Annotated in this window: 111 protein-coding genes and 1 other RNA gene (1 of these 112 only partly in view); 82 read left to right on the top strand and 30 right to left on the bottom strand. The window is 45.1% G+C overall.

Features of this window, described 5'->3' with window-relative positions; all coding sequences use genetic code 11:
- From mshL to tldD, 21 genes are all read left to right on the top strand, one after another.
- On the top strand, positions 1-1,459 hold the 3' portion of the coding sequence (gene mshL, locus OAG1_RS18420; RefSeq protein ID WP_040306926.1) for a pilus (MSHA type) biogenesis protein MshL. It extends 257 nt beyond the left edge of the window; the window shows 1,459 of its 1,716 coding nt (coding positions 258-1,716); its start codon lies off the left edge, out of view; it ends in the stop codon at positions 1,457-1,459.
- Between the two features lie 10 nt (positions 1,460-1,469).
- Positions 1,470-2,375, top strand: a complete 906-nt coding sequence (locus OAG1_RS18415; protein WP_016400716.1) for an AAA family ATPase — start codon at positions 1,470-1,472, stop codon at positions 2,373-2,375.
- Entirely contained in the window at positions 2,372-3,592 is a 1,221-nt protein-coding gene (locus tag OAG1_RS18410; protein ID WP_338622301.1) for a tetratricopeptide repeat protein, read from the top strand. Before OAG1_RS18415 ends, OAG1_RS18410 begins: the two co-directional genes overlap by 4 nt.
- A gap of 3 nt (positions 3,593-3,595) precedes the next feature.
- Complete coding sequence (locus tag OAG1_RS18405; protein ID WP_016400718.1) at positions 3,596-5,344, top strand: GspE/PulE family protein; 1,749 nt, start codon at positions 3,596-3,598, stop codon at positions 5,342-5,344.
- Positions 5,344-6,573, top strand: coding sequence for a type II secretion system F family protein (locus OAG1_RS18400; RefSeq protein ID WP_338622300.1), 1,230 nt, complete (start codon positions 5,344-5,346; stop codon positions 6,571-6,573). Before OAG1_RS18405 ends, OAG1_RS18400 begins: the two co-directional genes overlap by 1 nt.
- Complete coding sequence (locus tag OAG1_RS18395) at positions 6,574-7,065, top strand: hypothetical protein (RefSeq protein WP_338622299.1); 492 nt, start codon at positions 6,574-6,576, stop codon at positions 7,063-7,065.
- Positions 7,066-7,123: 58 nt separating this feature from the next.
- Positions 7,124-7,741 carry a type II secretion system protein gene (locus OAG1_RS18390; RefSeq protein WP_016400721.1) on the top strand — a complete coding sequence of 206 codons (618 nt, stop codon included), beginning with the start codon at positions 7,124-7,126 and terminating at the stop codon, positions 7,739-7,741.
- Between the two features lie 36 nt (positions 7,742-7,777).
- Positions 7,778-8,236, top strand: a complete 459-nt coding sequence (locus OAG1_RS18385; RefSeq protein WP_338622298.1) for a prepilin-type N-terminal cleavage/methylation domain-containing protein — start codon at positions 7,778-7,780, stop codon at positions 8,234-8,236.
- A 49-nt stretch (positions 8,237-8,285) separates the two neighbouring features.
- Positions 8,286-8,762: a type II secretion system protein gene (locus OAG1_RS18380; RefSeq protein WP_016400723.1), complete on the top strand. Its 477-nt coding sequence runs from the start codon at positions 8,286-8,288 to the stop codon at positions 8,760-8,762.
- Positions 8,749-9,276: a prepilin-type N-terminal cleavage/methylation domain-containing protein gene (locus OAG1_RS18375; RefSeq protein WP_338622296.1), complete on the top strand. Its 528-nt coding sequence runs from the start codon at positions 8,749-8,751 to the stop codon at positions 9,274-9,276. Before OAG1_RS18380 ends, OAG1_RS18375 begins: the two co-directional genes overlap by 14 nt.
- Positions 9,276-10,088: a prepilin-type N-terminal cleavage/methylation domain-containing protein gene (locus tag OAG1_RS18370; protein ID WP_338622295.1), complete on the top strand. Its 813-nt coding sequence runs from the start codon at positions 9,276-9,278 to the stop codon at positions 10,086-10,088. Before OAG1_RS18375 ends, OAG1_RS18370 begins: the two co-directional genes overlap by 1 nt.
- A complete protein-coding gene (locus OAG1_RS18365; RefSeq protein WP_338622294.1) occupies positions 10,060-10,524 on the top strand; it encodes a hypothetical protein in 465 nt (154 codons plus the stop codon). Before OAG1_RS18370 ends, OAG1_RS18365 begins: the two co-directional genes overlap by 29 nt.
- Positions 10,521-14,438 carry a DUF6701 domain-containing protein gene (locus OAG1_RS18360; RefSeq protein WP_338622293.1) on the top strand — a complete coding sequence of 1,306 codons (3,918 nt, stop codon included), beginning with the start codon at positions 10,521-10,523 and terminating at the stop codon, positions 14,436-14,438. The genes OAG1_RS18365 and OAG1_RS18360 overlap by 4 nt, the downstream gene beginning before the upstream one ends.
- Before the next feature lie 175 nt (positions 14,439-14,613).
- Positions 14,614-15,657 (top strand): rod shape-determining protein, encoded by a 1,044-nt coding sequence (locus tag OAG1_RS18355; protein ID WP_016400728.1) that lies wholly within the window; start codon positions 14,614-14,616, stop codon positions 15,655-15,657.
- An 83-nt stretch (positions 15,658-15,740) separates the two neighbouring features.
- Positions 15,741-16,556 carry a rod shape-determining protein MreC gene (gene mreC / locus OAG1_RS18350; protein WP_016400729.1) on the top strand — a complete coding sequence of 272 codons (816 nt, stop codon included), beginning with the start codon at positions 15,741-15,743 and terminating at the stop codon, positions 16,554-16,556.
- 24 nt (positions 16,557-16,580) lie between these two features.
- Positions 16,581-17,066, top strand: a complete 486-nt coding sequence (gene mreD / locus OAG1_RS18345; RefSeq protein WP_016400730.1) for a rod shape-determining protein MreD — start codon at positions 16,581-16,583, stop codon at positions 17,064-17,066.
- Complete coding sequence (locus OAG1_RS18340) at positions 17,063-17,641, top strand: Maf family protein (RefSeq protein WP_338622292.1); 579 nt, start codon at positions 17,063-17,065, stop codon at positions 17,639-17,641. Before mreD ends, OAG1_RS18340 begins: the two co-directional genes overlap by 4 nt.
- 6 nt (positions 17,642-17,647) lie before the next feature.
- Positions 17,648-19,117 (top strand): ribonuclease G, encoded by a 1,470-nt coding sequence (gene rng, locus OAG1_RS18335; RefSeq protein ID WP_016400732.1) that lies wholly within the window; start codon positions 17,648-17,650, stop codon positions 19,115-19,117.
- Positions 19,118-19,121: 4 nt separating this feature from the next.
- Complete coding sequence (locus tag OAG1_RS18330; RefSeq protein WP_338622291.1) at positions 19,122-22,973, top strand: YhdP family protein; 3,852 nt, start codon at positions 19,122-19,124, stop codon at positions 22,971-22,973.
- The gene (locus tag OAG1_RS18325; RefSeq protein WP_338622290.1) at positions 22,970-23,794 is read left to right on the top strand and encodes a carbon-nitrogen hydrolase family protein; all 825 of its coding nucleotides are present in this window, start codon (positions 22,970-22,972) and stop codon (positions 23,792-23,794) included. The genes OAG1_RS18330 and OAG1_RS18325 overlap by 4 nt, the downstream gene beginning before the upstream one ends.
- Positions 23,795-23,799: 5 nt before the next feature.
- The gene (tldD, locus tag OAG1_RS18320; protein WP_338622289.1) at positions 23,800-25,245 is read left to right on the top strand and encodes a metalloprotease TldD; all 1,446 of its coding nucleotides are present in this window, start codon (positions 23,800-23,802) and stop codon (positions 25,243-25,245) included.
- Between the two features lie 50 nt (positions 25,246-25,295).
- On the opposite strand, the gene yjgA is transcribed toward tldD, so the two are convergent.
- On the bottom strand, positions 25,296-25,802 hold the full coding sequence (gene yjgA, locus OAG1_RS18315; protein WP_338622288.1) for a ribosome biogenesis factor YjgA: 507 nt from the start codon (positions 25,800-25,802) through the stop codon (positions 25,296-25,298).
- 104 nt (positions 25,803-25,906) lie between these two features.
- Here yjgA and pmbA point away from each other — a divergent pair, with 104 nt between their 5' ends.
- On the top strand, positions 25,907-27,244 hold the full coding sequence (gene pmbA / locus OAG1_RS18310) for a metalloprotease PmbA (RefSeq protein WP_338622287.1): 1,338 nt from the start codon (positions 25,907-25,909) through the stop codon (positions 27,242-27,244).
- 70 nt (positions 27,245-27,314) lie between these two features.
- Here pmbA and mgtE read toward each other — a convergent pair whose 3' ends face one another.
- The 12 genes from mgtE to OAG1_RS18250 all read right to left on the bottom strand — a co-directional run bounded on the left by mgtE (position 27,315) and on the right by OAG1_RS18250 (position 36,512).
- The gene (mgtE, locus tag OAG1_RS18305) at positions 27,315-28,676 is read right to left on the bottom strand and encodes a magnesium transporter (protein ID WP_338622286.1); all 1,362 of its coding nucleotides are present in this window, start codon (positions 28,674-28,676) and stop codon (positions 27,315-27,317) included.
- A 69-nt stretch (positions 28,677-28,745) separates the two neighbouring features.
- Positions 28,746-29,015, bottom strand: coding sequence for an HPr family phosphocarrier protein (locus OAG1_RS18300; RefSeq protein WP_016400739.1), 270 nt, complete (start codon positions 29,013-29,015; stop codon positions 28,746-28,748).
- Entirely contained in the window at positions 29,002-29,859 is an 858-nt protein-coding gene (gene rapZ / locus OAG1_RS18295; protein WP_338622285.1) for an RNase adapter RapZ, read from the bottom strand. The genes OAG1_RS18300 and rapZ overlap by 14 nt, the downstream gene beginning before the upstream one ends.
- Before the next feature lie 26 nt (positions 29,860-29,885).
- Entirely contained in the window at positions 29,886-30,329 is a 444-nt protein-coding gene (ptsN, locus tag OAG1_RS18290) for a PTS IIA-like nitrogen regulatory protein PtsN (RefSeq protein ID WP_016400741.1), read from the bottom strand.
- Positions 30,330-30,336: 7 nt separating this feature from the next.
- Positions 30,337-30,624 carry a ribosome hibernation promoting factor gene (gene hpf, locus OAG1_RS18285; RefSeq protein ID WP_016400742.1) on the bottom strand — a complete coding sequence of 96 codons (288 nt, stop codon included), beginning with the start codon at positions 30,622-30,624 and terminating at the stop codon, positions 30,337-30,339.
- Positions 30,625-30,648: 24 nt separating this feature from the next.
- Positions 30,649-32,151 carry an RNA polymerase factor sigma-54 gene (locus OAG1_RS18280; protein WP_338622284.1) on the bottom strand — a complete coding sequence of 501 codons (1,503 nt, stop codon included), beginning with the start codon at positions 32,149-32,151 and terminating at the stop codon, positions 30,649-30,651.
- A 52-nt stretch (positions 32,152-32,203) separates the two neighbouring features.
- A complete protein-coding gene (gene lptB / locus OAG1_RS18275) occupies positions 32,204-32,929 on the bottom strand; it encodes an LPS export ABC transporter ATP-binding protein (protein ID WP_016400744.1) in 726 nt (241 codons plus the stop codon).
- Positions 32,929-33,408 carry a lipopolysaccharide transport periplasmic protein LptA gene (gene lptA / locus OAG1_RS18270; RefSeq protein WP_220720243.1) on the bottom strand — a complete coding sequence of 160 codons (480 nt, stop codon included), beginning with the start codon at positions 33,406-33,408 and terminating at the stop codon, positions 32,929-32,931. The genes lptB and lptA overlap by 1 nt, the downstream gene beginning before the upstream one ends.
- A 25-nt stretch (positions 33,409-33,433) precedes the next feature.
- A complete protein-coding gene (gene lptC, locus OAG1_RS18265; protein WP_338622283.1) occupies positions 33,434-33,991 on the bottom strand; it encodes an LPS export ABC transporter periplasmic protein LptC in 558 nt (185 codons plus the stop codon).
- Positions 33,988-34,539 carry a 3-deoxy-manno-octulosonate-8-phosphatase KdsC gene (gene kdsC, locus OAG1_RS18260; RefSeq protein ID WP_338622282.1) on the bottom strand — a complete coding sequence of 184 codons (552 nt, stop codon included), beginning with the start codon at positions 34,537-34,539 and terminating at the stop codon, positions 33,988-33,990. The genes lptC and kdsC overlap by 4 nt, the downstream gene beginning before the upstream one ends.
- A complete protein-coding gene (locus OAG1_RS18255) occupies positions 34,539-35,504 on the bottom strand; it encodes a KpsF/GutQ family sugar-phosphate isomerase (protein ID WP_249483538.1) in 966 nt (321 codons plus the stop codon). Before OAG1_RS18255 ends, kdsC begins: the two co-directional genes overlap by 1 nt.
- 39 nt (positions 35,505-35,543) lie before the next feature.
- Positions 35,544-36,512: a calcium/sodium antiporter gene (locus tag OAG1_RS18250; RefSeq protein ID WP_338622281.1), complete on the bottom strand. Its 969-nt coding sequence runs from the start codon at positions 36,510-36,512 to the stop codon at positions 35,544-35,546.
- Between the two features lie 147 nt (positions 36,513-36,659).
- Between OAG1_RS18250 and OAG1_RS18245 the strand changes: the two genes are divergently transcribed.
- Genes OAG1_RS18245 through murA form a run of 7 tightly spaced genes read left to right on the top strand, consistent with a single transcriptional unit; the run spans position 36,660 to position 41,191 of the window.
- Positions 36,660-37,460 carry an ATP-binding cassette domain-containing protein gene (locus OAG1_RS18245; protein ID WP_249483540.1) on the top strand — a complete coding sequence of 267 codons (801 nt, stop codon included), beginning with the start codon at positions 36,660-36,662 and terminating at the stop codon, positions 37,458-37,460.
- The gene (gene mlaE / locus OAG1_RS18240; RefSeq protein WP_215426357.1) at positions 37,460-38,233 is read left to right on the top strand and encodes a lipid asymmetry maintenance ABC transporter permease subunit MlaE; all 774 of its coding nucleotides are present in this window, start codon (positions 37,460-37,462) and stop codon (positions 38,231-38,233) included. The genes OAG1_RS18245 and mlaE overlap by 1 nt, the downstream gene beginning before the upstream one ends.
- Before the next feature lie 14 nt (positions 38,234-38,247).
- The gene (gene mlaD / locus OAG1_RS18235) at positions 38,248-38,715 is read left to right on the top strand and encodes an outer membrane lipid asymmetry maintenance protein MlaD (RefSeq protein ID WP_016400752.1); all 468 of its coding nucleotides are present in this window, start codon (positions 38,248-38,250) and stop codon (positions 38,713-38,715) included.
- A gap of 1 nt (position 38,716) precedes the next feature.
- Positions 38,717-39,358, top strand: coding sequence for an ABC transporter substrate-binding protein (locus OAG1_RS18230; RefSeq protein WP_338622280.1), 642 nt, complete (start codon positions 38,717-38,719; stop codon positions 39,356-39,358).
- A complete protein-coding gene (locus tag OAG1_RS18225) occupies positions 39,355-39,633 on the top strand; it encodes an STAS domain-containing protein (protein ID WP_152780629.1) in 279 nt (92 codons plus the stop codon). Before OAG1_RS18230 ends, OAG1_RS18225 begins: the two co-directional genes overlap by 4 nt.
- Positions 39,634-39,655: 22 nt before the next feature.
- Entirely contained in the window at positions 39,656-39,910 is a 255-nt protein-coding gene (locus tag OAG1_RS18220; RefSeq protein WP_016400755.1) for a BolA family protein, read from the top strand.
- A 15-nt stretch (positions 39,911-39,925) separates the two neighbouring features.
- On the top strand, positions 39,926-41,191 hold the full coding sequence (gene murA / locus OAG1_RS18215; RefSeq protein ID WP_338622279.1) for a UDP-N-acetylglucosamine 1-carboxyvinyltransferase: 1,266 nt from the start codon (positions 39,926-39,928) through the stop codon (positions 41,189-41,191).
- Here the strand turns inward: murA and degS are convergent.
- The 3 genes from degS to OAG1_RS18200 form a co-directional block, all read right to left on the bottom strand.
- The gene (gene degS / locus OAG1_RS18210) at positions 41,175-42,269 is read right to left on the bottom strand and encodes an outer membrane-stress sensor serine endopeptidase DegS (protein WP_221075990.1); all 1,095 of its coding nucleotides are present in this window, start codon (positions 42,267-42,269) and stop codon (positions 41,175-41,177) included. The genes murA and degS overlap by 17 nt on opposite strands.
- A gap of 97 nt (positions 42,270-42,366) precedes the next feature.
- Positions 42,367-43,734, bottom strand: coding sequence for a Do family serine endopeptidase (locus tag OAG1_RS18205; protein ID WP_016400758.1), 1,368 nt, complete (start codon positions 43,732-43,734; stop codon positions 42,367-42,369).
- A gap of 79 nt (positions 43,735-43,813) precedes the next feature.
- The gene (locus tag OAG1_RS18200; protein ID WP_016400759.1) at positions 43,814-44,218 is read right to left on the bottom strand and encodes a YhcB family protein; all 405 of its coding nucleotides are present in this window, start codon (positions 44,216-44,218) and stop codon (positions 43,814-43,816) included.
- Positions 44,219-44,325: 107 nt separating this feature from the next.
- On the opposite strand from OAG1_RS18200, the gene zapE reads away from it, so the two are divergent.
- From zapE to OAG1_RS18160, 8 genes are all read left to right on the top strand, one after another.
- On the top strand, positions 44,326-45,441 hold the full coding sequence (gene zapE / locus OAG1_RS18195; protein WP_338622278.1) for a cell division protein ZapE: 1,116 nt from the start codon (positions 44,326-44,328) through the stop codon (positions 45,439-45,441).
- 192 nt (positions 45,442-45,633) lie between these two features.
- Entirely contained in the window at positions 45,634-46,062 is a 429-nt protein-coding gene (gene rplM, locus OAG1_RS18190; RefSeq protein ID WP_016400761.1) for a 50S ribosomal protein L13, read from the top strand.
- 17 nt (positions 46,063-46,079) lie between these two features.
- Positions 46,080-46,472, top strand: a complete 393-nt coding sequence (gene rpsI, locus OAG1_RS18185; protein WP_040306930.1) for a 30S ribosomal protein S9 — start codon at positions 46,080-46,082, stop codon at positions 46,470-46,472.
- Between the two features lie 242 nt (positions 46,473-46,714).
- Complete coding sequence (petA, locus tag OAG1_RS18180) at positions 46,715-47,305, top strand: ubiquinol-cytochrome c reductase iron-sulfur subunit (protein WP_016400763.1); 591 nt, start codon at positions 46,715-46,717, stop codon at positions 47,303-47,305.
- Position 47,306: 1 nt separating this feature from the next.
- Positions 47,307-48,518 carry a cytochrome bc complex cytochrome b subunit gene (locus tag OAG1_RS18175; protein ID WP_016400764.1) on the top strand — a complete coding sequence of 404 codons (1,212 nt, stop codon included), beginning with the start codon at positions 47,307-47,309 and terminating at the stop codon, positions 48,516-48,518.
- Positions 48,518-49,252 carry a cytochrome c1 gene (locus OAG1_RS18170; RefSeq protein ID WP_040306950.1) on the top strand — a complete coding sequence of 245 codons (735 nt, stop codon included), beginning with the start codon at positions 48,518-48,520 and terminating at the stop codon, positions 49,250-49,252. The genes OAG1_RS18175 and OAG1_RS18170 overlap by 1 nt, the downstream gene beginning before the upstream one ends.
- Before the next feature lie 86 nt (positions 49,253-49,338).
- On the top strand, positions 49,339-49,974 hold the full coding sequence (gene sspA, locus OAG1_RS18165; protein ID WP_016400766.1) for a stringent starvation protein SspA: 636 nt from the start codon (positions 49,339-49,341) through the stop codon (positions 49,972-49,974).
- Between the two features lie 11 nt (positions 49,975-49,985).
- Positions 49,986-50,390: a ClpXP protease specificity-enhancing factor gene (locus tag OAG1_RS18160; RefSeq protein ID WP_338622277.1), complete on the top strand. Its 405-nt coding sequence runs from the start codon at positions 49,986-49,988 to the stop codon at positions 50,388-50,390.
- A 42-nt stretch (positions 50,391-50,432) separates the two neighbouring features.
- Here OAG1_RS18160 and dolP read toward each other — a convergent pair whose 3' ends face one another.
- The 4 genes from dolP to OAG1_RS18140 are packed head-to-tail and all read right to left on the bottom strand — an operon-like array spanning position 50,433 to position 53,800.
- On the bottom strand, positions 50,433-51,005 hold the full coding sequence (gene dolP / locus OAG1_RS18155; RefSeq protein WP_152780615.1) for a division/outer membrane stress-associated lipid-binding lipoprotein: 573 nt from the start codon (positions 51,003-51,005) through the stop codon (positions 50,433-50,435).
- 3 nt (positions 51,006-51,008) lie between these two features.
- Entirely contained in the window at positions 51,009-51,599 is a 591-nt protein-coding gene (locus OAG1_RS18150; RefSeq protein ID WP_016400769.1) for an SIS domain-containing protein, read from the bottom strand.
- Position 51,600: 1 nt separating this feature from the next.
- Entirely contained in the window at positions 51,601-51,948 is a 348-nt protein-coding gene (locus OAG1_RS18145) for a YraN family protein (RefSeq protein WP_338622276.1), read from the bottom strand.
- The gene (locus tag OAG1_RS18140) at positions 51,941-53,800 is read right to left on the bottom strand and encodes a penicillin-binding protein activator (RefSeq protein WP_338622275.1); all 1,860 of its coding nucleotides are present in this window, start codon (positions 53,798-53,800) and stop codon (positions 51,941-51,943) included. The genes OAG1_RS18145 and OAG1_RS18140 overlap by 8 nt, the downstream gene beginning before the upstream one ends.
- Positions 53,801-53,939: 139 nt before the next feature.
- On the opposite strand from OAG1_RS18140, the gene rsmI reads away from it, so the two are divergent.
- The 18 genes from rsmI to lpxC all read left to right on the top strand — a co-directional run bounded on the left by rsmI (position 53,940) and on the right by lpxC (position 73,103).
- Positions 53,940-54,779 carry a 16S rRNA (cytidine(1402)-2'-O)-methyltransferase gene (gene rsmI / locus OAG1_RS18135; RefSeq protein WP_338622274.1) on the top strand — a complete coding sequence of 280 codons (840 nt, stop codon included), beginning with the start codon at positions 53,940-53,942 and terminating at the stop codon, positions 54,777-54,779.
- 41 nt (positions 54,780-54,820) lie between these two features.
- An RNA gene (rnpB, locus tag OAG1_RS18130) (RNase P RNA component class A) lies at positions 54,821-55,202 on the top strand.
- Between the two features lie 341 nt (positions 55,203-55,543).
- Positions 55,544-55,999 carry a division/cell wall cluster transcriptional repressor MraZ gene (gene mraZ, locus OAG1_RS18125; RefSeq protein ID WP_016400774.1) on the top strand — a complete coding sequence of 152 codons (456 nt, stop codon included), beginning with the start codon at positions 55,544-55,546 and terminating at the stop codon, positions 55,997-55,999.
- A 1-nt stretch (position 56,000) separates the two neighbouring features.
- The gene (gene rsmH / locus OAG1_RS18120; RefSeq protein ID WP_338622273.1) at positions 56,001-56,936 is read left to right on the top strand and encodes a 16S rRNA (cytosine(1402)-N(4))-methyltransferase RsmH; all 936 of its coding nucleotides are present in this window, start codon (positions 56,001-56,003) and stop codon (positions 56,934-56,936) included.
- Complete coding sequence (gene ftsL, locus OAG1_RS18115) at positions 56,936-57,253, top strand: cell division protein FtsL (protein ID WP_016400776.1); 318 nt, start codon at positions 56,936-56,938, stop codon at positions 57,251-57,253. Before rsmH ends, ftsL begins: the two co-directional genes overlap by 1 nt.
- A complete protein-coding gene (locus tag OAG1_RS18110; RefSeq protein WP_338622272.1) occupies positions 57,253-58,983 on the top strand; it encodes a penicillin-binding transpeptidase domain-containing protein in 1,731 nt (576 codons plus the stop codon). The genes ftsL and OAG1_RS18110 overlap by 1 nt, the downstream gene beginning before the upstream one ends.
- Positions 58,970-60,445 (top strand): UDP-N-acetylmuramoyl-L-alanyl-D-glutamate--2,6-diaminopimelate ligase, encoded by a 1,476-nt coding sequence (murE, locus tag OAG1_RS18105; RefSeq protein ID WP_338622270.1) that lies wholly within the window; start codon positions 58,970-58,972, stop codon positions 60,443-60,445. Before OAG1_RS18110 ends, murE begins: the two co-directional genes overlap by 14 nt.
- Positions 60,442-61,818, top strand: a complete 1,377-nt coding sequence (murF, locus tag OAG1_RS18100) for a UDP-N-acetylmuramoyl-tripeptide--D-alanyl-D-alanine ligase (RefSeq protein WP_338622269.1) — start codon at positions 60,442-60,444, stop codon at positions 61,816-61,818. The genes murE and murF overlap by 4 nt, the downstream gene beginning before the upstream one ends.
- Positions 61,812-62,894, top strand: a complete 1,083-nt coding sequence (mraY, locus tag OAG1_RS18095; protein WP_016400780.1) for a phospho-N-acetylmuramoyl-pentapeptide-transferase — start codon at positions 61,812-61,814, stop codon at positions 62,892-62,894. Before murF ends, mraY begins: the two co-directional genes overlap by 7 nt.
- A 34-nt stretch (positions 62,895-62,928) precedes the next feature.
- Positions 62,929-64,233 carry a UDP-N-acetylmuramoyl-L-alanine--D-glutamate ligase gene (gene murD / locus OAG1_RS18090; protein WP_338622268.1) on the top strand — a complete coding sequence of 435 codons (1,305 nt, stop codon included), beginning with the start codon at positions 62,929-62,931 and terminating at the stop codon, positions 64,231-64,233.
- Between the two features lie 5 nt (positions 64,234-64,238).
- Entirely contained in the window at positions 64,239-65,435 is a 1,197-nt protein-coding gene (gene ftsW / locus OAG1_RS18085; protein WP_338626442.1) for a cell division protein FtsW, read from the top strand.
- Entirely contained in the window at positions 65,428-66,510 is a 1,083-nt protein-coding gene (gene murG / locus OAG1_RS18080; protein WP_338622267.1) for an undecaprenyldiphospho-muramoylpentapeptide beta-N-acetylglucosaminyltransferase, read from the top strand. The genes ftsW and murG overlap by 8 nt, the downstream gene beginning before the upstream one ends.
- Before the next feature lie 4 nt (positions 66,511-66,514).
- Positions 66,515-67,969 carry a UDP-N-acetylmuramate--L-alanine ligase gene (gene murC / locus OAG1_RS18075; RefSeq protein ID WP_338622266.1) on the top strand — a complete coding sequence of 485 codons (1,455 nt, stop codon included), beginning with the start codon at positions 66,515-66,517 and terminating at the stop codon, positions 67,967-67,969.
- Positions 67,969-68,892, top strand: coding sequence for a D-alanine--D-alanine ligase (locus OAG1_RS18070; protein WP_338622265.1), 924 nt, complete (start codon positions 67,969-67,971; stop codon positions 68,890-68,892). Before murC ends, OAG1_RS18070 begins: the two co-directional genes overlap by 1 nt.
- A gap of 2 nt (positions 68,893-68,894) precedes the next feature.
- Positions 68,895-69,650 (top strand): cell division protein FtsQ/DivIB, encoded by a 756-nt coding sequence (locus OAG1_RS18065; RefSeq protein WP_338622264.1) that lies wholly within the window; start codon positions 68,895-68,897, stop codon positions 69,648-69,650.
- Complete coding sequence (ftsA, locus tag OAG1_RS18060; RefSeq protein ID WP_016400787.1) at positions 69,631-70,887, top strand: cell division protein FtsA; 1,257 nt, start codon at positions 69,631-69,633, stop codon at positions 70,885-70,887. The genes OAG1_RS18065 and ftsA overlap by 20 nt, the downstream gene beginning before the upstream one ends.
- A gap of 38 nt (positions 70,888-70,925) precedes the next feature.
- Positions 70,926-72,077 carry a cell division protein FtsZ gene (ftsZ, locus tag OAG1_RS18055; RefSeq protein WP_338622263.1) on the top strand — a complete coding sequence of 384 codons (1,152 nt, stop codon included), beginning with the start codon at positions 70,926-70,928 and terminating at the stop codon, positions 72,075-72,077.
- Between the two features lie 108 nt (positions 72,078-72,185).
- Complete coding sequence (gene lpxC, locus OAG1_RS18050) at positions 72,186-73,103, top strand: UDP-3-O-acyl-N-acetylglucosamine deacetylase (RefSeq protein ID WP_163134754.1); 918 nt, start codon at positions 72,186-72,188, stop codon at positions 73,101-73,103.
- A 22-nt stretch (positions 73,104-73,125) separates the two neighbouring features.
- Here lpxC and OAG1_RS18045 read toward each other — a convergent pair whose 3' ends face one another.
- A complete protein-coding gene (locus OAG1_RS18045; RefSeq protein WP_163134755.1) occupies positions 73,126-73,581 on the bottom strand; it encodes a DciA family protein in 456 nt (151 codons plus the stop codon).
- 17 nt (positions 73,582-73,598) lie between these two features.
- Between OAG1_RS18045 and OAG1_RS18040 the strand changes: the two genes are divergently transcribed.
- The 3 genes from OAG1_RS18040 to mutT all read left to right on the top strand — a co-directional run bounded on the left by OAG1_RS18040 (position 73,599) and on the right by mutT (position 77,746).
- Positions 73,599-74,522, top strand: coding sequence for a M23 family metallopeptidase (locus OAG1_RS18040; RefSeq protein WP_338622262.1), 924 nt, complete (start codon positions 73,599-73,601; stop codon positions 74,520-74,522).
- A gap of 35 nt (positions 74,523-74,557) precedes the next feature.
- On the top strand, positions 74,558-77,275 hold the full coding sequence (gene secA / locus OAG1_RS18035) for a preprotein translocase subunit SecA (RefSeq protein ID WP_338622261.1): 2,718 nt from the start codon (positions 74,558-74,560) through the stop codon (positions 77,273-77,275).
- Positions 77,276-77,341: 66 nt separating this feature from the next.
- Positions 77,342-77,746, top strand: coding sequence for an 8-oxo-dGTP diphosphatase MutT (gene mutT / locus OAG1_RS18030; RefSeq protein ID WP_338622260.1), 405 nt, complete (start codon positions 77,342-77,344; stop codon positions 77,744-77,746).
- A gap of 2 nt (positions 77,747-77,748) precedes the next feature.
- Here mutT and yacG read toward each other — a convergent pair whose 3' ends face one another.
- From yacG to nadC, 8 genes are all read right to left on the bottom strand, one after another.
- On the bottom strand, positions 77,749-77,949 hold the full coding sequence (gene yacG, locus OAG1_RS18025; RefSeq protein ID WP_016400794.1) for a DNA gyrase inhibitor YacG: 201 nt from the start codon (positions 77,947-77,949) through the stop codon (positions 77,749-77,751).
- A complete protein-coding gene (gene zapD / locus OAG1_RS18020) occupies positions 77,949-78,689 on the bottom strand; it encodes a cell division protein ZapD (protein ID WP_338622259.1) in 741 nt (246 codons plus the stop codon). Before zapD ends, yacG begins: the two co-directional genes overlap by 1 nt.
- A gap of 58 nt (positions 78,690-78,747) precedes the next feature.
- The gene (coaE, locus tag OAG1_RS18015) at positions 78,748-79,350 is read right to left on the bottom strand and encodes a dephospho-CoA kinase (RefSeq protein WP_338622258.1); all 603 of its coding nucleotides are present in this window, start codon (positions 79,348-79,350) and stop codon (positions 78,748-78,750) included.
- Positions 79,347-80,228, bottom strand: a complete 882-nt coding sequence (locus OAG1_RS18010) for an A24 family peptidase (RefSeq protein ID WP_338622257.1) — start codon at positions 80,226-80,228, stop codon at positions 79,347-79,349. Before OAG1_RS18010 ends, coaE begins: the two co-directional genes overlap by 4 nt.
- 2 nt (positions 80,229-80,230) lie before the next feature.
- The gene (locus OAG1_RS18005; protein WP_338622256.1) at positions 80,231-81,481 is read right to left on the bottom strand and encodes a type II secretion system F family protein; all 1,251 of its coding nucleotides are present in this window, start codon (positions 81,479-81,481) and stop codon (positions 80,231-80,233) included.
- Between the two features lie 87 nt (positions 81,482-81,568).
- Positions 81,569-83,269, bottom strand: coding sequence for a type IV-A pilus assembly ATPase PilB (pilB, locus tag OAG1_RS18000; protein WP_338622255.1), 1,701 nt, complete (start codon positions 83,267-83,269; stop codon positions 81,569-81,571).
- Between the two features lie 7 nt (positions 83,270-83,276).
- Positions 83,277-83,750 (bottom strand): prepilin-type N-terminal cleavage/methylation domain-containing protein, encoded by a 474-nt coding sequence (locus OAG1_RS17995; RefSeq protein ID WP_338622254.1) that lies wholly within the window; start codon positions 83,748-83,750, stop codon positions 83,277-83,279.
- A 253-nt stretch (positions 83,751-84,003) separates the two neighbouring features.
- A complete protein-coding gene (gene nadC / locus OAG1_RS17990) occupies positions 84,004-84,843 on the bottom strand; it encodes a carboxylating nicotinate-nucleotide diphosphorylase (protein WP_338622253.1) in 840 nt (279 codons plus the stop codon).
- Between the two features lie 174 nt (positions 84,844-85,017).
- On the opposite strand from nadC, the gene ampD reads away from it, so the two are divergent.
- The 15 genes from ampD to OAG1_RS17915 all read left to right on the top strand — a co-directional run bounded on the left by ampD (position 85,018) and on the right by OAG1_RS17915 (position 106,222).
- A complete protein-coding gene (gene ampD, locus OAG1_RS17985; protein ID WP_338622252.1) occupies positions 85,018-85,554 on the top strand; it encodes a 1,6-anhydro-N-acetylmuramyl-L-alanine amidase AmpD in 537 nt (178 codons plus the stop codon).
- A 74-nt stretch (positions 85,555-85,628) separates the two neighbouring features.
- Positions 85,629-86,483, top strand: a complete 855-nt coding sequence (gene ampE / locus OAG1_RS17980; protein ID WP_338622251.1) for a beta-lactamase regulator AmpE — start codon at positions 85,629-85,631, stop codon at positions 86,481-86,483.
- 256 nt (positions 86,484-86,739) lie between these two features.
- The gene (pdhR, locus tag OAG1_RS17975) at positions 86,740-87,504 is read left to right on the top strand and encodes a pyruvate dehydrogenase complex transcriptional repressor PdhR (protein ID WP_016400804.1); all 765 of its coding nucleotides are present in this window, start codon (positions 86,740-86,742) and stop codon (positions 87,502-87,504) included.
- A 57-nt stretch (positions 87,505-87,561) separates the two neighbouring features.
- The gene (gene aceE, locus OAG1_RS17970; RefSeq protein WP_338622250.1) at positions 87,562-90,219 is read left to right on the top strand and encodes a pyruvate dehydrogenase (acetyl-transferring), homodimeric type; all 2,658 of its coding nucleotides are present in this window, start codon (positions 87,562-87,564) and stop codon (positions 90,217-90,219) included.
- Positions 90,220-90,231: 12 nt separating this feature from the next.
- On the top strand, positions 90,232-92,088 hold the full coding sequence (gene aceF / locus OAG1_RS17965; RefSeq protein WP_338622249.1) for a pyruvate dehydrogenase complex dihydrolipoyllysine-residue acetyltransferase: 1,857 nt from the start codon (positions 90,232-90,234) through the stop codon (positions 92,086-92,088).
- Between the two features lie 131 nt (positions 92,089-92,219).
- The gene (gene lpdA / locus OAG1_RS17960) at positions 92,220-93,653 is read left to right on the top strand and encodes a dihydrolipoyl dehydrogenase (RefSeq protein ID WP_152780568.1); all 1,434 of its coding nucleotides are present in this window, start codon (positions 92,220-92,222) and stop codon (positions 93,651-93,653) included.
- An 81-nt stretch (positions 93,654-93,734) separates the two neighbouring features.
- Positions 93,735-95,951, top strand: coding sequence for a patatin-like phospholipase family protein (locus tag OAG1_RS17955; protein WP_338622248.1), 2,217 nt, complete (start codon positions 93,735-93,737; stop codon positions 95,949-95,951).
- 233 nt (positions 95,952-96,184) lie between these two features.
- Positions 96,185-98,782: a bifunctional aconitate hydratase 2/2-methylisocitrate dehydratase gene (gene acnB / locus OAG1_RS17950; RefSeq protein WP_338622247.1), complete on the top strand. Its 2,598-nt coding sequence runs from the start codon at positions 96,185-96,187 to the stop codon at positions 98,780-98,782.
- Between the two features lie 238 nt (positions 98,783-99,020).
- Entirely contained in the window at positions 99,021-99,839 is an 819-nt protein-coding gene (locus OAG1_RS17945; protein ID WP_338622246.1) for a winged helix-turn-helix domain-containing protein, read from the top strand.
- A gap of 9 nt (positions 99,840-99,848) precedes the next feature.
- Positions 99,849-100,196 carry a YacL family protein gene (locus tag OAG1_RS17940; protein ID WP_338622245.1) on the top strand — a complete coding sequence of 116 codons (348 nt, stop codon included), beginning with the start codon at positions 99,849-99,851 and terminating at the stop codon, positions 100,194-100,196.
- Positions 100,197-100,547: 351 nt separating this feature from the next.
- Entirely contained in the window at positions 100,548-100,886 is a 339-nt protein-coding gene (locus tag OAG1_RS17935; protein ID WP_016400812.1) for a P-II family nitrogen regulator, read from the top strand.
- 45 nt (positions 100,887-100,931) lie between these two features.
- Positions 100,932-102,203, top strand: a complete 1,272-nt coding sequence (locus tag OAG1_RS17930) for an ammonium transporter (protein WP_016400813.1) — start codon at positions 100,932-100,934, stop codon at positions 102,201-102,203.
- Between the two features lie 134 nt (positions 102,204-102,337).
- Complete coding sequence (locus tag OAG1_RS17925; protein ID WP_016400814.1) at positions 102,338-103,372, top strand: Fe(3+) ABC transporter substrate-binding protein; 1,035 nt, start codon at positions 102,338-102,340, stop codon at positions 103,370-103,372.
- A 101-nt stretch (positions 103,373-103,473) separates the two neighbouring features.
- Entirely contained in the window at positions 103,474-105,156 is a 1,683-nt protein-coding gene (locus tag OAG1_RS17920) for an iron ABC transporter permease (protein ID WP_338622244.1), read from the top strand.
- 7 nt (positions 105,157-105,163) lie between these two features.
- Complete coding sequence (locus OAG1_RS17915) at positions 105,164-106,222, top strand: ABC transporter ATP-binding protein (protein WP_338622243.1); 1,059 nt, start codon at positions 105,164-105,166, stop codon at positions 106,220-106,222.
- A 19-nt stretch (positions 106,223-106,241) separates the two neighbouring features.
- On the opposite strand, the gene argR is transcribed toward OAG1_RS17915, so the two are convergent.
- Positions 106,242-106,709 carry a transcriptional regulator ArgR gene (gene argR / locus OAG1_RS17910; RefSeq protein WP_016400817.1) on the bottom strand — a complete coding sequence of 156 codons (468 nt, stop codon included), beginning with the start codon at positions 106,707-106,709 and terminating at the stop codon, positions 106,242-106,244.
- A 189-nt stretch (positions 106,710-106,898) separates the two neighbouring features.
- Between argR and OAG1_RS17905 the strand changes: the two genes are divergently transcribed.
- The 9 genes from OAG1_RS17905 to rplI all read left to right on the top strand — a co-directional run bounded on the left by OAG1_RS17905 (position 106,899) and on the right by rplI (position 114,903).
- A complete protein-coding gene (locus tag OAG1_RS17905; protein ID WP_338622242.1) occupies positions 106,899-107,606 on the top strand; it encodes a transporter substrate-binding domain-containing protein in 708 nt (235 codons plus the stop codon).
- 180 nt (positions 107,607-107,786) lie between these two features.
- Positions 107,787-108,716, top strand: a complete 930-nt coding sequence (gene mdh / locus OAG1_RS17900) for a malate dehydrogenase (protein ID WP_338622241.1) — start codon at positions 107,787-107,789, stop codon at positions 108,714-108,716.
- 450 nt (positions 108,717-109,166) lie between these two features.
- On the top strand, positions 109,167-109,886 hold the full coding sequence (locus tag OAG1_RS17895; RefSeq protein WP_338622240.1) for a tetratricopeptide repeat protein: 720 nt from the start codon (positions 109,167-109,169) through the stop codon (positions 109,884-109,886).
- 77 nt (positions 109,887-109,963) lie between these two features.
- Positions 109,964-112,480 carry a ribonuclease R gene (gene rnr, locus OAG1_RS17890; RefSeq protein WP_338622239.1) on the top strand — a complete coding sequence of 839 codons (2,517 nt, stop codon included), beginning with the start codon at positions 109,964-109,966 and terminating at the stop codon, positions 112,478-112,480.
- A 2-nt stretch (positions 112,481-112,482) separates the two neighbouring features.
- Complete coding sequence (gene rlmB, locus OAG1_RS17885; RefSeq protein WP_016400822.1) at positions 112,483-113,217, top strand: 23S rRNA (guanosine(2251)-2'-O)-methyltransferase RlmB; 735 nt, start codon at positions 112,483-112,485, stop codon at positions 113,215-113,217.
- A gap of 196 nt (positions 113,218-113,413) precedes the next feature.
- Positions 113,414-113,848 carry a 30S ribosomal protein S6 gene (gene rpsF, locus OAG1_RS17880; RefSeq protein ID WP_016400823.1) on the top strand — a complete coding sequence of 145 codons (435 nt, stop codon included), beginning with the start codon at positions 113,414-113,416 and terminating at the stop codon, positions 113,846-113,848.
- A 5-nt stretch (positions 113,849-113,853) separates the two neighbouring features.
- Positions 113,854-114,168, top strand: a complete 315-nt coding sequence (priB, locus tag OAG1_RS17875; RefSeq protein ID WP_040306936.1) for a primosomal replication protein N — start codon at positions 113,854-113,856, stop codon at positions 114,166-114,168.
- A 4-nt stretch (positions 114,169-114,172) separates the two neighbouring features.
- Positions 114,173-114,400 (top strand): 30S ribosomal protein S18, encoded by a 228-nt coding sequence (gene rpsR, locus OAG1_RS17870; RefSeq protein ID WP_016400825.1) that lies wholly within the window; start codon positions 114,173-114,175, stop codon positions 114,398-114,400.
- A gap of 50 nt (positions 114,401-114,450) precedes the next feature.
- The gene (gene rplI, locus OAG1_RS17865; protein WP_016400826.1) at positions 114,451-114,903 is read left to right on the top strand and encodes a 50S ribosomal protein L9; all 453 of its coding nucleotides are present in this window, start codon (positions 114,451-114,453) and stop codon (positions 114,901-114,903) included.
- The last annotated feature ends 79 nt before the right edge of the window (positions 114,904-114,982 follow it).

Below are 114,982 nucleotides of genomic sequence, written 5' to 3'. Positions count from 1 at the left end.
GTTTTTCCCCGCACTGATTAAAGGCTCGCCGCTCAGTGTGGCTTTACATCCAGGAGTAGAAGGTCAAATTACCTTAAAACTTAAAGAGGTAACGCTTAAAGAAGCGATTGATGTAGTGGCTGATATGTATGGTTACGACATTAAGCGTCGCGGCAAAATTTTGCATGTATATCCGGCCGGCATGCGCATCGAAACTATTCCATTAAACTACTTGATGCTAGAGCGTTATGGTTATACTCGTACGCGTATTAACTCCGGCGGTATAACCGGCAGTGACAGCGACAATAACAATAGTTCGGGTAACAACTATTCGAATAACTCATCAAGTAATAATTCGTCTAACAACTATTCGAATAACAACAATAACAACAGCAGCTCTAATCGCAGTGATAGCTTCAACGGTACCAAGATTGAGTCGGCTACTGAAACGCGTTTTTGGTATGAATTAGAAGAAACCTTACGCGGCATGATAGGCATAAACATGCGCCGTGATCGTGGTAATGATACTTCTTACGCCAACGACGGACGAATGGTTGTGGTTAGCCCGCAAGCCGGTTTAGTGACGGTTCGCGCTTTTCCTGACGAAATTCGTACCATTAAAACTTTTTTAAGTCACTCAGAGAAAAACCTGCAACGCCAAGTGGTGTTAGAGGCCAAGATTATTGAAGTGACCTTGAGCGACGGTTACCAGCAAGGCATTGATTGGACCAATGCTGGCGATGTATTTGGTTCTACAGAAGTATTGTTTAACAGCGTGTCGCAAATTCCTGGCGATGCCATCAGTAGCGTGCTGGGCGGCGGCGGTGCCTTAACAGTTACCGACGGCAACTTCCAAGCTGTGGTAAAACTGTTGCAAACTCAGGGTGATGTAAACGTGCTATCTAGCCCGCGAATTACAGCCTCCAACAACCAAAAAGCGGTGATTAAAGTCGGTACCGACGAGTACTTTGTCACCGACGTATCCAATACCACTATTACCGGTACTAACCCTGTTACTAATCCAAGTGTAGAGCTTACTCCGTTCTTCTCTGGTGTGGCCTTAGATGTGACCCCGCAAATCAATGACCAAGGCGAAGTGTTGTTGCATGTTCACCCTTCGGTTACCGATGTAAAAGAGCAACGTAAAGTAATTAGCTTTGGTAGCGATGCTGATAGCTTGGATTTACCACTGGCACAAAGCGATATTCGAGAAACAGATACGGTAATTAAAGCTAGCTCTGGTGATGTGGTGGTTATTGGTGGCCTGATGAGCTCTAAGCAGGAAGAAATAGTCTCTAAAGTGCCATTCATTGGGTCTATTCCTGGTTTAGGTGAGTTGTTTACCAACCGTGCGGTATCAAACCAAAAAACCGAGCTAGTGATTTTGATTCAGCCAACAGTGGTTACCCAAGATACTTGGCAAAACGAACTGCAAAAATCACAAGAGTTGTTAAACACTTGGTACCCAGAAGATAACTAGGCGGACATTGGTGGCGGTATATCTCGAACATTTTGGCCTCTCACAAGCCCCTTTTGGTTTAACACCAAATACCGGTTTGTACCAAGCCTTGTTGCCTCATGACGAAGCTATTCAAGTGTTGCAAACGGCGCTCAAATCGGGTGAAGGTTTTATTAAAGTAAGTGGTGAGGTGGGCACAGGTAAAACCCTGTTATGCCGAAAACTGCTTAATGAAATGAGTGATGATTACCAGTTTGCTTATCTGCCAAATCCTTGCTTATCTGCAGAGCAAATTCATGCGGCGCTAGCCAGTGAGCTAGGTTTGCAAGTGGATGCGGCAGCGTCATCTCATAGTGTATTAGAAAGTATTCATCATCACCTAATTGATTTAGCCAGTAAGCAGCGCCCAGTTGTACTGCTTATTGATGAGGCGCAAGCCCTAAGCGATGAAGCCTTAGAGGTGATTCGCTTACTAGGTAACTTAGAAACAGAGCAGCGCAAGTTGTTGCACGTGGTGTTATTTGGTCAGCCAGAACTTGATGAGCGCTTGGCTAGCCAACAGTTACGTCAATTACGCCAACGCATAACCTTTTCTTATCGCTTACGGGCTTTAGAAAAGGATGAAGTGGCCAGCTATATTCAGCATCGCTTGCACTTAAGCGGCTATCGAGGCGGCCCTTTGTTTACTGCTGCTTCCTTAAAGATGCTTACACGAGCTAGCCGCGGGATCCCTCGATTAATCAATATATTGGCCCATAAAGTATTAATGCTTTGTTATGGTCAGGGCGCTCAACAGGTTAGTGTGAAAATGGTTAAACAAGCAGTGGCTGATACAGAAGATGCGGTAAGGCCACAAAGCCAAACTACCTGGTTAGTTCTTGCTGCAAGCGCCTGTGTCGCAGTTGCGGCGGCTGCATGGTGGAGTTTGTCACTATGAGCGTAATTAACCAAATGCTAAAAGATCTGGATAAACGGCAAAATAGCAATCCGCAAAGCATGTCTCCCTTGGTTGAAGACAGCGGCAAAAGTGCCAGAGCTTATATACTAATGGCTTTAGTATTAATCGCCTTGGCTATCTCGGCTTGGTTAGCACTGCGTTATTTTAAGAATATTGAAGTGGGCAGTGACGTTGAAGTAGTGGCTGAAGCAACTCAAAAAGCTAATCCATTGGCCGTTTCATCCGAAACTGAACAGTTACAAGCGGTGGCCGAAGCCATTGATGTAGAACTGGTCGAGCCAATCAACCAGACTGCTACACCGCAGGCTTTAGTTAGCGAAGATGCTAATTCAGCCGAACAATCTGGCCTTGAAGCCGACCCAAATAAACAGGTGGCTCAGCCTACAGCTGCAATAGTTGTAACGGCGCCTAAAGTTGAGCCAACAGTGGCAGTGGAAACAACTTCTCAAGTGCTTGCCGAGCCTGAAACAAAACAAGCGCCAAACAATAAGCTGGTGGAGGCTAAAGCAAAAGAGCCGAAAAACACTGAGCTCACTAAAGCTAAGCAGCCATCGGCTGAAGCTAAAGACAAGCCGCAAGCCGAGCAAGAATCAACGCTAGAGATTAAACCTTTAAAGCTTACCCGTGAGCAGCAAGTGGCCTTATACACTAGCCGTGGTTTTCAGGCTTTAGATAAAAATCTACCGGACGAAGCCCGCAAAGAGTTCCAAAAAGCCTTGCAGCTTGACCACCAAGCGCATGAAGTGCGAGAGCAACTAGCAGCCCTTATGTTTGGTCGCGGAGAATTGCGCTCTGCCGTTAGCTTGCTTGAAGAAGGTTTACAACTAAGCCCAATGCGTGGCTCGTTTAGGGTGATGTTAGCGCGAATTTTTGTGCAGCAAGACAACCTAGCTCAAGCAATTTATTACTTAGAAAGTGCTGAACCTAGCATAATCGGCAATGTAGATTATTACGCCATGTTAGCGGGTTTAGCGCAACGCTTAGATAAACAGGAGTTGGCTTTAACTAGCTATCAAAAACTGGTTAAGCATGAACCTTCACGCGCCCGCTGGTGGCTGGGTTACGCCATTGCCAATGATAAGCTTGGCAGTTATCAAGAAGCCTTAGCCGCGTACCAGCAAGCCGAACTTATGGGACAGCTTTCCAGTAATTCTCGCGATTTTGTGGTAAATCGCATTCGACAGTTGGAGCAGTAAACGATGGCACAACCCAAATTACGAATGCGCTTAGGTGACTTGCTGGTTAGCGAGCAGGTGATCAGTGAAGCCGATTTAATGAGTGCCTTAGCGCAGCAAAAACAGTCGGGTCGAAAACTAGGTGCAACCTTAATTGAGCTTGGAGTGATTGCCGAGGTGCAGTTGCTGGAGTTTTTAGCTCGTCAGCTAGGTATCCCGTTTGTTGATTTAGCGCAGATTTCGGTAGATGCCAACGCTGTTGTGTTATTGGGCGAAGTGCATGCTCGCCGCTTGCGCGCATTGGTGATTCACAAAGATGGCGACGTGTTAACCGTCGCTATTTCCGATCCCGCCGATCTCTCGGCAATTGACACCTTAGCATCGTTGTTGGCTCCTCATCAGCTTAAATATGTGGTGGCAAGGGAGTCTCAGGTTGTTGAAGCCTTTGACCGTTTTTATCGAAGAACCCGCGAAATTGAAGGTTTTGCTCAAGAGCTAAAAGAAGAATATGCCAGTAGCGATGAGTTTGATATTGGTCTTGCTACCGCTGATGATGAGAGTAACGAAACCACCGTTGTTAAGCTGCTTCAGTCCTTGTTTGAAGATGCGGTTCAGGTGGGCGCTTCAGATATTCATATTGAGCCAGATGAAAAAGTACTGCGAATACGTCAACGGGTAGACGGCGTGTTGCAAGAAAGTGTGCTTAATGAGGTGCAAATTGCCTCGGCCATGGTGTTGCGCTTGAAGTTGATGTCGGGCTTGGATATTTCCGAAAAACGTTTACCTCAAGATGGCCGTTTTAATATTAAAGTACGTGGCCATTCCATCGATGTACGTTTATCAACAATGCCTATTCAGGCCGGCGAATCAGTAGTGATGCGTTTGTTAGATCAATCGGCAGGCATATTGTCGCTTGAGCAAACAGGTATGCCAGCCGACATTATGGAGCGTTATCGTCGTCAGCTTCATCGCCCTCACGGCATGATAGTGGTAACTGGCCCAACAGGTAGTGGTAAAACAACCACTTTGTATGGTTCCTTGAGTGAGTTGAACCAGCCTGAGTCGAAAATTATTACCGTGGAAGATCCGGTTGAGTACCGACTGCCACGGATTAACCAAGTACAAGTAAACAGCAAAATTGGCCTCGATTTCTCCAATATTTTGCGTACAACTTTGCGTCAAGACCCTGATATTTTGCTGGTGGGGGAGATGCGTGACCAAGAAACCGTGGAAATTGGCTTGCGAGGCGCATTAACCGGTCACCTGGTATTAACAACACTGCACACCAATGATGCGATAACCAGCGCCTTACGTTTAATCGATATGGGTGCAGCGGGTTACTTGGTGGCAAGTTCTTTAAGAGCGGTTATCGCCCAGCGATTGGTTCGCCGACTATGTGAAAACTGTAAGCAGGAACATACGAGTTCACTAGAAGAAAAAGTTTGGCTAGAGCACATTAGCAATGAAGATTTAAGCCAACAGGTCTTCTACAAGGGGCACGGTTGCCAAAGCTGTAACTACACTGGCTACAAAGGCCGAATTGGTGTGTTTGAGATGCTTGAGCTCAATGACGCAATGATGGAAGGTTTGCGTAGAGATGATCCCGATGAGTTTTCTAAGGCTGCAAAAGCCTCGAAAAATTACCGCCCCTTGTCATTAGCTGCTTTAGATTACGCTAAAAAAGGGGTTACTGCGGTTGAAGAGGTGCTGCGTTTGGTAGAAGAAATTGACGTTTATGGCAGCGTTACTAATGCTCAGGAAGATGCTCAATAATGGCTTTGTTTCGCTATCAAGTTCGCGATAGCACTGGTCGCCTGATTAATGGCGACATTGAAGCTGCCAATCAAAATGCTGCGGCAGAGGGCTTGCTGCGCCGTGGGCTTACCCCAATTAAAATCGCAGAGGATAAAGGCAAGGGCGAAGGCTTAGGCTCTTTAGATGTTAGTACTTTGTGGGAAGGGCGAATAAAGCTTGATGAGTTAGTGGTATTTACTCGACAAATGTATTCGTTAACTAAGGCTGGCATTCCAATAATGCGCGCCATTAATGGCTTAGCCGAAACCGCTCATAGTAAGCTTTTACGTCGCTCGTTGGCTGGCGTATCTGATGCGTTGAGTAGCGGGCGAACCTTGTCTACCGCCATGGCGGAGTACCCTAAAGTATTCTCTCAATTGTTTGTGAGTATTGTTCATGTTGGCGAAAATACCGGTCAGTTAGAGCAAGCATTTTTGCAGCTGTCTCAGTATCTTGAGCTTGAAATGGATACTCGTAAGCGAATCAAAACGGCGATGCGTTATCCCACTTTTGTGATTTTGGCAATTGTTATCGCCATGGTGATTCTAAATATTTTCGTGATCCCCCAGTTTGCTGAAATCTTTGGCCGTTTTAACGTGGAACTGCCTTTAGCTACAAGGATCTTGATTGGCACCTCCAACTTTTTTGTTAACTATTGGCCCTTGTTACTGGTGCTAACTATCGGCTCGGTATTTTTGGTGCGCTGGTATGTCAGTACTCCCAAAGGCCGTATGTTATGGGACAAAACGCGATTGCGCTTACCAGTTGTTGGCTCGGTGATAGAGCGCTCGTTGCTGGCTCGTTTTTCGCGCAGTTTTGCGATGATGGTGGGAGCGGGGGTTCCGCTTAACCAAGCCTTATCCTTAGTGGCTAGCGCCGTTGATAATGCGTTTATGGCTGAGCGAATTGTTGAAATGCGCCGCGGAATTGAGCGCGGCGAAAGTTTGCTGCGTAACGCGATTGCCAGTGAGTTATTTACACCTTTGGTATTGCAGATGATCTCGGTGGGTGAAGAAACCGGGCAAGTCGATGAATTACTTACCGAAGCTGCCGAGTTTTATGAGCGCGAAGTAGACTATGATTTAAAGAGCTTAACAGCGCGTATTGAACCAATACTGATTACAGTGGTCGCAGGTATGGTACTGATTCTTGCACTTGGCATCTTTACCCCAATGTGGGACATGATGCGCGCGGTAAGAGGTGGTTAATTGAATCAGCATGAGTTATTGGACAACAATCGCTCGCGCTTCAGTTGGCTTGTGACCTTCTGCATAGTTTTATTAGTTGTATTATTGCTTTTAATTAGCTTTATTAGGACAATTAATCAAGCAGAGCAGCAAGTCGTAGAAGAATATGCTCAAACTTGGGTGAGGCAATTGGCGCAAGTTCATGGTTTGTGGATAGCTAGATTCCGCCCTGAGCAGCTGGAGATAAATTTATACCAGCGCGATGCACTTAGCGGTGAGCAAAAGCCGTTAGAAGTAATACGCTTAGCGATGAGTAAAGCGGGGTGGCCTAAGGTTGCATCAAACCAGCAGTGCCAAGATTTGTGGCGTGACATGGTTGGCGCTGAGCTTAGTGGGCAAGGCAACGCCGTGACAGCGGCCTATAAAAACCAGCAATGCCATTATGAGTTTTTAGGTGTGGCCATACTGATATATGACCCGCAACAAGGTTTGATGACAAAGGAATGGCTGTAAAGCCGATTTAAGAGGTAGTCTAACAGTGACAACAATTTCTACGGTATCAAGATCTACAATGAGACAAGCTGGCTTCTCGCTGATTGAGTTGGTGATTGTAATTGTTATTCTGGGCATCTTAGCTGCTACCGCTTTGCCGCGATTTTTAGATGTAACAGAAGAAGCTAAGGTAGCGAGCTTAGAGGGCGTAGCCGGTGGTTTTGCCACTGGTGTCTCGTTAGCCCGCGCTCAATGGGAGGCAGAAGGTCGCCCTAGTGAAAATGGCAAAAATGCCGTTATTTATGATACTCAAAAAGTGTATTTAACCACGCCTACTGCAGCGCAAATAAGCAATGGCAGTGTTGCTCCTGGTTATCCTATGACTAGCGACGATGAAGACGTGGACCCTGGTACTTTATCCGGGGATAAGTGCTTGAAAGTGTGGGACGCAATTTTACAAAATCCAGCCCGCGCTACGGCTACCTTCTCTGAGGTAGCTAACCAAGGTGATTATTTCAAGTATTACACCACGGTAACGGGAGCCGCAGAGGAGACTCGATGTATTTTCTATCAAGTAAACTCTTTGGCTAAAAATAGTGACGGTTCCTACGTGGATCCTGGTAATGATGAAGGTTCATATAACAATTTCACGTATCAACCAGCCGCAGGGCGGGTTTTTACTAACATTCCTAACTAACGATTTATAAATCAATAATTTTCTAAGGATATAGAAATGAAGGTAATTAAACAGCAAGGCTTTACGCTAATCGAATTGGTGATTGTGATTATCATCTTAGGTATTTTGGCAGTAACAGCCGCACCTAAGTTTTTGAACTTACAAACTGATGCGCGAGTTTCAACCTTAAGTGGTTTAGAGGCTGCGCTGAAGGGTGGAGCTAACTTGGTATATAGCAAGGCAGCTATTGCAGGTGTTGAGCGCCAACCTTCTGATTCGGTTTCAGACTCTGGAAATACCATCAATACAGTGTTCGGTTACCCTGAAGCAAACGCAAGCTATCAATTTTGGGTAGATGCTAACACTAATGACTGGTGGGCCGATCCTCAAGGCACTACAATCACTTTTCGTCCAAGTTCAGTTGCTTCTGATGCGAACTGTACTGTAGTGTATACTGAAGCGGCTGATGCCAATACTCCGGCTACAACAGCTATTGGCTTAACCGACGGTTGTTAATAGTTTAAAAGGCTAGCTTCGGCTAGCCTTTTATTTACTCTCGTAGACATTGGAGCTTCCGCGAATACCTCATCCTAAAACCTCCGGCTTTACCATTATTGAGCTGGTGATTACGCTCATCTTAATTGGCATTCTTGCCATCACAGTTTTACCTAAGTTCTTTCGCGGTGGCTTTGCTGAAATTAGCCTGCGGGAGCAACTATTAAGTCGCTTGCATCTTGTGCAAACCCAAGCCATGAATCATTATCAAGATTGCTTTTTTCTGCAAGTAAATACTGACAACTATTTCTCTGGCGAGTTGTCTACCGATGGTAGCTGCGCCAATACATCTCCTCCTTTGGAAGCTGTTTCTTATTCTAGCGATTTGTTGGTCAGCCAAGGAACGATTCGTTTTGACGGGATGGGACGAGTAAGGCTTGCCGATTCATCTTTGTGCAGTCAATTTCCTTGTGTGATAAGCGTAGAAGGCGATGATACTCACACTATTATCATAGAATCAGAGGGCTATATTCATGCGCCCTTATAAGCAGCCTTTTGCTGGTGGTTTTACCCTTATCGAATTAATTGTAGGCATTGTTGTGTTGGCCATATCGTTGGTGGTGATAACCTCTTTTCTAGCACCACAAGCGCTAAAAAGTGTTGACCCAGTTTACGAGGTGCGCTCGGCCGAGCTTGGTTCAAGTTTAATGAATGAAATCCTTGGCAAATCATTTGATGAAAACTCTGATCACACCGGAGGAGGGCTTTGGCGCTGCAGTGAAACTGGGCAGTTGAGCTGCACGGCAGCTAGTGATTATGGTCCTGAAGGAGAAGACCGTGGGCAATACAATGATGTAGATGACTATCACACCAACGGCAACTTCATTACTATCGATGATAGTTTAGGAGTTGATTTATCGGATATTTATCGTAATTTTTCTTACCGAGTTAACGTTGATAGCAGTGATCATGGCATCAATGCAGCCAAACGTATCGACGTAATAATAAGAGCTCCTAATGGCATCGATTACGCCTTTAGCGCTTATAGGTGGAATTACTAATGCGCCGCATGCAAGGTTTTACCTTAATTGAACTGGTTATTACCATGGTGTTGTTGGCGATTTTAGCGATTGCTACTAGTGATTTCCTGCGCACTGGTAGTTTGATATACCGCCAAGGCGCAGACCGCCAAGTATTGTTGGGTGAAGCGCGTTTTGCCATAGAGCGTTTAAATCGCGAGCTACATAACAGCTTACCAAACAGCGCTATGCTTGGCCAAAATAGTGCTGGCGAAGCTAATCATTGTTTAACCTTTGTGCCTACCTTTTCTAGTCATACCTATATTAACTTACCGATTACACCTAGCAGCGCGGCTTCTGGCTCTGTCGTTACTTCACTCAACCAACCTGCTGTTACAGCGGCTGGCAATGCTTGGTTGGGGGTTTATGTATTAAGCAGTGATGAAGTGTTAACTGCCAATGGCGCCTTATTAGATGCTAATTGTACCGCAGCCACAGGCAAGGTGTTTTGTTTAAGCGGTATTGCAGCTGATGCTAGTTCTGGTGTTAGCACTATTAATTTTTCTGGTTCGATTAGTGTGAACACGGACTCACCGGCTCAGCGAGCATTTATATTAGATGAACCGATCCGTTATTGTGTGGAAGGTAGTAACCTGTTGCGCTTTCAGCCGGCTGATAGTGGCAATGGGGTATTAATGGCCAGCAAGCTTGAAGCAAACAGTGCTGTTCAGCCATTTCAAGTTACGCCTGCTAGCTTGACGCGAAATGGTTTGGTGAACCTTCGCTTGCGCTTTGTTGAGAATAGAGAAGTAGTGGAATTTAATCATGACATCGTCGTTCTTAATCAGCCCTAACATAAAGGCTTACCAAGCACTTCCTACCCGCCAAAGTGGTAGCGCTTTAGTGGTGGCTATTTTTGTTATTGTGGTCATGGCACTAATCAGCGTGGGATTAACGGCAATGATTCAAGACACCTCCCGCAATGCCGCATGGGATGTTCTAGGAACGCGTGCTGAGTTAGCGGCTTATTCAGGTTTAGAGCAAGCGCTGTCAGAACTATTTCCTCTCAACGTACCGGCAGCAACTTTGGGCCAATGCAGTAATGTGACTTCTGCACCTACTCTTAATGGTCAAGGGCTGTCGTCATGCGGCGTTACCGTGACTTGCCAGCAAAAAGACATCACAGAGTTGAGTGCGCGTTTCTTTGATCTTCAAGCTACTGGCCAATGTGGCTCTGGAGAGGTATTGGTCCAGCGTAGCCAAAGTATTCAAGCAAGGAGTGCCTTATGAAGTTGTGGTCCTTATTTGCGAGCTGTTTAGGCATAAGCCTTCTGCTAGGAGCTCAGCCTGTTCAAGCGGTTGAGTGTCGAGAGGTGTTTTCTAGCCCGATTGCATCGTCACAAAACAATGCTCGCTTAGAAATTAATTGGCTGTCTAGAATTTATGGTTCTAATCAAGGTCGCTTAGATATCGACCAAGTGGATAATCAAGATACCTCTGGGGATACCTGCCCAGATGCTAATACCGATTGTATCCCTAGTGGAGATCGAGCCAGCTCCGGTAATAATGTTTCCATCGAGAAAATAAACAATGGCCAATCAGTTAATGCCGGTTATCAGCAAAGCGTGGTATTAGGCAGCGGCAGCTACGATACGAATAACTTTGCCGATGTTGAAGGTGGAACTCAAAGTACCATCACTTTTTCAGCTAACCAAGATGAATATTTTATTGAAAATATAAACCTTGGCTATCAAAGCACTTTAAATCTTTATCCTGGGACTTACTGGGTTGATGGAAGCTTTTCAATAGGCTCGGAAGCGACCCTCCAAGTATTAGGAGGTAGCGGCACAGTAAAGATTTTTGTGAAAGGGGATGTCAGTGTTTTCTACCAAACTGAAATTAATCAGGGAGGTGACCCTCTACGCCTAGCTATTTACTCTCGTGAAGATATTAACCTGGCAAATGAGACTAAATCTGCCTTTATTGCTTATGCTAGACGAAATGTCTCACTTGGCTATCAGGCTCAGGTAGACGGCGCATTATTCACTCAACAGCGGGATGTGATTTTAGCCAACGAAGTGCAAGTTCGTGGGATTAGCAATGCCGGAGAAGTCGATTTTGCACCTGTATGTGATGGCTCATTGGTTGAGCCTCTGCTATTACAGTTTGGTAATTCAGGTGCAGGTCAAAACGGTGGAACTGTCACCTTTGATCAAGCGTATCAGTCTAAACCATTAGTTTTTTTGATGACGCCAATGGATGCCAGTGACCCAAATAACGATGGTCCTGTGGCGGCGATTTTAACCAGCGTAATTCAAAGCAACGGTGAGTGGACTGGCTTTACTTGGGCTCGGCAAGAACCACCAGGCAATACAACGGCCTCAAAAAATATTCAAGCAGTTGATTGGATTGCAGTGAATGAAGGTGAACATTTTCTCGAAGATGGTACCGAGTTAAGAGCGGGCACCATTGATACTAATGAAGCTTTCCCCTTCCCAGATAGAAATTACTTCAATGTTGACATGCCGAACTATCTCACAGTAGTTTTGCATCAAATGCAATCACGTAATAACAACTGTTGGTTAACCTCAAACTCGGAGTACAACAATAACGGCATTCGCCTAGCGATAGATAGCAGTGAAGCCTATGACTTTCGATTTTTCTCTCGCTATTGTGTGTCGGACAATGCTTCAATCTATTACGAAGATTTACAGGATGAAACAGTCGCCTACCTTGCTACAGAGCCAACGGTAGGCGCTATAACTGTAGACAATCAGGTGGTCAATTATCAGTTTGGCAACTCTGTTACTCATGGCAGTGGCAGCAGCACTATCAACCCTGCAGCCACTTGTAACTACACCACCAGTTATCAAACTAATCTGTTTTCTACTCCACCTATCTTGGTGGGTAGCAAAAATGAGCGACGAGGCAACAACGGCGGTTGGTTAAGGCGATGTCAGCACAATGCTGCCGACTTTTCGATGATCACTGAAGAAGATCAATACCTAGATAACGAACGAAGTCACTTAGCGGAGGAATATAGCTATATGGCATTCGCCTCTAATTCTTCGGTGCAGGTGCCTGGCCTTAATATCTTTGCTGATAGTGCTGGGCTAACCTGTGATATCCATGAGGTGACTATCCAAGCGACTTTAGATGGGCAAATTGACCAGAACTTTCAAGGAACCGTTGGACTGAGTACTTCAACTAATCGTGGTACGTGGTCGCAAGGTGATGGTCAAGGCGGCTTGCAAGCTGGAGCCGACAACGGCCAAGCCAGCTATAGTTTTGTACCTAATGATTTAGGTGAAGTGACTTTGGGCTTACTACATCCCTTAGAAGGCGCAGTAACGCTTACTGTAGCCGATGGCGGAATTAGTGCCACTACTGTTGTGACCTTTAATGCCTATGGGTTTAAAGACGAGCTTATTGGAACCTGGGGAGAGAATCCACATAAAGCCAATACTGAGTTTATCCTCAAGCTTACCGCAGTGGGGAAAGACCCCGATGGCGGTGTTGGTTGCAGCCAAATCGCTAATTATGAAGGTTCCAAAGATTTGAGTTTTTGGACTGATTATATCCAGCCCACTTCAGGAACGCGGCAACTGGCTGTGCAAGACCAAGATAGCAATCAATTTTTAGATGTAGGCACTAGCCAAGGTGCCAATACCAATATCAAAACAGTATTTGTTGATGGTGAGGCACAGCTTAACTTGCGTTATCCCGATGTTGGCCGTTTGGGTATTAACTTTTGGGATGAAGAAGGCTCAACTGTTGACGGTTCAACCACCACCTTAATTGGAAGCACGACTGCAGAGCTAATTCCAGCGGGCTTTGTATGGCAGGATATAAAAAACCAAGCTGATGAAACCAGAGTGAATCCAACAACATATTTCACTAAAGCCGGTGATCCTTTTGTTTCATCGTTAGTTGCGGTCATCGACAACTGTGACATCACTAGTAAGGGCCAAGAGTGTCATGCTCCGAACTTTATTGCTGAGCCTAGTGAGCTGCTGCAGGAGGCCAGCTTAGAAAGTCCTAGTCTTCCGCCTGATCCAGAAAATGGTGTTGAAGGCGTTCTCGGTCTAGGCACCATCGATAGTCAATCGGCAGGTGTGATGCGAATAATTGATACTAATTATTCTGAGGTGGGAGACATAAATTACACTGGTGGAGTGACTTTATATTTAAGCTACCCTTTGGTTTATCCTGAGGGTACTGACATGACAGGGAAAATAGACTACCAAGTAGCAAAAGCTAATAGTGAAGTGGGAAGTTTCTATCCACATCATTTTGAATTAACCGTGGCGAGCATTCAAGCTGCCTGTTTACTTGGCGACTTTACTTACATTGGCCAGCAAGAGCAGCTAATTAGTTGGACCCTTGTAGCTGAAAATGCATTTGGTGCTACAACTAAAAACTATTCCGAGGGCAAATTCCAGGTAACGAATGTAGGCCGAAACTCCGATGATGATTGGAGTTTTGTTAGTAGCTCTGCGGTGGCGGGTTTTGATGATGGCTTTATGATAGAAGAATCTACCAGCACTTGGGCTGATGGCGTGTTTACCCAAACTGATTTACTTTCTGGCGTTGAAAAACCGGTAACGGTGCAAGCTCCGATAGTAGACGGTGCTATTAGCTTATTTTATCAACATAGCGATGCTGGCATTCAATCTACCGATGGCACTTATGTGTGTGTGGGAGATGATGATACTGCTTATAGCTGTGTGTTGGGTACTGCTCCAGAATTGCGCCATGGTCGCATTAAGCTTAATAACGGCTTTGGCTCAGAGCTTCAAGCTATAGCAGTTAATGGCGAATTGCAGTATTACGATGGCAATCAGTACATCCGAAATATTGATGATGTTTGCAGTAATTTCAATCTTCCTAGCTTAGAGTTTTTACCTAAAGTTGATTCCGACACTGCCCAAGTTGGTGGAGGCAGTTCTGATGTTTCACTTCGTTCTCCAGGCATCGCAGAGCAAGGCGTAATTTGGGTCGATTTTACTGCTCCGGGTGACAGCAATACAGGGCAAGTAGATTATTGGTTTAATTTAGACAGTAACCTTAATTGGTTACGTGAAGATTGGAATGGCAATGGTAGCTTTGAAAGTGCAGATGATGCTATTGGAAGTGGCCAAGTAACCTTTGGCGTATTTCGTCAAAGCGATCGGGTTATTGATCGCAGGATGCGTTATCAGTAGTGGATTGGTTGAAAAATATGCAATCTAAACCGAGGATTTAACCAAAGGCAGGTGATAGCCTTCACTATCCTTGGCATCTCTCTAGAGTAAGCTTGCTAGTCGCGGTTTGCATTGGTAAAGTGAGCCAAGTTTTAATCGCTTATCATCGACACTATTTCTCAGGATTCGCCCAGCTATGTTTAAAAAGCTTCGAGGCTTGTTTTCTAACGATTTGTCTATCGACTTAGGAACAGCCAATACACTTATTTATGTAAAAGATCAGGGGATCGTTCTTAACGAGCCTTCAGTAGTGGCGATTCGCCAAGAGCGCGCTGGTAGCCCCAAAAGTGTCGCTGCGGTAGGTCATGCCGCTAAGCAAATGCTAGGCCGTACTCCTGGTAACATTTTGGCGATTCGTCCAATGAAAGATGGCGTAATTGCCGACTTTTATGTTACTGAAAAAATGCTGCAGCACTTTATTAAACAAGTTCACGATAATAACTTCTTGCGCCCAAGCCCTCGTGTTTTGGTTTGTGTTCCTTGTGGTTCTACCCAAGTTGAGCGCCGTGCAATTCGTGAATCGGCTATGGGAGCTGGAGCACGTGAGGTTTACCTAATTGACGAACCAATGGCTGCAGCGATTGGTGCCGGCTTGCCAGTATCAGAAGCTACCGGTTCTATGGTGGTAGATATTGGTGGTGGTACTACCGAAGTAGCGATTATCTCGCTAAACGGGGTTGTTTACTCTTCTTCAGTACGTATTGGTGGTGACAAGTTTGACGACGCCATTATCAACTACGTGCGTCGTAACTACGGTAGCTTAATTGGTGAAGCAACTGCCGAGCGCATTAAGCATGTTATTGGTTCTGCTTACCCAGGTGACGAAGTTCGTGAAATTGAAGTGCGTGGCCGTAACCTTGCTGAAGGAGTGCCAAGAAGCTTTACTCTGAACAGCAATGAAATCTTAGAAGCCTTGCAAGAACCTCTTTCAGGTATTGTAAGTGCCGTAATGGTAGCGCTTGAGCAAAGTCCTCCAGAGCTAGCATCTGATATTTCAGAGCGCGGTATGGTGTTAACTGGTGGTGGCGCCTTGGTTCGCGATTTAGATCGCTTATTGATGGAAGAGACCGGTATACCTGTAGTGGTTGCCGATGACCCTCTAACGTGTGTGGCACGAGGTGGCGGTAAAGCTATTGAAATGATCGACATGCACGGCGGTGACTTGTTCCATTACGAATAAGTAACACCTAACGAAGAACACACCTTGTGTTCTTCGTTTTATTTAACTTTGTTCCAAACAGACAACTACTTAGGTAACGACCGATGAAACCTATCTTCGGCCCAGGTCCATCTTTAGAGCTTCGCCTTGTGCTCGCTATTTTGTTGTCCATTTCTTTGATTTTCATCGACAGTAAACTGATTGCCTTTAAGCAAGTGCGTGTATATTTGCATTCCGCTGTGAGCCCTTTGCAATACATTGCCAATATGCCGGGTCAACTTATGGACTCAATGTCCAATCAAGTGATAACCCGTGAACAGCTGAAAAAACAAAATAGTAGCCTGCGAGAGCAGCTACTACTTAATCGCGCAGATCAATTGTTAATGGAAAGTCTAGCCAAAGAAAATACCCGTTTACGGGCTTTATTGGGCTCTCCTGTGCGTAACGATAGTCGCAAGCTGGTGGCCGAAATTATGGCCGTGGACTCCGATCCATTTTCGCATCAGGTGGTTATTGATAAAGGTAAACTCGATGGGGTGTTTGAAGGGCAACCTGTCATCAACGATATTGGTGTTATTGGTCAAGTATTGCATGTAGGCACTACCACCAGTCGAGTATTGCTTATCACCGATGCGAGTCATGGCATCCCGGTGCGTATTGCGCGAAATGACATTCGCGCAGTGGCTACCGGCACTGGCGAGTTAAATCGTTTGCAGTTGCCGCATATTCCACGAAGTACCGACATAGGTGAAGGTGATGTGTTGGTTACCTCTGGTTTAGGCGGTGTATTTCCTGAAGGCTACCCGGTGGCGGTCGTTAATCGCTTTGACTATCAGGAAGGCAAACCCTATGCCGACGTAATGGCTACACCGGTCGTTGAGTTAGATCGCTTACGTTATTTGTTACTAATTTGGCCCTAAACATTAGCTTGGTAAAGGCATAGCATGATTGAAAAAATTAATGGCCGTGGTGCCATTATCGGCAGTTTATTCATCGCATTGATATTGGCAATCATTCCTTTGCCTTTGATTGCTGACGCCTTTCGCCCGGATTGGGTATTGGTGTGTGTGTTCTACTGGACAATCGCTTTACCCCATCGCAGTAACGTGGGCATTGCCTTCGTAGTAGGCTTTATTTTAGACCTTCTGCTCGGCTCAACCTTAGGTGTTCGGGCCTTGGCAATGTCGATTGTGGCTTATATTGCCGCCACTAACTTTACCCGTTTGCGTAATTTTTCGGTTTGGCAACAAGCACTGGTGGTAGGCGGTTTAACGGGTTTAGCTAAAATAGTGGTTTTTTGGGCGGAATACCTCGTTCAAGATATTCAGTTGCCTTATGGTTACTTTTATCCGGTTATTACCACTACTGTTGCTTGGCCTTGGATATTTTTACTGCTGCGTAAATTGCGCCGCCAGTGGAAGATTTCATGATACAACAGTGCCCACTTATTTTAGCCTCAGCTTCGCCAAGAAGACGTGAACTACTAGGCCAGTTAGGCTGGGTGTTTACTTGCCAAGCCGCAGATATTGACGAATCACCAAAAGAGAATGAAGCGGCTGCAAGCTTAGTGTGCCGCTTAGCCGAAGAGAAAGCTGCAGCTATAGCTAGTTTGCATCAAGCGGATTCGGTAGCGGTGCTTGGCTCAGATACGATTGTGGTTTGTGGTGACCAAGTGCTGGGTAAACCAAAAGACGCCAATCACAGCAAAACGATGTTACGTTTGCTAAGTGCTAAGCAGCATCAAGTAATGACCGCAATTTGCCTGTATTATCAAGGTCGGGCGCATACTCAGCTAGTGACTACAGAGGTGTACTTCTGCGAGGTTTCAGATAGCCAAATCGCTGAGTATTGGGCCAGTGGTGAACCGGCAGATAAGGCCGGAAGTTATGCCATTCAAGGGCTTGGCGGTAGGTTTGTCGAACGTATTGAAGGTAGTTATAGTTCGGTGGTTGGTCTGCCATTGGTAGAGACCGACTGCTTACTCCATTTACATTTAACTCGCTAGGTTACTATGTCAGCAGAATTATTGATTAACGTTACCCCAACCGAGACTCGTGTAGCTTTAGTGGATAGCGGGATCTTGCAAGAAACCCACGTAGAACGTGATGCGCGACGCGGTATTGTTGGTAACATGTACAAGGGCCGAGTGAGTCGGGTATTACCCGGTATGCAGGCGGCTTTTGTTGATATTGGTTTAGAAAAAGCGGCATTTTTACATGCCTCTGACATTGTTCCTCATACTGAATGTGTCGACATTACCGAGCAAGAGCATTTCCAAGCGGGAAATATTGCCGAACTGGTTAGGCAAGGCCAAGACATTATGGTGCAGGTGGTTAAAGACCCACTAGGTACTAAAGGTGCACGCTTAACCACAGACATCACTTTGCCTTCACGTTACCTGGTATTTATGCCTGGCAGTAGCCATGTTGGGGTATCACAGCGGATTGAAAGTGAAGAAGAGCGGGAGCGTTTAAAAGAGATTTGTGGCGACTTTGTTGATGAGTTGGGCGGTTTTATTATTCGTACCGCGGCAGAGGGTATTGGCGCTGATGAGCTTGAACAAGATGCGGCTTTTTTAAAACGAGTATGGCGCAAGGTTCTGCAGCGTAAAGAGAGCTCGCCAAGTAAAAGTAAGCTGTACGCAGAGCTGAATTTAGCGCTGCGGATCATTCGTGATTTTGTGGGGACTCACTTAGATCGAATCCGGGTGGATTCACGGGAAACTTACGAACAACTGGTTTCTTTTAGTGCTGAGTTTGTGCCCGAATTTACCGAAATTCTTGAGTACTATGCTGGTGACAGACCGATCTTTGATTTGTTTGATGTAGAGAATGAGATTCAACGCGCCCTAAAACGACGCGTGGACCTTAAGTCTGGCGGCTACCTGATTATCGACCAGACCGAAGCGATGACCACCATCGATATCAATACTGGCGCTTTTGTTGGTCACCGAAACCTCGAAGAAACTATTTTCAATACTAATATTGAAGCAACTCAATCAATTGCTCGCCAACTGCGTTTACGCAACTTGGGTGGCATTGTGATTATCGATTTCATCGATATGGCTGATTCCGAACATCAGCGCCGTGTGCTGCATAGTTTGGAACTGGCTTTAGCTAAAGATAGGGCCAAAACTAACATTAGCGGCTTCTCTCAGTTAGGTTTAGTAGAGATGACGCGTAAACGTACTCGCGAAAGTATTGAACATATTCTGTGTGGCGAGTGTCCAACCTGTCGTGGTCGCGGTACGGTAAAAACAGTCGAGACAGTATGTTACGAAGTGCTGCGTGAAATCATTCGGGTTAATCGCGCTTATGACGCCGATAACTTCATCGTTTATGCATCGACCAAGGTGGCAGAGATGTTGATGGGAGAAGAGTCTCACAGCCTAGCAGAATTAGAGGTGTTTATTGGAAAGCAAGTTAGAGTTCAAACTGAACCAATGTACAGTCAAGAGCAATTTGACGTGGTATTAATGTAGGTTTATGGCAACTCCTTTACGCCGTGGCGCCAGAAAATGCTGGTACGGCCTTGCAATAGTATTAGTGATTATTGCCGTGTGCTTAAGTATTGCACGCGGCATTTTATCATTTGCCAGCAACTATAAAGACGACCTTGCACAGTGGTTAGTGGCCGATCAAGACGCCGAGTTACGTATTGGTCAGTTGAGTGCTCGGCTGCGCAACTTTAGACCAATGCTGGTGTTTGAAGATTCCGAGGTCGCGATTGGAGAAGATCGCAATACCCGCTTCAGTGTTGGGGCGCTGATGCTAGAACTAGATCTTTGGGAAACAATTGAGCAACGCCAAGTGGTATTCAAAGATTTGGTGCTTGATGAATTCCATTTAAAACTTAGTGTTGATCCCAACAACAGTAGGTCTTCCGGCGATTTTAGCCAAAGCTATCAAGCCATTAGTAATGTGTTTTTGGGGCAGTTGGCGCAATTTAGTTTAACCAATAGCCTCATTGAACTGAGCTTCCCAGAACATAGCATGAATTTTGATATTGCTAGTTTAGATTGGGTGAACAAGGGGGATTTACACCAAGGTAATGGTGAAATTCTGATTGGCCAAGATTTGCAAAATGGTCAAGTAAGTTTTCGCATTGACCTAATCGGCGATGCTGCCGATGTAAGTGGCTTAACGGGGAAGTTATTCGCTAAGGTTGAGCATCTTAATTTAAAAGCCATGCGCAGATTGCTGGGTGCTTCGGCACAGCATTTCGAGAGTGATGTGAACCTTTCGCTATGGGCAGAATTTGGCGCAGAGCAGCAACAACGTTGGCTAAGCCAGTGGCAACCCAGCCATTTATCGTGGGGCAAACAGAACCAACAAGTACTGCGTATTGACAACGGCCTTGTTCAGGGCCTGAAGGTGGCTGATAAGTGGCGAATTGATAAGCTACCTTGGCAGCTAAATGTTAATGATCAAAGCACCGATTTCTCGTTACAAGGTTTGGTGAGCAAACAGCAACAGGCATGGCGCTTGGCCGAGCTTGATTTAGCGACTTGGTCACCGGTGTTAGCAGTGCTAGAAGATAGCGAGTCGAGCATAACGTGGTCTCAGTTACTAAAGGGAGGGCAACTTAGCCAGCTGGAGCTTGAATATCAGCAAGCCACTAAGCAACTCACTTATCAAGCTGAGCTACTTGATGTGAGTACCCAAGGCCAAGCGTTTATTCCTAGTCTTAGCGGCTTAAATGCTAAGGTGCAAGGCGATAAATATCAGGCCAATGTCAGGTTGCAACAACAAGGCGGTTTTCACCTAGGAGTACAATTTGAAGAAACCTGGAAAATTGAAAAGCTCGATTCTGATATAGCGATTCGTTTTGCCGATCCCGGATTGAGTTTACGCAGCCGACATACTCACTTAATCACTCCTGAATTAGATTTTGCTGGCATGTGGTCGCTAACTTGGCCAAAAGATGGCGCTTGGCCAGTATTGAGCTTAATGGCGAACGCCGAAATTAGAGATGCAGGTAAAGCTTATTGGTATTATCCAGAAGTCATGCCAGATAAGGTGTTTTCTTACTTAAAAGATGCCTTGGTGGAAGGGCAGGCAAAGCATAGCCAAGTGCTGTGGTATGGCCAACTTAATAACTACCCCTATGATGCGAAGAACGGCATCTTCCAAGCCTTTGTTCCACTAGAGAATGCCACTTTCAAATTTGACCCAGATTGGCCGGCACTGGAAGAGTTGCAGCTAGATTTGCTGTTTCAAAATGATGGCCTATTTATGGAAAGTAACCGCGCACGCTTGGGCGAAGTACCAGCTCAACGGATTAGCGCTAGTATTCCTCAGTTTCAAAGTCGTTCGGAGCTTTTCATTACCGGTGAAATTGCTGGCCCGGCGGAAGGCGTGCAAGACTATCTATTGCAGTCCCCCATCGAAGCGCTTAGCGATAGCTTAGCGCAATTGCCTTTAGGTGGCGGAGACGTAGCTGGTGAGATTTACTTGAACATCCCGCTTTATGATGGCGAGGTTGAGGTAAATGGTCATGTTGATTTTAATGGTAACAGCATTGATGTTAAGCCGGCCGGCATGAGCTTGGGCCAGGTGAATGGCCGCTTATATTTTCAAAATGAAAAGTTACGTACTAATAACTTAAGTGCACTGTGGCGCGGCATGCCGCTGGACATTAAATTTAGTACTCAAGCCTCGGCAGATAACTACTTACTTAACTTCGATCTCGTAGGCCGTTGGCCGCTGCGTGATGCGCAGCGAGCCTTTGGTATTCTGCTTAGCGATTATACTTCTGGTAGCCTTAATTGGCAGGGCGATTTAGATATTCGCTTAAAACCCGAAGGCCAGTTCGATTATAAGGGCGATTTTCGAAGTGACTTGCTAGGGCTCGCCCTAACGCTTCCTGAACCTATTCAAAAACGCCCAGCAGAAACTTGGCCTACCGCACTGAGTATTAGTGGCGATGGTTTAAGTGGAAAACTACAGCTAGAATCTAACCAACTGATCTCTGCTGTTGCTCAAGTTGATTTTGTCGATGAGCAGAAACAGCTTAAATATGCCTTGCTTAATTTAGGGAAAGATAACGATTTACTGTGGCAGGGCGAAGGCTTAGCGATGTCTTTTGATTTCGCTCAGCTAGATTTAGAGCCATGGTTAAAGTGGTCAAAGCAACAAATTAAGTTCACCCCAGAAAAACCAGAATCAAGCTACACCAACGTGAGTCTCACTGTACCGCCTTTGATGTTTATCCGCGGATCTGTTGATGAAGCGCAGTTACTCGGCCAAAAACTAAACAACCTCAATATTGCTTATTTGCCGCGCAGTAAAACCCAGCTGCAAATTGAATCTGAACAGTTGATAGCTAGTGTTGCGGTGCCTGATGCGCCAAGCATCGAAGAAGCCGTGAAGATAAACATTGAGAAAGCACAGCTGAATGAGCTAGATTTTTCCCAACTGGATAGTGAAGCTGAGCAAACCCAAGCAGTGGCTGAACAGCAAGGCAGTTCTTTGCTTGAAGTATTGCCACCAATAGCGATTAGCTGTAACGACTGTCAGTTTGGTGACTATCGTATCGGTAACGTTAAACTAGACCTGCCAATAGAAAACCAAGCGATGGAGAATGGCCGTTTATGGGTTGATTGGGGTCATAGCCAACTTACCGCAGCGATGTTTTGGAACATAGTAGACGAGCAAGAGCAAGCCGGGTTTGCTGGTAGCTTCGATAGCTCTAGCATGGAACAAGTTATTGAAGATTTAGGCCGAGATAGCCCTTTAAAAGGCACACCTGCACGCTTTACCTTTGATGTAAGTTGGCAAGACAGCTTACTTAAACCACAAATGAACAGCTTGGATGGCTCTATATCGGTGAAGACCGATAAGGGTGTTGTTACTGAGATGAGCGACAAGGGGACGCGCTTGCTCACCCTCGCTAGCCTAGATACCATCCGACGCCGCTTACAGCTTGATTTTAGTGATGTATTTGAAAAAGGGCTGCACTTTGATTCAATGAGTGGCAGCATTAATTTTGATAATGGCGTGGGTAACAATCAAGACTTTTACTTAGATGGTGTAGCTGGCGCAATGCGTGGTAAAGGTGAAGTTGACTTCCGCGATGGCCAAATTGATTATCGAGTGAGTTACTCACCTAAAGTGACATCCAGTCTACCGGTACTTGCCGCCTTTTTGGTAACACCTGCGACTGGAGTTGCAGTGTTGGCATTGTCTAAACTGCTAGAGCCAGTGGTGGAAGTGGTGACGCAAATTGATTTCGCCCTTACCGGTAATCTTGCTGAGCCAGAGCTTATCGAGCTTGAGCGGGTGAAACAAGAAATTAAAGTCCCCGATGAATTTAGAGCCAAAGAGTCTCGCCAATGAAACTGATCGCCCTACAAATGACCTCAAACGGTGTGGTCGAAGACAATCTCAAGCAGGCTGAAGATTTACTGCAACAGGCTAAGCCTAAGGCCGGTGACTTAGTGCTATTGCCCGAGAACTTCGCTTGTTATGGTGGTGGCGATAAGGTCTATATGTCTATCGCCGAGCATTTAGGCAAAGGGCCTATTCAAACTTGGCTTAGCCAACAAGCCAAGTTATATGGCATTTATTTGGTGGCTGGTAGCGTGCCAACAAAAGCTGTAGAACAGCACCGTTGTTACACCTCCAGTTTGGCTTTCTCTCCTGCTGGAGAGTTGTTACAGCATTATCACAAACTCCACTTGTTTGATGTGGATGTGGCTGACAACGTGGGGAGTTACCGAGAATCAGACAGTTTTGTTGCTGGTGAGCAGCTCGCTTGGTTTGATATGGGCGCAATTCGAGTAGGAATGGCGATTTGTTTTGATTTACGTTTTCCTTACTTATTTCAGCTGCTGCGCCAACAGGGCTGTGATATTGTATTAGTTCCTGCTGCATTTACTGCATTAACTGGGGAAGCCCACTGGCAAGCGTTACTGCAAGCCAGAGCCATAGAAAACCAACTCTATTTAGTGGCCGCCAATCAAACAGGAACACATAAAAATCAACGCCAAACTTGGGGGCACTCGATGATTGTTGACCCATGGGGGCGTTGTTTAGATCTACAGCCAAGCGGAACGGGGCCAGCAAGAGCCGATTTTAATCCGCAGCTATTACAGCAAATTAGGGACCGGATGCCCGTGCCGTTGCATGGTCAATTACAACTAGGGTGGAGAGAATAAACACTATGTCGTTTGAAAAAGTCAGTCAGTCATTACTGGTGCCGGGAGGCATTGGCGAACAAGAGCTAAGTATGGCGCTGACCGAAGTGGCAAAACACCAAATTGATTATGCTGATCTGTTCTTCCAACATAGCCGCCACGAATCGTGGGTGTTGGAAGACGGTATTGTAAAGGAAGGAAGCTATAACATTGAGCAAGGCGTAGGAGTTCGCGCAATAAGTGGCGAGCAAACCGGTTTTGCCTATTCCGATGTGATTAATAACAGCGCCTTGTTACAAACTTGCCAAGCAGCACGAGGCATCAGCTCCAAAGGTGTAAACGCCAAGATTAAACCTTTTAGTAAGGTTTCTGCCGAACAGTTTTATCAAGCTGATAATCCATTAGTGAGTCTGTCTAATCAGCAAAAAATTGCCCTATTAGAGCGAGCAGACAAATATGCGCGCAGCTTAGATCCTGCTGTTACTCAAGTAATTGTTAGTTTGAGTGGTGTTTATGAAGAGGTATTGGTTGCTGCCAGTGATGGTACCTTAGCGGCCGATATTCGCCCTTTAATTCGCTTTAATTGTAGTGTATTGGTGGAACGTAACCAGCGCCGAGAGCGAGGCTCCGCTGGTGGCGGTGGACGTCGGAATTACAGTTACTTTTTAGAAGATGTTAATGGGCGCGAGCGGGCCATGGGCTTTGTTGATGAAGCAGTGCGCCAAGCCTTAGTAAACTTAGAGGCTGTAGATGCCCCAGCTGGCTTAATGCCGGTGGTATTAGGTGCTGGTTGGCCTGGTGTATTGCTGCACGAAGCTGTCGGTCATGGTCTAGAAGGCGATTTTAACCGTAAGGGCTCTTCGGCTTTTAGTGGTTGTATGGGTGAGCAAGTGGCCTCAAGCCTATGTACTATTGTTGACGATGGTACCTTAGGGCAGCGCAGAGGCTCTGTAAATATTGATGATGAAGGCACGCCAGGACAATACAATGTATTGATAGAAAATGGTGTACTGAAAGGCTATATGCAAGACAAGCATAATGCTCAGTTAATGAATACCCGCTCTACTGGTAATGGTCGTCGTGAATCTTACGCGCATTTACCTTTACCACGTATGACCAATACTTATATGTTACCTGGCGAAAGCGAACCTGAAGAACTGATAGCCTCGGTGAAAAAAGGGATCTTTGCGCCTAATTTTGGTGGCGGACAGGTGGACATTACTTCGGGTAAATTTGTATTTTCCGCTTCAGAAGCTTATTTAATCGAAGATGGAAAGATTACCACGCCAATTAAAGGTGCAACACTGATTGGCTGTGGTCCAGAAGCAATGCAACAGGTGTCTATGGTAGGCAATGACCTCGCTCTTGACCAAGGGGTTGGGGTATGTGGCAAGGAAGGTCAAAGTGTACCTGTTGGAGTTGGTCAACCCAGTGTTAAACTCGATGAGTTAACGGTTGGCGGTACAGCGTAAATTAATTGCGTAAAAAAAGGGGCTTAGGCCCCTTTTTTGTTTTTAGCTTATTAAGCGTTTTCTTTTAAATACTTAGCTAAATCTTGGTGAGCCTTTGCTGGCTTTTCTTGCTCGGCTTCTTTTTTGGCTTGGCGCACTAATTGGCGTAGCTTTTGGCGCTCTAAACTTGGGTTTTGCTCAAGCAACTGATTAATTGCAGCATCGCCTTCGGCAACCAATAAATCACGCTGCTTTTCCAACGCTAATTGCGCTTGAGCTTGATAAATGTGCTTGTTGCGAATTTTATCTAAGCCTGCACTGATTGCTTCTTCATCTTCGGTACGCATTACCTTGCCAATGTAATTCATATGGCGACGCGCCGCTTCTCTCTTGTCTTTTAGGCGTTTAGCTAAGGCAATGGCTTCGCGCAGTGTTGGGCTCATTTCAATAGTGGCGAGTTGCGGTTTGGTTAGGGCAACTAACTCGGCACCTATTTTTTTCAGCCGATCTGCTTCACGTTTGATTTCAGACTTGCTGATCCAATCGTCTTCGTCATCATAGGGCTGTTGATTCTTCATTTTTAACTCTCGTGGTACTTTTTTTCATATCTTACCAGTTCTTGCATATGGTCGCTCGATGAGTTTTGTTATGCTAGTGCTATGCATGGAGATGAAGAATAACAATGAGCCCTGAAAAACAAGTTAGCCAAGAGTTAAGTCAATTGAAGCAGGCGGTGGAATTCGCCTTAGAGCAAGCCAAACAGTTGGGTGCCGATGAGTCTGAAGTATCGATTTCAAAGCAAACCGGGATTTGTGTAGCAACCCGTGATCAACAGGTTGAGACTTTGGAGTTTAATCACGATGGCGCCTTAGGCATCGCCGTATACTCAGCTAATTGTAAGGGCAGTGCTTCAACCTCAGACTTAAGCCCAGAAGCGATAAAAAATGCAGTGAAAGCTGCCTATGATATCTCGCAATACACATCGAAAGATTCTGCCGCTGGAATTGCCGACAAGCAACTTCTAGCTAGCGATATTCCTGATCTAGAGTTATTTCATCCTCATCCCTTAGAACCTGATTATTTTATTGATGTGGCTAAGCAGTGCGAAGATATTGCTTTGCGCAATCCACAAATTAAGGCGAGTGATGGCGCTAACATCAATAGCCATTATGGTGTGAAGGTATATGGCAATAGCCACGGCTTTTTAGCCGGTTATCCAACTAGTCGTCATAGCATTAGTTGCATGCTAATTGCTGGCGAAAAAGAGATGCAACGTGACTATGCCTACAGTGTGGCGCGTGATTTTGCAGATCTTGATAGTATTGAAACCATAGCAGCTAAAGCCCAGCAAAAAACCCTAGGGCGCTTAAATAGCCAAAAAATCTCTACCTGCGAAGTACCCGTGGTATTTGACCAAGATGTAGCCAGTGGGTTATTTGGTCATTTAGTTGGGGCCATTAGTGGTGGTAACTTGTACCGTCGTTCGTCGTTCTTGTTAGATAGCTTAGGCAGGCAATTATTCCCTAGTTGGTTGTCGATTTACGAAGACCCATTTATTAAAAAAGGCTTGTCGAGTACGCCATTTGATAGTGAAGGCGTAGCACCAACCGCGAAGCACATTATTGCTGACGGTAAGTTAGAAACTTACTTACTTACCAGTTATTCAGCGCGTAAGTTAGGAATGCAAAGCACCGGCCATGCTGGTGGTATTCATAACTGGAAGGTTAAGCACAGTGGCATAAGTCGCGCAGAGTTACTTAAGCAAATGGGCACCGGCTTGCTAGTGACAGAGATGATGGGCCAAGGGGTAAATACCGTAACTGGTGATTATTCACGTGGCGCAGCAGGTTACTGGGTCGAAAACGGCGAGATTGCTTTCCCTGTGCATGAAATTACCGTGGCCAGCACTCTGCAAGAGATGTTTGCCAATATCGTGGCGATCGCTGACGACTTTGATAAAGAAAGCGCAATTCAGTCGGGCTCGGTGCTGATCTCATCAATGAAAGTAGCAGGTAGCTAGGCGTTAATTCTCAGCTCTTAACCTTGTTGTTTGAACAGGTTAAGAGCCGTTGACCAGATAACTCTGTCGTTTAGGCCAGCACTAAGGTGGCCATCCCTAAGAAAGAAAATAGCCCCATTACATCAGTCACGGTGGTTAAGGCCATACCGCCAGCTAGTGCTGGGTCAATTTTAAATTTCTTCATTAACAGCGGAATAGTTACGCCGGCTAAACCGGCCAGTGACATGTTAATAAACATCGCACCAGCAATAATAATCCCTAAGGTCCAATCGCCTTTCCATAGAGTAACTACCAAGGCAATGACAGTTGCCCAGATAATCCCATTTAGCATGCCAATCGCAGCTTCCTTGCCTATTAACCAACGTGAATTGCCTTCACCAATATGCCCCACAGCTAAACCACGAATAACCAAAGCAAGGGTCTGATTACCAGCAATACCGCCCATGCTGGGTACAATCGTCATTAAAATGGCCAAGGTGGCTAACTGCTCTAGGGTAGATTCAAACATATTGCTGATGGAGGCCGCCACTAAGGCCGCGCACAGGTTTACTGCTAACCAAAAGGTGCGGCGTTGGGTACTTTTAACCACTGGGGCAAAGGTATCTTCATCATCATCCATGCCCGCCATACCCATCATGCTGTGCTCGGCATTTTCGCGAATAATATCGACCACATCATCAATGGTGATCCGGCCTAGCAGTTTACCTTGTTCATCAACTACTGGAGCCGAAATCCAGTCATGGCGTTCAAATAAAGCTGCAACGTCGTTTTCATCCATAGATACATGGATGGTTTCTGCGTTTCCATCCATTACTTCTCGAACATTAACGTTGGGGCTTACTGTAAGCAGAGTAGATAAAGGAATGTCGCCCAGTAGCAAGTCATCTTCGTCAACTACGTACAGGGCGTCGGTAGCCTCTGGCAGTTCGCCACGTAAACGTAAGTAGCGCAATACCACATCGATACTTACGTCGGCCCGTAAGGTAATGGTATCGGTATTCATGATACTGCCAGCAGTATCTTCAGGGTAAGCTAGAGCAGCTTCTACACGGTGCCTGTCTTGACCATCCATTTGCTCAAGAACTTCTTGGTACACGCTGTCGGGCAGACTTCTTAGTACATAAGCGATGTCGTCGGTGTCCATGCCTTCAGTTGCGGCGGCCAGTGTTTCTGGTGCCATTAACTGAAGTACCCCTTCCATTACATCTTCGTTTAGCTCTTCGAGAATTTCACCATGTTGCTCGGGGTCGGTAAGTTGCCATAACACTTTACGCCCTGCTGGTGGGCTAGATTCTAGTAATAGTGCTACGTCACAGGGAGGCATTTGATGAAGCATGCGCCTAACATGCACGAACATACCGCTGTCGAGGGCTTGGTTTAGCTCCTGTAAGCGTTTGTGCTGATTAGGGTTTAACTCCATCTCTTCTGGCATAAGCGATCCCTATTGTTATTTTGTTATGTACTGCTTGCTAATTGTAGCTTGGCTTTATTGCGTATAGATTTATTCTTCGTTGAAGTTAGCTTCTACTAGGGCTTGAACCGCATCTAGAGCGGCTTCTGCGTCTGCACCTTCAGATACTATGGTTAACGTACTTCCTTGCGCACTGGCTAGTACCAGTAAACCCATAACGCTGGCAGCAGAAGCCGTTTTCTCACCGTCGATAATACTCAGCTCAGCGTCAAATTGCTGAGCCAGCTCAACCAACTTGGTGGCAGGACGTGCGTGCAGACCTAATTTGTTTTTTACTACTACTTGTCTAGTGAGCTTCAAGGCGATGTTCCAAAGTTCGGTGGCGTCGTTGTATTTTTCGATGAGCGCTAAAAAGGCTAGCAAGCTGCTCGGCCACATACACCGAGCGATGTTGCCCGCCAGTACAGCCAATCGCAATGGTTAAATAGGCTCGATTGTTAGCTTCTAAATGCGGTAACCAAGATTGCAATAACTGGCTAATCTGCTCGATATATTGGGTAACTAAAGGCTGCGCAGCCAAGTATTCTTGCACGGCTTTATCTAAGCCGGTAAGTGGGCGTAGCTCTTCTTGCCAATGCGGGTTAGGTAAAAAACGCGCATCAAACATGTAGTCGGCATCGTTAGGCACACCATTTTTAAATCCAAAGGATTCGAACACCAAAATTAGCTGTTGTTGTTGGTCACCAGTAACGCGTGAGCGAATCAAGCCGCTTAGCTCGTGTACCGATAAACGGGAAGTGTCGATACGCAAATCGGCATTTCTAGAAATGGGGGCTAATAGCTCGGTTTCTGATTCAATCGCTTCTGCTAAAGATAAGTTGCTTTGGCTAAGCGGGTGTACCCTGCGTGTTTCGCTGTAACGGCGGATCAGCGCTTCATCTTTCGCATCTAAAAAAATGCTTAACAGATTAATGTCAGGCCCTGCATCTCGTATTAGCTGTCCTACCGGTGATAGCTCATCGGGAAGATTTCGAATATCAATGCTAATTGCTACTTTAGAATAGGTTTTTTTTAAGTTGTCGATAAGTGATTGCCAAAGCACAACCGGCAAGTTGTCGACGCAATAGTAGCCGAGATCTTCCAATACTCTTAAGGCGACGGTTTTACCTGAACCCGAGCGCCCACTAACGATGATCAGTTCCATGATAATCCCTAAGGCTGATTAGAGTATTAGGCTACCATGATGTCGTACAATTCGTCATCACTTTGTGCACAACGAAGTTGTTTACATATTTGCTTATCGTTAAGTTTTTCAGCTACTTGAGCAAGAGTATTAAGATGTTGCTTACATTGATCTTCGGGTACTAGTAATGCAAATACCAAGTCTACTGGCTTGTTATCTATTGCATCGAAGGAAATAGGGGGATCGCAACGCAAGAAAACCGCTGTGGCTTGATGCTGGTTGTCGATACGGCCATGAGGAATAGCGATGCCTTGGCCAATACCTGTACTGCCCATTTTTTCTCGATTTAACAAGCTTTCAAAAATGCATTGGGTAGTGGTATCAAGCTGTTTGGCAGCCAGTTCGCTCACTATTTCTAGGGCGCGTTTTTTTGAAGAGCATTGAACTGCACTTTGGGTGCAGTCCAAGCTAAGTACTTTATTTAGTTGCATGGGGGGGCTAACGTTTGTTAAGTTTTTCTTTATGTTTGATGACTTGGCGATCAAGTTTATCAATCAGGCTGTCGATGGCGGCATACATGTCAGAATGCTCAGAGGTTGCAAATACTTCGCCGCCGTTTAAATGTAATGTGGCTTCAGCAATTTGGTTCAGTTTTTCTACGTTGAGGATGACGTGAACGTTATTGATCTGATCGAATCGTCGGGTGAGTTTGGCAAACTTGGTGTGGACATATTCTTTCAAAGATTCAGTTATTTCTACGTGGTGTCCAGTAAGGTTAATTTGCATAGATATCTTCCCCTTTTAGTGGCCTTAGATAAGGCTCTTACGTTGGTTAGAAGGTGGAATTGCTAAAGACTCACGATATTTAGCGATCGTACGTCTTGCCACCTTGATCCCCTGATCTGCCAAAATATCAGCAATTTTGCTGTCGCTGAGTGGTTTACTGGTATTTTCGGCAGCTACCAGTTTCTTGATTAATGCACGAATAGCGGTTGACGAACACTCACCCCCGCCATCGGTAGCCACATGGCTAGAAAAGAAATATTTAAGTTCGAAGATGCCGCGAGGTGTGTGCATGAATTTTTGGGTGGTTACCCGGGAAATAGTGGATTCATGCATTTCTACAGCTTCTGCTACATCGTTCAGTACCATTGGCTTCATGGCTTCTTCGCCATATTCAAAAAACGCCTGTTGATGATGAACAATGCAGTTGGATACTTTTAATAGGGTTTCATTTCGGCTCTCGATACTTTTAATAAACCACTTGGCTTCTTGTAAGTGGCTACGAATAAACTGGGTATCGTTAGCGTTGGTAGAGGTTTTACTTAAAGATGCATAGTGGGAGTTAACACGCAACTTAGGCATTGCATCTGGGTTGAGCTCTACAACCCAGCGGCCTTGGCGTTTTACAACCGATACATCCGGAATAACATACTGGGCTTGATTAGGCTCAACCGCGTTACCAGGTCGAGGTTCAAGCGTATGAATCAAACGCATGACTTCGCGTAACTGGTCTTCTTTAAGTTTGGTTTTGCGGGCTAATAGACGAAAATCGCGATTAGCCAATACATCAATATGATTTGAAACTACATCTTTGGCTTCATTTAGCCAAGGTGTATCTTCAACAAAACGGCTTAGTTGAATCAGTAGGCACTCCTGCAGTGAGCGAGCCGCAATACCAACAGGGTCGAAATGTTGGATGCGTTTAAGTACTGCTTCTACTTCATCTAGCTCTACATCTAAGTCATTGTTATCGCTTGAACGTAAGCCCTCTAGTAGCTGCTCACAGTCTTGGGTGAGGTAGCCCGATTCATCTACTGCATCAATAATGGCTAAAGCAATAGCTTGGTCTACTTCACTAAATGGAGTGAGTTGCATTTGCCACAATAAGTGGTCTTGTAAAGAGTCGACAGTTTCGCCCTGAAACAACATATCGTTGTCATCGCTAACCGCGCTGCCAGATGAGCTGGCTGGGGCAGAACTGGCGCTGTAGATATCGTCCCAAGTAGAGTCAACAGGAAGGTCGTCAGAAACAGTTTCTTGATTAATGGCATCGCCTGCTTCAATTTGACTGTTGTCTATGTCAGCAGTGGATTCGGCCTCGGTAGACTTCTCGTTGGCAGATTTAGCGTCGGTTGCGTCACTATCACTGGCGTGAGACTCATCCGCCTCAAGCAGAGGGTTACTTTCCAGAGCCTCTTGAATCTCTTGCTGTAAATCCAGTGTTGAAAGCTGGAGTAAGCGAATGGCCTGTTGTAACTGGGGGGTCATGGTTAACTGCTGACCAAGACGCAACTGCAAAGATGCTTTCATTAACTACCGCTGTTCCTTCTTCTTATTGTCTTTTTTTAAACTTGCACTTTAACTATAGCTTGAATTGTTCTCCGAGATAAACTCGTTTCACATGTTCGTTTTCGAGAATTTCTTCTGGCTTTCCTGAGGCTATCAATTCGCCTTGGCTAACGATATAGGCATGCTCACAAACATCGAGAGTTTCTCGAACATTGTGGTCGGTAATTAGTACACCTAGACCGCGATCACGTAGATGTTCAATGATCTTTTTAATATCGATAACAGAAATAGGATCTACCCCTGCGAAGGGTTCGTCAAGCAAAATAAACTTAGGTGCGGCGGCTAGCGCTCGAGCAATCTCAACTCTTCGGCGTTCACCACCTGACAAGCTCATGCCTAGGTTTTTGCGAATATGGCCAATGTGAAACTCTTCAAGAAGGTCGTCTAATGCACCAATTTGTTGCTCTTTATCGAGGTCTTTTCGGGTCTCTAATACGGCGAGAATGTTCTTCTCCACAGATAAGCGGCGAAAGATAGACGCTTCTTGCGGAAGGTAGCCAATGCCTTTGCGTGCGCGGGTATGCATCGCTGTACTAGAAATATCGTCATCATCGATGAGGATGCGGCCTTGGTCACGAGGCACCAAACCCACCACCATGTAAAAAGTAGTTGTTTTGCCAGCGCCGTTTGGACCTAACAAGCCAACAATTTTACCGGTTTCTACATTTAGACTAACGTTTTTGACTACCTTACGGCCCTTGTAGGCTTTGGCTAGGTTTTCAGCAATTAGGGTACTCATTATTGCTGGTCTTCCTTGGGCGTTAGTTCGTCAAGTTGCTGCGGTAGGAAAATAGTAGTTACACGGCTGTTTTCGTCGCCTTGTGCCACCATTTCTTGTTTGTTGATGCTGTATTTGATCATTTTACCTTTTACCAAGCTCTCTTCTTGTTTGAGTTGAGCATTGGTAGTGAGTGTTAGCGTTTGGGTTTTTAAGTCGTAGCGCACTTCGTTCGCTTCAGCTTCAATTGGCTTGCCGCTATCAAGTAATTGATAAAACGTTGCGGGTTCGCCTTTAGCAATCATAACTTCGCTGCCTTTTTCTTCACTACCAATAACGCTTAGCTCTTCGGCGTGCATTTTAATCGAGCCTTGAGTCACCACAACATTATTGTAAAAGGTGACTCGGTTTTCTTTGATATTGACCTGCTGGCGGTCAGCATCAACAATAATTTGTTTGTTGAAGTCGTCTTCTAGTGCTTGTGAACCCCAAGAAAACATAAACAAGCTAGCTGCAATTGCTAACTTACTCTTGTGGGTTGTGGTAAACCGCTTCGATATCATCTAATAAAGTCACTATTTCGTTGGCTAAATCACCGTCCATGCCAACGCCATACAGTTCGTATGAAGGGCCATAAACGGTAACAGGTTGATCGCTGCTCATGGTTTCTGTTTGCAGGTCGATCTCCAATTTTTCGGTTATTAAGTCGCGAACATACTCGCCACGGCTTAAATTTTTAATTACTACATTGTCATTTAAAATGACGTTTTGCTGCTGCTGTACTGTAGCGTGATCGGCCACAATTTGCCATACAGGTTGGCTTGGATCTGGGTACACTAAGATCTTTGGTTGAGCAAAAGTTGTGTGCTTAAGTTGTTCAAAAAACTCCATTTCCTCAGCGTAGATCCGATAGCGCGGGCTACCATCTTCGCCAAAACTCACGCTGTAGAGCTTTTCGGCAACAAAGTTTGGTTTGCTGGCTTCGCGTTTAGCACTTAGCTGCTTAGTTTCCGAAGGACTAAGCTGCCACAGCACCAAGGCTAGGAGAAATAAGCCTGCAAAGAACCAAGTTGGGCGATTCATACACTCATACCTTGGGCATTATCAAGCTCGCCTTTTGCTTGCAGTATTAGATCGCAAAGCTCTCGAACCGCACCAAAACCGCCACGGGTTTGGGTGATAAAGTTGGCACTTTGTTTACACAAGGGATGAGCATCTTGCACGGCTACACCTAAACCACAGGCGCGCATTACTGGGGTGTCGACCACATCATCGCCAATATAGGCTACGTTTTCAGAAGCTAATGACAATTGTTCAAGCATTTGCTGGTAGGCGACGAGTTTGTCTTGTTGGCCTTGGTAGATACGAGTAATTCCTAAAGCCTGCATACGCTGTTGCACAATATTAGATTGGCGGCCGGTGATGATAGCGACTTCGACGCCGATATTCAGTAGCGCTTTAATGCCAAATCCGTCGTGGGTATGAAAGGCTTTAAGTTCTTCTCCGTCATTGCCCATATAAATGCGACCGTCTGAGAAAACCCCGTCTACATCGCAAACTAAAAGTTTAATTGTTGCTGCCGCGTCAAAATTGCTTTGGCTTACCGCGCCATAGGGCGTGTTAATTGTCACTAGTAAACTCCGGCTTGTAATAAGGTATGCATATTAAATGCACCCACAACGGCTTTGTTGTTTAGCACAAACAAACCGTTAATTGACTTGGTTTTCATTAACTTTAAGGCATCAAAGGCTAGCCAATTGTTGTCAATTACTTTGGGGTTTTGCGTCATCACTTGGCCAATTTGGGTATCGTGAATATCGATGCGCTGATCAAGGATACGACGCAAGTCGCCATCGGTAAAAATGCCTGCCAGCTGCTGCTTGGAATCAAGTACTCCCACCATGCCTAAACCTTTGGCTGTGATTTCGAATAGCGCTTCGCGAATAGTTTGTTCGACTGTTACTAGTGGAATTTGTTCCCCAGTTAGCATTAAGTCGCTCACACTTAGTAGCAGTTTTTTGCCCAAGGTTCCGCCTGGGTGGGACAGGGCAAAGTCATCGGCTGTAAAGCCACGAGCTTCTAATAAAGCAACTGCTAGAGCATCGCCCATTACCAAGGTAGCTGTAGAGCTTGCTGTTGGTGCTAGCCCTAAGGGGCAGGCTTCACGTGGCACCGAGATGCACAAGTGATAGTTGGCCTGCTTTGCCATGGATGAGTTGGGGTTGCTAGTCATGGCAATCGAGCGCACACCAATGCGGTTAAACACCGGGTAAAGAGACAATATTTCTTCAGATTCACCTGAGTTAGACAAAGCTAATACGATATCGTCGGCGGCGATCATGCCTAAGTCACCATGGCAGGCTTCGCCAGGATGGACAAAAAAAGCCGGTGTACCAGTAGATGCTAGGGTGGCTGCAATTTTGTTAGCGATATGACCCGATTTACCCATGCCTGTGAGGATAACTTTACCCTTACAGGCCAGTATCATCTCGCAGGCAGCCGCAAATTCTTGGTCGATATATTGGTGAAGGTTATCAATACCTAAGCTTTCAATTTCTAGTACTCGCTTAGCAACAGCGATGTAATCAAATGACACTCACTTCCCCTTAGTTTTAAAATTAGTGACAACAGCGGCTTATGCTAAGAATAATAGCATTTGGTAGCCTATGAAGCCGCTTAACAATAAGCCGCCTTCCCAACGAGAAATCTTACGGCTTTTACCAAAACCCATGGCCATGACAAACAGCACCACGGTTACACCCATCATCACATAAAAATCGCGGCCCGCTGCGTTGGCGTCGATAGGACCTGGCGCCAACATGGCAGGTACAGCCAATACAGCCAAAATATTGAAAAGGTTAGAACCAATAATGTTGCCTAAAACCAAATCGTCTTCTTTTTTTATCACGCCTGCGATACAAGCAGCTAGCTCTGGCAAACTGGTGCCGATGGCAATAATGGTTAAGCCGATAACGAGGTCACTCATACCAAAGTAGCGGGCAATTTCGGAGGCCGAGCCCACTAATAAGTCAGCGCTAAGAGGTAGCACCACCATACCTACCGCTAACCAAAACAATGCTTTACCAGTTGGTACGTCATTGGGGACTTCCGATTCTGCTTCCTCAACCATTGGGTCTACGGTGTTGCTACTACGTTGGCGTAGGGAGTTAACGATTAAGTAGGCCATAAGCGCTATAAATAAGGTAAGTAGAACAACCCCTTCAAGGTAACCCAGTTGTTGGTCGTGTAATACCCAGCCCGCTACTGCGGTAGCACCTAACACCATCGGTAATTCTCTAAACAGAGTAGAAGAAGATACCAGTAAGGGTTTGAGCAGCGCAGTTAAACCTAGAACCAAGGTAATGTTGGTAATATTAGAGCCAATGACATTACCCACCGCGGTATTCATTTTGCCTTCTAAAGATGCGGTGGCAGAAACCATAATTTCGGGCGCCGACGAGCCTAAGGCCACAATGGTTAAGCCAATAATCATTGGTGATAAACCAAAATTATTGGCGATAGCAGCCGCACCAAAAACAAAACGGTCGGCACTCCATACCAATAATGCTAAGCCAACAATTAACAATAAACATTCAACTAGCATGCAAGTCCTTAAATTAAAAAATATCCGCGATGCAAAAAAATCGAGGCATTGTCGGCATTTTCCCGGTAAAAGGGAAGAGTTTAGCCTTGAGTGTAAGCAATTATCTCAATAATATGTCTGCCTTGGCCAATCAAGATTGCTCACGGAGTGGCAGATAGTTTGATTGAAGTAAAACAACTGGCGTTTCAGCGCGGTGATAAAGTCATTTTTGATGGCTTGGACCTACATATCCCAACCGGCAAAGTGACAGCCATTATGGGGCCTAGTGGAATTGGCAAAACAACACTACTTAAATTAATTGGTGGTCAGCTAAAGCCGACTGCTGGCCAAGTGCTGATTGATGGTCAAGATGTTCATCAACTAAAGCGCAGTGATTTGTTCAAGTTGCGTAAACGTATTGGCATGTTGTTTCAAAGTGGCGCTTTATTTAGCGACCTTAACGTTTTTGAAAATGTTGCTTTTCCACTGCGTGAACATACCAAGCTACCCGAGCCAGTGCTGCGTAACTTAGTGTTGATGAAATTGCAGGCAGTAGGCCTACGCGGAACAGCCGAGTTAATGCCTGGCGATTTATCTGGTGGTATGGCGCGTCGTGTGGCGCTCGCTCGAGCGATTGCTTTAGAGCCAGAAATTATTCTTTATGATGAACCCTTTGTTGGTCAAGATCCTATCTCGATGGGCGTACTGATTAAGCTTATTCAAGGCTTGAATCAAAGTTTGCAACTCACATCAGTCATCGTTTCTCATGACGTGAATGAGGTGCTAAGTATCGCTGATTATGTCTTTGTTATTGATGGTCACAGTGTTCTAGCACAAGGGACGGTTGAAGAGATTGCTAATAACCCTGACCCTCGATTAGCCCAATTCCTGCAAGGTCAGGCTGATGGGCCCGCGGCATTTCACTATCCTGCTGAAGATTACGCGCAAGCATTAAAGGCGAGTTTATGATTGATGCTATTGCAGCCTTAGGCCGCAACACCTTATTACGTATTGGTGCACTAGGCCGTGCCAGCTTAATGCTTTGGCATGCTCTACTATGTTTACCTAGCAAACAATTACTTAAAGATACTATCCGCCAGATTTACGTAGTAGGTGTGCAGTCTCTGCCTATTATTGTGGTTTCCGGTCTGTTTATTGGCATGGTACTCGCTCTACAGGGCTACCACATTTTGGTAGATTTTGGCGCCGAGACCAGTCTTGGTCCTATGGTGGCGTTATCGCTGTTACGCGAGCTTGGCCCAGTGGTCACTGCATTGTTGTTTGCAGGTCGAGCTGGCTCAGCGTTAACAGCCGAAATAGGTTTGATGAAAACCACCGAACAACTCTCTAGCATGGAAATGATGGCCGTTGATCCACTTAAACGGGTGATCGCTCCACGTTTATGGGCTGGTTTTATTGCCATGCCCTTGCTTACTTTAATGTTTAATTTGGTAGGCATATGGGGCGGATTTTTGGTTGGTGTTGAGTGGCTTGGTGTGGATAACGGCAGCTTTTGGTCAATTACCGCAGCTTCAATAGAATTTGGTCAAGATATTGGCAATGGCATTATTAAAAGCGCGGTGTTTGCTATAACAGTAGTTTGGGTGGCGTTATTTAATGGCTACGATGCGATGCCAAGCGCTCAGGGAATTAGCCAAGCGACTACACGCAGCGTAGTGCACGCCTCTTTGTTGGTTTTAGCCTTGGATTTTGTACTAACCGCCTTGATGTTTGGCAGCTAGGTTTAGGGAATAACATGAAAGTAAATAAATTAGAATTGTCGGTTGGTTTGTTTGTATTGCTGGGCATTGCAGCCTTACTGATTTTGTCACTTAAAATAGCTGATAGCCAATTAGGTAAAAACACCGATACCTACACCTTGTATGCTAAGTTCGACAATATCGGCGGGCTAAAAGCACGCTCGCCAGTGAAAGTTGGTGGTGTGGTTGTTGGTCGTGTAGAGAAGATTCACCTTGATACTGAGGATTACATGCCAAAAGTCACCTTAAGCATGTATCGTCAATATGGTTTTTACCCCGAGACCAGTTCATTATCCATTCTTACAGCCGGCCTGTTAGGTGAACAATATATTGGTCTGACACCGGGTTTTGTATTGGATGACATTGAAGAGCTGAATGACGGTGATGTGATCGAAGACACCAAATCGGCGTTAGTACTTGAAGAACTAATTGGGCAATTCCTGTTTTCTATAACGGAGAAATAGCATGTTTATAAGACGCTTGATGTTGGTAGTAACACTGCTGTTTAGTGTTAATGCTTTAGCTGAACAAGTAAACGAAAACCCCTATCGCTTGATGAGCTATGTGGCTGAGCAAACCTTTAGTCGCTTGGCTGAAGTTGATCGAGACGCCGCGGATTCTGCTCAGCAAATTGAAGATATTGTGCGCGAACAGTTAATGCCGCACATCGACTATCGCTACGCCTCTTTTGTAGTGTTAGGTAAGCAAATAAAAAAAACGACTAAGCCGCAACGGGTAGAGTTTACGGCCGCTTTTAAAGAATATTTGGTAAGCACTTACACTCAAGCTTTGGGTCAATACAAGCAACAACAAGTAAATATTGAGCCAGAACGCTCTGTAGAAGGGAAATCTAAAGTTGGCGTTAAAGCGCAATTTGTTGATGGTGAACGTCCACCGATCAAGTTGGAGTTTAAATTCCGTAAGCTTAAGAACAAAACACCTGACAGTCCCGACCGTTGGCTGGCTTACGATCTCATCGCAGAGGGTGTTAGTTTACTTTCAACAAAACAATCTGAGATGGATAGCCTGATTCGTGCCAATGGTATTGATGGAGTTATTAAGCTGCTACAAGACAAAAACTTTGCGGCTAATGAGTCTAAGTCATGAAGGCAGAATTGAGCGTTGAGCAGCAGTGTTTATCGCTTAGCGGAGATTGGGATAGCCAACAAGTTGCACTTAAGTGGAACGAATTGCTGACTTGCCAAGCTCAAGAATTAGATCTTGCCAAGCTCAAGCGGATTGACTCTGCAGGAATAGCCGCTATTATCACCGCCTTAAAACCGGAACCCAGTAAGCGCTTATTAATTAAGCACTGTCCTGAACAAGCCAAGTTGTTATTTAAACTCTATGAGTTAGACAGCTTGCTGCACTTTGAAGATTAACGCACTTAACGCGGAGCGAATTATGCAACCAGAACAAATCGAAGAAATTTTATCGCAAGCGCTTGAGTTAGAGCATGTGCAAGTTAGTGGTGAAGGTAATCACTTTCAAGTTGTTGCTGTTGGTGCAATGTTTACGGATTTATCGCGAGTTAAAAAACAACAAGCGGTTTATGCACCACTGAAAGAGTACATTGCGAGTAATGAGATTCACGCTTTAGGAATAAAAGCGTTCACTCCTGATGAATGGCAAAAGCAACAGAAGTTTGGCCAATTGTAGTCTTTAGGAGTTTTAGTGGATAAGTTTAGAATTGAAGGTGGCTGCCGCCTAGAGGGTGAAGTGGCTATCTCGGGGGCAAAAAACGCGGCTCTGCCAATCCTTTTTGCAACCTTATTATGTGAAGAGCAAGTTACTCTACACAATGTTCCTCAGTTAAGAGACATTGGCACTACCTGTAAGATGCTTGAGCATCTTGGGCGCGAAGTAGAAGTTAAGGGCGAAACCGTTATTGTTAAAGCGGGCAAAGCCAATGATTTTGTTGCTCCTTATGAATTAGTTAAAACCATGCGAGCTTCTATTATGGCCTTAGGGCCATTAGTGGCGCGTTATGGAGAAGCCGATGTATCGCTACCTGGCGGTTGTGCCATTGGTGCGCGCCCAGTTAATTTACATATTCATGGCCTAGAGCTTATGCAAGCTAACATGAGTGTGGAAGATGGTTATGTTAAAGCTCGCGTAGATGGCCGTTTAAAAGGTGCTCGCATCTTTATGGACATGGTGAGTGTAACCGGTACTGAAAACTTAATGATGGCTGCTGCGCTGGCTGAGGGCGAAACCATTATTGAAAACGCCGCTCGCGAACCTGAAGTGGTTGACCTAGCCGATTTCTTGAATACCTTAGGTGCCGACATTAAAGGTGCTGGTAGCGACACCATTGTAATTAATGGCGTAGAGAGCTTACACAGTGGCGAATACAGTGTTTTACCCGACCGCATAGAAACTGGTACTTACTTGGTGGGTGCTGCGGTAACGGGTGGTAAAGTGCGTTGTACCCATACCGATCCAGGTTTAATGGAATCGGTGCTTTCTAAGTTGGAAGAAGCGGGCGCTAAGGTTACTACTGGTAAAGACTGGATTGAAGTTGATATGCAAGGCTGTCAGCTTAAAGCCGTAAACGTGAAAACTGCACCTCATCCAGCATTCCCTACCGATATGCAAGCACAGTTTACCGTGTTAAACATTGTTGCTGAAGGTACCGGGCATGTGACGGAGACTATCTTCGAAAACCGCTTTATGCACGTGCCAGAGTTAATGCGTATGGGGGCGGAAATTGAGTTAGAAGGCAATACTGCTATTTGTAAGCATTCAGAGCACTTAACTGGCGCGCAGGTAATGGCGACAGATTTACGTGCCTCTGCTAGCTTAGTGATTGCCGCATTGGTAGCTGAAGGCGAAACCGTAGTTGACCGGATTTACCATATTGACCGCGGTTATCAAAATATCGAAACCAAGTTTGCCAACCTAGGCGCAAAAATTACTCGTTTTAACGACCGCTCGTAGGTCGAGTAGGCAGTTTTAACTCAGTAATTTTAACGGGGAGCTCAAGTAGTTCCCCGTTTCTATATAGGCGAACCATAATCTCCGAGCCTGGGCGCGTTTCCGCCACAATATCCATGGCCTGTTTGATTGACTCAATATCTGTCCCAGCAATGCTCACCAATATGTCATTTGCTTGAATACCTGCTTTACCAGCTGGGCCGCTTGGATCAAGCCCACTCACAATTACCCCGCGGGTTTCATTTAGCTTTAAGCGAGAGGCAAGTAAAGGCGTAATTTTTTGCCCGTCTAAGCCTAGATAACCACGTACTATGGTGCCGTCTTTAATTAGCCCCTGCATGATTTTTTTGGCTAATACATAAGGAATAGCAAAACTAATCCCGTAAGTATCAGCTGCGTCGTTTAAGTGATAGGCAGAGGTGTTAATTCCCACTAACTCACCACGAGTATTCACCAAAGCGCCACCAGAATTACCACGGTTAATGGCTGCATCGGTTTGTAAAAAGTCTTGGCGACCGGTTGAGCTCATACCGCTGCGTCCAGCAGCACTAATAATGCCTTGGGTAATGGTTTGGCCTACGTTGTATGGGTTACCAATTGCCAACACTACATCACCAACCTGTGTCGCCAATTGGTCATTTTGCGGAATAACAGGGAGATCTGGAGAGGCTTCAATCTTTAACACCGCGAGGTCGGTGATCATGTCGCCACCCACTAAATCGGCATTAAACACCCGGCCATCTTGTAAGGCGATAACAATTTGATCGGAGTTGGCAATAACGTGAAGGTTGGTTAATACAAAACCTTGTTTAGACATAATAACGCCAGAGCCTAAACCTTGAGACTCGAGTTGAGTGTCTACATTCACATAAGATTGTAAGAAACTGCGGGTATAAATATTTACCACTGCGGGCGCCGCGCGCCTAGACGCTTGTGCGTAGCTAACTAGCGGTGTATCGGTATAGTCATCGAGCAGTTGCTTACTGTTTTCACGAAATTCCGGAAACGCAAACAAAATGCCCAGTGCTATTGCTAATCCAAAAAAAGCGGGCTTGAGTAAATACTTGATTATAGCTAACAATTGTTCTTCTCCAGCTAGGTTCTCAGCATAGCACGCAGATTCTGGAGACAAAAGAAAAGGCGACTAATAAGTCGCCTTTATTGTTAATCATCTCAATCTATTGAATGATTCGGTAGAGGTTTTCATCACCACGTTGAATATTTACGGCTAGTACCTTGGGCTCGGTTTCCAAGAGGGCGCGCAAATCAGCGATACTAGTGATGCGAATTTTGTTGATGCCAATAATGATATCGCCTTCTTCTAGGCCGTTAGCAAAGGCTTTAGAGTTACGCGCAACTTTATTGACTCGCACGCCTGATATGTCGGCGTCTTTACCGGTAGAGCTCAAACTTGCGCCTTCAAGGGCAGGGTGCATTACTTTGGCATTAATGTTTTGCTCTTCTGCCTGCTGTAAGGTCACTTTAAAATCGATAGGTTTACCATCTCTGATTGCGCCAATTTTAATGGTTTTACCTGCGCCCATGGTGCCAATTTTGGCACGCAGTTCAGCAAAGCTTTTCACCTTTTTATCATCAACGGCAATGATGATGTCGCCTGGCTCAATGCCGGCTTTATCGGCCGCTGAACCTTGCATAACTTGGTTTACAAACGCGCCATGTTGCGAGTCGGTGCCAAAAGCCTTGGCTAAATCACTGTTAAGCTCTCCACCGGTTACACCCAGCACGCCGCGACGTACTTCGCCGAACTCGATTATTTGATCCGCTAGGTTACGCACCATGTTACTGGGGATGGCGAATCCAATACCGATGTTGCCACCGTTAGGCGCAATAATTGCGGTGTTGATGCCAATTAGCTCACCGCGTAAGTTGATTAAGGCGCCACCTGAGTTACCACTATTAATCGCAGCATCGGTTTGAATGAAGTTTTCTAGGTTTTCAATGTTTAAACCACTCCGCCCCAATGCACTCACTATGCCGGAGGTTACGGTTTGCCCTAGGCCAAAAGGGTTACCAATAGCGACAGTAAAATCACCTACACGAAGCTCATCAGAATCTGCCAGCTTAATATCGACTAGTTCATCGGCTTCTATTTGCAGCAATGCGATATCGGTATGACGATCACTACCCAACACTTCCGCTTCAAAGGTGCGGCCATCTTTGAGGGTGACAACAATCTCGTCAGCTTCGTGAATCACATGGTAATTGGTGATTACGTAGCCCTTTTTCGCATCAACTACCACACCAGAACCTAGACCTTGAAAGGGGCGCTCTTGTTCGGCGTTACCTGGATTACCTTCTGGGCCGAAGAAGTATTTAAACAATTCTGGAAGTTGCTGTTGAGAAACCTTTGTGCCAGCAACAGAGATATTAACCACCGCGGGGGTGGCTTGTTCAAGCACTGGGGCTAAGCTGGGAAGTTCTTCGCCACCCACTGAGAATGGCAGGGCAGCGTGAGCTTGGAAGGTATTGATGCCAAGAAACAGTGACAACAATACAATGACAAATTTCTTAGTGGAAACACTCATCTAAATACCTCAATAAATACATGTCATTATAAAAAAGCAGGATCTTAATGACCCTGCTTAGTTTAAAAAGTTCAATGATTTAGCTAGCTTTACGCTGAGCTTCGGTAAATAAACCAGATGGTTGATTAGAGTAATCTTTAGGTTGAGCTTCGCTTGATTCAACCGTTTCGTCTAGCTCTAATTTTTCTTGATAATCAGCAAATAGCTGCGGTTGAGCTACGTCTTCACTGATTAATGATTTTGACTGGCTGGCCATATGTTCGTATATGCCTTGGTATTGCTTGGCCATGTCTTCAAGTAGCTGAGCACTGGTTGCAAAGTGCTCTTGAACTTGCTCTTTATAACTGTCTAGCTCAGCTTTATTTTGTTCGAGTTCTTGCTTCATATTGGCATCGCTACCAACCGGCTTTGATGCTATACGACTAAGGAAGAAGCCAATAGCGACACCAATAAGAAGAAAAATCATACTGCTAATTGCGCTCATATTATTCCTTTGTTGGTCTTGATGAACTTTCAATATACTTGAGAATGCTTTCACATGGTACTATCAATTTTCGACTAATTTTAGCGGGTTCTGGGAATAGGGAAAGGATGACTCCACAGCAACAATACGAGCAAGATCTGCAAGCTCATGATTTTATAAAAGACAATGCTCAGGCATTTGCCGTTACTCAACTACAACGTGTATTTGATCAGTTGAACGAAAGACCCACTTCCGCTGCAGCTCCTTCATCTTTTTTTTCCAAGTTAAAAAGTCGATTTTCCAATGCAGATGTATCCACTAAGTCTCCTGTTCAAGGGCTTTACATGTGGGGAGGAGTTGGCCGAGGAAAAACCTACCTCATGGACACTTTTTTTAACTGCTTACCCCAGCAACGTAAAATGCGAGTACATTTCCACCGTTTTATGCAGCGGGTGCATCAAGAGTTAAAAAGCTTAACTGCCCAAACTAATCCCTTAGAGGTCGTGGCAGATCGTTTATATAAAGAGGCGGAGGTTATCTGCTTTGATGAGTTTTTTGTTTCAGACATTACCGATGCAATGATTTTGGGAACGCTATTCGAAGCTTTGTTTGAACGGGGAGTAACTCTTGTTGCTACCTCAAACATACCGCCTGAAGATTTGTACCGAAATGGTTTGCAGCGCCAACGCTTTGTGCCAACCATAAAGTTGATTCAACAACATTGCCAAATTATCAATGTAGATGGCGGCAGTGATTATCGAATGCGGACCCTTAATGAGGCAGAGATTTATCATTACCCCTTAGATCAACAAGCGGAGCAAAACTTAGCCCAGTACTTTTTGCAACTGTCTAACGAACCGCGCCAAGCACTAGGTCAGATTGAAATTAATCAGCGGATGATTAATTTTGTGAATGAAGCCGATAGTGTGTTACACGTTGAATTTAGTGAGTTGTGTGAAGGGGCGAGGAGCCAGCTGGATTACATCGAACTAGCAAGGCTTTATCACACAGTGTTGTTATCGGGTGTAGTGGCAATGGGCGCTAAAAATGATGATGCCGCTCGGCGCTTTATTGCTTTAATTGATGAATTTTATGAGCGAAACGTTACTTTAATTATTGCTGCTGAAGTGCCCTTAGAAAAACTCTATCAAGGTGGGCGGTTGAGTTTTGAATTTGAACGTTGTTTTTCTCGCTTACAAGAAATGCAGTCTCATGAATACTTGGAAAGAGAGCACTTACCTTAAATAATCTTAATTAGGGGTGGTTTTTTTTTGTACTTCCCCTATAATCTTGCCACCCCACGTTACATGTCACCGATTTGGTGATACTAACAATCCAGCTTACTCCGTATTCGAAGGGATACTATGAGTGGCTACTTTCACGTTTGTGATTATCACAAACACATGTGTAACAGTTATTTTGGGTTATATATACAAATGAAAACTTTTGTAGCCAAGCCAGACAGCGTTAAACGCGACTGGTACGTTGTAGATGCAGATGGTAAAACTCTGGGTCGTATCGCAACTGAAATCGCTTCTCGCCTACGCGGTAAGCATAAAGCTGAATATACTCCTCACGTTGATACTGGTGATTACATCATCGTAATTAACGCTGAGAAAGTAGCCGTAACAGGCAACAAAGCGAAAGGTAAAATTTACCACTCGCACACTGGTTACCCAGGTGGCTTAAAATCAATTAGCTTTGAAAAGTTAATCGAAAAAGCTCCTGAGCGTGTTATCCAGTCTGCAGTGAAAGGTATGTTGCCAAAAGGTCCTCTAGGCCGTGCAATGTTCCGTAAACTGAAAGTATTCGCTGGACCTGAGCACACTCATGCGGCTCAGCAACCACAAGTATTAGACATTTAAGTTACGGAATTTGAATAATGGCTGAGAATCAATACTACGGCACTGGCCGTCGCAAAAGCTCTACTGCTCGCGTATTTTTAAAAGCAGGTAGTGGTAACATCACTGTAAACAACCGTACTTTGGACGTTTACTTTGGCCGTGAAACTGCTCGTATGGTAGTTCGTCAACCACTTGAACTAACTGAATTGTTAGAAAAAGTTGACCTACTAGTTACCGTAAAAGGTGGTGGTACAACTGGTCAAGCTGGTGCTATCCGTCACGGTATCACTCGTGCTCTTATGGAATACGACGAAAGTCTACGTCCTGAGTTACGTAAAGCTGGTTTCGTTACCCGTGATGCGCGTAAAGTTGAGCGTAAGAAAGTTGGTCTACGTAAAGCACGTCGTCGTCCGCAATTCTCTAAACGTTAATTGCTATACACATTCGTGTTACAAAAAAGCTCGGCTATGCCGGGCTTTTCTTTATTCTAAAAGGTTAAAAACCTTGATTTCCCTTGTCAATTTGTGTGTTTTTTATTACTATTTTGTTCGCATTTACCTGCAATAATGTAGTAGCAAGTAAACGCTACCAGTAGCAGAAAAACGCTACCTTGTGCAGCATGCCGCAAGGAAAATTACAATAATTGCGCGGATCCTTACCGGAGAGACATTGGATGAGCAACGCTCCTGTCGATGCTGGCCGCCGTCGCTTCCTAACCTGGACAACAGCTGTTGTCGGTGGTGTAGGAGCTACGTTTGCCGCAGTACCTTTTATCAGTTCATGGAATCCGAGTGCCAAAGCTAAAGCAGCTGGAGCACCGGTAGAAGTGGATATTAGCAAAATAGAACCTGGACAATTACTACGTGTTGAATGGCGTGGTAAACCTGTTTGGGTGGTTAACCGTCCTCAATCAGTTCTAGATAACCTAAACACCATTGGTGATAGGTTGCGTGATCCTGATTCCGAGGAGCCTCAACAACCCGATTACACAGTCAATGTACACCGCTCAATCAAACCTGAGTTGTTTGTAGGTGTGGGCTTATGTACTCACCTTGGCTGTTCACCCACCTATTTACCTGGCAGCTTTGCTGAGCAAGTTCAAGGTGTTGAATATGGATTCTTCTGTCCCTGTCATGGTTCGAAGTTTGATATGGCCGGACGAGTATTCCAAAGTGTACCTGCACCACTAAACTTGGTTGTTCCTCCGCATCACTATGTTGATGAAACCACCATTTTGGTCGGCTTGGACCAGGGAGAGGCATAAGATGAAGGCACTTATCGGTTGGATCGATGAACGGATCCCGTTGACCAAGACCTACAATAAACACGTGGGCCAATACCCAACACCAAAAAACTTTAACTTTTGGTATATTTTTGGCTTTATTGCCATGGTGGTATTAGTTAACCAAATCCTTACAGGTATTTGGCTAACTATGAACTATAACCCATCAGGTGATGGAGCATTTGCCTCTATTGAATACATCATGCGTGATGTGGAATATGGTTGGCTACTGCGTTACATGCATTCCACTGGGGCGTCAGCCTTCTTTGTGGTGATTTACTTGCACATGTATCGTGGCTTGATTTACGGCTCTTACCAAAAACCTCGCGAACTGATTTGGTTGTTCGGGATGTTAATTTTCTTGGTATTGATGGCCGAAGCATTCATGGGTTACTTGCTTCCTTGGGGACAAATGTCTTATTGGGGCGCGCAGGTAATTATTTCACTGTTTGGGGCTATTCCGGTAATTGGTGATGACCTAACCCTGTGGATCCGTGGTGACTATGTTATCTCTGGTGCAACCTTAAACCGCTTCTTCGCTTTGCATGTTATTGCATTGCCTCTGGTGTTGGTAATGTTGGTGTTCTTACACATTGTAGCGTTGCATGAAGTAGGCTCTAACAACCCAGATGGTATCGAGATTAAAGCTAACAAAGATGAGAATGGTTGGCCGAAGGATGGTATTCCTTTCCACCCTTATTTTACGGTTAAAGATTTAGCCGCCATTGTTGGCTTCTTGTTCTTCTTCTGTTGGGTGATGTTCTTCTTCCCAGAAGGTGGAGGGTTCTTCCTAGAGCCGCCAAACTTTGAAGCAGCTAACCCGCTTAAAACGCCAGAACATATTGCACCGGTTTGGTATTTCACACCTTTCTACGCAATTTTGCGTGCGGTACCCGATAAGTTACTGGGTGTAGTGATGATGGGCGCATCTATTGCGGTGTTATTTGTATTACCGTGGTTAGACCGCTGTAAAGTGAAGTCAATTCGCTACCGTAGCGTCATACATAAGCTTAACATCGCTCAGTTTGTTATATGTTTTGTGATTCTAGGGGTGCTAGGTGCTTTACCTTCAACCGACCTATTAACTTGGATCGCACGTATCGCAACTGTTGGTTACTTTGGTTATTTCCTACTACTGTGGATTTACAGTAAAAACGAGAAAACTAAGCCAGTTCCAGAAAGGGTGACCAAATGATGAAAAATATTTTTTTAGCATTCGCGTTGCTGGTTCCTAGCTTGGCGTTTGCCGCTGGTTCGACCGTTCCTTTAGACAAAGCGAACTATGACTTAAGTGATAAAGCTTCGTTACAAAACGGCGCGAAGTTGTTTATGAATTACTGTTTTGGCTGTCATAGTGCTCAATACCAGCGTTATAATCGTGTAGCAGAAGATTTAGGTATTCCAATTAAGTTAATGGAAGAAAACTTGATTTTTACCGGGGTAAAACCAGGTGAATTGATGCAAAATGCCATCCAAGAAAAAGACGCTGCTAAGTGGTTTGGTGCGCCAGCTCCAGATTTAACTTTAGTAGCTCGAGTTCGTGGAGCTGATTGGGTATATACCTACTTACGTTCATTTTATGTTGATGAGACGCGTCCATTTGGGGTGAATAACAAAGTATTCCCAAGTGTAGGTATGCCACACGTATTGCAAGAGTTGCAAGGTGTGCCAAACGCGGTTTATGAAACAAGAATGATTGATGGTGAAGATCAGCAAATCTACGTTGGCATCCAATCAGATGGCAGCGGTGAGATGAGCGATGATGAGTATGACCACGCTGTTTTAGACCTTGTTAACTTTTTAGTTTACTCTGCTGAACCTATTCAGCTAGAGCGTAAACGTCTTGGTTACTGGGTGCTTGGTTTCTTATTCATTTTCTTCATTATTAGTTATCTATTGAAGAAAGAATACTGGCGCGACGTACACTAAGTCTTGAGCTAGTATTTAATTATCGGCAATAGCATTTATGCTGTTGCCGTTTGTGTATTTATTTTAGATGGTTTTTGGAGGATTCAATGGCTGTAGCTGCCAACAAGCGTTCGGTAATGACGCTATACTCTGGTGCTAACGACTTATATAGTCATCAGGTACGTATCGTTTTGGCTGAGAAAGGCGTCAGCGTAGAAATTAATCAGGTAGATCCGGACAACTTACCGGAAGACTTAATTGATTTGAATCCGTACAGCTCTGTTCCAACCTTAGTTGATCGTGAATTGGTGTTGTACCAATCGCAGATCATCATGGAATACTTAGACGAGCGTTTTCCTCACCCACCGCTAATGCCGGTTTATCCTGTGTCGCGTGGTTCAAGCCGCCTTATGATGCACCGCATCAAAAACGACTGGTACACCTTGGTTGCGCAAATTGAAAAAGGTGAGAACGCCGAGGCTGCACGTAAGCAATTAACAGAAAGTCTGTTAAGTATTGCACCGGTTTTTGCTGAAATGCCTTACTTTATGAGTGAAGAATTCAGCTTAGTAGATTGCTACTTAGCACCACTACTGTGGCGTTTACCTACTTTAGGCATCGAGCTTGAAGGTGCGGGTTCTAAAGAAATCAAATCTTATATGATCCGTGTATTTGATCGTGAATCTTTCCAAGCTTCACTGACCGATGCAGAGCGTGAAATTCGCGATGGGTTTTTAGGTTAATGAGTGAAGAGATGACCCCAAATAGGCCTTATTTGCTTAAGGCCTTTTTTGATTGGTTGTTAGACAACGAGTTGACTCCTCACTTGGTGGTGGATGCTACCCAAGCTAACGTGACCGTGCCCAGCCAATTTGTTAATGATGGACAGATTGTTCTAAACATAGCTCCGTCGGCGATTGCGGCCTTTAATATGGACTTACAGCACGTAAGTTTTAGCGCACGCTTTGGTGGTAAACCGTTTCAGGTTTATGTGCCTATGGCAGCCGTTGTCGCGATTTATGCCCGAGAAAATGGTGCAGGTACCGTGTTTGAGCCAGAAGCTGCTTACGAGCAAGTGGAAGAGCTCGAGAGCCAGCCTGAAGATGTTTCGGTGAAAGAGGAAACTCCTAAGAAGCCGACACTCACCATAGTAAAATAAAAAAGCGCCGAAAGGCGCTTTTTTGTATCTGCTTTAAATTTGTTAGCTGGCTTCTATCAGCTCAAATACTTTAATTACTTTGGCTACGCCGGTCTCGTGGCGGGCAATATCAATCGCTAAGCGTTCTTCTTCTGCGGTAACAAACCCAATAAGAAATACTTCACTGTCTTCGGTAATGACTTTTATCTTACCAGGTGGAAGCTTGCTGTCTTCGTAGATCTTAAATTTGATTTTGGTGGTAATCCAAGAGTCATTGCTACGTACACCTAAAGATACAGGGGCTTTGATGCGTACTTCGTTTAGCACTTGTTGTACACCACTTACATCGCGGACAACTTGAGTTATTTTGTTGAAATATTCTTGATTCGGAGTTTGGCCAATGACCAGTACTCTGCCGTTAAGCGCAACCACCGATAGCTTGCTCTCTCGCCAAATACTCTCTTCTTTGCCCAGTTCGCTAAGTGCTTGGAGTTCTATAGTTTGGTCATCAAATTGAGTGCCTATGGTGCGCCTATCTGTTGCTGCACCTGCTGCTACTCCGGCACCCACTACAACTGCTCCAGCACAAGCTTGTAGTAGCCCTGCCAAAACAACAACGGTGATGATACGTAACATCCTTTAATCCTCCTGTTGGGGAAACAACGTACGGTCTACTAAATCACATAAACTGTTTAAGGCCAGTAAGTGTACTTCGTTAATGCGTACGCTCTGTTCACCTGGCACTCTAATTTCAACGTCTTGCTCGCTAAGCAGACCGGCCATTTCACCGCCATCTTTTCCGGTTAGCGCAATAATTGTCATGTCGCGGTTTACTGCCGCTTCCATGGCTTTAATTACGTTGCGACAGTTGCCTGAATCGGAGATGGCAACGAGTACATCGCCTTGCTGACCTAGTGCACGAATTTGTTTGGCAAACACTTCGTCAAAGGAGTAATCATTCGCAATGGCACTTAGCACTGAGCTGTCGGTGCTAAGTGCCAGAGCAGGAAGGCTTGGGCGTTCGGTATCAAAGCGGTTAACCAAGTTAGCTGAAAACTGCTGAGCAAGCGCCGCTCCTGCGCTATTGCCTGCAATGAGCAGTTTGTTACCGTTGAGCAATGCTTGAGCGATGATCACTGTAGCTTTTTCGATCGCATCGGGTAGTGCTTCTGCAGCGGCAATCTTGGTTTGTATGCTTTCTCTAAATATTTCTTTGATTCGTTCTTGCATGTTATTCCCCAAACGCGTTCTGAAACCATTCTAGGTAAGGTGCTTGCTCTTGAATAGCAACAACATCAAAACGCATTGCAGTATCAAATTGGTTCAAATTTTTTTGTTGTAAATAGTGTTGTGCGCTAAGCAGTATACGGTGCATTTTGTGCTGGTCGACCGCTGCAGCTGCTCCGCCATGGCTAAGGCTTTTGCGGTATTTTACTTCCACAAAAACCCAGGTATCGCCCTGTTTGCAAATTAGGTCTATCTCGCCGCGGCGGCAGTGATAGTTTTGCTCAATCAGCTGTAAACCCTGCTTGCTCAGATAACTAGCCGCTTGCTGCTCTGCAGCTTGCCCTTTATTCAATATCTTGGTCTTGAAGCGTGTTAGCTTGGATTTCCAAGGGAACCAGTTGGCCATCTTTATATTGAGTCCACGTAAGTTGTCGTATCACTAAACCTTGTAGGTTAACACTAAGCTTTCCGGTTAAACCATTTAGCTGATAGTCTGAATAGCCGCGCATTTGAGCTAGTTGACTAATTAGCGAGTAGGCATCATAACCTAGAGCGTACAAACGTTTCTGCGAGTCTGAAGAGCTAGGCCAAAGCTGCTGATGGCGAATCGCATTTACCGATTGTTGCTCTAATATCCAAGGCATCTCACTGATGTAAATGCCGTCTAACTCGTTTTCGCTGGTTTCATCATTTTTGTCGTAGCTGCGCGAGCTGGCATATAAGCGTGGGCTTACTGCAAATGGGCTTACGGTTACATCAATAAACGCCTTAATCAGCTTGGTTTCTGTATTGTTGCCCACTAAATACAGAGAATTAGCATCGCTTCTAGAGCGAACTTCAGCTTCTAAATCCTGTCCCAAAATCTGCTTGAACTGGCTAATACGCTGCTGGCTCATATCGGTATGCAGCAATTTACGTACTGCGCGCTGTAGATCGTTGCGGTTAGCGTAGTAGATAACATCTACAGGAGAGCTAGAAAGGGTTTGCCATTCTTCTGTAAATGACTCAGCCATGCGCTTGCCCAAGCTGCTTTGTGGGGCTAACAGTAGGGGATTTTGCTCTTCACGTTGCGCCATAAACTGAGCGGCTTGTTTGGCTTCATCCTCAGGCGAGAGTGGGAAGAAGAACTGTTGCTCCTGTTCACCAGCTTGCACATCGTTAAGAGCGAACACCGGTTGGGTTGGTGCAAGGCTTAACAAACTGCGTAACTGCGATTTTAATAGCGGCCCAACGATGAAATCGATTTGGTCTTGCTCAAGTTGAGGATAGAGCGTTTCCATTGCTTGGGATTGGGTATCGTAAAACACCAATTCAGTATCACTGGAAAACTCCGTTTGGCTATCTAAGAATGCAGATACTAAACCGTCTTTTACCGCCAAACCGTTATTTTGGTATTTACCACTTAACGGCAGTAAAACTGCAACTTTTTGTGGCGTATAAGGAGTAATGCTTAGCGCTTTCGCTAGGTCACCAGCTACATAATCTAGCGCTGGGTGAGCTGGATATTCGGTTTTCCAAGTTTGTAGCTTAGCAACCAGTTTCTCCGGTGATTGCTTGGGTTCGTTACTTATCGCAACAATTTCTAACCAGCCGTTGCGTAATTCATTACCTGGCTGCTGAAAGCTGCGAAGAGTAAACGCGGTAAGCGGTTTAAGCAGTTGCCAAATGGTTTGATGGTTTGCTTCTCGGGCTTCTTCTGATAGATAACGGTCTAACTCGATAAAAGCGCCAGAGGCAGCTAAAGGATTATTTTGTTTTTGATAAATGTTGCCGCGGGTTTGAAAGTAGGCATACCAATAATCATCGGGTAGTTGCCAAGCTGGGTCAAAATCTAACAATGCTAAAGCCGGAGTATATTGACCTTGAAGCTCTAAAGCGTAGGCGCTTACTAAGCGCAAGCCTGCCCCACGTTGTACCGTGTTTGCTTGTTTATTTAAGGATGTGGTTACAGCATCACCAGCTTGGAACATGCCTTGTTGGTAGTAAGCCTTAGCTGCAAGGAGCTCCCATTCAAAGGTTTGCTCTACTGGCGCAATGCTAGCCTGATCCAAATAAAACTCTGCATTATGTTCAGGCGCAACAGCAATTGAAGGAAGGTCTATAGCAACAATAGGCGGCTTGGTTGGGCCACTACTACAGGCTGCGAGCAAAAGCATAAGGCTTAAACTGAGATAACGTAGCGCTGAGATCAGGTTATGTTTCAAGGTTTATACCACTAGTATTGATTAGTTAGTGCATATATTAAGAGCCAAACGCTAAATAATCTACAATCGAAGTGGTGAAAGATTGAGGCAAGTGAGGCTTTTGATTAAAGTAGAGGCCGTTTTTATCAGAGGTGAGTTTATGTCAGCCATCGGTACTCTTTATATTGTAGCCACTCCTATCGGCAATTTAGCAGATATCACACAGCGTGCTATTCAAGTGCTTAAGGATGTGTCGATGATTGCAGCCGAAGATACACGCAACACTGGCCGGTTATTGAGTCATTATGAAATTGGTACTCGCTGCGTGGCGGTACACGATCATAACGAGCAACAAAAAATAGCCTGGTTAGAGCAACAAGTGCTAGATGGGAATGACATTGCGTTAGTCTCCGATGCAGGAACGCCACTGATTAACGATCCCGGTTACCACCTGGTTAACGCGTTTCGCGCTAAAGGCTACCCGGTTGTGCCGTTACCCGGCGCTTGCGCGGCTATCGCCGCGCTGTCGGTAGCGGGTTTGCCTACAGATAGGTTCTTGTACGAAGGTTTTTTACCGGCTAAAACTAAAGCACGCCAAGAAAGATTAGACGAACTTCGTCAAGAAACTCGCACAGTAGTATATTACGAATCGCCTCACCGTATCTTAGATAGCCTCGCCGACATAGTTAGTTGCTTAGGGGAAGATAGGCAAGTTGTGCTTGCTCGCGAATTGACCAAAACCTTTGAAACCATTAAATCATTGCCCGTTGCAGAGCTACTTGCTTGGGTTAAAGCCGACCCTAATCAACAAAAAGGGGAGATGGTACTAATTGTGGCCGGTTACCCAAAAGACAGTGAGCAGTTACCAGTAGATGCCTTAGATACGCTTAAGTTATTGCAAACAGAGTTGCCACTAAAGAAGGCCGCAGCACTTACCGCTAAAATTTACGGTTTAAAGAAAAACGCCCTTTATGACTACGGACTAAAGCACGGCGAATAAGCGCTATTCTTGCTGATAATTGTTTGCTATAGTCCGCCACCGGAGTTGGCTAGGCAATCGCTGCTTCGTCGTTGTGCGCTCTTTCGGGAGTGGCAGACGGGCGAAGGGGAGGAAAGTCCGGGCTCTATAGGGTAGGGTGCCAGGTAACGCCTGGGGGGCGCGAGCCCACGACAAGTGCAGCAGAGAGAAGACCGCCGATGGCTCTTCGGAGTACAGGTAAGGCTGAAAGGGTGCGGTAAGAGCGCACCGCGCGTCTGGTAACAGTATGCGGCGAGGTAAACTCCACCCAGAGCAAGGCCAAATAGGCCCCCTTAAGGCGCGACCCGCGTTGGGGGCGGGTAGGCTGCTTGAGCCATTAAGCGATTAATGGCCTAGACGAATGATTGTTCACGACAAAACCCGGCTTATCGGCCAACTCCCTTTTTATTAAAGCCCTGTTGTATAGCAACAGGGCTTTTTCAATTCAATCACACAACTCGCACTCACTGCCTTTTTAATGCCTCCAGTTCGCTATTCCTCAAAATAAATATGACATTAAATTTTAATTATTTTTTAGCCAAAAGCAGCGCGGCCGCTTTGTATATCAAGTCTTTAGGCTTTTCTTTATTTGGGCTGGTGGAATTTTGTTCATTTTCTTGCTCAAGGTCGCTTGCAAAGGGCGAGACTCGTCCTTAAACTTAGTGAATTGTGGGATAAAGTGGATCATAGTGGATCTGTTTGCCCAACAACTGAATTAATTAGGGATAAATGGGGAATTAACACTGATGTTACGCGGCGCTAGCTCAATCAACTTAGACGCGAAGGGACGCATGACTATGCCGACCCGATATCGCGAGTGGTTGATGGAAGAGTGTCACGGTCAATTGGTGTGCACCATTGATATAAATCATCGCTGTTTGCTGCTTTACCCCTTAGCTGAATGGGAAGAAATTGAGCGTAAACTCAAGCGTTTATCTAGCATGAACCCGGCAGAGCGTCGTTTGCAACGCTTGCTATTGGGTTATGCCGATGATTGCGAGATGGACAAAAATGGTCGTTTGTTAATTCCACCTCCGTTGCGTCAACACGCAAGTTTGGAGAAAAAAATAATGCTGGTTGGCCAGCTCAACAAATTTGAGCTGTGGTCAGAAGAGCAATGGCAGCAACAAATTGCTGCAGATATAGCCCTAGAAGAGGACGTTGATATGTTAACTGATAACCTAAAAGATTTTTCGCTTTAGTATGAGTACTGAATTTGTTCACACCTCGGTACTGTTACAAGAGTGTATCGACGGCTTAGCCATTAAAGAAGATGGCATTTACGTGGATGGCACCTTTGGCAGAGGTGGGCACAGTCGCGCTATTTTACAGCAACTAGGTCCCAAAGGACGTTTGATTGCTATCGACCGTGACCCTCGCGCGATTGAAGCTGCTAAACAGTTTGCTGACGATCCTCGTTTTCAAATTGTTCATGGCCCTTTTTCTGGCATTGAGCAATACATTACAGAGTTGGGTCTAGCGAAAAAAATTGATGGTGTATTGCTGGATTTAGGCGTGTCGTCCCCGCAACTTGATGACGCTGAGCGTGGATTTAGCTTTTTGCGCGATGGCCCTTTAGATATGCGAATGGATACTTCGCAAGGACAAACTGCCGCTCAATGGCTAACTCATGCCGCGGAAGAAGACATTGCCTGGGTGATTAAAACCTTTGGCGAAGAGAAGTTTGGAAAACGAATTGCTCACGGGATTGTGAATGCCCGTGAAGAGACGCCTCTTACTAGCACTTTGCAGCTGGCCAAAATTATTGATGAAGCCTGCCCTGTTAAAGATAAATACAAACACCCAGCGACTCGCAGCTTTCAAGCTATTCGTATTTATATTAACAGCGAGTTAGATGAAATAGACACAGCCTTACTAGGCGCCATGAATAGTTTAGCGACCGATGGCCGTTTAGCGGTGATTAGTTTCCATTCTTTAGAAGATCGTATGGTGAAGCGCTTTATTAGAAAGCAAGAAAAAGGCGAGCAGTTTCCTAGAGGCTTGCCGCTTACCGAAGAGCAGTTAGCCAGCGGACGTTATCTAAAGAGTATTGGCAGGGCGATAAAACCTAGCGCAGCAGAAATTGAAGTAAACCCGCGCTCACGTAGCTCAGTGTTGCGGGTAGCAAAACGTTTGTAATGGACGAGGTTAGCCGCCAGCCCAATTTATTGCGGGCGATTTTGAAAGATGTGTGGCGTAACAAGCAGCACTTTTTGTTGTTAGTTGCTGCGGTTGTTTCAGCTTTTTGTGTGGTGTGGACAACTCACCACACCAGAATGTTTGTTGAACAACGAGAATCATTAATGATGAGCCGGGATGCACTCAATGTTGAATGGCGACATTTATTAATAGAACAAAATGCGCTGGCTGAACACAGCCGCGTAGAGAGCATAGCTAAAAAGCGTTTAGATATGCACCGACCCAAAATTGAAGAACAAGTGGTAATCACAAACTAATGAATGCTAAGGCAAATAAACAAGGACTGTTCATCCACTGGCGCTTTGTGCTGGTGATGGCAGTGGTTTGCTTAGTGTTTACTGCCTTGGTAAGTCGTGCGGCTTATATTCAAGTTATTGCACCGGATAAGCTTATCTATGAGGGTGACTTACGCTCTATTCGCACCAAAACCGGCTATGCAGAGCGTGGCGTAATTACCGACCGTTTAGGTAACGAGCTAGCCGTGAGTGTACCAGTGCGCGCTATTTGGGCCGATCCTAAACATGTGGCAGATCAAAATAGTTTAGCCAATCGCGATGCTTGGGCGGCCTTGGCTAAAGTATTAGATACCGACGTAGATAGCTTGCAACAACGAGTCAGTAATCCGAAACGTCGTTTTGTTTATTTACAGCGCCAAGTGAGTGCGGCAGTTGCTGACTATGTTACTAAACTCAAAATTAAAGGGGTTTATTTAAAACCTGAATCCCGCCGTTTTTATCCTACCGGCGAAGTGAGTGCTCACCTTGTTGGCTTTACTAATATTGATGATCACGGTTTAGAAGGTATAGAGCGTAGCTATGACGACTGGCTCACTGGTGAACCCGGTAAGCGTAAAGTACGCAAAGACCGCTTAGGTCGCGTAGTTGAAGACCTGGACGTTATTCATCAAGCCAAACAAGCGCAGAATATTGCTTTAAGTATTGATCAACGGATCCAAGCAATCGCTTATCGTGAGCTCAAAAAAGCCGTCACCGAGACCAAAGCCACCTCTGGCAGTGTGGTCGTGTTAGATATTGAAACTGGTGAAGTATTAGCTATGGCTAATAGCCCGTCTTTTAATCCTAACAATCGTAACGAGTTTCAAAGTTATCGCTATCGTAATCGTGCAATAACCGATAGCTATGAACCGGGCTCTACGGTTAAGCCACTATCGGTTATTGCGGCGCTTGAGCGCGACCATATTCGTTCAAACAGTATGATTAACACCAGCCCTGGTTGGATGCAGATTGGCGGGCGTAGAGTTCGAGATTCGCGTAACTACGGTGAAATTAGTTTAACCAAAGTCATTCAAAAATCGAGCAACGTTGCCACTAGCCAATTAGCCCTAAAAGTGGGCGTAGAGGGGATGCTTGATACATTTTACGATGTGGGCTTTGGTAACGATGCTGGTTTAGGTTTAGTTGGTGAATCGGGCGGTCAAATGCCGCAGCGTCGCCGTTGGTCAGATTTTGAACTTGCTACCTTGTCGTTTGGCTATGGCTTAATGGTTACCCCTCTGCAACTCGCCCAAGCGTACGCAACCATGGGAGCTGGTGGAGTATTTCGACCAACATCCATCATTAAGTTACAGCAGCCAGCCACCGGCGAGAGAGTGTTTGAGCAAAACAAAGCACAAGCAGTGCTAGAGATGATGGAATCGGTTATTCAAGATGGCGGTACCGGGCAGAAAGCCGCAGTACCAGGTTATCGTGTGGCGGGTAAAACAGGCACCAGCCGTAAAGCTGTTCGTGGTGGTTATGGTGATGACTACGTTGCCATTTTTGCGGGCGTTGCTCCAGTGAGTAACCCTAAACTTGCCATTGCAGTATTTGTTAATGAACCACAAACTGACCGCTATTATGGCGGCGACGTAGCCGCTCCGGTTTTCTCGAAAGTGATGCAAGGCGGATTACAGTATTTAAATGTTGCCCCCGATGATAATGCCAGCCAAGTGGTACAGCTAAATGGAGGCAATAATGGTGAAACCTAGTTTGTCTGCATTGTTGGCGAAATTTTCGGTAACGGTTGCCCCAGACATCAGCTTTAACCATCTCTCTCTAAATAGCAGAGAGATTGAGCAAGGCGATATATTTGTTGCGGTTAAAGGCCATCAAGTTGATGGTCGTAACTATATTGATTCAGCTATTAGTGCCGGAGCTGCAGCGGTGCTTGCTGATGCGGATGATGAAAAATCTCATGGTCAAATAGTGTGGCACAAGCAAGTCGCCTGCATTTACTTTTGGCGCTTGAACCAACAGCTATCGCAACTGGCGTCAGCGGCCTATTTTCCAGATGGTAATCCGCTTACTTTAGTGGGTGTTACTGGTACCAACGGCAAAAGCACAGTAACCCATTTAATTGCTAACTTGGCAAAACTAAGCGGCATTAGGGCTGCGGTGATGGGAACGTTAGGTAATGGTGAGCCAGGTAAGCTGGTTGCGAGTGAAAACACCACTGCTGACGCGATTACTATTCAGCGCCAGCTTTGTGAAATGAATCAGCAAGGCTATGAATTAGTCGCTATGGAAGTATCGTCGCATGGTTTGGTGCAGCAGCGTGTGGCGAGTGTGCCATTCAAGGTTGCGATATTCACTAACCTTAGCCGAGACCACCTTGATTACCATGGCAGCATGGCTGAGTATGGCCGCGCGAAACAAGCCTTATTTAACTGGCCAAGTTTAGAATGTCGTTTAATCAATGCCGATGATGGTTTTGGCAAGCAGTTGCTGCAGCACTATCCAAATGCCCAATCTTTGTCGCTAGAAGATAACACCGCCGATTGGCAAATCGCTAACCTGCAGTTCAGCGAGTTAGGGGCAAGCGGTTATTTGTTTAGCCCACAAACAAGACATGAAAAGCTTACTTTTAAGAGTCCGCTTTTAGGGCGTTTTAATGCTGATAATTTACTAAGTGCTATAGCTTGTTTGCAGTTCTTAGGTCTTCCATTAGAAAGTTTACTTACTCAGTTGCCTGCCCTTAGTGCGGTACCTGGTCGAATGGAGTTATTTGCCGGTAAACGTTCGGTGGTGGTTGATTACGCGCATACGCCTGACGCCTTAGAAAAAGCCTTAACAGCCCTGCGCCAGCATTGTAGCGGCGAGCTTATTTGTATTTTTGGTTGTGGCGGCGACAGAGATAAGGGTAAACGGCCTTTAATGGCAGAAATAGCCGAGCGCTTGGCAGACCAAGTTATTGTTACCGACGACAACCCTCGGTTTGAAGATCCTCAGGCGATCACCGACGATATATTGCTTGGCTTTAATCAAGCTGAAGCCGTAACCATTATTCACGATCGCTGTGAGGCGATTGCACATGCGCTTACGCACTCTCGTGATAAAGATATTATTTTGGTGGCTGGTAAAGGCCATGAAAGCTATCAAATTATTGGTGCTGAAGTGCGTGACTATGATGAACGCGCAGTCGTTAAGCAGCTAGCGGGGGCGAAAGCATGATTGCCTTAAGCCTTAAAGAGCTCACACAAGCCTTAGATGCTCAGCTAGTGGGCGAAAATTTAGTTATTCAGTCAATTAGTACTGATACTCGCGAGCAGATTTCGCAGGCCTTGTTTATTGCTTTGGTGGGTGAGCGATTTGATGCTCATAACTACGCGCAACAAGCTATTGATCAAGGCGCAACTGCGCTGCTAGTCGAGCGTGAATTAGCACTTGCTGTACCTCAGTTGTTAGTCAAAGACACCCGTTTAGCGCTCGGACAACTGGCCAGTTATGTAAGAGAGAAGTTGGCGTTAAGTTGCTGCGCCATTACTGGTAGCAATGGTAAAACCACGGTGAAAGAAATGACCACGGCCATTTTGTCACAGGGTTTTGAGGTATTAGCCACCAAAGGCAATTTTAACAACGATATTGGGGTGCCTTTATCGCTGCTTCGCGCGACCGAAAAGCATCAGTTGGGTGTATTAGAGTTAGGCGCAAATCATATCGGTGAAATTGCCTACACCGTGAGCTTGGTAAAACCCAAGGTTGCTTTAATCAATAATGTATCTGCTGCGCATATTGAAGGCTTTGGCTCTCAAGACGGCGTGCTGAAAGCTAAATCTGAGTTATTTGGTGAGCTGGGTGCTGAGCAGCTAGCACTGTGTGAGTACCAATCTAGCTATCAAGAGTACTTAGATGAAGTAGCTCGTCCGGCTAAAATTGAGCATTTTTCTTTAGATAACGTTAATGCCGATTATTATGCCAGCGCTATCGAATCTTTAGGTTTAAGCGGCAGCCGTTTTGTATTGCACACGCCAAACGGTGAGGTACTTATCCAAATTAATTTGGCTGGTGAGCACAATGTTAAAAATGCTGTTGCTGCTGCTGCGCTTTCGTTGAACATGGGAGCCAAGCTAGAGCAGGTAAGCCAAGGCTTGGCACAATTAGATAAAGTGCCGGGTCGGGTGAACGTTCAATCGTTAAATGACAGCATCCAACTTATTGATGATAGCTATAACGCTAACCCGGCGTCATTTAATGCGGCTATCAATATTTTGGCCAATTTTGAAGGTAAGCGCTTCCTTATCGCTGGAGCCATGGGGGAAATGGGACAGCAAACAAAACAGGTGCACAACGACTTAGTTAAACGGGCACTTGACAGTGACATCAGCTTGTATTCTTATGGCGCGTCTTTTGACGAAGTGCTGGCTGAAATCGGTCAGTATTCACTCGGTTTCGACAGCCATGAAGTGCTTTGTGAGCAGCTTATCACTGCCTTAGAAGCGCAACATTCTCCGTGTCTTGTGTTGGTTAAAGGGTCTCGTTCGACCCACATGGAAAAAGTCGTTAAACAGTTACAGCAATATTATAAAAAGGGTTTGGAATGTTAGTTTGGTTGGCGGAATATCTGCAGCAATACTTTAGTGGATTTTCGCTATTTGGGTATTTAACCTTTAGAGCAATTGTCAGCATTTTGACCGCCTTAGTCTTTGGACTATGGATGGGGCCAAAGCTTATTCGTCGCTTACAGTTGTTACAAATTGGTCAAACCGTGCGTAACGATGGGCCAGAATCTCACTTGAGCAAGTCGGGTACTCCCACTATGGGCGGCGTGCTGATTATTGCCTCGGTGTTTTTGTCTACCTTATTGTGGGCGCGTTTAGATAACCCTTATGTTTGGGTGATGTTATTTGTATTTGGTAGCTATGGCGCAATTGGTTTTGTTGATGACTATCGCAAAGTTATCCGCAAAGACCCTGCGGGCTTAATTGCCCGTTGGAAGTATTTTTGGCAATCAGTTGTCGCGCTAATTGTTGCGGTTTATCTATTCTGGAGTTCTGACTCTGCGGCTCAAACCCAACTGGTGTTGCCGTTTATCAAAGACATTATGCCGCAATTAGGCTGGCTATTTATCCCTCTCACATATTTGGTCATTGTAGGCAGCAGCAACGCCGTTAACCTAACGGACGGCTTAGATGGCCTAGCGATAATGCCAAGCGTGATGGTGGCATCTGCGTTCGCTCTCGTTGCCTACTTAACCGGCCACGTAAACTTTTCAAGCTATTTGTTTATTCCTTATATCCCACAAGCCAGTGAGCTAGTGGTGGTGTGTACCGCCATGGTGGGAGCAGGATTAGCCTTTCTTTGGTTCAATACCTACCCAGCTCAAGTATTTATGGGCGATGTCGGTTCGCTAGCCCTAGGCGCGGCATTAGGCGCTGTAGCTGTATTGGTTCGCCAAGAATTGTTGCTGGTGATTATGGGCGGCGTATTTGTGATGGAAACGGTGTCGGTAATCCTGCAAGTAGGCTCGTATAAGTTACGTGGGCAGCGCATTTTTCGAATGGCGCCGATTCATCACCATTATGAGCTTAAAGGGTGGCCAGAGCCTCGGGTAATCGTGCGCTTTTGGATTATTTCATTAATTTTAGTTTTGATTGGCTTAGCCACCCTTAAGGTGCGTTAGGCGAGCTGTTTAAAGTATAGGAAGAGTAATTACAGTGAGTAAGTTACAGCCACAACTACGCTATGCGGTCGTTGGCCTTGGTGCCAGCGGGCTTAGCTCTGTGCGCTTTTTACTTAAGCACGAAGTGTTGCCCTTAGTTTGTGATACTCGTCAGCAGCCTCCTGGTTTAGCCTCGCTGCCTGCTAGCTTGCAAGTGGTATGCGGCGAGCTGCCCCTTAAGCAATTACTTGAATGTGATGTGGTGATTGTTAGCCCTGGGGTCGCGTTAGCTACGCCCGAGTTACAAAGCTTGGCGAAAGCTGGTGTTCAGCTAATGGGTGACGTTGAGTTATTTTGTCACTATGCCGAAGCCCCCATCGTTGCGATTACTGGCTCAAACGGTAAAAGTACGGTCACTAGTTTGTTGGGCGAGATGGCTAAACACGCCGGGGTTAATGTTGCTGTAGGCGGGAATATTGGGGTGCCTGCCCTAGATTTGCTTTCGCCGCAGGTCGAATTATATGTTCTTGAGTTGTCTAGCTTCCAGTTGGAAACTACCAAAAGCTTGCGGGCTAAAGCCGCTACATTGCTAAATGTTAGCGAAGACCATATGGACCGATACCAAGGCATGGGCGACTACATTGCCGCGAAACAAACGGTTTACCAAAATGCTGAATATGCGGTTATCAACTTGGATGACGAACTGTCACAGCCGCAAGTCCAGCCCGAACACAGCTTGAGCTTTTCTGTTCATTTAGATGCTGATTATCGCCTAAGTGAAGATCAGCAATATCTAATGCGTGGGCAACAAGCGCTATTAGCCACCAATGAGTTGGCGCTGGTTGGCACCCATAATTTTGCCAATATACTTGCTGCATTAGCTTTAGCAGAGGCAGCAGGGCTTAACATTGATGCTTGCTTGCAAGCTGCAAAAAAATACCAAGGCTTAGCCCATCGCTGTCAATTGGTTGCTCGCAAACAAGGTGTTGCTTGGATTAACGACTCTAAGGCTACCAACGTTGGCGCTACCTTAGCTGCCTTAAACGGCTTAGCTGGTGGCCAAGGTCAACTTTGGTTAATTGCTGGTGGAGATGCCAAAGGCGGCGATTTACGTGAGTTAAAAGCTGCCTTTAGCCAAGTTGCCGGCGTTGTTGCCTTTGGTAAAGACAAGCAACGCTTTAAAGATTTAGATCAGCGTATCGAGCTGAAAGAAGATTTAGCAGAGAGTTTTAGTTGGTGTCAGCAACAAGCCAAAGAGGGTGACATAGTTTTGTTGTCTCCTGCCTGCGCCAGCTTGGATATGTATAAGAATTTTGAAGTACGCGGACAACACTTCTGCGAACTGGTGGAGGCGCTATGAAAGTAATGTCTAAACCACTTTGGTTCGAGAATACCTTACAGTGGTTAAACCCTGCTGCTAAAGAAAGCCAAGAGCCGCTTTTATTCGACCGTCATTTATTGTGGTTAGCCTTATGCCTGATGGTGATGGGGCTAGTGATGGTGGCATCTTCATCTATTCCAGAAGGCATCGCGATTAACGACGATCCATTCCGTTTTGCTAAACGGCACGGTATTTATTTGTTGTTGTGTTTAGCCACTATGGCTTTTGTGGTGCAAATCCCGCTAGCGTGGTGGCAATCTCATAATGCTAAATTACTGCTATTGTCGGGTGTTGCATTAGTACTGGTATTGCTGATTGGCCGCAATATTAACGGTAGTAGCCGCTGGATTGGCTTAGGACCTATAAACGTGCAGCCTGCCGAGTTTGCCAAACTTGCATTGTTCACTTATTTAGCCGGTTATCTAGTGCGTCGCCATGAGCAGGTACGTGAAAACTTAAAAGGCTTTTTAAAGCCACTTATCGTGTTCTTCTTCTTGGCGGTTTTGCTGCTAGCACAACCCGATTTGGGCAGTGTGGTAGTTATGTTTGTAACCACTGTAGGCATGCTGTTTTTAGCTGGCGCCAAGCTTATTCAGTTCTTTGGTTTGATTTTTACCGGTGTGGTAGCGGTGGTGACTTTGGTTATCGCAGAACCTTACCGGATGCGCCGAGTTTCCTCTTTTCTAGACCCTTGGCAAGATCCTTTTGGTAGTGGCTATCAGTTAACGCAATCTCTAATGGCTTTTGGTCGAGGCGACTGGCTAGGTGAAGGTTTGGGGAACTCTATTCAGAAGCTTGAATACTTGCCAGAAGCGCATACCGATTTTGTGGTTGCTGTATTAGCCGAAGAACTCGGATTTATCGGTGTCTGCGCGGTTTTGTTGCTACTTATTTTGTTGGTAAGCCGCGCCATGAAAATTGGTAAGCAGGCTTTACTGGCAGAGCAAGCGTTTGCCGGTTACTTAGCTTGCGGTATTGGTATCTGGTTTAGTTTTCAAACCATGGTAAATGTAGGCGCAGCTTCAGGCTTGGTGCCAACTAAAGGATTAACCTTACCGTTAATTTCTTATGGTGGCTCTAGCTTATTAGCGATGTCGATAGCAGTCGCTATCTTACTGCGTATTGATCATGAACTTCGATTGGCCAACTGTCAGGCCTATAAGAGAGATGCTCATGGTTAATGCTAAGCAAAATAAACTATTAGTAATGGCAGGTGGCACTGGAGGTCATGTATTCCCGGGTTTAGCTGTCGCTGATAAGTTAGCTGCACAGGGCTGGGATGTGTCGTGGTTAGGAACCGCCGAGCGTATGGAAGCTCAATTAGTGCCTAAACATGGTTACCCTATCGACTTTATTAGCATTAAAGGGGTTCGTGGCAATGGCTTGCTGCGCAAACTGGCGGCGCCGTTCAAATTGCTTAACGCGGTTCGTCAAGCCCGAGCAGTTATTAAGCGCTATCAACCCGATGTTGTATTAGGTATGGGCGGCTTTGCCAGTGGCCCAGGTGGTATAGCGGCATGGCTGCTAGGAAAACCATTGGTTTTACATGAGCAAAACGCGGCTGCCGGTCTAACCAACAAAATGCTGAGCAAAATTGCCAGTAAAGTACTAATGGCGTTTCCGGGAGCCTTAGATAAAGCCGAAGTGGTTGGCAACCCAGTGCGTGAGTCGGTATTAGCTTTAGACGAAAAGAGTGAAAGTGATTCAGCTAGTTTTAACTTGTTAGTGATTGGCGGCAGTTTAGGGGCACAGGTGTTTAACGAGCAGTTAGCCGAGGGCATAAAACAAAGCCAACTTGATTTAAAAATATGGCACCAAGCGGGTAAAAACAAACATAGCAGCGCAGTGGATGCTTACCGCCAGCAAGAACTTGATAAAAATTTGAGCGAAGCACCTAAAATTGTCGAATTTATTGATGACATGGCAGCAGCCTATCAATGGTCAGATGTGATACTCTGTCGCGCTGGCGCGCTAACGGTGTCAGAGGTGGCTGCAGCGGGGATCCCGGCTATTTTTGTTCCGCTGCCTTATGCCGTTGATGACCATCAAACCAAAAACGCGCAGTTTTTGGTTAAAGCTGATGCCGCACGTTTGTTAAAACAAACAGAATTTACGCCGCAAAATATTGCTGCAGTACTGAATGAATTTGCTGATCCTGCATTGCGTTTGTCTTGTGCTCGCAATGCACGAAAGCAGGCAATCACCGATGCTACTGACAAAGTAGCAGCGGTGTGCCAAGCGTTAATTAAAGAGTAGTTAGATGAGTAAAGTTGAGTTAGCCAAATTACGAACCATGATTCCAGAAATGCGCAAAGTGAAGCGAATTCACTTCGTGGGAATTGGTGGTGCCGGCATGGGCGGTATCGCCGAGGTATTGGCTAATGAGGGCTATCATATCTCAGGTTCAGACCAAGCCGCGAGTGCCATGACAGAGCGCTTACAAGGCGTTGGCGCCGAGGTGTTCTTCGAGCACAATGAAAGCAATATCGAGGGTGCTAATGTAGTGGTGGTATCAACTGCTATTAAAGAAGATAACCCGGAAGTACAAGCTGCCAGAGCTGCGCGTATTCCAGTGGTTCGTCGTGCAGAAATGCTAGCTGAGTTGATGCGTTACCGTCATGGCGTTGCTGTAGCCGGTACCCACGGTAAAACCACAACAACGAGCCTAATTGCCAGCATTTATGGGCAAGCAGAGTTAGACCCTACTTTTGTTATTGGTGGTCTGTTAAATAGCGCTGGTACCAACGCACGTTTAGGCAATAGCCGTTACCTAATTGCAGAAGCCGATGAAAGCGATGCATCTTTTTTGCATTTGCAGCCAATGGTTGCTGTGGTCACTAATGTAGAGCCCGACCATATGGAGACCTATGGCGGTGACGAAGCTCAGCTCCATGCAACATTTATCGACTTCTTACATAACCTTCCATTTTACGGTGTAGCGGTGATGTGTATCGACGATCCCGGTGTTCAAGCTTTGCTGCCGCAGATTGGTCGTCAGATTATTACCTATGGCTTCTCAGAAGAAGCTGATGTGCGTATTACTCATTTTGCTCAGCAAGGTGACCGTTGTTCATTTACGGTAAACCGCAAAGATTGTGAGCAACTTGATATATCGTTGAATATGCCAGGTGAGCACAATGCCCTAAATGCGGCGGCAGCCATTGCTGTAGCCAGCGAAGACGGCATTGAAGATGCTGCAATTGTAGAAGCCTTAAATCGTTTTGCCGGCATTGGTCGTCGTTTTCAACAATACGGTGAGTTTGCGACAGGTAATGGCTCAGCCTTGCTAGTGGATGACTACGGGCATCACCCAACAGAAGTTCTGGCAACGGTGAAGGCTGCACGTGCCGCTTGGCCTGAGCGTCGTTTAGTGATGGCATTTCAACCGCACCGCTATTCACGTACTCGCGACTTATATGAAGACTTCGTGGATGTATTAGCGCAAGTAGATAGCTTGCTGCTGCTTGAGGTGTATTCGGCTGGAGAAGAAGTCATTGCAGGAGCGGATAGTCGAGCATTGTGTCGAAGTTTGCGCCAGCGTGGTTTGGAGCCCATTTACGTAAAACAGCCTAGTGAGCTAAATGGTTTATTGGCTGATGTCATTGAAGATGGCGATGTTGTGTTAACCCAAGGCGCGGGCAATATTGGCGTTTTAGCGCGTCAGTTGGGCGAGTTACAGTTAAACATTAGCAAGCTTAAAGGTAGTGAAAGTTAATGGCGAGTTTAAGAATGAATCGAGTAGCAGTGCTGTATGGCGGCGATTCAGCTGAGCGCGAAGTGTCTTTAAAATCGGGTAGCGCAGTGCTGGCGGGTTTACTTCGTGCTGGTATTAATGCAGAAGGCGTAGATACCAAAGGTTTTGATTTAAATTTGCTTAAGCAAAAAAAATACAGTCATGTATTTATTGCCTTGCATGGTAGAGGTGGCGAAGACGGAACCTTACAAGGTGCACTTGAGTATTTAGGTTTGCCATATACCGGTAGCCGAGTGCTTGGTTCGGCTTTAGCAATGGACAAAATTCGCTGTAAGCAAATTTGGCAGAATATTGGCTTGCCAACAGCGGCATACGCGATTGTAGAACGAGATAGCTACAAGCCAGACGAAGCAGCGAGCATTTTAGCCAAGTTGTCTGGCGAGGTTATTGTAAAGCCGGCGTTAGAAGGTTCTAGCATTGGCATGGCTAAAGCCAACAGTGTCGAAGAGTTACAAGAAGCGATTGAAAATGCCTTTGAATACGACTCTAGAGTATTGATTGAACAGTGGATTACTGGCGCGGAATACACGGTGTCTATTGTTGGTGGCACGGTAATGCCTTCAATTAGAATGCAAACGCCACATAGTTTTTATGATTACAGCGCTAAGTACCAAAGCAGTTCTACCGAATATTTCTGCCCTAGTGGTTTAACTGAGGCGCAAGAGTCACAGTTAGCCGATATTGCCTTAAAGGCATTTAAATCTGTGGATTGTGAAGGTTGGGGGCGCGTTGATTTTATGGCCGACCAACAAGGCAATTGGTATTTGTTGGAAGTGAATACCTCACCGGGCATGACTGAAAAAAGTTTAGTGCCTATGGCAGCGAAGCAGCATGGTTTAAGTTTTGACCAGCTTGTCGTCAGCATTTTGGATCTGGCGCACTAGTCATGACGCTAAGTGACCAGCAAAAGCAGCGGGCAAGCTACTGGGCTGGAGTGGGATTTTTTTGTGCAGTGTTGTTGGGTTTAGCTTATTCAGTGCACTCGGTGTACAGCAGTGTAAGTGATAAGCAATTGAGTCCAATGACTCGGTTGTTGGTATCGGGTAAGCGTGATTACGTGCTCGATCAAGAATTACAGCAAAGCTTAGCGGCTTTGCCAGAAGCGGGTAACTTTTTTAGCCTCGACGTTTCTGAGGTGAAGCTTGCTTTAGAGCAGTTGCCTTGGGTTAAGCAGGTAACCGTTCGTAAGCAATGGCCAGATAAACTGTCGATTGCTTTACAAGAACAAGAGGTGGTGGCGCGATGGAATAATGCCGCTTTGCTTAATCAGCAAGGGCAGATTTTTGAAGCGCCGCAACAGCGAGTGACCAAAGCATTGGCTTCACTAAGTGGACCCGACGAACAGGCAGAAGCTGTGCTAGCTACTTTTCGCCAGCTGCAGCAAGTATTGCAAGCTCGCCAGTTAAGCATTGTTAGTTTGGCGCTAAACGAGCGTCATGCATGGCAAGTAGAATTAGCCAGCGGAATTGTTTTAAAGCTGGGCAAAGAAGATAAGTTAAATCGCATAGAGCGTTTTGTGTCGGTGTATCCGAGATTAAAACCAAATGCGGTGGATTATATAGATTTACGCTATGACACTGGATTTGCAGTGGGATGGAAGAAACAGGAAGGTTTGGCAATAGATGACCAAAGTAACGGATAGAAAACTGATCGTTGGCCTCGATATTGGTAGTGCCAAAATCACCGCTTTAATTGGCGAGATTTTGCCTAGCAACGAGATGAGCATTATCGGTGTAGGTAGTCATCCGGCTAAAGGTATGGATAAAGGTGGTGTAAATGACCTTGATTCTGTAGTGAAGACCGTTCAGCGCGCGCTGCAAGAAGCGGAATTGATGGCTGATTGCAAAATTAGTTCTGTTTACTTAGGTGTTTCTGGTCGTCATATTCGTTGCTTGAACGAAAAGGGCATGGTGCCAATTAGCGACGAAGAAGTCACTCAAGATGATGTAGATAACGCGATTCATACGGCTAAGTCAGTAAAATTGCCAGATGAGCACCGTATTCTACATGTATTGCCACAAGAGTTTGCCATCGACTTTCAAGAAGGAATTAAAAATCCGATTGGTTTGTCTGGTGTTCGAATGGAAGCAAAAGTGCATTTAATTGCTTGCCATAACGACATGGTTAAAAACATTGTTAAGTGTGTAGAACGCTGTGACTTGAAAGTTGATCAGTTGATATTTTCAGCCTTGGCTTCTAGTTATGCGGTGTTAACCGAAGATGAAAAAGAATTGGGTGTGTGTGTGGTTGATATTGGCTCAGGGACCATGGATATCGCAGTTTACACCAGTGGTGCACTGCGCCACACCTCGGTAGTACCGTTTGCAGGAACCTCGGTTACTCGTGACATTGCTACTGTGTTTGGCACACCACTTAACGACGCCGAGGCGGTAAAAGTGCGCTATGGCTGCGCCTTAGGCAGTATGGTAAGCCGAGACGATACCATTGAAGTGCCAAGTGTGGGTGGAAGGCCGTCACGCAGTTTGCAACGACAAACCTTGGCAGAAGTTATCGAGCCTCGATATAGCGAACTGTTTGGCATGATTAAAGCCAAGCTCGATGAGCTTACCGAAGACTTGCAAGCGCAGGGGACTAAGTTGCAGCTTGGTGCTGGTGTAGTGCTAACCGGCGGCGCGGCTCAGATAGAAGGCGTAGTTGAATGCGCCGAAAAGATTTTACAGTGTCAGGTTAGGGTTGGCTCTGCCAACAATGTGGCTGGCCTGACAGAATACGTACAAGCGCCAACTTACTCTACAGCAGTAGGTTTGTTGCATTACGGAATGGAAAACCAAAGTGAAAAACCAATTGAAGTAAAGAACATTAGCAGTGTTAGCAATATCGCCAAGCGATTGCACAGTTGGTTTAAGGGTGAATTTTAGTTTTTGCTAAATAGCGAAAATCAAGCGGAGAGAGAACTATGTTTGAGATTATGGATAGTCATACCGATGAAGCGGTAATTAAAGTTGTAGGTGTGGGCGGTGGCGGCGGTAACGCTGTTGAGCACATGGTTGCACAATCAATTGAAGGTGTAGAGTTTATCACCATTAATACCGATGCTCAGGCATTGCGTAATTCTGGTGCAGACAACACCCTGCAAATTGGTGGTGCTATCACTAAAGGATTAGGCGCTGGCGCTAACCCTGAAGTAGGGCGTGAAGCTGCAATGGAAGATCGCGATGCGATTATGAGCCAGCTGCAAGGTGCCGATATGGTATTTATCGCAGCCGGTATGGGCGGTGGTACTGGTACTGGTGCTGCACCAGTAGTTGCAGAAGTTGCAAAAGAATTGGGTATTCTTACTGTTGCTGTTGTAACTAAACCTTTTGGCTTTGAAGGTAAAAAACGTACTAGCTATGCTCAGCAAGGTATTGAGCAGCTTAGTAAAAACGTTGACTCCTTGATTACAATTCCAAACGATAAATTGTTAAAAGTATTGGGCCGAGGGGTATCTTTACTGGATGCATTTAAAGCGGCAAATAACGTATTACTTGGTGCTGTACAAGGTATTGCAGAGCTAATCACGCGCCCAGGTTTAATCAACGTGGATTTCGCCGATGTTCGCACGGTAATGCGTGAAATGGGTACTGCAATGATGGGTACCGGGATCGCATCTGGTGAAGATCGCGCTGAAGAAGCAGCTGAGCTAGCTATCTCTAGCCCATTACTAGAAGACGTTGATTTAGCTGGCGCTCGCGGTATCTTAGTTAATATCACTGCTGGCTTTGATATGAGCATCGAAGAGTTCGAAACAGTAGGTAATGCGGTTAAAGGTTTCGCCTCTGAGAATGCCACGGTAGTGGTTGGTGCGGTTATTGACCCAGAAATGAGTGATGAATTGCGTGTAACCGTAGTTGCTACTGGTATTGGCGCAGAGCGTCGCCCAGATATTTCTATCGTTAAACCTCAGCAACAAGCAGTAAATGCTGAGCCAGTTGCTCGCACTGCACCTATGGATTCAGCGCCAATGGTGGAAGAGCCAGCAGCAGTTGTGAACGCTGAGCCGCGCAATACCGCAGGGGATGGTGACTATTTAGACATCCCAGCATTTTTGCGTCGCCAAGCAGATTAATCTGTTAGGAAATGGTGAAGTTTTAGACAAAAGTTTGTGATGTGTCTCAAACTTATGTTAAGATGTCCGACCATTCTAGTTTATTGGTCGTAAAGCAGAGGAATTTTTATGCTTAAACAACGGACTCTTGAAAAGTCAGTACAAGCGACAGGGATCGGTTTGCATTCCGGACACAAGGTCACCATGGTCTTACGTCCTGCTCCTGCAAATACAGGTATCCTGTTTAATCGTACCGATCTTGATCCGGTTGTAACGATCCCTGCAAAAGCAGAGTTAGTGCGTGACACTATGTTATGTACGTGTCTTATCGATGATGCGGGTAACCGTATTTCAACGGTAGAGCACTTAATGGCTGCGGTTGCTGCGTTAGGCTTGGATAACTTGATTATTGACGTTGATGCTCCTGAGCTTCCGGTTATGGATGGTAGCTCAAGCCCATTTGTATTCTTATTACAATCTGCGGGTATCGAAGAGCAGGCAGCGGCAAAGAAATTTATTCGCATTAAACAGCCTATTCGTGTTGAGCACGAAGATAAATGGGCTGAGTTGTTGCCGGGTAATGACGGTTTTACTATCGATTTCTCAATCGATTTTGACCACCCAGCAATGGAAGGTCGTAACCAATCGATTTCGATGAACTTCTCAGCTGATAGCTTTGTTAAAGATATTAGCCGCGCGCGTACTTTTGGTTTCATGCGTGACATTGAGTATTTGCAATCTAAGAACCTAGCCTTAGGCGGTAGTTTAGAAAATGCAGTAGTGTTAGATGAATATCGAATTCTTAATGAGGATGGCCTTCGTTATGATGATGAATTCGTTAAACACAAGTTGTTAGACGCAGTGGGCGATTTGTACATGGCAGGACTACCCATCCTAGGTCATTTACGCGCTCATAAATCTGGCCATGCACTGAACAATAACTTAGTGCGTGCAATGCTTGAGCAACAACATGCTTGGGAAATTGTTACTTTCGAAGACAAAGCCGAAGCACCAGCTGCATACCAACAACCGGTATTCAGTTTCTAAATTAAAATATTGTCGGCGCTGACTATCTCTCTCCGCTCAGCGCCGCTAATTTTTCTAGCTTTTCCCTCAGTTCATCTGGTACGTGTTTCGCTAATTCTGTGATATGTTTGGCTGCTTGAGTGCTTAGCTGGCGTTTTCCAGTGCTTTTTTCCTCAGCTTCTGGTTTAATGTTTTTCAATTCGGGATTTATTTTAAGTTCCAAACTGACAACCCCTGGTATGGCTTTTCGCAGCTCACTTAACAGATCGAATCGAAACTGTTTTAAGCGGGTTAACCAAGCCGAACTAGGAGCCTCGATAATAGCGACTCCTTGACGCATATTAACGATACGGCATTGCTGTAGTTTGTAGCGTGCCAAAATTTCACCACCCAGTTGCTGTAACTGAACGCGTTGCTGCAGTGGTTGTTCGATTTTTGCAAACTGTTTCTGATGAAATAGACGCTCGATCGAAATAGGTTGGTGCTGTCGTTTGGACATAAGCTTAATAGTTAGGTATGAAATTAACTTTAGTATACGCCCATAAGGGCGAGACAAGAACTGTTCGTTTAAATCCGCTACGTTTAGCGTGGTTTGCGTTTTTGTTGGTATCACTTATTTGCAGTATTGCCTTATGGGGTGTACAGCAATATCAAAATTTAGCTAAGCAGCAAACTCAGTTGTTATCGCAGCTGGATAGTTTGAAAGCGGAGCCAAAGCTTGAGCTGTTTGAGCAGCAACTGCGTCACCGTTATAGTCAATTGGCGGTTAAAGTGGGCCAAATGCAAGTTGAGATGACTCGCCTTAATGCATTAGGCGCGCGTTTGATTGAAGATACCGAGTTTGCAGCTGAGTTTGATTTCGAATCAATGCCTCCAATGGGCGGCCCGATGTTAGACATTCAAGATACCAGCCATCAACCAAACAACCTGTTTTTAGACTTATCTTTGCTCGAGCAGCAAGTAGAGACCAAGAAAAAATCACTTAATTTGCTTGAATCTTGGCAACAAAGTCACCATCTAGTAAATAGTAGTTATATATCAGGTTGGCCAGCGAAAGGGCCGGGCATTTGGATTTCTTCGCCATTTGGTACCCGCATAGATCCTTTTACCAAACGTAAAGCACGCCATAAAGGTGTAGATATCGCGGGCAAAGAGGGGACTAAAATCCGCTCTGTGGGAGCCGGCGTAGTGGTTTGGGCCGGAAGTCGCTTTGGTTACGGTAACTTAGTTGAAATTGAGCATGGTAACGGGATGGTAACACGTTACGCGCATGCTAAAGCTGTATTAGTAAAAGAGGGTGATGTAGTAAGTAAAGGGGATGAGATTGCCTTAATGGGCAGCACCGGGCGTTCAACCGGATCTCACGTACATTTTGAAGTGCTTAAAAATGGTCGTCCACTAAATCCCAGTAAGTTTATTTACCGCAAAGCCAGTGCCTAGAAAATTGGATTTCGTCTTAGCAAAAGTAGTTTTTCATGATTAGTAAATTAGTAACAAAAATCGTTGGTACTCGAAATGACCGTACCATCAAAAAAATGCGCAAAGTAGTGAATACTATTAATGCGCTAGAGCCTGAATACGAAAAGTTGTCTGCTGAAGAAATTAAAGCTAAGGCGGGCGAATTTAGGGAGCGCTTGGAAAAAGGCGAAACGCTTGAAGCGATTCTTCCAGAAGCTTTTGCTGTGGTGCGCGAAGCATCAAAGCGAGTATTTGAAATGCGCCATTTTGATGTGCAAATGTTGGGCGGCATGGTGCTCAATGACAACAAAATTGCTGAAATGCGCACCGGTGAAGGTAAAACGCTTACTGCTACATTGCCTGCTTACCTAAACGGTGTAACTGGTAAAGGCGTTCACGTGATTACCGTGAATGACTACCTTGCACAGCGTGATGCTGATTGGAACCGTCCTTTATTTGAATACTTAGGTTTAAGTGTTGCAGTAAATATTTCTGGTATGGACCATGAGGCAAAAAATGCCGCTTACGCAGCTGACATTACCTATGGCACAAATAACGAGTTTGGCTTCGATTACTTACGCGACAACATGGCATTTGCACCAGAGCAACGGGTACAGCGTCCGCTAAACTACGCGGTAGTGGATGAAGTGGATTCGATTTTAATTGATGAAGCGCGAACCCCTCTAATTATTTCTGGCCCTGCTGAAGATAGCTCTGAGCTGTATAAACAGATTAACGATGTTATTCCGCTGTTGGTTCGCCAAGAGGAAGAAGACACCGAAGAGCAGATAGGCGATGGTCATTTCACCTTAGATGAGAAAAACAAACAGGTTCATTTAACAGAAAATGGTCAGATTTTTGTTGAAGAAACCTTGCAACAGCGCGGTATGTTGGAAGAAGGTGATTCACTTTATAACGCTGCTAACATTAGCTTGCTGCATCACGTTAATGCCGGTTTGCGAGCGCATACTTTGTTCGAGCGTAATGTTGATTACATTGTTAGTGAAACCAATGAGATTGTTATCGTTGATGAGCACACAGGCCGTACTATGCCAGGGCGTCGTTGGTCTGAAGGCTTACACCAAGCTGTAGAAGCTAAAGAAGGTGTACCAATTCAAAACGAAAACCAAACACTGGCGTCTATTACCTTCCAGAACTACTTCCGTTTATACGACAAGCTTTCAGGCATGACTGGTACTGCGGATACTGAAGCTTTTGAATTCCAATCAATTTATGGCTTAGACACAGTAGTTGTGCCGACTAACAAGCCAATGGTACGTGATGACCAAGGCGATTTGGTTTACCTGACTGCAGAAGAAAAATACCAAGCGATTATCAACGATATTCGCGAGTGTGTGAAAGCAGAGCGTCCAGTACTAGTGGGTACTGTTTCGATTGAAAATTCAGAGCTGCTATCTAACATTCTAAAAAAAGAAAAAATTAAGCATAACGTGCTTAATGCCAAGTTCCATGAAAAAGAAGCCGACATTGTTGCTGAAGCTGGCGTGGCTGGCGCAGTGACGATTGCTACCAACATGGCGGGACGTGGTACCGACATTGTGTTGGGTGGTAACTTACAAGTAGAAATAAATGCTCTAGGCGAAAACCCAACAGAGCAGCAATTAGCTGAAGTTAAGCAAAAATGGCAACAGCGCCACGATGCAGTATTAGCAGCAGGTGGTTTGCATATTATTGGTACCGAGCGTCATGAGTCACGCCGTATCGATAATCAGCTACGTGGTCGTGCTGGTCGTCAAGGTGATGCTGGTTCAACGCGCTTCTATCTCTCTATGGAAGACAGCTTAATGCGCATCTTTGCGTCTGACCGTGTTACTGGCATGATGAAGAAGCTAGGCATGGAAGAAGGCGAAGCTATCGAGCACCCTTGGGTAACTCGTGCCATCGAAAATGCACAGCGTAAAGTTGAAGGCCGTAACTTCGACGTACGTAAGTCATTACTTGAGTTTGATGACGTGGCGAATGACCAACGTAAAGTTGTCTACGAGCAGCGTAATGACTTAATGGATAGCGATAGTATTTCAGAAACCATTGAAGTGATTCGTGAAGATGTTTATTCGTCGGTTATTGATGAGTACATTCCACCACAATCTCTTGAAGAAATGTGGCAAGTTAGCGAGCTGGAGCAGCGCTTGAAGAGTGATTTTGGTTTAAATCTTCCTATTCAGCAGTGGTTGGATGAAGATGACAAATTACACGAAGACAAGCTTCGTGAAAAAATTATCGAAGCAGCTGTCGCTGACTACCAAGAGAAAATTGATAAAGTTGGCGCTGATGCGATTAAACAGTTTGAAAAATCGGTGATGTTGCAAACCTTAGATCAACTTTGGAAAGAACACCTAGCGGCGATGGATCATCTACGTCAAGGTATTCACTTGCGCGGTTACGCTCAGAAGAACCCTAAGCAAGAATACAAGCGTGAGTCTTATGAGTTGTTTACCCAAATGCTAGAGGCGCTAAAACTTGACGTAGTGAGCATTTTGAGCCGTGTGCAAGTGCAAGCGCCTGAAGAAGTTGAGGCAATGGAGGCAAAACGTCGTGAAGCCGAGCAGCGCGCCATGCAATTTCGCCAGCAACAAGCAGCACAGCAAGCTGATGAGCAAGCAAACGAAGCGGGTAAGACCGTTATTCGTGAAGGGCAAAAAGTAGGGCGGAACGATCCTTGTCCTTGTGGCTCAGGTAAAAAGTACAAACAATGTCATGGTAAGCTTTCTTAAGGCTTAGTTTGGCAACAAAAAAGGAGAGCTTAGGCTCTCCTTTTTTATCAACTCAAGGAGTACTCAGTGAAGGTTGTAAATGTAGCTGTCGGTGTAATTGTTAAAGGCGAAGAGATCTTACTTAGCCTACGTAACCTGCAACAGCATCAAGGCGGAAAATGGGAGTTTCCCGGCGGTAAAGTTGAGGCTGGAGAGTCAACAGTGGACGCTTTAGCGAGAGAATTGCAAGAGGAGCTGCTGATTAACATTGATAAAACTAGCTGTAAGCCTCTTATTCGCGTTGAGCACGACTATGGCGATAAAATGGTATGTTTAGATGTTTATACGCTTACTCGCTTTGAAGGGGAGCCTCAGGGGGCTGAACAACAAGAGATTCGTTGGGTAAGCAGAACCGAGCTAGCTAATTTGGCATTTCCAGATGCAAATGCGCCTATTCTGGCGCAAATTCTTAAACCCGACTTTCTAGCCTAAGTTTAAAACTCCCAGCTGTCGGGCTTGTCTTCATCTTCCTGCAGGTTTTGCCCGGCTATGTATTTTTCTTCGTTGGCCCATTCGCCAAGATCGATCAGTTTGCAGCGTTCACTACAAAAGGGTCTAAATTCACTAGTTGGCTGCCAAACGACTTTAGCGCTGCAGGTAGGGCATTTTACGGTGGCTTGATTTTTAGTTTTCATTAAGCAATTTTACAACAATAGAGTCGGCAAGGAATGTCTTCAATTTCTTGGTTTAAAGCACTGATGAATTTGATGGCGAAGCGGTGCTTGTGGCCACTCACCGTTGGGTAACATTGATATTCGGTATCTACTTCAATTCGTAACAAGCCACAATCGGCAGCCACACCCTGATAAAACCCTTTGTGAGCCATCACTTCAATATCACTGTGCTGTTCTCTAAGCAGTTTAAGCAAATGACTAATTGCTTCTGCGACTAACTGGAAAGGGCCTAACCATTGCTGTACTTGCTGATTAATCTGCGCTTGGGGCTGATTCAGCCACAAGTGCAAATAGGGAAGGTCGAAGCTACTGTTGCCACCGGGTAAACACAAACGCTGGCGAATGCTGGCTAATAGACGGTCATTTTTTAAGTGGTCGGATACGCGTGCATGTTTAGAAATAGCTGCAATTAACGTTTTTACTTGTAAAAGCAACTCTTCAATCTTGCTGGTATCTACATTGGGCATAGAGGCCCAATGGTCAAGCTTTTCCGCTTGTTTAGCCAAATCTTTGAGAAGATCTGCCCGCCATTCACAACGTTCCAATACCTCTGATACTTCAAACAGTACCCGGAAGAATTGTTGTTGCTGTAAGGGGTGCTGCAGTGCCTTAGATAGCATTAGTTGTTCGAACAATTGCTCTAAGCGTAAGTAATTACGTACTTTTTCGTTTAAAGGGTGCTCAAAGATCAATGCGGTCATAGCGGTTCAAATTCACAGCTTTTTAGGAAGTATCCAAACTAGTGTAACCATTGAACAATCAACTGTCATGGCTTTTGGCTATATCCAGGTAGAATTGGTGTAAACCAGCCACCTTTCGTTTAAGGTTAGTTAGGTCACTGTTATTTTCGATAACATCGTCTGCAGCTTGTAGTTTTAGCTCTCGACTCATTTGTGCGTCAACAATTTGTTGCGCTTGATGTAACTCGACTGCATCACGTGCCATAGTTCGGCTGAGTTGAATGTCTACCGGCGTATCTACAACTAAAACGCGATCAACCAACTGATTCAGCTTGTTTTCTAACAATAGCGGCGCAACCAGTATCTTGTATGCGCCCTTAGCTTGCTTAAGTTGGCGCAGCATCTCTTGTCGAATTAAGGGATGTAATAGCTCATTTAGCCATTCTTTCTTGTGTTGCTGCGCAAAGACAATCTCACGCAGTTTACTGCGGTTTAATGAGCCGTCAGCAAGCAAAATTGATTGACCGAAGTGCTGCGATATTTTGCTTAGGGCTGGTTGACTCGGTTCGACCACCTGACGAGCAACAATGTCAGCGTCAACAATCTTAATACCAAGCTCTTCGAACAGTTTTGATACTTGGCTTTTACCGCTAGCAATACCGCCTGTTAAGCCGATTATCACGATGCAAAACCTAGGTATGAGAAATACCAAGCATGAATCATTTCACCAAAAAACAAGTAGCAAGCACCACCTAAAGCTAGGTACGGTCCAAAAGGAATGGCTTGCCCTTGTTGGTTTTTTCCAAACACTATCAGGCTAATGCCTATAAACGCACCAGCAAAAGATGAGAGTAAAATTGTTAATGGCAGGGCTTGCCAGCCAAACCAAGCGCCTATCATTGCTAGCAGTTTAAAGTCGCCATAGCCCATGCCTTCTTTTCCGGTTAATAGTTTAAATAGCCAAAACAGGCTCCACAAAAAGCCATAACCAATAGCTGCACCCAATACGGCGTCATGTAGGCTAACGAAGCCTGAATCTAAATTTATCAGCAAGCCTAGCCACAAGGTGGGTAAAGTAAGCTGATCAGGTAAGTACATGGTATCTAAATCGATAAGTGTTAGACACAGTAATATAATGCAAAACAAGCTTGCAAACACAAAGGGTAAAGTAAGGCCAAATTGCCACCAACATGCCAAGGTTAAGCCTGCAGATGCTAGCTCAACTAAAGGGTAGCGAATACTAATGGGGTTGCTGCAATTAGCGCATTTGCCACGAAGGGCTAGCCAGCTAATAACAGGAATATTTTGCCAGGCTGTAATCAAGCTTTTGCACTTGGGGCAGGCTGAGCGTGGCAGCATCAGGTTATACACTTCTTGCTCTGAGGATTGCTCTGACTTCAATTCTTCAGACAAGAAGCTGCGGCATTCATTTTTCCATTGTCGCTCTAACATGATGGGCAAGCGATGAATCACTACATTGAGAAAGGACCCTATGCATAGGGCGATTAAAAGGCAGAAACCCAGCGCGGTGGCTGGGTAGAGTTCTATAAAACTAAGCATGTTTAGCTAACAACTGATCCGAGTTTAAAGATAGGTAAGTACATGGCGATAACCATACCACCAACTAGCACACCAAGCACAGCCATAATTAGTGGCTCAATTAAGCTGGTTAGGCCGTCTACAGCATCATCAACTTGCTGCTCATAAATGTTGGCCACCTTATCTAACATGCTATCGAGTGAACCAGACTCCTCACCAATCATCACCATTTGCGTCACCATGTCGGGAAATAAATCCACAGTACGCATGGCCACGTTCATTTGCATACCGCCAGTAACCTCAATTCTAATCGCATCTACGGCATTTCGATAGACTACGTTACCTGATGCACCAGAGGCTGACTTTAAGGCATCAATCAGTGGGATACCGGCTGCAAAGGTAGTGGACAAGGTGCGAGCAAAACGTGCCATTGCTGCTTTATGCAAAATAGGATTAATCACTGGAATCTTAAGAATAAATCTATCGGTAGCATCTTTAACGGCTTGAGAGCGCCTAAAAGCTTGTACATAACCATAGCCAAGAGCAAACACCCCGCCAAAAATATAGGGCCAATAGTCTTGTAAGAAGCGGGATATACCGATTACAAACTGGGTGAAGGCAGGTAACTCCGCCCCAAAGCCAGCAAAGATTTCTTCGAACTGAGGAATCACAAATAACAGCAGAATAGTAGTAACGATAATGGCTACAATGATCACCGAAACGGGGTAGAACATAGCCTTTTTAATTTTTGATTTCAGCGCTTCGGCTTTCTCTTTATAAATTGCTACGCGATCATAAATGGTTTCTAAAGCACCACTTTGTTCACCTGCTTCAATTAAGTCGCAGTAGAGTTGGTCGAAATACAAGGGGTGTTTGCGTAGAGCTTCAGAAAGGGCTGTACCAGATTCAACTTCAGCGGCAATCTCGGCAATCAACTCTCGCATTGCTGGTTTCTCAACACTTTTTGAAATAATGTTGAAGCTTTGGACTAAAGGCACGCCTGCTTGCAGCATGGTAGCGATTTGTCGCGATACCACGGCAATGTCCATGGGCTGAATTTTGTTACCCATCTTGCTAAGAAAACTCTCTGTTTTCTTTTTAATCTTGGTAACAGTAATACCTTGGCGTTTTAGTTCTGCTTTAACTTGGCTAATGGTTTCCGCTTGATACTCGCCGCTAACTTTAGCGCCCTTACGGTTAACTCCACTCCATGTGTAAGCATTGATTTTTTTAACTTCAATTTTTCGTTTGCTGGTAGTACTTGCGGTAGCCATAACATCCTTGCTAAGAAAATACGCTCATAGCGGCAATAAAGTAATTACTTAAACTTATCAGATCTTTAGTGACAGAGAAGAAAACACTTATACATTTGTGACTCGCTCCACCTCTGAAAGACTGGTTACGCCTAGGCGGGCTTTTTCTAAAGCTGACATACGAAGGGAATACATGCCTTCTGCCACAGCTTGCTCTGCGATTTCTATTGAATTGCCTTCAGCCATAATAATTTTTGATATGGCGGTACTCATTGGCATTACTTCGTAAATACCTACACGGCCTTTGAAACCACCAGTGCATTCGTCACAACCTACAGGGTCAAATAGCTTTACTCCGGCATCTAGTTGCTCTTGGCTAAAACCAATTTTAGGCAGTAGTTCAGCTTCTAACATTTTTGGCTTCTTACATTTCTCGCATAAACGACGCGCTAAGCGCTGGGCAATAATCAAACTTACCGAAGATGCAATATTAAAGGCGGGCACGCCCATATTGAGCAAACGGGTTAAAGTTTCCGCCGCAGAGTTAGTGTGTAAGGTAGATAATACTAAGTGACCGGTTTGCGCCGCTTTAATCGAGATTTCAGCAGTTTCTAAATCTCGAATCTCACCCACCATTACAATATCGGGATCTTGACGAAGAAAGGCGCGCAAAGCGCTGGCGAAGGTCATGCCCGCTTTGTTATTGATTTGTACTTGGTTAACCCCGGGTAAATTAATTTCTACAGGGTCTTCTGCGGTAGAAATATTAGTTTCTACGGTATTTAGAATATTTAAGCCAGTATACAAAGATACTGTTTTACCGGAGCCGGTAGGCCCGGTAACCAGAATCATCCCTTGTGGACGAGCAAGAGCATCTAAGTAGAGCTTCTTCTGTTTGTCGTCATAACCAAGAATATCAATATTTAGATTTGCAGCCGATGAGTCGAGAATACGGATTACAATTTTCTCTCCCCACATGGTAGGTAGAGAGTTAACCCGCATATCAATAGCTTTATTGCGGCCAGTTTTTAGCTTAATCCGGCCATCTTGAGGTAAACGCCTCTCGGCGATATCCATTCGCGCCATCACTTTAAGGCGAGCCGAGAAGCGGTTGGCCAAATTTATGGGGGGGCTGGCGATTTCGTGTAAGATTCCGTCAATGCGAAAACGGATCCGGTATTTGTGCTCGTAGGGCTCAAAGTGTAAGTCCGATGCACCACGTCTAATCGAATCCATCAATATCTTGTTGATGTAAACAACAATCGGTGCGTCATCTTCCTTTCCGTTTTGTTGCTCATCTAATCGCGAACTTTCTTCGCTTACTTCTAAATCACTAATGTCGTCGTCGGAAATATCGCCCAGCTCTAAGTCCGAACCATCGCTAACCAAAGCTTGAATAGCTTTTGCTAGCTTATTTTCTTCAACGAGTAGTGCTTCAACATGCAGTCCAAAACTAAAACCAAAATCTTCGAGCGCCGTAACATTACTCGGGTCGGCCATGGCGACATAAAGGGTTTGGTTTTGGCTATAAACCGGCAATACGTGGTGTTTAAAAATTAGCTTTTCATTAAGGAAGTCTTGCGGGATTTCGCTGAGCTCAATCGCATCCAAATCGAGTAGCGGAATGCCAAATTGTGCCTCACAAAAATCGGCTAGCTCTCTACTCGTAATAACTTCGTTTTCTACCAGAACGGTAGTAAAGGCGGTTTGCTCTTGTACGCTGCGTTTGTACAGCTCAACAAGTTTCTCTTCTTTTTCGGGAAAAGAAACGGCCAAGCTTGAAGCAAGGCCGTTTAGTAATGAACTCATAAAGTTATTAACACAATTCAGCTGGTGAACAAGCTTTAGACCAGTTCAAGCTGCCTACACCTGTAGTTATAGGTGCAGTGATCGTATAGGTTGGAGCAGAAGCACCAGAAGTAATTCCAAGGTTTGCACTGGTGGCTACGATGACAAAATTTGTGCCATCTGCGGATACAGCTACGTTGTCTACATATTGACCGCTATCGGCTGTCCCAGCGGCAGAGTCACCTGCATCTTCACAAGGTCCAGAGGCCACGGCGCTTGAAGCTGAAGGGTCTGTTTGCCAGCACACTTCTACAGCTGTTTTTGCTGGACCAGTTGCTGCAATCACTTCCGAGAACTTAGCGCGGTTAGTATAGGTTTGATAAGCAGGCAGTGCTACAGCAGCTAAGATAGCCACAATCGCTACTACGATCATCAATTCAATTAGGGTAAAACCAGCTTGCTTGTTAGCAGCTTTGGTTTGTAGGTTTTGGATGGTTTTCATTGCGTCTTTCCTTTACACAAGTTTTTGAAGTTATTTATTTACCGTTGTTTTTATCAGAGCTGCATTGAAACAACTTTTAATTCAGTAACATCCCTGATACCACGGTGCTATAAATGTGATTCTCATTAAAGCACACGTGACATATAAGTATAGTGATTATTGTAAAAAGGCAATAAAATCGTGATCTTAGCAGCACTTATAAAAAACGCGCTGTACAAAATTTTGTACAGCTTAATGTTAGCATTAACATAAACTATGCGACAAATCGCATACTTAGGTCTAAGGCCTTGACATGTTTGGTCAAAGCGCCCACCGAAATGAAATCTACGCCGGTTTCTGCATATTGGCGAATAGTACTTAAGGTCATATTGCCGGAGGCTTCTAATTTTGCTCTGCCTTGGTTAAGTGCCACTGCTTGTTTCATTAAATCTACCGAGAAGTTGTCTAACATTACTACATCGCACTTAGCAGCCAATGCTTGCTCTAGTTCTTCTAGGTTTTCTACTTCTACCTCCACCTTTTTACCTGGCGAAAGCTGGCGCGCTTTATCTATGGCGGCTTTAATGCCACCGCAGGCCATAATGTGGTTTTCTTTAATTAAGAATGCGTCGTGCAGACCAAAGCGGTGATTAGTGCCCGCGCCACAAGTTACCGCATATTTAGAGGCGTAACGTAAGCCGGGTAGGGTTTTACGGGTATCCAATAACTTACAATTGGTTCCTTCCAGTAAAGCCATGTATTCGGCTACTTGGGTAGCAATGCCCGACAAGGTTTGAATAAAGTTTAGCGCCGAGCGCTCGCCGGTAAGTAGAATACGCGCAGGGCCGGTTAAGTAACATAAGGCTTGATCTTCAACTACTTTGTCGCCGTCTGCTACCAGCCACTCAATCTTAACTTGCTCGCCTAGCTGCCTAAATACTTCATCGGCAAAGGCTTTTCCTGCGAAAGTTGCACTTTCACGGCTGATGATTTTTGCTTTACTAATTTGTTGCTCTGGAATTAGTGCGGCGGTAATGTCTAGTTGCGGGTCTAATTGTCCTAAATCTTCAATTAAAGCGGCGCTTACATTGGCCCGTAGTTGTTCGGCGTTCATGCATCGTATCTCTGATGGTTAGCAGGAGGAGACAGTATTTAAAGGCTGTCACTTAAGTGTGGCGCATTTTAGCGCAGAAGTTCACTACTTGCATGGTCAAATAAGCTGTTTATGCTAGACAATAGTTATTGGCTTGGTTGGAAAGCTAAACTATATGCTTTTATGGAGTAGCTCTTGCAAATAAAACAACATCGATTGACTGGCGTTAAGTGGCTAGAAAGTGAGTTCTATAATCAGCGGCCTAACGATGAGATTAGTTTGCTGGTTATCCACTGTATTAGCCTGCCAGAAGGCTGTTTTGGTTTACCGCATATAGATGAATTGTTTTGTGGAAAGCTTAATTGCAGCGCAGATCCAAGCTTTAAAGACTTGCAAGGTTTAGAAGTATCAGCTCATTTAATGATAAACCGCAGTGGCGAAGTGACTCAGTATGTCGACTTTGATAAACGAGCGTGGCATGCGGGGGTATCTAGCTTTGAAGGTCGAGAAGGGTGTAACGATTATTCTATCGGCATCGAGTTGGAAGGCACCGACCATAGTGAATATACCAAGCAGCAATACCAAAGTTTAATTAAGGTTAGTCAATTATTGCTGCGCCAATATCCTAAACTCACTAAACAACGCATTGTCGCGCATAGCGATATAGCGCCCGGCAGAAAAACTGATCCTGGTGAGTATTTTGATTGGTCTGCTTATTTAGAAGCGCTTTGAAGCGACTTGGTTTGCTTGGGGAATTAGCTTATTATTTAAAGGTCGCCTGATGTTTATGGAGCAAAATCAGTAACATGTCTCTTATTTCCTTACTGTTGGCATTGAGTTTAGAACGCGCTCGTCGCATTGGTGCTAACTGGTGGTGGCAACATGTTTTTCATTGGTGGTTACAGCGCTTTGATCGCGCTTCAGCGATTTGGCAAATTGCTATGGCAGTGGTGTTACCCACTCTGTTGATTGCGTGGCTACAAGTCAGCATAAGTGGTTTGCTATTTGGCTTAGCAAATCTTGCACTATGGATCTTTATCCCGTTACTCACACTAGGCTGCCCACCAATTCAGCAAGGCTATCGAGACTATTTGCGTGCTGCTGCTAGTGGCGACGAACAGGCCTGTAGTGACTTTAATCAGCAACTGCTAAAACAAATTCATCCCCTGCATCAGGTGAGTGAGCAGGAGTCGATTGCCCTTACCACTGGTACCCAATTAATGTGGCTGAATTACCGTTACTATTTTGCGGTGATTTTCTTTTATGTATTGGCTGGCCCTGCTGGCGCCATCTTCTATGGTTGTAGCCGGGGTTTGCACTTGCATAAGAGTACCGAGGTGCAGGCTTTGGAGCCTACGGTTAACAATTTCATGCATTATCTTGATTGGTTACCCTCTCGTTTAGCCAGTTTGTGTTATTTGGCGGTTGGCAATACCAGCGAAGCACTACCTATTTGGTTACACGCTTTGCGTGATACCAAGCACAGCAATGGTTACTGGTTGGCGAAAGTAGCAGTGGCAGCAGAGCTTTCGGAGAAAGAAAGTGAGCACGAAATGTTATGTGTAGCAACCACTTGTCGATTTGTAAGTTTAGCCAAGCGCGGCATTATGCTGGCTATTGCGATTATTGCTATTTTAACCATTTCTGGCTGGCTTATTTAGGCCGCTGCTCAGCGGCTTCTTGTTTTCATCTATTTTTACATAATCTTGTAAATTCCTTTCTCCTTGTTACATTTGCCCGATCTTGTGCACAAAAAAAGGTCTGACCAATTACATTTGTCGTACAAAAGTCTTTACTTATTTTGCGATAAGTGCTGGCTAAATTGATGTGGGTCAATTTTTCTGGACAGCGTGTTTCTGATTTGTTAATTTGCTGCGTGTAAATTGGTATTACCAATATTAAGTGCAACGGAAATTAATGAGCTACCAACGAATTAAGCCACCTAAACTCGCTGATGTTATTGCAAAGCAATTAGAGCGAATGATCTTAGAAGGAAGTTTACCGCCGGGTGAACGCTTACCTGCTGAGCGCGAGTTGGCCAAACAATTCGATGTATCACGCCCATCATTGCGCGAAGCGATTCAGCAACTTGAAGCGAAAGGCCTAGTTGTAAGGCGCCAAGGCGGCGGCACTTATGTGCAACAAAAGCTGCGTGAAGCGCTAACCGATCCGCTGTTTAATTTATTGTCCAATCATGATGAAAGCCAACTAGACTTGTTGGAGTTTCGTCATGCGGTAGAAGGCATCTCGGCTTATTATGCGGCACTGCGCGGCACCGAGGCAGATCTAGAAAAAGTGCAAGCCAGTCATGAACGGATTGAGCTTGCGCAGCAAGACGGCGATACCATTAGTGAAGCAAAAGCCGTTTTACGTTTTTATGAAGCCATTACTGAGGCGTCACACAACTTAGTATTGTTTCATTTAATTAGAGGTTTGAGTCCATTGTTAGAAAAAAACATCATGGACAATTTTCAGGTGTTGTATACGCGTCCAAATGTGGCAGACAAAATCCGCCATCATCGGTCACTTATGTTGCAAGCCATTCTCGATGGTAAGCCTGATGACGCCAGAGAAGCCTCACACAAGCATTTAGCGTTTATTGAAGAGACGCTGTTACAAATCGAACGAGAAGAAAGCCGAGTTGAGCGTTCTAATCGCCGTTTAAAACAATTGAAAGTGTAACCCAAAAGCTGCGTTGCAGTGGTTTGGAAACTATTAATAACTGATAAGGAAACAGCCATGTCAGAGGTACTGAAGCATGATGTTGACTCACTAGAAACTCGTGAGTGGATAGACGCCATTGAATCTGTGATCCGTGAAGAAGGCGTTGAACGTGCCCAGTTCTTGTTGGAGCAGGTCATCGCTAACGCGGGTATTGATGGGCTCGCTGGCCCTGGTGGGTCAATCACTAGTGATTACATCAACACCATTTCGGTGGCAGAACAACCTGAATACCCGGGTGACAGCGCAATAGAGCGTCGTATTCGTTCAATTATTCGCTGGAATGCGATTATGATTGTATTGCGTGCCTCTAAAAAGGACCTCGACTTAGGCGGCCACATGGCTTCTTACCAGTCTTCTGCAGCATTTTACGAGGTGTGTTTTAACCACTTCTTTAAAGCACGTAATGAAAAAGATGGTGGCGATTTAGTTTATTACCAAGGTCATATCTCTCCTGGTATTTATGCTCGTGCCTTTGTTGAAGGCCGTTTAACCGCAGAGCAACTAGACAGTTTCCGCCAAGAGGTAGACGGTAAAGGCTTAAGCTCTTACCCACACCCTAAGTTAATGCCTGAGTTCTGGCAGTTCCCAACAGTATCTATGGGTCTTGGTCCAATTTCTGCCATTTATCAAGCTCGCTTCCTTAAGTACTTAACCGGTCGTGGCTTAAAAGATTGTTCTGGCCAACGTGTATACGCCTTCCTTGGTGACGGCGAAATGGACGAGCCGGAATCACGTGGCGCTATTTCTTTCGCAGCGCGTGAGAAATTAGATAACTTATGTTTCCTTATCAACTGTAACTTGCAGCGCCTAGACGGCCCGGTTATGGGCAACGGCAAAATCATTCAAGAGCTAGAAGGCCTATTTAAAGGCGCTGGCTGGAATGTGATTAAAGTGGTTTGGGGCAGCGAGTGGGATAGCCTACTAAGCAAAGATAGCTCAGGTAAGTTGTTACAACTGATGAACGAAACAGTTGATGGCGATTACCAAACCTTTAAATCTAAGTACGGCGCGTACGTGCGTGAACACTTCTTTGGTAAGTACACTGAAACGGCTGACTTAGTTAAAGATATGTCTGATGACGAAATTTTTGCTCTACGTCGCGGTGGTCACGATCCAGTTAAGCTTTACGCAGCCTTTGATAAAGCACGCAAAACCTCTGGCGCTCCAACAGTAATTCTTGCTAAAACCGTTAAAGGTTATGGCATGGGTGAAGCGGCTCAAGGTAAAAACATTGCTCACCAGGTTAAGAAAATGGACATGACTCATGTAGAGCAGTTCCGTGACCGTTTAGGTGTAGATGTTAGTGATGAAGCCTTACCTAGCTTGCCGTACATTGAACTTAAGCCGGGTACACCAGAGCATGACTACTTGCATGCTCGCCGTAAAGAGCTAGCCGGTTACACGCCATCGCGTTTACCTAACTTCACTCAAGAGTTAGCGATTCCAGAACTAAGCGAATTTGATGCGCTATTAGGCGAGCAAAAACGTGATATTTCAACCACTATGGCTTATGTTCGCGCCTTAAATGTAATGCTTAAAAACAAAGGCATTGGTAAAAACGTAGTGCCAATTATTGCCGATGAAGCACGTACTTTTGGTATGGAAGGTTTGTTCCGTCAAATTGGTATCTACAACCCAAGTGGCCAAACTTACACTCCGCAAGATAGAGAGCAAGTGTCTTACTACAAAGAAGATACTAGCGGTCAGGTATTGCAAGAAGGTATTAACGAATTAGGTGCAATGAGTTCGTGGGTAGCGGCGGCTACTTCGTACAGCACCAACGACGTGCCAATGATTCCATTCTACATCTACTACTCTATGTTTGGTTTCCAACGTGTGGGTGATATGTGTTGGATGGCGGGTGACCAACAAGCGCGTGGTTTCCTATTAGGTGCTACAGCAGGTCGTACTACGCTAAACGGCGAAGGTTTACAGCACGAAGATGGCCACAGCCTAATTTTGGCTAACACCATCCCTAACTGTATTTCTTACGATCCAAGCTTTGCTTTTGAAGTTGCGGTAATTCTGCAAGATGGTTTACGCCGCATGTACGGTGACCAAGAGAATGTTTACTACTACTTAACCTTAATGAACGAAAACTACCATCAACCAGCTATGCCAGCAGGCGCTGAAGAAGGTATTCGTAAGGGTATTTACAAGTTTGAAGAAAACAAAGGTGCTAAAGGCCAAGTTCAGTTACTAGGTTCGGGCACCATCATGCAGCAAGTATTGAAAGCTGCCAAAGTATTGAGCGAAGAGTACGACATTGCATCTGACGTATTTAGCGTAACGTCTTTCAACGAGCTAACCCGTGAAGGTCAAGCCGTTGAGCGTGCCAACATGTTAAACCCAGAAAGCGAAGCGCAAGTGGCCTACATCACTGAGGCGCTAACTGACGCACCAACTATTGCTGCGACCGATTACATGAAGCAATACGCAGAGCAAGTTCGCGCTTACGTACCAGGTAGCTACAAAGTATTGGGTACTGATGGCTTTGGCCGTAGTGATAGCCGTGAGAACTTACGTCGTCACTTTGAAGTAAATGCTGACTACATCGTAGTAGCTGCACTTACAGAGCTAGCTAAAGCTGGCACTTTAGACAAGAAAGTTGTGAGCGAAGCGATTGCAAAATACGACATCGACACTAACAAAACTAACCCTCTCTACGCGTAAGGGCGAATAGCTATGAGTATTGAAATTTTTGTACCAGATATTGGCGCTGATGAAGTAGAAGTGACCGAGATCCTTGTTGAAGTTGGCGATAGCGTAGAATTAGAGCAATCGTTAATTTCGGTAGAAGGCGACAAAGCGGCAATGGAAGTTCCGGCTTCTCAAGCTGGCGTTGTAAAAGAAATTAAAGTAGCGGTAGGCGACAGCGTAGCCACCAACGCATTGATTATGATCTTTGAAGCTGAAGGCGCAGCCGAGCAACCAGCGGCAGCTTCGGCAGCAGCCGCTGCTCCTGCAGCAAGTTCAGTTGAACTGGTTCATGTGCCAGATATTGGTGATGATGAAGTTGAAGTGACCGAAGTAGCGGTAAGTGTTGGCGATGTAATTGAAGCAGAGCAAACGCTTATTTCGGTTGAAGGCGACAAAGCGGCAATGGAAGTACCAGCGCCATTTGCTGGCACGGTTAAAGCCATTAGCATTGCAGTAGGCGATAAAGTGTCTACTGGTACGCTAATTATGGAATTCGAAGTTGCTGGCTCTGCTCCTGCTGCGCCTGTAGCAGAGGCTTCAGCCGCTGCTCCTGCAGCTTCGCAGCTTCAAGAAGTTAACATTCCTGATATTGGCGATGATGAAGTTGAAGTGACTGAAGTTTCAGTTTCCGTTGGCGATAGCGTAGAGCTAGAGCAAACGCTTATCTCTGTTGAAGGTGATAAAGCGGCAATGGAAGTTCCTGCACCGTTCGCTGGTGTAGTGAAAGAGCTTAAAGTAGCTGTTGGCGATAAAGTTAAGACTGGCTCGCTGATTATGGTGTTTGAAGTAACTTCTGCAGCACCTGCTGCCAGCGCACCAAGCGCTCCGGCTGAAGCACCAAAACCAGCTGCAGCACCTGCACCAGCACCAGCAAGTAAACCTGCGAGTGCACCAGCTAAATCGGGTGAATTTGTAGAGAATAGTGCCTATGTACACGCCTCTCCTGTAATTCGTCGTTTAGCGCGTGAGTTTGGTGTTGATTTAGCCAAAGTTAAAGGTTCGGGCCGTAAAGGGCGTATCGTAAAAGAAGACGTTCAAGCTTACGTTAAGCAAGCGGTTAAAGTTCTAGAGTCTGGCGCTAGCGCTGGTGGCTCAGGCATGGACGTAGCAGCATGGCCAAGCATTGATTACTCTAAGTTTGGTGAAGTGGAAGAAGTGCCACTATCACGTATTCAGAAAATCTCTGGTCCAGCACTGCACCGTAACTGGGTGAAAATCCCTCACGTTACTCAGTTTGACGAAGCCGACATTTCAGAAATGGAAGCTTTCCGTAAAGAGCAAAACGTGATTGCTGAGAAGCAACAGTTGGGCTTTAAGATCACGCCGCTAGTATTCATGCTAAAAGCTGCAGCTAAAACTTTGGAAAGCATGCCTAAGTTTAACTCGGCACTGTCTGACGATGGCAACAGCCTTATCATGAAGAAGTACATCCATATCGGTATTGCTGTAGATACGCCAAATGGCTTGGTTGTACCAGTAGTGCGTGATGTGAATAAGAAAGGCATTTATCAGCTTTCTGAAGAGTTGGTAGAAATTTCTAAGAAAGCACGTGCTGGTAAACTTACTGCCTCAGACATGCAGGGTGGTTGTTTCACTATTTCTAGCCTTGGCGGTATTGGTGGTACTCAGTTTACACCTATCGTAAATGCGCCAGAGGTAGCCATTTTGGGTGTTTCGCGCAGCGAAATGAAACCAAAGTGGAACGGTAAAGATTTTGTACCGAAGCTAATGTTGCCATTGGCACTGTCTTACGATCACCGAGTGATTGATGGGGCCGACGGCGCGAGATTTATCTCAACATTAAGTGGCTTGTTGGGCGACATTCGCCGACTAGTACTTTAGTAATAAGAGCTGGGTGTTTATCACCCGGCTCTTCTTTTTTATACCGATTAACCGTAAACTCAGTTTAGCTGCATGGTTGACACTTTTACCCTACAGCAGCTTTACAACATAACAATACCAAGAGGTCATCAATGAGTAAGGAAATCAAGACCCAGGTGGTAGTACTGGGTGCAGGCCCTGCAGGTTATTCTGCTGCCTTCCGTGCTGCCGATTTAGGTTTGGAAACAGTAATTGTAGAACGCTACGCCACCCTCGGCGGAGTATGTTTGAATGTGGGGTGTATCCCATCAAAAGCTTTGTTGCATGTAGCTAAAGTGATTGAAGAAGCAAAATCACTGGCCGAGCACGGCATTGTGTTTGGTGAGCCACAAACCGACATTAATAAAATCCGTACCTGGAAAGAGAAAGTAATCGGTCAGTTGACTGGTGGCCTCGATGGTATGGCTAAAATGCGTAAAGTTAAAGTAGTACAAGGCTTAGGTAAGTTTACCGGCGCTAACTCACTAGAAGTAACTGGTGATGATGGCGAAGCCACAACTATTAACTTTGACAACGCAATTATTGCAGCGGGTTCTCGCCCAGTTAAATTACCGTTTATTCCACACAATGACCCTCGTGTATGGGATTCAACTGACGCACTAGAGCTTAAAGAAGTTCCTGGTAAGTTGTTAGTATTAGGTGGCGGTATTATTGGCCTAGAAATGGGTACAGTATACGGCGCACTAGGCAGTGAGATTGACGTTGTAGAATTTGCTGACCAACTTGTACCAGCAGCTGATAAAGATGTTGTTCGCGCTTATACCAAAAAAGTGAAAGACAAATTCAACATCATGCTTGAAACCAAAGTGGTAGCCGTTGAGTCGAAAACAGACGGCTTGTATGTAACCTACGAAGGTAAGCAAGCACCACATGAGCCAGTCCGTTACGACGCAGTATTGGTTGCGGTAGGTCGTGTACCAAATGGCTTAGGTTTAGATGCAGAGAAAGCTGGTATCGAAGTGACTGAGCGTGGCTTTATTGAAGTTGATAAACAGCTTCGTACTAACGTTCCTCACATCCATGCTATTGGTGACATCGTAGGGCAACCTATGTTGGCACACAAAGGGGTGCACGAAGGCCACGTAGCAGCAGAGGTTATCTCTGGTAAGAAACACTTCTTCGATCCTAAAGTTATTCCTTCGATTGCTTACACTGAGCCAGAGATGGCATGGGTAGGTCTAACCGAGAAAGAAGCTAAAGCACAAGGCATTAACTACGAAGCCTCAGTATTCCCTTGGGCTGCTTCGGGCCGTGCTATTGCCTCTGATTGCCCAGATGGCATGACTAAGATGATCTTTGATAAAGAGTCTGGTCGTGTAATTGGTGGTGCAGTAGTAGGTACCAACGGCGGTGAATTGTTAGGTGAAATTGGCTTAGCGATTGAGATGGGTTGTGATGCTGAAGACATCGCGTTAACCATTCACGCTCACCCAACCTTGCATGAATCGGTTGGCTTGGCTGCAGAGATTTTTGAAGGAAGCATTACCGACCTTCCAAATGCGAAAGCCAAGAAAAAGAAAAAATAGACTGAATTAGTCTAAAAAACTACAGTTATAAAGGCAGCCTAGGCTGCCTTTATTGTTTAGATTTCAAAGGAATGACTCTGCATGCGGCTATTGCGTAAAGCCTTGTGGCTTATATTGCTAATACTTTTTTCTTCTTCTGTTATTGCTCGCCCCAAAATAGGCTTGGCGCTCAGTGGCGGAGGGGCAAAAGGCGCGGCGCATTTGGGGGTTATTCAATTACTCGAAGAAAACCAAATTCCTGTCGATTACATAGCTGGAACCAGTATGGGCGCTTATTTTGGCGCCATGTTAGCGATGGGCTATAGCGCGCAAGAGATTGAAGATTTAACCTTTTCTATTTATTGGGAGAGTGGCTTTGTTGACGATGTCACTCGCAGTGAGTTATCGCTGAGAAGTAAAAAGCAAAAAGATGACTACCAAATAGCCTTGCCAATTGGGGTCAATAAAGACGGCGTTCAAATACCTAAAGGCGCTGTGCAGGGCCAAACTATGGCCGAGATTTTGCGTTATGCCACCAGTAACTTAGAAGCGCTAGAAAGTTTTGATGAGTTGGCCATTCCTTATCGCGCAGTAGCCACCGATATGGCTGCTATGCGCCCTTATATCCTCAAGCGTGGTGACTTAGCCGTTGCTATGCAAGCGAGTATGTCGGTGCCCGGTGCGTTACGCCCGGTAGAGCTTGATGGTAAACAGCTTTCTGACGGAGGCGTGGTTAACAACATGCCTGTGGATGTATTAAAAGACATGGGCGCAGATATCATTATTGCGGTAGATATTGGTGCGCGGCTAAAAACTCAAGACGAGCTTAATACTGCGGTTGATGTGGTAGACCAGCTCTCAATTTTTCTTACTCGATCTGGTACCGAGCGACAAATTGCCTTGTTAGGGGCTGATGACTTACTCATATCACCCGATGTAACCGGCATCGATACCGCTGACTTTGCATTAATGCCTTTAGCGATTGAGCGTGGTAAGCAAGCGGCAGCAGAGCCGATTGCACAGTTAGCTAAGCGTATTCATCGTGATGACCAAGAAAAGGTATATTTAGCCTATCAACAAAAGGTTAAAGATCGCAGAGCCACTCTTAAGTTACATGAACAATTTGTGGTGAGTAAAATTGAACTCAATAACAACTCAGCTTTGAGCGACGAGGTTATTTTATCTCGTTTACAACTCAATCAAGGTGAGTTGCTTTCCAAAGCTCAACTTGAAGAAAAAATTAGTCAGTTGTATGCCTTAGGAACCTTTGAGCGAGTCGACTATCGAATTAGTAGTGAGCAGGGCGCTAATGTGATTCACGTGGATACTCAAGAAAAGCGCTGGGGGCCTGGCTACTTTGATATGAAGCTTGGTTTGCAGGAAAACTTTTCGGATCGCACCGAAGCGAATTTAGGGCTTGGGTTTACCTTAACTAACCTAAACGAGTATGGCGCAGAGTGGCGTAATGAGTTTGAAATCGGCTCGATAAAGCGTCTGTTTACCGAATACTACACACCATTTACCGATAACCTTAAATATGCTTGGTTAGTATCGGCAGAGTACGATAAACGTAGCCGTCGTTTATATGGTTTAGGTGAAGACATTGAATACCTTGAAGCCGATTTTAGTGATGCCACTTTTCGCACTCAACTAGCCTGGAACTATAAACCCTGGCAAGAATGGGGGCTTGGCTTAGCAGCTAGGCACGGTGATATCGAATTAAAAGGATTTAGCGGCGATGCCAGCTATTGGTTGTATGGTCCTTACTTTAGATTTGACTACGACACCCTAAACAGCTGGGCTTTTCCTACACAAGGTAAAATGCTGGATGTAGGGTTAACTCTTTACCATGAAGATGTACAAGGGTTTTCTAGTGTATTGGCGCCCAGTTTTGAGGCTCGCTGGAAAGTGCCATTTGGTTGGAATAAGCATAATTTAAATTGGTTTGGTGAATATGGTAGCACCGGTAGTGACTTTGTTGTACCAACTGATGCTCAGGATCTAGGTGGCTTTTTACGTCTTTCGGGCTTTAAGTATGAACAGTTATCTGGTCGTTATAAGGCGCTAACGGGCCTCATGTACTTTTATCAGCTGCACTATTTTCAATCTCCCGTATTACAAGCGCCTGTTTTTGTCGGGGGGTCTTTAGAAAACGGCGGAGTATGGAATAGCTCTGATGAAATCTCTTATAGCAGTGCGCTGTGGGCCGGCAGTATTTTTGCTGCTCTAGACACCAGTGTATTAGGGCCTGTGGTACTTGCCTATGGGCACAACGAATCGGAGCAAACTTTATATTTATTTATCGGCAATGACTTCTAAATAAGTGATAAATGTGAATAAATTGTAACTTTTCCGCTTGTGGCTAAAGTATAATAAAGGCTTTAAGTTGTTGTTATAAAATGATTTAACTGTTTATTTGTCAGCTTGGCTGAAACGTCGATATTTTAATTTATAGTTAAAACGGCTATAATCTCAGCCCTATGAGGCCAGCAAAGCTCTGGCCCATATATATGGATATCCCCTACGGGCATTATTACAATAAGGAGCGAGCCGTGCTAGAAAGCTACCGCAAACACGTCGAAGAGCGTGCTGTTGAAGGTATTGTACCTAAACCCCTCGATGCTGAACAAACCGCAGGATTAGTAGAGTTATTAAAAGCTCCGCCAGCCGGTGAAGAAGAGTTTCTACTCGATTTGTTAGCAAACCGAATTCCCCCAGGTGTAGATGAAGCCGCTTATGTAAAAGCCGGTTTTCTTGCTGCTGTAGCAGCTGGAGAAGTAAGCTCTCCTATTGTTTCTGCCGCGTATGCCACTGAGCTGTTGGGTACAATGCAAGGTGGTTACAATATTGAACCACTCATCTCATTACTTGATAATGCTGAGCTTGCACCTATCGCAGCTAAAGCCTTATCACATACGTTATTGATGTTTGATGCTTTCCACGACGTGGAAGAAAAAGCCAAAGCGGGCAACAACTTTGCACAACAAGTGATGCAAAGCTGGGCCGATGCAGAGTGGTTCTTAAGCCGCCCTGAGCTTGCTGAAAAATCAACACTTACTGTTTTCAAAGTGACCGGTGAAACTAACACCGATGACTTATCGCCTGCTCCCGATGCTTGGTCTCGACCAGATATCCCATTGCACGCATTAGCTATGCTTAAAAATGCTAGAGAAGGTATCGACCCTGATCAAGCAGGCTCGATTGGCCCAATGAAGCAAATTGAAGCCTTGAAAGAAAAAGGCCATCCGCTAGTTTACGTAGGTGACGTTGTAGGTACCGGTTCTTCGCGTAAATCTGCTACTAACTCTGTGTTGTGGCTAATGGGCGATGATATTCCTCACGTACCAAACAAGCGTGGCGGTGGCTTCTGTTTAGGCGGAAAAATTGCACCAATCTTCTTTAATACCATGGAAGATGCTGGCGCATTGCCTATTGAGCTAGACGTAGAAAAGCTTGGCATGGGCGATGTTATCGACATTTACCCGTTTGCTGGCGAAGTGAAAAAATCAGGTACTGACGAAGTTATCTCAACCTTTGAGCTAAAAACTGATGTATTACTTGATGAAGTTCGCGCTGGTGGCCGTATCCCTCTAATTATTGGTCGTGGCTTAACTGACCGCGCTCGTACATCTTTAGGCTTAGAGCCTTCGGAAGTATTCAAGCGCCCTCAAGACGTAGCTGCTTCAACTAAAGGCTTTACGCTTGCCCAGAAAATGGTAGGTAAAGCCTGTGGTGTAGACGGTATTCGACCTGGCCAATACTGTGAGCCGAAGATGACGACTGTGGGCTCGCAAGATACTACTGGCCCAATGACCCGTGACGAGCTGAAAGATTTAGCCTGTTTGGGTTTCTCTGCAGACCTAACCATGCAGTCATTTTGTCATACCGCTGCTTACCCTAAACCAGTTGATGTGAATACTCACCACACGCTTCCTGATTTCATCATGAACCGTGGCGGCGTATCTCTACGCCCTGGTGATGGTGTTATCCACTCTTGGCTAAACCGTATGTTGTTACCAGATACTGTTGGTACAGGTGGTGACTCGCATACTCGTTTCCCAATTGGTATTTCATTCCCTGCAGGTTCTGGTTTGGTGGCATTTGCTGCTGCTACTGGTGTTATGCCTTTAGATATGCCGGAATCAATCTTGGTTCGCTTTAAAGGCGAAATGAAGCCGGGTATTACCTTACGCGATTTGGTGCATGCAATTCCTTACGCTGCGATTCAACGCGGTCTATTAACGGTTGAGAAGAAAGGCAAGAAAAACATCTTCTCAGGTCGTATCTTAGAAATTGAAGGCTTAGAAGAGCTTAAAGTTGAACAAGCTTTTGAATTGTCGGATGCATCTGCTGAGCGTAGTGCCGCAGGCTGTACTATTAAGCTAGGTAAAGCCCCAATCATTGAGTACTTAAACTCAAACATTGTGATGCTTAAGTGGATGATTGCTGAAGGCTACGGCGACCGTCGTACTATCGAGCGCCGTATTACTGCTATGCAAGAGTGGATCGCTAACCCTGAATTGATGGAAGCGGACAAAGACGCTGAATACAAAGAAATCATTGAGATTGATTTGGCTGATATTAACGAGCCAGTATTGTGTGCGCCAAATGATCCAGATGATGCCCGTTTACTATCTGAAGTAGCAGGCCAGAGCATTGATGAAGTGTTCTTAGGCTCATGTATGACTAACATTGGTCACTTCCGTGCAGCAGGTAAATTGCTCGACAAGCATACTGGCTCATTGCCAACACGTATGTGGGTTGCTCCTCCAACACGTATGGACCAAAAGCAGCTTACCGAAGAAGGTTACTACGGTATTTACGGTCGTGTTGGTGCACGTACCGAGATCCCTGGTTGTTCTTTGTGTATGGGTAACCAAGCACGCGTGGCCGATAACTCAACGGTAGTCTCTACCTCTACGCGTAACTTCCCTAACCGTTTAGGTACCGGCGCTAATGTTTACTTAGCTTCTGCCGAGTTAGCTGCTGTATCGGCAATTTTAGGTAAGTTACCTACTCCAGAGGAGTACCTTGAGTATGCGAAGCAAATTGACGCTACTGCAGCTGATACTTATCGTTACCTCAACTTTGATGAAATCACTGATTACACTAAAGTGGCTGATGAGGTAATTATTCAAGCCGCCGTGTAGATTTTTCACACCGCATAAAAACGCAGCTTTGGCTGCGTTTTTTTTTGCACAATAGCCAAGTAACACACTGAGGTGGTACTATATATACGCCTAAATAAGTAAAATTATGAACATTTTATTATAAAATAAATATAATTTGCGTTATTATGTGCTGCAAAATATGGATAATTTTAGCATTTACTGGTATAAAGGAGCCCGCTAGATTTACTAGCTCATTCGCTTGCAGTTGGAAGACAATATGTCCTTTAATGATGTTGTAGTAGTTGGCCCGTTGGCCGTAGATATGAGCCAAAATAGTATTACGTTTAAGGATAAAAGTGCCTATTTGGGACCATTAAGAACCCATTTGTTGGGATATTTGTGTAAACATGTCAATCAAGTTGTGGGGAGAGACGACTTGTCTGATGCTGTGTGGGGGCGTAGTGTCTCAGACCATACAATTAACCAGCATATATCTCAGTTACGAAAAGTAATCACTACTTTGAACAATACTGAACTCACTATCGCTACCATTCCCAAAAAGGGTTACATAGCAAGATGTGAAGCAGTAGGTCAGCCAAACCGAGTAAAACCGGAGCTGGTTCAAAATCAAGCTAAAGCCTTGTTACTAAGTGATGCTGAGACCTGCCAGAAAATTCAAAACCTGAAGGCAGATGGCGAGTTAAAACAGTTAGAAATGTTCTCTAATGCTGGTTTGTTGCATGAGCGACTAATGAGCAACGAGTTTCAAGCTGTGATCATCGACACCGAGTTAGCTAATGCCGAAGGCTTAAAGCTAATTAAGGCAATTCGAACTGGCCAAACTTTAGCTAGCTCTGATATTGCTATTCTATCTTTAGCATCTGAAGCCACTAAGCAATTGCTTGGTTTTAATGTATTGATGGACGTGCAAGGCTTAATCGTAAAGCCTGTTAACATTGAAGTATTGGAAAAACAAATCAAAACAGCCGTAGCAATGCGCTTTAAACTAAAGCCAAATGCCGCTTATGATCTTGTTCCTACTATGTTAAACAGCGCAGCTAGCGTAAACTTACAGTCTGCTTGTTTAAGTAACTAGACTGAAACTATGGAACTGACGATTCGCCGTTCATTGGACGGCGCATTTTTTATTGATTGCGGTGACGAACATCGGTGTTTTTCGATGTGGCTAGAGCGTGAATTGAATAAAGATCGTCAGTTTATTTCTTCCTTACTCGTCCGCCTGAAAAATCTATCTGGCTTAGCTGAGCTACACATAGACAGTGATGAGTTCCGTTTTGTGGCCAATCTAGATGAAGTTAGCATCGAGGTTTCTCAAGACGACGCTTCAGATAATCCAGCGCTTTTGCAAGATGCCATGAGTTTAGATGCAGCGCATAGTGCTTGCGGTTATGACGATTTTCTAGAATTGTTAAATTCTATCGAGGCTTATTAACATGGTGCAAAATTAGCATCTAGCTCGAAAATGCTCTAAACCCTTCTTTAGCTCTTTTTATTCAGCCAATTCATTACTTTAACCCTAACTTATACGCGGGTTAACTGCCAAATTGCTACATATTCTCCGCTAGCTGCACTTTATTAGTGCTGATAGAAATACCACTACCAAATTGTGAACCATGTTGGAGCGTTGTTAAAAAATATAGCACCACAATGGTGCGACTGCATTTGTTCTATTTTATGTATTCTTTCTTAACCTGTTGTTTTGTATCGCTAATTTTGTTTTGGCACAAGCCTTGTATTTTGTTAATCGAGAAAAGTTAATCGATGACTCTTTGGAGGAGCTCAAATGAAACTAATTAGCGCGATAATCAAGCCATTCAAATTGGATGACGTGCGTGAAGCCATCGCCGAAGTTGGCGTAGATGGTTTAACCGTATCTGAAGTTAAAGGTTTTGGTCGTCAAAAAGGTCACACCGAATTATATCGTGGTGCCGAGTACCAAGTTGACTTTCTACCTAAGGTAAAACTAGAGATTGCTACTAGCTCAGAAAATGTAGACCGCATTATTGAAGCGATTTCTAGTGCTGCTTACACCGGCAAAATCGGTGACGGTAAGATTTTTGTATACGACTTAAGCAACGTAGTACGTATTCGTACTGGCGAAATGGATGCAGAGGCTATCTAAGGGCAACCTTAGCAAGCTTATAACAGGGATTACGGGGAAGTAATTATGGAAAACGAAATTTATCAACTGCAATATGCCATCGACACCTTCTACTTTTTGGTGTGTGGCGCATTAGTAATGTGGATGGCCGCTGGTTTCTCTATGCTAGAAGCTGGTTTAGTTCGCGCTAAAAACACCACAGAAATTCTTACTAAGAACATCGCTCTTTACTCTATCGCTTGTATCATGTACTTGATTTGTGGTTACTCAATCATGTATGACGGCGGTATCTTCTTATCAGGCATCGAAGCCTTTGACCTAGGTGGCGTGTTAGCTTCTAAAGCTGAAGAAGGTTTTGAAGGCGGCAGCGTATACTCAGGTGCTTCTGACTTCTTCTTCCAAGTAGTATTCGTTGCAACTGCAATGTCTATTGTTTCGGGTGCAGTTGCTGAGCGTATGAAGCTTTGGGCATTCCTAATCTTCGCTGTAGTGCTAACTGGTTTCATCTACCCGCTAGAAGGTAGCTGGACATGGGGCGGTGCAGACGTATTCGGTCTATACAACCTAGGCGACCTTGGTTTCTCTGACTTCGCTGGTTCAGGTATTGTTCACTTAGCAGGTGCTGCAGCAGCATTAGCCGGTGTACTACTACTAGGTGCTCGTAAAGGTAAATACGGTAAAAACGGTTCTGTTAACCCAATTCCTGGTTCAAACATGCCGCTAGCTACTGTAGGTACTTTCATCTTATGGATGGGTTGGTTTGGCTTTAATGGCGGTTCTGTATTGAAACTTGCTGATGCTTCAAACGCTCACTCTGTTGCAATGGTATTCTTAAACACTAACGCTGCAGCTGCGGCTGGTGCAATCGCTGCACTACTAGTATGTAAGCTTACTTGGGGTAAAGCAGACCTAACAATGTTATTAAACGGCGCATTAGCTGGTCTAGTAGCGATTACTGCAGAACCTTCTACTCCTACTGCGCTTCAAGCCACTCTGTTTGGTGCTGTAGCTGGCGTATTGGTTGTAGCGTCTATCGTGTTCTTCGACAAGATTAAGATTGATGATCCAGTAGGTGCTATCTCAGTTCACGGTGTAGTTGGTCTATTCGGTCTATTGATTGTTCCACTAACTAACGATGGTTCAAGCTTCTCTGGCCAAATCATCGGTGCATTAACTATCTTTGCATGGGTATTCGTAGCAAGCTTCATCGTATGGAGCATCCTAAAAGCTGTAATGGGTATCCGAGTTTCTGAAGAAGAAGAAATGAACGGTATGGACATTGCTGATTGTGGTATCGATGCATACCCAGAGTTCGTAACAGTTAAGTCTTCTAGCTAAGATTAAAAAGTAATAAAAAAGGCCCGCATTGCGGGCCTTTTTTTGTTTTAAAACATAGCGAAAGATGTTGTCCCATGTTAATCTAAAGTCAAATGATAACGATTTGCGTTTAACATATATTGAAGGACTCATTTGTGAATAAATCAGTATTCTCTTCATTAGTGGCCATGGTGGCTTCACTAGTGGTTGCCACTCCAGCCTTAGCTGCAGAAGAAGTAAACCTATACTCTTACCGCCAACAAAGCTTGCTACAACCTTTAACTGATGCGTTTACCGAAGAAACGGGCATTAAAGTAAATGTTGTGCATGCTGCTAAAGGTTTAGCTGAAAAGATCAAAGCGGCAGGCGAAAACAATCCTGCTGATTTAGTACTAACCGTTGATATCGGCCGTTTGGAAGAAGTGCGCGCTGCTGGTTTGTTTGAAGCCGTTAACTCTCCAGTTATTGATGAAGTTGTTCCGGCTCACTTACGCCACCCAGATAACTTATGGTTTGCCTTAACCACACGTGCTCGGGTTATTTATGCTCATAAAGACCGTGTTAAAGAAGGTGAGCTTAATTCACTTAAAGATTTAGCCGATCCAAAGTGGCAAGGCCGTATTTGTACCCGTTCTGGTAAGCATGTTTACAACATTGGTTTAATTGCTTCAGTGATTGCAGAAGACGGTGAAGCTGCCGCAGAAACGTGGCTAAAAGGTTTAAAAGCTAATTTGGCACGCAAGCCACAAGGTAACGACCGTGCTCAAGCTAAAGCCATCTTCGAAGGCCAATGTGACTTAGCGATTGCTAACCGTTACTACATGGGCAAGATGTTCTACAACACTAAGAGCCCTGAGCAGCAAGAGTGGGCCGAGCAGATCCGCGTTGTATACTTAGACCAAGACATTGGCGGCCGTGGTCAGCACATTAATATCTCTGGTGCTGGTTTATTGAAAACAGCTAAAAACAAAGATAACGCCATTAAGTTGTTAGAGTTCTTAGTTGGTGAAAAAGCTCAAGGTTTATACGCTACTGCTAACTACGAAGAACCAGTTCGCACCGGTATTAAAACTGATGAGTTTATTGAAAGCCTAGGTGATTTCAAAGCTGACCGTATTTCCTTACAAGAAGTGGCAGACCAACGTGCTGCAGCAGCACGCTTAGTTGACCGTGTTGGCTATGATATGTAAAGGTTGTTAAACTTGCTATTCTATTAGCAAGCGTCAATAAAGCTGGCCTTAGGTCAGCTTTATTAGTTTTCGGCTCTGTGCCGTTTTTTTATTTGGAAGCTATGAGCACTACCGCCAATTCTACTTCGCCTTTCTCGTTAGCTCGTTTACGCTTTGACCCTTGGGTATGGCTTGCCTTAGCAATTGCTGCCTTAGCCATTGTCCCTATTGCCACCATTTTGATGCTCTCATGGGCCGACAACCAAGAAATCTGGCAACACTTACTGGATACGGTATTTTGGATTTACGTTAAAAACACTTTAATGCTGTGTTTGGGCGTGGCTTTATTTACCAGTTTAATGGGTACCGGTGCGGCTTGGTTAGTCACGCGCTTTAATTTTCCTCTGAAGTCGGTTTTGGTATGGGCGCTATTGCTACCCTTAGCGGTGCCAAGTTACATTCTCGCATTTGTTATTACTGACCAGCTTGAATACGCAGGTTTTGTGCAAAAAAGCTTGCGCGCTTTGTTTGGTTGGCAAACTGCACGAGACTACTGGTTCCCGGAGATTCGCTCCATTCAAGGCGCCATTGCGGTATTGAGTTTAGTGCTGTATCCCTATGTGTATTTGTTAGCGCGAGCTGCTTTTGTAGAGCAAGCTGCACAGCTTTTAGAAATGAGCCGCTGCCTAGGCAAAAGTCAAACTCAGAGCTTTTTTAAAGTGGCATTGCCACTAGCGCGACCTGCCATTGTGGTTGGGGTTACATTAGCGCTTATGGAAACCATTAATGAATATGGCACGGTAGAGTTTTTTGCAGTGCCTACGTTAACCGCGGGAATATTTGATGTGTGGCTAAACATGAGCAGCCTGTCCGCCGCCGCTCAAATAGCCTTAATGCTGGTGAGTTTTTCTATCTTACTGCTGGGTTTAGAGCGCTATAGCCGCAACGCTGGTAAGTTTTATAAGCTGACTGGCCAATCTCCCGCTATGTTTGCCGAACCGCTTTCGGGCTTTAAAGCATGGTTAGCCACCGCTTTATGTTTATTGCCTATTAGCCTTGGTTTCATCTTGCCTATCACGGTGTTAACTAATTATGCACTACGCAATTTAGACCAAGGATTAGAGCAGTACTTAAATAGTGCTTGGAACAGTTTTTCTTTGGCGATTATGGCCGCGTTGCTAACAACGATTTTGGGTTTGTTGCTAGCCTACGGGGTTCGCTTATCTAAAAGCAATAAAATGCGCAGCATCGCCGAGGCTGCAACCTTGGGGTATGCCATCCCTGGTGCGGTGCTAGCAGTGGGCATTTTGTACCCGCTTGGTGTGTTTGATAATGCTGTTGATAGCCTAATGAAAGTCTGGTTTGATTATCCCACCGGCTTATTGCTCACTGGCACCGGTGGCGCCTTGGTATTAGCCTATTCGCTGCGATTTATCGCTTTAAGTTACCGTACGCTTGACGCAAGCCTTACTAAAATCACTCCTGAAATGGATGACGCCTCACGTATTCTTGGTAGTCGTTCAGGTAAGACGCTATGGCGAATTCATCTACCTTTAATACGACCAAGTGTCCTAACCGCCATGCTACTGGTATTTGTAGACACCATGAAAGAGCTGCCTATCACCTTGATACTAAGGCCGTTTAATTTTGATACTTTATCTACCCAAGTATGGGATTTAGCCTCTTTAGAACAGCTTGAGCAAAGCGCTTTGGCTGCATTAACTATATTACTGGCGGGCATTATCCCGGTTATTATCATGAGTCGAAATATCGGTTCTTCTGAACGTCGCCCACAAGGACAATAAACCCGCAATGAGTATTGTTTTACGCAAAGTTAATCATTTTTACGGCGAACAACAGGCATTAAAAGATGTCAGCATTGAAGTGAGCGAGAATCAAATCGTTGCGCTATTGGGTCCATCGGGTTGTGGTAAAACCACACTGTTACGCCTTATCGCCGGTTTAGAGCGACTACAAAGTGGCGAGCTTTACTTGCAAGACAAGCTAGTGGCTGCGCCTAAGCAAGCGATTCATCTAGCACCAGAGCAACGGGCCATTGGCATGATGTTCCAAGACTATGCCTTATTCCCTCATATGAGTGTGCGTAAAAATATCGAGTATGGTTTACGTAAACAGCAAGATCTTGCGAAGCGGCGTAATTGGATTGAGGAAAGCCTAGATAATATGGGCATGCAAGGCTTGTTAGAGCGCTTTCCGCATACCTTGTCGGGTGGCCAGCAGCAGCGGGTAGCTCTACTTCGTGCCTTAGCTCCAGAGCCAAGCACTTTACTGCTAGATGAGCCTTTCTCCGCGCTTGATGAGCATCTTCGTCAGCAAGTACGTGAAGAAACCCTTGATGTACTGAAGAAAACCAATACCCCTGCGGTAATGGTGACTCACGATCCACTAGAGGCAATGTTTATCGCCGATAAAATTGTAGTGATGGAGAAGGGGGAGATTGTGCAAAATGCTAGCCCTCAAGAAATTTACAACAATCCGAAAAACGCCTTTGTGGCAGCGTTATTTGGCCCTAGCAATCGCTTTGAAGTGGAAGTTGAAGGGCACAAAGTTAACACGCCACTTGGAGCATTTGCTGCAGCTGACATCGAAGATCAGCAGATGGCAGAGATTATTGTGCGGGCTAAAGATATCGTGGTACACCAGCTCGAAAACAAAGATCAGATAGAAGCTACAGTGATATCAGTGCATGCAATGGGTAACGAAACCCACTTTAGATTGCAGCTAAGCGGTATGCCTGAGCGGGTAATACATGCGCGTATGCGCGATCATTGGCAGGCGAGTGCTGGCACAAAAGTATGGTTGTCGGTAGATGGGGATGCGGCATTTGTCTTCCCTAAAGCATCGCTTTAGGGAAGCTAATTAGGCTTAGTTAGCCAACTTCAAAGAGTTCTTTCACTGACTGGAAGACATCGGCAATATCTACTTGGCGAGTAGGGGTGATAAAAATAGTGTCATCACCAGCAATGGTGCCAAGAATACCCTCAGCTTTGCCTAAAGAATCTAACAAACGGGCTATTAGTTGAGCTGCGCCGGGGCTGGTGTGGATAACGATGAGAGCGTCATTGAAATCCATTTCTAATACTAAGATTTTTAGTTGGCTAGAAACGGTTGGGACCCCTAATTCTGCCGGTAAGCAGTAAACCATTTCCATTTTTGCGTTACGAGTACGCACCGCGCCAAACTTACTTAGCATGCGTGACACTTTCGATTGATTAATGTTTTCGAAACCTTGCTCTTGCAGGGCGGTCACTATTTCGGCTTGCGAGCCAAATCGTTCCTCTTTTAACAGTGATTTAAAGGCTTTTATTAACTGTTCTTGTTTATCGCTATATTTCATCGGTGATCCGAGCTTATAAATCCGTTGCCATTGTCGCCAACTTTTTACTCTAATTCAACTTTATTCTAGTTTTATGCATATAAATGCATACTCTGACACAGAATTATTATTGCATTTAATAACAATTAGTTGTGAGCCTTTGCTAAGCTGAATTATGATAGCCCCATCCGACTCGATGAGTAGTTGATTATGTGGATTAAACTTTTCATTCTTCTTCCTGTTTTTGTGTTTAGTTCAGCATTTGCTGAAGATAAACCCTTACGAATTGTTACCGAAGCCTCTTACCCACCATTTGAAGCCTTTGACGAACAAAAGCAATTAGTGGGTTTTGATATCGAACTAGCCAAAGCGGTGTGTATACAAATAAACAGAGAATGTGAGTTTTACCATCAGCCTTTTGACAGTTTGCTGACGAGTGTTGCGGCAGGGCACTATAACTTGGCGATTTCAGCTTTAGATATCACCGAGCAGCGAAAACAGTTAGTTAATTTTAGCGATGCGTATTTTGACAATATGGCGGTATATATAACTAGCTCGGACCAGGCATTGGCTAATAGTGCTGTTGTGGCAGTACAAAGCGGTTCTAGCTTTATGCGTTTTTTACGTGAGCAACGACCAGATATTTTGTCGATTGCTTACCCCAGTTATCAATTGGCACTTAATGATTTAGAACAAACGAAAATAGATGCGGTGTTTTTGGATGCCGCTGCTGCGCATTACTGGTTAGCGAGTCATCCCAACTTTGTTATTCAAGTTGATGAAAGCTATCCTGCTAGTGGTTTGGGAATGGCTGTTTCCAAGCAAGACGAAGACCTGCTGAATCAAATCAACCATGCGCTTAAAGTGTTAAAAAATAATGGCGCTTACCAAACAATATATCAGTCCTTTTTTAACTAACAAATACTGTTAGACCAAGGTCTTAAGCCATATTGTTAAAGTGTGATTAAGGCAACCTTTTCCTGTTTTAAACTTGCTTTAAAAATGTTGCTAAATTGTATTTTGAGGCGGATTCCGTTATCTTGTCAGCTGTCTCTATAGACATCCCCTCTACAACTACAAAAAGCATGGAGAAGTTTGATGAAAGTTGCCGTATTAGGTGCTGCAGGCGGAATTGGCCAAGCCCTTTCATTACTATTAAAAACTCAGTTACCCGCTGGTTCTGAACTTTCGCTTTACGACATCGCCCCAGTAACACCAGGTGTTGCTGTAGATTTGAGCCACATCCCTACACAAGTGGCCATTAAAGGATTTGCAGGCGAAGACCCAAGCCCGGCCCTAGAAGGTGCCGATATTGTTCTTATTTCAGCTGGTGTGGCGCGTAAGCCAGGTATGGATCGTTCAGATCTATTCAACATCAACGCTGGTATTGTTAAAAACCTTATCGAGAAAGTTGCTGTTACCTGCCCTAAAGCGTGTATTGGCATTATCACTAACCCAGTAAATACTACTGTGCCAATTGCTGCAGAAGTTTTGAAAAAAGCCGGTGTATACGACCCTGCTAAGTTGTTTGGTGTAACGACACTAGACGTAATCCGCTCTGAAACATTTATTGCTGAAGCAAAAGGCTTAAACCCTGCCGACATTAACTTAAACGTTATTGGTGGCCACAGTGGTGTAACTATCTTGCCATTGTTATCTCAGCTAGATGGTATTTCATTCACCGATGAAGAGATTGCCGCGATGACCACGCGCATTCAAAACGCCGGTACTGAAGTAGTTGAAGCTAAAGCGGGTGGCGGTAGCGCTACACTTTCTATGGGCCAAGCAGCTGCACGTTTCTGTTTGTCTTTAGTTAAAGCCGCTCAAGGCGAAGACGTAATTGAGTGTGCCTACGTTGATGGCGGCAGTGAACATGCTAAGTTCTTTGCACAACCAGTGCGTTTGGGCCCTCAAGGTGTTACTGAAATCTTACCTTACGGTGAAATTAGCACATTCGAGAAAGCTGCAATTGACGGCATGTTAGATACCTTACACGGTGACATTGATAAAGGCGTAGAATTTGTTTAATTACAAATTTTAAATCCTAATAAGGAGTGCAATGCACTCCTTTTTTGTATCCGCATGTTGTCGAAGTTCCTAACTAAGCTAGGCTTGGGATAATAAACGGTTTCTGGCGGCCTCTTTTACTTATTTCGGTGTTGAAGCTACTTGCAATAAGCTAGCTATTGGCGCGCAGTTTAGCCTTGAACTAAGCAAACCTATCTCGCGAGAAACATGAAGCGAGATTGAGTACTGGCTTGCAGAGTTATCGTCACTTTCTTATCCCGAGTTAAAGTTAAATATAAAGCGTTTATTGCCCACTTATTTGCGCTGCAATACTTGAGCTAAACTAATCTTAAACAAGCTTCAAAGCTAGCTTTGGCGTAGAAATGGCCATTTAGATTATCAGAGATAAAAGTGGCTTTAGTTTTTTGGCATGATGCCGATAGCTTAAGTGTTAAGACGATAGGAACGGCTATGAATAAGCAGATCATTTCACTACTTCTTGCTGCGGGAATAAGTTCAGCGGCCTTTGCAGAATCTATTGATGCCTTGTCAGTGGATGATGAATTAGATACGCCAGCACAGCAAGCTGAGCCGGTCATTATCGATCCTACCGAATACACCAGTCCATCAGATATTGAAGCGGTTCAGCTTTATAAGCAAGACGAGTTAATCACTTGGATTAACAACAATCAGCACCTTGCTCGGGTGAAAGCAGATGATTGCCAGTTAGTTGAAGACATTGAGGCACGGGCCGAAAAAGTCGCGATTCCCGCCTATCAGTTTTTATGGGGCGATATGCTGGCATGGGGAGTCTGTATCGATTCAAATCCTGAGCTTGGCGTTATGTATATGTGGCGAGCGGCTAATCAAGGTTTAGCTGCTGCTATGGAGCAATTAGGTCGCTATTACGCAACGGGTACCTTAGTTCAGCAAGATTACGCCAAAGCCATTCCATTATTACGTGAAGCTGCCGGACAAGGTTTTCTACCTGCTCAGTTGCGCTTAGTGTCACTCTATGTGGAGGGCAAAGGCAGCCCTTATGATTATGAAGATGCCTATCGCTGGTTACATCATTCAATCATTGCCGACAAACAAACTCACCGAGAAGCCAGTCAATTATTAGCTGCGCTTGCCAGCAAAATGCCTGAATATGTAGTGGTTAAAGCTAAAGCAAGCAACCAACCCTACTAAAGCCACGCGCAAAGCATTAACATAGAGCTATTCTTGAAGAGCAATACGTTTTATTGCTCAACTTAGTAGGTTAGTTAATGCAAAATCAGGCTGTGTCGGCCACACTAAAATCGACCTTACTCGCTGCCTTAACAGAAGAAATGGCCCCCGTTTCTAAAGACTGGCTCAAGGCCTTGTGTAGTGAAGAACAAAGAAGCCAGTTCTCGGCAAGCCTTGCTGAGTTGCTTGATGAAGGTGCTTTGGTAACTACGCGGATTGGTGCTTATACCTTACCAGAGCGTTTAGGTTTAGTGACCGGAACCATTATTGGTCATCGTGATGGTTTTGGTTTCTTAAAAACTACCCAAGAAGGCACCGATTTATTCTTACCCGCAAAAGAAATGCGCAAGGTCTTCCATAACGATTTTGTGTTGGCTGCGCCATCTAGCATGGATAAGCGTGGTCGCCGTGAAGGCCAAGTTATTCGTGTATTAAAACCAGGTAAATTGGAGTTAGTGGGGCGCTTTTTTGTAGAGGGCAATCATCGTTATGTAGTGCCGGACGATTCTCGCATAAACCAAGATATTCTCATTGGCAAAAATGACACAGCAGGTGCTCGCCAAGGCCAAGTGGTAGTGATTGAAGTGCTTAGTCGCCCCTCTGCTCCCAAGCTAGCTGTAGGTAAAGTGATTGATATTCTCGGTGAAAAAATGGCACCGGGCATGGAAGTGCAAGTTGCTTTGCGTAATCACGATATTCCACATGAGTGGCCAAAAGCGGTCACTAAAGCCGTTAGTAAACTTGAAGAAGAAGTGGATGATGCGGCTAAACAAAACCGCGTTGATTTGCGTGAGCTACCATTGGTTACCATCGATGGTGAAGATGCTCGCGATTTTGATGATGCAGTATATTGTGAAGCCAAAAAGTCTGGCGGCTGGCGTTTGTGGGTAGCTATCGCAGATGTGTCTTATTACGTACGTCCCGATGCAGCACTCGATAAAGAAGCGCTAAATCGTGGTAACTCTGTGTATTTCCCTGACCAAGTTATCCCTATGTTACCAGAGCAACTCTCCAATGGATTGTGTTCACTTAACCCAAAAGTAGACCGCTTATGTATGGTGGCAGAGATGACAATTTCTGCTGCTGGCCGTTTATCGGGTTATAAATTTTATGAAGCGGTAATGCACTCGCATGCGCGGTTTACCTATAACAAAGTGGCGGCGATTCTGGATGGTGATGAAGCTTTAGCCCAGCGCTACGCCGAACAAGTTCCGCTCTTGCAAGAGCTGCATCGCTTATACAGTGCTTTAAAAGTAAGCCGTGCCCAGCGCGGTGGTATTGAGCTAGAAACGCAAGAAACCCGTTTTATTTTTAATGCCCAACGCAAAATTGAGCAAATTGTTCCGCTAACCCGTAATGATGCACACAAAATGATTGAAGAGTGCATGATTCAGGCAAACGTGGCAGCGGCTAAGTTTGTAGAAAAGCATCAGCAAGCCATTTTATATCGGGTGCACGATCGCCCCGGTAAAGAGCGTTTAACTAATTTTAGAGGTTTCCTGAACGAGTTAGGCCTGCCATTAGGTGGAGGCGAAGAGCCACAGCCGAGTGACTACTTTAAACTAGTTGAAGCCATTCAACAGCGACCTGATCTTGAGCTGATTCAAACCATGTTATTGCGCTCTATGATGCAAGCGGTCTATCAACCCGACAACATTGGCCACTTTGGTTTAGCGCTTAAATCTTATGCGCACTTTACTTCACCTATTCGTCGTTACCCAGACTTGTTATTGCACCGAGTGATTAAGTTTCTAGTTAATAAGTTAGAAGCAGAATCCGCCGGTAAAACCGTTAACAACAAATGGACGGTTACCGGTGGTTACTCTTATCAAGATGATGAAATGGATAAGTTTGGCGAGGTGTGTTCAATGACCGAACGTCGCGCCGATGATGCCACCCGCGAAGTATCTGACAGTCTTAAATGTGAATACATGCAAGATCACGTGGGCACCGTGTTACCTGCAACCATTGCTGCAGTCACCGGTTTTGGCTTTTTTGCCCGCTTGGATGAGTTTCATATTGATGGGTTAGTACATATCAACTCTTTACGTGGCGACTATTATCATTATGATGCCGCTCGCCAGATCTTGGTGGGAGAGAAAACCGGAAAGCGCTTTAGAATTGGTGATGCGGTTACAGTTAAAGTAGCCTCGGTAAACATGGCCGATCGTAAAATGGAATTTGTCATCGTTAATAAAGATGGTCAGGCCGATGAATTTGACCGCCCAGAGCGAACTGGCAAAGATGGTGGTCGCGGCAAACGCTTTGCTAAATCTACCGGGGATTCCGAACGCTCTAGGGATGGTAAAAAGAAACAACGCCATCGCGACAGTAAAAATAAAGGTAAACGCCGCGGCACTGCTAAATCGAAGAGCAATGAGAGTAGCAGCGAGAACAAAGGTGGCTTTAGCCCTTGGCAGCAACGTGATCCTGCGGCTAAAAAGGCAAAATCAAATAATGAGGCTAATGCCAAAACGCGCAAAAAGCCTAAAAAGAAACGTAAGCAGCGCCCTGGTAAACAAGAGCGTAACGCTGTTAAACAACAGAAGAATTAAACATGAGCCAACAAGTTATTTATGGTTTGCACGCAGTGCAAGCTTTGCTAGAGCGCAGCCCTGAGCGAATTATTGAAGTGTATGCCTTAAAAGGGCGTCAAGATGAGCGTTTATTACCCTTGCTGAATGAGCTGCGTCGTCTGGGCGCCTCGGTTCAGTTTATGCCACGTAAAGCCCTAGACGACAAAGCGGAAAGTTCGCAACACCAAGGCATTGTGGCGCGAGTAAAAGCAGGTCGTGGTTATAACGAAAATGATTTAAAGCAGCTGGTGGAATCAAGCTCAGCTCCACTGTTTCTGGTATTAGATGGGGTGACCGACCCACATAACCTAGGGGCATGTTTACGTAATGCCGATGCTGCCGGCGTGGCTGGGGTGATTGTGCCAAAAGATAAATCGGTTCAATTAAATGCCACAGTGCGCAAAGTAGCCTGCGGCGCAGCCGAAACTGTACCTCTAGTAGTGGTAACTAACCTTGCTAGAACACTGCGCGAACTGCAGCAGCTAGGCGTGTGGGTAGTTGGCACGGCAGGTGAGGCCGAACAGTTCATTTACGACAGTAAATTACAAGGCCCAATGGCGATTGTGATGGGCGCCGAGGGCAGCGGGATGCGCCGCTTAACTCGTGAAACCTGCGATGAACTCGTGAAGTTACCAATGCTAGGTGCTGTATCAAGTTTAAACGTATCGGTTGCAGCAGGAATCTGCCTGTTTGAAGCGGTGCGCCAGCGCCGTTAATACTCAATTTACGCTGCCAAAAATACTGAGTTACTAGCCTCTGAGTGGAATATCATTCAGAGGCTTTAATTTAGCTTGATTAAATTCTCGCCTTCACATAAAATCAGCGCCCCTAAAACAGCCATTTTACTTTTAGTTCCTTGCCTCTTCGGTTCGGCTGTACCATGAACGAGGCTATAACCCGTAGGGAGCAATCATGCGTCATTACGAAATCGTATTCATGGTCCACCCAGACCAGAGCGAACAAGTTCCAGGTATGATCGAGCGTTACTCAGCAGTTATCACAGATAACGGCGGTAGCATCCATCGCTTGGAAGATTGGGGCCGCCGTCAATTGGCTTACCCAATCGAAAAATTGCACAAAGCCCACTATGTTCTTTTGAACATCGAAGCTAGCGCAGAAGTTGTTGATGAATTGGAAACTGCTTTCCGTTTCAACGATGCTGTTATCCGTAACATGATCATGCGCACTAAGTCTGCTGTTACAGAGATCTCTCCAATTGCTAAAGCTAAAGATGAGCGTCCAGCTCGTCGTGACGAAGAGCGTCCAGCTCGTCGTGAAGAAGCAGCACCAGCAGCTGAAGAAGCTCCAGCAGTAGAAGCTAAAGAAGAGTCAGCTAGCGAAGAATAAGACGGATGTCTGAAAATAGGTTGGTTTTGCAGGGGCGAGTATTACGCGCACCAAAACGCTCTACCAGTCCGGCCGGTGTTGCGCATTGCCAATTTTGGCTAGAGCATCGTTCGCAGCAACAAGAAGCTGGATTTTCTCGCCAAGCCTATTGCCAAATAGCAGTAGTTGCCAGTGGCGATATTTTGAAGCAAGATTCATCGCATATAAGTATGGGGTGTGAAGTAAGAGTAAGTGGTTTTATAAATAGCCACAAAGCGGCCAACGGTTCATATCGATTGGTACTTCATGCTTCTGAAATTGATTTGTTATCACGAGGATAATGTTATGGCACGTTTTTTCCGTCGTCGTAAATTCTGCCGCTTTTCAGCGGAAGGTGTTGTTGAGATCGATTATAAAGATACAGCAACATTAAAAAACTACATCACTGAAAGTGGTAAAATTGTACCTAGTCGTATTACTGGTACAAGCGCTAAATACCAACGTCAACTTGCACGCGCTATTAAACGTGCTCGTTACCTGGCTCTATTGCCATACACTGATTTACATAAGTAAATCGGCGTTTGCAACTAGCCTAACTCAATCGAATTAATCGAGGAAAGGTAATGGAAATTATTCTATTAGACAAAATCGCTAACTTAGGCGGTTTGGGCGATCAAGTTAATGTTAAAGCAGGTTACGCACGTAACTTCTTGATCCCACAAGGTAAAGCTGTTCCAGCAACTAAAGCTAACGTAGAAGTTTTTGAAGCTCGTCGTTCAGAATTAGAAGCTAAACTAGCTGAAACTTTGAAAGCATCTGAAGCTCGCGCTGAGAAACTAAATGCTCTAGAAGCAATTGTTATCGAAGCTAAAGCTGGTGAAGAAGGTAAACTATTCGGTTCTATCGGTACTCGCGACATCGCTGATGTTGTAACTGCTGCTGGTGTTGAAGTAGTTAAATCTGAAGTTCGCCTGCCAAACGGTGTACTACGTAACACAGGTGAAGTTGAAGTTGTTATTCAAGTTCACACTGACGTAACTGCTACTGTTACTCTACAAGTTGTTGCTGCTGAATAATTTCAGCTAAATAGCTTGAAAAAACCGCGCCTAGGCGCGGTTTTTTTGTATATTGGCTATGATTTTAAAGGATTTTGAA

This window comes from Agarivorans sp. OAG1 (assembly GCF_037076485.1).
GTDB lineage: Bacteria > Pseudomonadota > Gammaproteobacteria > Enterobacterales > Celerinatantimonadaceae > Agarivorans > Agarivorans albus.
This window is presented reverse-complemented; position numbering and strand designations above follow the sequence as displayed.

What these genes read in the sequence shown, in the direction of transcription:
- OAG1_RS18110 (WP_338622272.1), top strand. Translation starts at nt 57,253, where the DNA reads ATGAATGCTAAGGCAAATAAACAAGGACTGTTCATCCACTGGCGCTTT.
- OAG1_RS18390 (WP_016400721.1), top strand. Translation starts at nt 7,124, where the DNA reads ATGAGACAAGCTGGCTTCTCGCTGATTGAGTTGGTGATTGTAATTGTT.
- ftsW (WP_338626442.1), top strand. Translation starts at nt 64,239, where the DNA reads ATGTCTAAACCACTTTGGTTCGAGAATACCTTACAGTGGTTAAACCCT.
- rpsR (WP_016400825.1), top strand. Translation starts at nt 114,173, where the DNA reads ATGGCACGTTTTTTCCGTCGTCGTAAATTCTGCCGCTTTTCAGCGGAA.
- ptsN (WP_016400741.1), bottom strand. Translation starts at nt 30,329, where the DNA reads ATGCAACTAAATAAAGTACTTAGCTTGGACTGCACCCAAAGTGCAGTT.
- rsmI (WP_338622274.1), top strand. Translation starts at nt 53,940, where the DNA reads ATGTCAGCCATCGGTACTCTTTATATTGTAGCCACTCCTATCGGCAAT.
- OAG1_RS18370 (WP_338622295.1), top strand. Translation starts at nt 9,276, where the DNA reads ATGCGCCGCATGCAAGGTTTTACCTTAATTGAACTGGTTATTACCATG.
- OAG1_RS18325 (WP_338622290.1), top strand. Translation starts at nt 22,970, where the DNA reads ATGAAACTGATCGCCCTACAAATGACCTCAAACGGTGTGGTCGAAGAC.
- lptB (WP_016400744.1), bottom strand. Translation starts at nt 32,929, where the DNA reads ATGAGTACCCTAATTGCTGAAAACCTAGCCAAAGCCTACAAGGGCCGT.
- petA (WP_016400763.1), top strand. Translation starts at nt 46,715, where the DNA reads ATGAGCAACGCTCCTGTCGATGCTGGCCGCCGTCGCTTCCTAACCTGG.
- tldD (WP_338622289.1), top strand. Translation starts at nt 23,800, where the DNA reads ATGTCGTTTGAAAAAGTCAGTCAGTCATTACTGGTGCCGGGAGGCATT.
- rpsI (WP_040306930.1), top strand. Translation starts at nt 46,080, where the DNA reads ATGGCTGAGAATCAATACTACGGCACTGGCCGTCGCAAAAGCTCTACT.
- lptA (WP_220720243.1), bottom strand. Translation starts at nt 33,408, where the DNA reads ATGTTTTCTTGGGGTTCACAAGCACTAGAAGACGACTTCAACAAACAA.
- OAG1_RS18400 (WP_338622300.1), top strand. Translation starts at nt 5,344, where the DNA reads ATGGCTTTGTTTCGCTATCAAGTTCGCGATAGCACTGGTCGCCTGATT.
- murG (WP_338622267.1), top strand. Translation starts at nt 65,428, where the DNA reads ATGGTTAATGCTAAGCAAAATAAACTATTAGTAATGGCAGGTGGCACT.
- OAG1_RS18340 (WP_338622292.1), top strand. Translation starts at nt 17,063, where the DNA reads ATGATACAACAGTGCCCACTTATTTTAGCCTCAGCTTCGCCAAGAAGA.
- OAG1_RS18150 (WP_016400769.1), bottom strand. Translation starts at nt 51,599, where the DNA reads ATGCAAGAACGAATCAAAGAAATATTTAGAGAAAGCATACAAACCAAG.
- ampE (WP_338622251.1), top strand. Translation starts at nt 85,629, where the DNA reads ATGTCTCTTATTTCCTTACTGTTGGCATTGAGTTTAGAACGCGCTCGT.
- aceF (WP_338622249.1), top strand. Translation starts at nt 90,232, where the DNA reads ATGAGTATTGAAATTTTTGTACCAGATATTGGCGCTGATGAAGTAGAA.
- OAG1_RS18160 (WP_338622277.1), top strand. Translation starts at nt 49,986, where the DNA reads ATGACCCCAAATAGGCCTTATTTGCTTAAGGCCTTTTTTGATTGGTTG.
- OAG1_RS17955 (WP_338622248.1), top strand. Translation starts at nt 93,735, where the DNA reads ATGCGGCTATTGCGTAAAGCCTTGTGGCTTATATTGCTAATACTTTTT.
- rlmB (WP_016400822.1), top strand. Translation starts at nt 112,483, where the DNA reads ATGAGCCAACAAGTTATTTATGGTTTGCACGCAGTGCAAGCTTTGCTA.
- OAG1_RS18040 (WP_338622262.1), top strand. Translation starts at nt 73,599, where the DNA reads ATGAAATTAACTTTAGTATACGCCCATAAGGGCGAGACAAGAACTGTT.
- priB (WP_040306936.1), top strand. Translation starts at nt 113,854, where the DNA reads ATGTCTGAAAATAGGTTGGTTTTGCAGGGGCGAGTATTACGCGCACCA.
- OAG1_RS18175 (WP_016400764.1), top strand. Translation starts at nt 47,307, where the DNA reads ATGAAGGCACTTATCGGTTGGATCGATGAACGGATCCCGTTGACCAAG.
- mdh (WP_338622241.1), top strand. Translation starts at nt 107,787, where the DNA reads ATGAAAGTTGCCGTATTAGGTGCTGCAGGCGGAATTGGCCAAGCCCTT.
- secA (WP_338622261.1), top strand. Translation starts at nt 74,558, where the DNA reads ATGATTAGTAAATTAGTAACAAAAATCGTTGGTACTCGAAATGACCGT.
- OAG1_RS18280 (WP_338622284.1), bottom strand. Translation starts at nt 32,151, where the DNA reads ATGAAAGCATCTTTGCAGTTGCGTCTTGGTCAGCAGTTAACCATGACC.
- OAG1_RS18225 (WP_152780629.1), top strand. Translation starts at nt 39,355, where the DNA reads ATGAAGGCAGAATTGAGCGTTGAGCAGCAGTGTTTATCGCTTAGCGGA.
- OAG1_RS17920 (WP_338622244.1), top strand. Translation starts at nt 103,474, where the DNA reads ATGAGCACTACCGCCAATTCTACTTCGCCTTTCTCGTTAGCTCGTTTA.
- aceE (WP_338622250.1), top strand. Translation starts at nt 87,562, where the DNA reads ATGTCAGAGGTACTGAAGCATGATGTTGACTCACTAGAAACTCGTGAG.
- rsmH (WP_338622273.1), top strand. Translation starts at nt 56,001, where the DNA reads ATGAGTACTGAATTTGTTCACACCTCGGTACTGTTACAAGAGTGTATC.
- OAG1_RS18220 (WP_016400755.1), top strand. Translation starts at nt 39,656, where the DNA reads ATGCAACCAGAACAAATCGAAGAAATTTTATCGCAAGCGCTTGAGTTA.
- rpsF (WP_016400823.1), top strand. Translation starts at nt 113,414, where the DNA reads ATGCGTCATTACGAAATCGTATTCATGGTCCACCCAGACCAGAGCGAA.
- ftsL (WP_016400776.1), top strand. Translation starts at nt 56,936, where the DNA reads ATGGACGAGGTTAGCCGCCAGCCCAATTTATTGCGGGCGATTTTGAAA.
- OAG1_RS18045 (WP_163134755.1), bottom strand. Translation starts at nt 73,581, where the DNA reads ATGTCCAAACGACAGCACCAACCTATTTCGATCGAGCGTCTATTTCAT.
- OAG1_RS18365 (WP_338622294.1), top strand. Translation starts at nt 10,060, where the DNA reads ATGACATCGTCGTTCTTAATCAGCCCTAACATAAAGGCTTACCAAGCA.
- murF (WP_338622269.1), top strand. Translation starts at nt 60,442, where the DNA reads ATGATTGCCTTAAGCCTTAAAGAGCTCACACAAGCCTTAGATGCTCAG.
- OAG1_RS18360 (WP_338622293.1), top strand. Translation starts at nt 10,521, where the DNA reads ATGAAGTTGTGGTCCTTATTTGCGAGCTGTTTAGGCATAAGCCTTCTG.
- OAG1_RS18010 (WP_338622257.1), bottom strand. Translation starts at nt 80,228, where the DNA reads ATGCTTAGTTTTATAGAACTCTACCCAGCCACCGCGCTGGGTTTCTGC.
- OAG1_RS18170 (WP_040306950.1), top strand. Translation starts at nt 48,518, where the DNA reads ATGAAAAATATTTTTTTAGCATTCGCGTTGCTGGTTCCTAGCTTGGCG.
- OAG1_RS18375 (WP_338622296.1), top strand. Translation starts at nt 8,749, where the DNA reads ATGCGCCCTTATAAGCAGCCTTTTGCTGGTGGTTTTACCCTTATCGAA.
- pmbA (WP_338622287.1), top strand. Translation starts at nt 25,907, where the DNA reads ATGAGCCCTGAAAAACAAGTTAGCCAAGAGTTAAGTCAATTGAAGCAG.
- OAG1_RS18355 (WP_016400728.1), top strand. Translation starts at nt 14,614, where the DNA reads ATGTTTAAAAAGCTTCGAGGCTTGTTTTCTAACGATTTGTCTATCGAC.
- nadC (WP_338622253.1), bottom strand. Translation starts at nt 84,843, where the DNA reads ATGAACGCCGAACAACTACGGGCCAATGTAAGCGCCGCTTTAATTGAA.
- mgtE (WP_338622286.1), bottom strand. Translation starts at nt 28,676, where the DNA reads ATGCCAGAAGAGATGGAGTTAAACCCTAATCAGCACAAACGCTTACAG.
- OAG1_RS17930 (WP_016400813.1), top strand. Translation starts at nt 100,932, where the DNA reads ATGGAAAACGAAATTTATCAACTGCAATATGCCATCGACACCTTCTAC.
- argR (WP_016400817.1), bottom strand. Translation starts at nt 106,709, where the DNA reads ATGAAATATAGCGATAAACAAGAACAGTTAATAAAAGCCTTTAAATCA.
- rplM (WP_016400761.1), top strand. Translation starts at nt 45,634, where the DNA reads ATGAAAACTTTTGTAGCCAAGCCAGACAGCGTTAAACGCGACTGGTAC.
- mlaD (WP_016400752.1), top strand. Translation starts at nt 38,248, where the DNA reads ATGAAAGTAAATAAATTAGAATTGTCGGTTGGTTTGTTTGTATTGCTG.
- OAG1_RS18410 (WP_338622301.1), top strand. Translation starts at nt 2,372, where the DNA reads ATGAGCGTAATTAACCAAATGCTAAAAGATCTGGATAAACGGCAAAAT.
- mraY (WP_016400780.1), top strand. Translation starts at nt 61,812, where the DNA reads ATGTTAGTTTGGTTGGCGGAATATCTGCAGCAATACTTTAGTGGATTT.
- OAG1_RS18070 (WP_338622265.1), top strand. Translation starts at nt 67,969, where the DNA reads ATGGCGAGTTTAAGAATGAATCGAGTAGCAGTGCTGTATGGCGGCGAT.
- zapD (WP_338622259.1), bottom strand. Translation starts at nt 78,689, where the DNA reads ATGACCGCATTGATCTTTGAGCACCCTTTAAACGAAAAAGTACGTAAT.
- OAG1_RS17915 (WP_338622243.1), top strand. Translation starts at nt 105,164, where the DNA reads ATGAGTATTGTTTTACGCAAAGTTAATCATTTTTACGGCGAACAACAG.
- murE (WP_338622270.1), top strand. Translation starts at nt 58,970, where the DNA reads ATGGTGAAACCTAGTTTGTCTGCATTGTTGGCGAAATTTTCGGTAACG.
- OAG1_RS18385 (WP_338622298.1), top strand. Translation starts at nt 7,778, where the DNA reads ATGAAGGTAATTAAACAGCAAGGCTTTACGCTAATCGAATTGGTGATT.
- rnr (WP_338622239.1), top strand. Translation starts at nt 109,964, where the DNA reads ATGCAAAATCAGGCTGTGTCGGCCACACTAAAATCGACCTTACTCGCT.
- lptC (WP_338622283.1), bottom strand. Translation starts at nt 33,991, where the DNA reads ATGAATCGCCCAACTTGGTTCTTTGCAGGCTTATTTCTCCTAGCCTTG.
- sspA (WP_016400766.1), top strand. Translation starts at nt 49,339, where the DNA reads ATGGCTGTAGCTGCCAACAAGCGTTCGGTAATGACGCTATACTCTGGT.
- mreD (WP_016400730.1), top strand. Translation starts at nt 16,581, where the DNA reads ATGATTGAAAAAATTAATGGCCGTGGTGCCATTATCGGCAGTTTATTC.
- OAG1_RS18065 (WP_338622264.1), top strand. Translation starts at nt 68,895, where the DNA reads ATGACGCTAAGTGACCAGCAAAAGCAGCGGGCAAGCTACTGGGCTGGA.
- OAG1_RS18405 (WP_016400718.1), top strand. Translation starts at nt 3,596, where the DNA reads ATGGCACAACCCAAATTACGAATGCGCTTAGGTGACTTGCTGGTTAGC.
- rapZ (WP_338622285.1), bottom strand. Translation starts at nt 29,859, where the DNA reads ATGGAACTGATCATCGTTAGTGGGCGCTCGGGTTCAGGTAAAACCGTC.
- ftsZ (WP_338622263.1), top strand. Translation starts at nt 70,926, where the DNA reads ATGTTTGAGATTATGGATAGTCATACCGATGAAGCGGTAATTAAAGTT.
- rplI (WP_016400826.1), top strand. Translation starts at nt 114,451, where the DNA reads ATGGAAATTATTCTATTAGACAAAATCGCTAACTTAGGCGGTTTGGGC.
- OAG1_RS17935 (WP_016400812.1), top strand. Translation starts at nt 100,548, where the DNA reads ATGAAACTAATTAGCGCGATAATCAAGCCATTCAAATTGGATGACGTG.
- OAG1_RS18230 (WP_338622280.1), top strand. Translation starts at nt 38,717, where the DNA reads ATGTTTATAAGACGCTTGATGTTGGTAGTAACACTGCTGTTTAGTGTT.
- pilB (WP_338622255.1), bottom strand. Translation starts at nt 83,269, where the DNA reads ATGAGTTCATTACTAAACGGCCTTGCTTCAAGCTTGGCCGTTTCTTTT.
- OAG1_RS17995 (WP_338622254.1), bottom strand. Translation starts at nt 83,750, where the DNA reads ATGAAAACCATCCAAAACCTACAAACCAAAGCTGCTAACAAGCAAGCT.
- ftsA (WP_016400787.1), top strand. Translation starts at nt 69,631, where the DNA reads ATGACCAAAGTAACGGATAGAAAACTGATCGTTGGCCTCGATATTGGT.
- mraZ (WP_016400774.1), top strand. Translation starts at nt 55,544, where the DNA reads ATGTTACGCGGCGCTAGCTCAATCAACTTAGACGCGAAGGGACGCATG.
- OAG1_RS17945 (WP_338622246.1), top strand. Translation starts at nt 99,021, where the DNA reads ATGTCCTTTAATGATGTTGTAGTAGTTGGCCCGTTGGCCGTAGATATG.
- dolP (WP_152780615.1), bottom strand. Translation starts at nt 51,005, where the DNA reads ATGTTACGTATCATCACCGTTGTTGTTTTGGCAGGGCTACTACAAGCT.
- OAG1_RS18330 (WP_338622291.1), top strand. Translation starts at nt 19,122, where the DNA reads ATGGCAACTCCTTTACGCCGTGGCGCCAGAAAATGCTGGTACGGCCTT.
- lpdA (WP_152780568.1), top strand. Translation starts at nt 92,220, where the DNA reads ATGAGTAAGGAAATCAAGACCCAGGTGGTAGTACTGGGTGCAGGCCCT.
- pdhR (WP_016400804.1), top strand. Translation starts at nt 86,740, where the DNA reads ATGAGCTACCAACGAATTAAGCCACCTAAACTCGCTGATGTTATTGCA.
- rng (WP_016400732.1), top strand. Translation starts at nt 17,648, where the DNA reads ATGTCAGCAGAATTATTGATTAACGTTACCCCAACCGAGACTCGTGTA.
- OAG1_RS17940 (WP_338622245.1), top strand. Translation starts at nt 99,849, where the DNA reads ATGGAACTGACGATTCGCCGTTCATTGGACGGCGCATTTTTTATTGAT.
- OAG1_RS17905 (WP_338622242.1), top strand. Translation starts at nt 106,899, where the DNA reads ATGTGGATTAAACTTTTCATTCTTCTTCCTGTTTTTGTGTTTAGTTCA.
- OAG1_RS17895 (WP_338622240.1), top strand. Translation starts at nt 109,167, where the DNA reads ATGAATAAGCAGATCATTTCACTACTTCTTGCTGCGGGAATAAGTTCA.
- zapE (WP_338622278.1), top strand. Translation starts at nt 44,326, where the DNA reads ATGACTCCACAGCAACAATACGAGCAAGATCTGCAAGCTCATGATTTT.
- OAG1_RS18205 (WP_016400758.1), bottom strand. Translation starts at nt 43,734, where the DNA reads ATGAGTGTTTCCACTAAGAAATTTGTCATTGTATTGTTGTCACTGTTT.
- yacG (WP_016400794.1), bottom strand. Translation starts at nt 77,949, where the DNA reads ATGAAAACTAAAAATCAAGCCACCGTAAAATGCCCTACCTGCAGCGCT.
- murC (WP_338622266.1), top strand. Translation starts at nt 66,515, where the DNA reads ATGAGTAAAGTTGAGTTAGCCAAATTACGAACCATGATTCCAGAAATG.
- yjgA (WP_338622288.1), bottom strand. Translation starts at nt 25,802, where the DNA reads ATGAAGAATCAACAGCCCTATGATGACGAAGACGATTGGATCAGCAAG.
- mreC (WP_016400729.1), top strand. Translation starts at nt 15,741, where the DNA reads ATGAAACCTATCTTCGGCCCAGGTCCATCTTTAGAGCTTCGCCTTGTG.
- hpf (WP_016400742.1), bottom strand. Translation starts at nt 30,624, where the DNA reads ATGCAAATTAACCTTACTGGACACCACGTAGAAATAACTGAATCTTTG.
- OAG1_RS18005 (WP_338622256.1), bottom strand. Translation starts at nt 81,481, where the DNA reads ATGGCTACCGCAAGTACTACCAGCAAACGAAAAATTGAAGTTAAAAAA.
- OAG1_RS18250 (WP_338622281.1), bottom strand. Translation starts at nt 36,512, where the DNA reads ATGCTAGTTGAATGTTTATTGTTAATTGTTGGCTTAGCATTATTGGTA.
- lpxC (WP_163134754.1), top strand. Translation starts at nt 72,186, where the DNA reads ATGCTTAAACAACGGACTCTTGAAAAGTCAGTACAAGCGACAGGGATC.
- OAG1_RS18200 (WP_016400759.1), bottom strand. Translation starts at nt 44,218, where the DNA reads ATGAGCGCAATTAGCAGTATGATTTTTCTTCTTATTGGTGTCGCTATT.